Here is a 112,259-nt window from a genome sequence, read left to right as displayed (position 1 = left end):
CTCCTGAGGTCTCAACAGTGCGAATCAACTATCTCAGCCCCCGGGGGGTTCTGGAGGTCGAGCATGCCGCCTTACGCGAGCTCGAAGCGAAATTGCCCCGCGACTGGGGCGCCTATGCAGCATTCCGGCTGCTCACCCGAGGCTCCAAACAGCCGCTGGACATAGACCTGCTGCTGTTGACGACCAACCGAATTCTGGTGGTCGAACTGAAGAACTGGTCCGGCGAAATTGAGTATTCGTCAGGTCAGTGGTTCCATCGCGGCGACCCTATGCCCTCGCCGGTAGATACCACGGACAACAAGGCCCGTGCTTTGAGGAAATTCATACAAGAGAAGAACTCCTCCCTCAAGCTGCCCTTCGTCGAGTCGCTGGTGGTGCTGTGTCACCCCAAGTGCCGGTTGCTCAACTTTCCCGATGAGCAGCGGCGCTTTGTTGCAACGCTCACTGACTTCGTGCAGGCCGCGTCCGACGCGACACGCTACGCGAGACGCTTCCCTGACATCCCGCAGTCGTGGAACTATCGGTCCGTGGACCCCCTGCCCCAACGCCAGCGGTACAACGCGATTTTTTCCACGACCAACCCCGCGGTGCTCAAACGCCGCACGGTACTGCATGGCTTTGAGCAAATCGAGGATGAGGCGGACTATATCCATCCGCGCAAGATCTGGTCGGAGTTCCTTGCCGAGCACCAGGAGAGCCGAAGCTCGAAGGCGCTGCTGCGAAAGTGGAACTTCGAAGCGCTCGCCGCGGGTGGCACCTCCACCACCGAGCGCCAGACTATCGGCCTTCGTGAACTGCGCCTGAACGAAACGTTGCGCGTCCAAGCTCCCGAATTGCATGAAGACCTGTTGGAGCCTATCGGCTCTGCGACGGCGGACGATATCACCACCAACTTCGTCGAGGCGTACCGCCTTCCCACAGGCATCGAACGTCTCTCTGAACATCTGGCCCGCAACAGCGCCATGAGCGAGCAAGACCGGCGCTCTCTGGCAAAGAGCATCCTGGCCCGCTTCTCGAGGTTGCACGCGCTAGGGATTGCCCACCGCGACATCACCAAACGCACGCTGTGGGTGCTCGAGCCGTCCCGCGTGATCCTGTCGACGTTCGCCGCCGCGCGCGTCCCCCAGGCCCAGACCCTCGGTGTTCATCGCGTTGAACTAGAGACCGGCTCCATCGAGCTACCAGAAGACGAAGGCGTTGCCGCTCAGGTTCGCTCGGGCGATCCTTTCGCCCGCGACGTGTTCCTGCTCGGCGTGCTGGTCTATGAAATGCTAGAAGGCCGCGAACTGGAGCGTCTCGATGCCGTGCCCGTCTACAACGACACCGTAACGCTCGACTTCCCAGCGCTCGCGCCCTGGTACGCCAAGGCCATGGACCTGGACCCTGATGCGCGCTACCGCAACGCTTCCGAGGCGCTCGACGCGTTGAACGCCTGCCTTGCCGTCGATTCCGGGCCAGACGTCTGCGCCGAAGACTTCGAGGGCTACGAGACTGAGGCCGGCCCGATGACCCTCATGGCCAAGCGCATGATCTCGTCTGCGCCCGCCAAGATGGTCTACGAATCGGAGCAGAACGGCGACCGCGTTCTGGTGAAGTGCTGGCCGCAGCTCAAGTACGACCCGAAGTATCTCGCGCGCAACCTGCGCCTGCTCGCCTTCCTACAGCAAGCGAGGTCGCTGCGGCAGTCCGGCTTCGACGCCACCCCCGAAGTGCTGGACTTCGGCCTCAACACGTTCGGACTGGTGCTGGTCACGCGATGGACAGAAGGTCAAACGCTCACCGAGTGGTTGGCGACCAGCCCAGAGGGGCGGCAACGTGCACTCGTGGCTCACGCCCTGCTCAATGCAGTGCAACGCCTCCACATCTTGGGGCTGTCCCACGGAGACGTGAAGGCGGACAACATCGTCCTACCACAGAGAGCGGGGGACGAGCCGCCCCGGATCGTGTTGGTAGACATACCAGACCTGAGCGCCGATGGTGACGAGGGGATCACAGTCGGCACGGTCCCGCCGAGTCTGGAGAGCGCATCCCCACTGCACCGCGACGCGTTTGCCGTGTGTATGCTCGTCCTGACGCTTTTACCCGACGATTTCGCGGCCACGCGTAGCGACGTGGCCCGGGCCGTTGAATTGGTGGACGCGCTGCCGCCGCTGGACATACTCGCCGAGACGCTGCAGGACGAACTTCACCCGAAGCCGCGCTCGGTCACAACCTTCAAGGCCACCCTCAAGCGACGCGGCCGTGGTGGCCCGCCATCCTTGGACCTCGTCTCCAACAATGGCGAGTACTCTGTGCGCGCGACTAGGCATGCGGAGACCGGGAACGTGCGATTTAATGTCGTCGGGACGCGGCAAGACCTCTACATCAAGTACGACCCGGAAGAGGATGTCGTACTTGACGCCGCAGTCAAGGCGATCGACCACATCGATTTTGTCAGTGCCCACCGACGCAAGACATTCTCGCTAAATGCAGAGATACAAGTCACCTTTGCGGAGGAGGCTGATGTCACTGCGCTGGCCGGTCTGCTGTACCAGCTCTACAGTGCGAACGTCCCGGATGAACCGGAAGGCGACGAGGCCGTCGTCGGTCTCGGTGCCGACCCCTATGCCCGCCCGGCGGAGAGTACGCCCGTGCAACGTGTGTCCGCAACGGCACTGTGGACTGCGCTGTCTGACACTGATGAAATGAACGTCACCAAGATCACTGTTCGACGTGCCGGAAAGCAATTACCGCAGCAAAGCGACGAGTGGATCATCCACTTCGACTGCGAGGGCGGTGTGCTCGACTTCTCGGAGGACGAAGACATCGAACTGCTGGAGCGAGGGGTGGACGCCACGGACGGCAGCGACCGCTGGTACACCGTCGGCTGGGTCTCACCCGACCTCGGGCGTGACGTGATGCGGGTGCGTGCCAAGAGTATGCGCTTCTCACCGAAGACGGGCGACGTCCTGCACGTACGCGGCACCTTCGAAAAAGTGGCGTCTGAACGGCGGGTCGCGGCGATGAAGCGGGTGCTCGCGGGCGGTGGCCTCATCCCCTCGCTGGTTGACTACTTCGATCCAGATACCGAACGGATGCCAAAGCGCGACATCGCGATCGACCTAGGCGACCTTGGCAGCTACGACCTCAACGCCTCCCAGGAAGAGGCGCTGCGAACCGCCCTGTCCTACGGCCCAATCTCCCTACTGCAGGGGCCGCCCGGCACGGGGAAAACCAAGTTCATCGCGTCGTTCGTCCACATGCTGCTGTCGCGAGGGCTTGCGCATAACATCCTCCTGGTCAGCCAATCGCATGAAGCTGTCAACAATGCCATGGACAAGGTGGCAGGTTCGTTGCGTGCGTCGAGCATGGATGTGTCCATGGTGCGCGTCGGTCTGCAGTCGATGGTGTCGCCTGGACTGCGTGGCGTCCAGGAAGACTCGCTGCGCCAGCGCTACCGCGAAAGCTTCGACGCGGAGATCAAGGATCGCGTGCGAGCGGTCGGCACCGCGATGGGTCTTCCAGAAGGCTACGTTCGCGCCGCGACGGAGATTCACATCACGCTGGGCCCGCTACTCCAAAGCATAGACCGCCTCACACGCGCGATCGATGATGCTGACGGCACGGATGACTCAGCCGAGGAGCATCTGCGCCGGCTCAGCCAAGTTTTCGTCGAGGTTGCAGGGCGCCAGTTCGGCATCCATGCATCTACCGACGATGAAGCGACCAACCTCCGAGATCTTCTGGACGACAAGCTAGAGGCCTTGGCCAATCTGCATGGCTCGCCAAGCCCGGCTAAGTGTGCTCGCCTGGAGCAGATCGCTCGCCTCTCCACGGAGTTTTCCCAGGTGCTGCGCAGCCCACGCTCGAACTATACCGCTTTCCTCGCGCGCAGCTCTAGCGTTGTGGCGGGCACCTGCGTTGGCGTTGGCAAGCAAGCGCTCGGCATTACAGACGTTCCCTACGACTGGGTCATCGTCGACGAAGCCGCTCGCGCATCACCGATGGAGCTTGTCGTTGCGATGCAGGCTGGCAAGCGCGTGTTGCTGGTAGGCGATCACCTGCAGTTGCCGCCTTCGTACCCGCGAGCTGTCGAAGATCAGGCGTCGGCCCTGCTGGGAATGCCGCGCAAGGACTTCCGGAGGATGAACAACTTCCAGCGTGCATTCTCGTCGAAGTACGGCCAGTCCGTGGGCCGAACATTGCGCGTGCAGTACCGCATGGCAGAGCATATCAGTCGGCTCGTATCGCACTGCTTCTACGCCGACGCACTCGAAGTCGGACGCGAACCACCGGGCGAGGAATACAAGAGGCTACCGTCATTCCTCGCCTCGCAGGTCGTGTGGGTCGACACCCACGACCAAGGTCGCGAGGCGTTTCATCGCTCGGCCGGCACCCACGAAGGTGCGCTGGTGAACAGTCAGGAAGCGCTGGCCGTCGTGGAGGTGGTGCGGGCTATTCTGACGTCGCCCGGGTTCATAGAGGAGATCCAGGCCCAAAATGGCGACAATGAGCCCATCATCGGCATCATCGCAATGTACTCTGATCAGCGCGACCTGATCCGGAAGAAGCTCGAGCAGGCGGAATGGGCATCCGGGCTTCGTGACCACTTCACCGTGGGCACGGTAGATAGCTACCAGGGCAAGGAGAACCGCATCATTGTGCTCTCGGTGGTGCGCAACGACACTAGCGACCACATCGGCTTCTTGGGTGATCCGGAGCGCATCAACGTGGCCATGTCCCGATCGAAGGACCGGCTGGTGATCGTTAGTTCGTCAGCCATGTGGCGGTCCCGGACGGCCACGCCTATGAAGCGGGTGCTCGACGAAGTCGAGCGCCTCGCGGAGCAAAAATTGGCCAAGTTCGTGCCATCCAAGGAACTGAAGCGGAGCCTGTCCAATGCGTGAGCGCTTTAATACCGTCGCAGTGGCGATTCCGGCGCAGTTGTTCAACGTGCGCTGCCATGTGTCCATCGACCGCCAGGTTCCTGTCATGACGGACTTTGCGGTGCGCTTGCTACACCTAAGCGGTCCTCTGGAGGTCGGCGCGCTGCGGGAGTACTTCGGCCTCTCCGCGAGCGAACTGCGGGATCTGCTTGACCTCCTGCGGGAAGAAGGCCTTGTCGGCGAGGCCAACGGGCGTATCTCGTTGACTTCCTATGCCGAGTCACGCTTCGCGGCTTCATCAGACGGGCTGCCTCGCTTTACCAAGATTGCTGAGCGGCAAAGCCGTCCCGTTTTTGAGCTGTTGAGCTACACGCCACTGCCCAAAGCACTGTCGAGCAGCTATTGGGACAACGCCCTCGAACTGAAGTGGAATGCGGACGATCCCGCTGCGGGCAAGACGATTGATCGTGCAGAAGCGGCGTTTCACAAGCACTTTCTCGACATCGAGCGTTTTGAGCTCGAAGATGCAAACCGGCGCGCTTACGCTTGTTATAAGGTGGATGAGATTCGCGCCGGGCGTCCGTTCAGTGTTCCACTTCCGGTGCACTTCGAAGTGGACGTCGACGGTAACGTCGAATTCGAAATCGACGCACAGCTCGAACTCCTGCCCGACTCGCTGCGCTCTCTGGTGCGGACCCTTACAGCTGATAGGATCGCGGCCCTCTCAACCCGGACCGACCACCTGCGAGCCTTTATCGAACGCTTTGAAGATGAGCTGCTTTCACGCTATCTCCTGCCGCCATCCACCACTGAAGAGAAGACCACATTTGTGAGGGGCGACGGCCGGATCGGCCTGCGCAAGGATCCAGCAATCGACTTTGGACGGTACATCCACGAAGTGCATGGGCAGGCAAACGGCGAGGTGTATGACGCTGGAAAGAGCCAAGCGCTCCTCGGCGCACTCTACATGCCAAAATGCCAATCGCGTCTTTTGGATAGGCTGAGTAAGGCGCTCGCCGCGCTCAAGAGGTCGGCTAGCGCAGAGCTGCCAACGGCCATCTTTTGGGTACTTCCGGACACCGAACTGTGGGGACGCACGAGCTTGGTCCTTGACCTCATCAATGGCGTCCGAGTTGCGCTCAAGGAAAGCATGGGCGCACCACTAGAAGTCATTGCCATTGCGCCCTGCCACCAGGACGAGAACAGGGATCGCCTCGTCAAACGCGCACGCCATCTGCTCGACGCCGGGTTCAGTCGCGTGTTCCTTAGCCCATACCAACCCAAGCAGGAGTGTTTCGAGGCCTTGCTGCTTCCTGGGGTCTTTGGCGCAGCGACGTACCAATGGGCGATGCCGGGTGCAGACCGGTACAACGTGCCATTGGGATTTGTGACCCAGTCCGGTGCAAAGCTTCAGAAGATGGTCGCCTTTGTCCAAGGCGCCCTAGCGTCATCGCTCCACGGCTCAGGTTGGGGAAACGGCAGCACAACCGGGGAACGCAAGTTTTGGTTCAATGACGCGGTTGTGAGCGATTTCTCTTATCTTGACCGCTATGTCACTGCGACACGAGCACCTGCTGACTAATCCGCAGGCCAGACTGCTACGCAGGCAGAAGCAGAATGATCGCGCACGACGGCGAGCGTTTTGCGAGTTTCAGTAAATTTGGACACCGTAGCGTTTGAACATTACCTCGAAGAACGCCTTGATGTCCGCCTTTGCCGTCGGTGCCTGCAATTCCGCGGCCCCGAAACGGAAAACTTCGTAGCCCGCGAGTTTGAGTTCGCGGTCGCCCCTGACCATATGCGAATAGCGATGCGCGTCGGCTGTACCGGCGGGGTCTGCATAGTGATGTTTTCCGTCCACCTCCACGACGATCCGCACGCCCTGCGGCAACAGCAGCAGGAAGTCCATGCGAAACCTCAGTAAGGCATCCGGGCCTCGCTCCTTGACGGTCCGCGGGTCCCAGTGCAGCCAGACCTCCGGTAGAAGTGCCGGCAGGTCTGGCACTGCACTGCGGAAGCCTTCGAAGAAAGCCTCGAACAGCAGCATTTGCGGTGGAGAGTTTTGCGGCAGACTGGACTTGAGCCGGGCGTACAGTGAACGCTTGGCGATGTCGGCATCCGCGATGCGCTCTGTTTCCCCCCACCATTGCTGCAGATCGCACCAACGCAATCCGTCGTTGCCGATGGGCCGGTCATAGACTAGAACCTTGTCCGCATTAGTGACGATCTCTACATCGTTATCCAGGGCATCGCTAAAGCGCAGGTCGGGCTTGTCGGGCGAGGCAAAGATGAGATTCTTTGGACGCCCCTTTGTCGCCGTGTGCAGTGGGACCAGGGAAAAGACCGGGTAGCCTCCTTCGATATCGGTCTCGCGTAGTTCGACGCCGCAAGCGCGTAATGGTCCGTTAATGCAAGCAACGATGTGACGTTGTGCGGCCTCATCAGGACGAACATCAGGCGATACGAGTCCCTCCAGAAACAGGGCGAAGCGCCGGTCGGATGCGTCGTACGCACCCAATCGGTCGAACAAAACCTCCGCAGGCCAGTCCTCAGGGTTGCGATGCACATGTTGCTCAATTTCAGCCCGCAGACCCGAAGGCTTTCCGTCGAACAGAGCCATCCAGTTGTCGTTGTCCAAAATCCACAGCCGCTCCAGCAATTCGTCGAATCTGTGCGCGTCGCCGTACAGTTCTTCACTATTGAGCCTGCGTGCGACTTCCCGCCGATACCGTTTCGGGATGGACGGGAATGATCGATCGTTCCAAAGGACGTCCTCGATCTGGTTGCGCGTGGCGGCGTCGGGAGGATGGCGAAGCAGCAGCTTGCGGGCGACCGCGGGCAGGTCCGCGTCCGCAAGGGCGTTGAAGCTGGCTGTGACGCGTTCACGCTTGGAGCCCTCGACAGCAGGCGAGGGCAGCCCCAGTTCTTCGCAAAGCGCAGGCAGCATGGTGTGCGTACCGGCATCCTTCAGACTGGTCACCAGGGGCTCCAAAAGTTCGCGAAGTCGCGCGTAGTCCATGATCCTGTCTGATCCGCGAATCAATCCCTCAACCCCATGGCACGCAGCAGCGCGTCAATTTGTCCAAACGCGTCCTGCTGCCACTGTTCGGGCGTGCGCTCGCCCAGCACATGCGTATCTTCGACAAAGCGTCTCACGCAGGTGGGGCCATACGCTTCGAAGCTATCGAACTTGTCGGCAATGTGCCCGAAGCCGCGCTTTCCGCTCGGGAGACCGAGCACTTGACGACATTCGTGGGCCAACGCTTCGATCCCGTCAGGATAGTTTCGGACGCAGTAGTAAATGTCGTAAGCGTCCTTCTGCTTGTAGCGTCCCGCGAGTGCATAACCTTTCATCGCCAGCAGCGCCGGTATCGAGCACACCGCAATCTCCACGCGATTCGTTCCACCGTCAGGCATCGGCCCTGCAACCGCAACCATCTGATAGAACCGCATCGCCAGATCGGCGCCGTCGGCTCGTTGCACAGCGAAGTCGGCAACGAGCGGCGGATCGTTCTTGACGATTTCTGCATCCCGCGGCATCAGGAAGTCGACAACAATGTCGATCGCCTCGCCGCCATCGCGAGCAGGGACTCGGCGAACCAGCTGGAAGCGCCGAAGCCCCTCGCGCTGGGCATATCCATGGGCCTGAAGTGCGCCAACCAGGGTCGCGTACTCGCCGTCGCCAAGTGCTTCCGCATCCAGCCCGACATCTACGTCGAGCGTGCCGACATGCGGCATGTCCTCATTGGCCAGCAGCAACCACGGGACGGCCCCCCCAATGATGGCGAATTTGCCTTTGAAGCTGCCGAGTATTTGACCGATCTCGACCAGCACAGACTTCACGGCTACGGTAGTGCGGTCGTCATACTCCGCAGCTGACTGTGGTTCCTGGGTGGTCATTTTGGCCATGACAGTTTTTCCCGACGCAAATGCTCCGCGGCTTCAGCGCCGCGTTCACCGGCAATGGATAGATCCAGATAAGTCTGGATAGGATCCGTGCATATCGCGCCGGGTGCCGGCTCAACCGTATCAGCGAGCAGACCCGCGTCTTTTGGAACTGTGATGAGCACGTTTTCTCCCTTCGAGGCGGGCGCGAGCCTCAACGCCCCCCTCATCTTCTCCACTCCTTCGTGATCAGCGTAAAAGTAGTGCGTGCCTGTGCGCCCATAAGGAGCAAGCCAATGCGCTGCCGAGAACGACGCAAAGGCAGCATGTCCAGATCCGTCGCCCGTGCTGAGCACACTGCGGGCGGCATCCTCCAGTGCGGTGCCGTGCAATGGGGTGTAAAACCGCATGCGTTCGCCTGACGGCGCTTTGTAGCTATCGCGCCATGCGTCGAGCAACTCATCTGGTTTCGACAACAGAAGACCCTCTGGCGAGGCCAGCGCCCATTCTCGATCGATCAGTGCTGTGCGCACATTGCTGACATGGCCCAGACTCACGCCGGAGACTTCCGACAAATCGGTAACGCGCCATGAGCGGCCAGGTGCGCGCAGCATGGCGCGGAGAACCTGTGCCGATTTCGGCCTGAAAAGTGACTTGAGTTCACGTTGTTCGGCCCCTGAATTCTCCGCTACGATGCGCTCGATGAACACGCCGCCGAAGGCAATGCGGGCGTTCCCCTCCAGATCCAGATAGGCGACGCCCTTCTCTTCGCATAGTTGCCTGACTGCGGGAGAAATATAGGGCGCCATGAAAACGGGTGTGGCGTGTGGAGTTCGCTGTGCGTAGTCGTGCAGAACCAGTAGCGCTGAGCGGGCGTATCGTGGCTGGCCGTTCGACTCATACTCGCAGACGAGCACACGCGGTCTGCCGTCAACCAGCAGTCGGGCGACTAAGTCCGGTTGCGATTGGCTGGACGCGGCTTCGGATGTGATGCCCTCGATCTCTACAATGGGAACCTTTTCGAGCAACCGCCGAAGCGCCTCACGAGCGCGGGTCTCGTCGTCTTTCATTAAAATCACCTCTTTCAGCATTTGCTGAAAGTAATGTATTTAGTGAAATAACGCAAGAAATTTCACTGGTTGAGGGACTTTCAACGGATGGTGAAAATAGTCTCGGTGGTGAAACTACAGACAGCCGGAGTTCCTTCGAGACAGTAGCGGCGCCGAATCGATGCGTCAGAAAGCAGCCCGATCTTCACCGCAGGCGCGGACCGCTCTCCATCAAATCGGTCAAAAAAGCCCGGCCTGCCTCACGTCCCGCACCGGCGGCAGCGACACTTTCGCGCGCCGGGCGCCGCGGCGACGCGCCAGGCGCCGCACATGGGCGACGAGCTCGGCCTTCACTCCGCCGATGATGAGGACCAGTGCATACAACCGTGTGCCGTCGGGGCCCGGCTCCGGGCGTAGCCGCAGCGAGGCGCGCAGGGCAAGGCGCCGCGCCCGGTCCAGCAACTGGGCGCGGCTCATGCCCGGCCAGCAGGCGGCCATGAACGCCGCGACGGACGGCGGCAGACTTTCGGGCGCGCAGCCGGCGGGCAGCGCGAGGGCAACGAGTTCGAGGCGGTCGGCCATGCGGGGAAACGTTCTTGTCTGGCTCGCGCCGGTCGGGCGCGCGTCGCCTCCATCCTGGCGGAAACCGGGCCGCGCCGCAACGCGCCCGCCCGCATGGCCGGATGTCCCGATTCTCTCCGCACTGCGGAGAGAATCCTGCCGCGGCGGCGCACGCCCTCTTCTCCCGTCCCGCCTGACGCTCGCGAAAGAGAAAAAGGACGTTAGCGAACCTCATCCAGTCTGGTAACTCCGGAAATCAGGCGTGCGGTTTCGTATGCCGGGCCTGCGGACCAATCGCGCCAATTCGGAAGCGTCGTCTTGGACGCTGATCGACCGATGGAGTTGCCGAAGCTTGAGGCAGGAAACCTGCAACTCATAAATGCGTCGCGGTTCGAATTCGCGGTTCGGAACGGCAACACTGACCCACACCCGCCCTCCTCGGGCGACGGGGTCGGCCAAACACCGAGTTTGCGACGCCCGGTGTTTGCTACAAATTACGTATCGTCTGATACACGCAGAGCTCGAAACCGACGTTTAGGGCCGGCGGGCTGCCTGTCGGGCGAAATTTGCTGCCCCCTAATCTCGGCTTCCGTGAAACAGAATCGTGCTGAGCGTCTGAAAGCCCCGCCACACGTGGATTTCAAGCGCGAGAGCGTATCCCCCCGAATGTTTCACGATTTTGCGTTAAGCGCTCGCGATGCGATTACAACACTTCGTCGCTTTGCCCCCAAGGTTCTGCTACGGAACGGCGCCCGACCTACCGAGAGACCAGTCATCGCGTCTCGCTCGCGCGTTCAACTGTCGCTTCAATAGATATCTGGCAAACCGACTGCCTTGTTTGCCTTGTCTTCCGTCGCGGGTCCACCTTGCGCTGCTTGCGCCGTCAGGCGTTTTCTGCGTGGTAGCGTCATTGACGGTTAGTTGCAATGACTCTTGCGCTGAAGAGGTCTCGATGGCTGGACAACAGATCCTCCAGCTAATGCGCTCGACGTGGTGCTGCGCTGCCGGCAGCGCGGCCCAGCGTGTGCCGCCGACGACCATTGCGTATTTGTTAAGGTCGAGTAAGTACTCGCAGGCCTATGCTCCCCATTTCAGCACTACTTTCGCGCCCCATTGGTCGCTTCGCTATTGCTAGCAATTGAGGCGCGAATCTGCCCCACTACGCGGGAGAGATTCGGAGGAGGCGATAGGATTTTGGCGTGAGACCTTCGCGCCCATTGCCGGAGGCCGACGTCATCGCCGAGAGGCTTCTCTAGCACTTATCAGTACGGGCCGCGGGGAGCGACTGCGCTGTTGAGCGCGGGTGTCGCCGCCATCGGCGGATACTGGTTCGATTCAGAAATCGAAACCGCCCGGCTCTTGCCCGTCGTTTTTGTGCTCTGAAACACGACCGTGCTCAGCGCATGTACCCCATTGAGATCGATTTCCTCAGCTCGTTGCGCTGGTGATTCGTCATCGACGAGCACCTCAAGCACTGGTCGTCGCATACCGCATCGAACAACGCCCAGGCCGAGACCATCTGGTGAGAATGTCGGGGATAAGCTCCGACTTTACCCCGGAGGACGGATCAGAAACAAAGCGAAACTCCGACTTTATCCCGGAGTTAGCGATGCGTACCGACCCGTGACTCTTGCCCCCCATTCCAGCAAAGTTCGCAGGCACCTATTGAATCGCGGCGGCGTGTTCTCGGCGGCGGTGGAGCTTCAGAAGTGCAACGAAAGGGAAGCGGGGCAGATTCTGTGTTTGACCATCGTTGAATAGTGGCCTTTCGCGACCGGCGCCCTGACGGGGCGCTTCACCGGGCATTCTGCGGACGTGTGTCTGACGCGATGAACCACTGGCAGTGCGCTTATGTTTGAGTAGTTCACCGTCTTCTCGTCCAAGGTGGACTCAACACGGCGGCGGCGCACGCGCAGATGTTCCGTATGTTAATTACCTTGGCTCAACACGCGTAGCTATGGGGCTCACGAATGGCGCGGCGAGAGTGTCTCCAGTGGAGACACTCTTTATTCAACGGATGCTCGGCGAAATTTCATACGGGGCGTTCAGTAGCGACTGGTCCGGATCTTGTCTGACTTTGGGACGCGGCGACAGCCAACTACCGGGCTCATTCACTGCCCGCGCGTGCCACAGCAACCTTGTCTCCATTGGAGACACTCGCCCGTCCAGGAGATGTTCAAGTGAATTGCTCACCCGTGGTGTTGTCCGTTTCGGGAAGCCAGTGCCGTTGAGCGTTGTGCCCGCAGGCGTCCATGTGGGGCATGTCGATGCGTCGTCCGTTGGGGCGGCCAATCGTTATTCACGACGCCATAATTAATGCCTTGCTGGTATCTCACCGATGTAGACGCCTCGCCGACCGACGGCTAACCCTATGTGCCGTCGGTCAGCCGGGCTACTCCGTCGCGGAGTGTCTGAAACATGTATCTCTGGTTCTCGCAACGTGCACCAGGGGTCGCATTCGACCGCACCACGGCCTGTGCACGTTCATCAAGGACACAGCCGCATGGGTTTCCGTGTGTCTCCAATGGAGACACGGGTTCTGCGCAGGCCAACGCTGAGAAGGAATGCGAACGTCGGACAGAGCGCAGTTTCACAACGCTTGCATGTCACGGCGCGTCGAGGCCGAAATTACCCGAGCCAGAGGCGCCCAATTCGAGCACGCAGGTTTGGAGAGCTTGCCGGCATCGTATTTCCAGTCCGATCTCACAAGAAAAAAAAGCCCGACGAGTCGGGCCTTCTACTTGGGGGGCATCACGCGATTACGGGGCGCTGGCGAAAAGTTGCGCAATGAGCTCGCGAATCTGCTTTTCCTTTTCGTCCGTGAGCATTCCGGCCCTGATCTTCACCGTAAGACCAACTGAATCTTTCGTGATCGAGCCAGCCTGATTCCCGCCTGCGAAAATCTTGTCGATGCTGCGATCACTGACGTTCGCCGCATTCTTGCCATCGTCGTCTATCGCCTGCTTGATCGCTTTCGCTAACTTCGTCTGGTCTAGGTCCCCAGCAACGACTTTTGCCCAAACTTCACTGGCGAGTTCACTCGCTTTCGGCCCCTGCTCACGAAGCGCAGACACCACATTCTGTGCCGCATGCGCTCCAAGCAACCGAGGCTGTACGTCGAGATCCCTAATGATGAAGTCGGGCAGTTCAGCAAACGCGAGATAGCGATAAAGCTCAGAGCGAGAAATCCCCAACGCCTCTGCCATTCTCTTGCGGTTCGGAAACTCCTTCTCGGTTCGACGAATCGAACGCGAAATCTCGTAGTCAGATAGATCCTCACGCGCGACGTTCTCGACGAGAGCAAGCATGGCCATCTCTTCGTCAGAGAGGTCGACAACCAAGACCTTGATCGTCTCCTTTTCGATCATCTTGTGAGCACGCCAGCGCCGCTCACCTGCGACGATTTGGTAACCCGAGCCATTTCGCCGAACAACGATCGGTTGAACGAGACCAGCCTCCCGAATCGATTCCGCGAGCTGCGTGAGCTTAGCTTCAGCAAAAACCTGTCGCGGCTGCCACGGATTCGGCACAATTTCGGCAACCTTAACCTCAGAAGCGGGGCCCGCTTTTTCCAGTTCGGTTATCCGCTTTTGAGCCTGAGCAAGTGCACCTGCCATTCCAGGCGCGGTGAGCGGAGCCTTGTTTTTCTCCTGTTGTGGCTCGAGCTGGATGTCCTTCGCTGCCCGAACGTCCGCCGTCTTAGCCATCATGCGATCACGCAAGCTGCTCATTGTCCCGACCTCCACTGAGCGACGTACTGGTCATCAATCCATTTGCAGTAATCCATAAGCGGCTGTTTAACCCGAGCAAGGGTTTTCGCAACGGTGTCCGCGCGCGACAAATCGAACACCGTCGAAAAAGCGAGCGCGCCATTGCTCATGACTGAACTCGCGGGAATTTCCGTTGTGTGAAGCCAGTCACCGTAGGCTCGTTGCGACCAAGACCGCACCACCGGCGCCGACGATGTTGTACCGTAGTCCACCTTCGAGAGTAGGACCGATACAAAGTCATAGGTCTTATCCACCTCGTGCGCAGCAAAACCATTGGCAACCTCTGCGAACAGCGACCAGAAGGATGCTGAGGATATGAAATCCAAGCTTTCCGGGACTAGCGGCATAACCATCGAATCAGCCGCCATCAATCCATTCAACGTCATGTATGACAGCGACGGTGCCGTGTCCAGAATGATGTAGTCATACTGGGCGCGCAGTGGCTCAATGCCTTTGCGTAGCACCGACCAAAACTCGAAACCAGGGCTAGTCTTCTGGGCCGCAGGCAGATGAAACTCGGCATCGTGCAAATAGTTGTGCGCGGGGATAACGTCAAGTCCGTCCCAATACGTGCTTTGAACTTTGGATCCTAAGCCCCCCTCGATCGTCGGCTCATAGATGTAGGGCAACACAGTGTCTTCCCACGTAATATCCTTTTCGGCGTACAGTCCGCAGAGCTCAGACAGGGAGGCCTGAGGATCAAGATCGATCATGAGCACCTTGCGACCGCGCAGACTGAGGCCCTGTCCAAGACACATAGAGGTCGTGGTCTTGCAAGATCCCCCCTTAAAGTTCGCCGTGGTCAATACACGCCCACGCTGTTCGCGCGTGCCCGTTACGAGAGGCGTCTGGTAGATCGCCGAAACCTTTTGTACCCAGCTCCGTGCATCTTTCAGCGAAAAAATTCTTGCTCGCCCCGTGCCATGCGTCTCGCCCGCCGGCAGATCACTGCCTTCCTTCGTCGCGAGATAGTTGATTTTCTGGCGGTCCACTCCACAGAGTTCGGAGAGTTCGCCGATCGTGAACAGCGGGGCGGTTTTCCGCGGTCGAGGAGCCAGTATCTGATCACGCAGTTCGTCGGTCATGACACGTAGTCGCTCTGCGAACTCGCTGAAGTCGGAGAGTTTGACGCGTCGATCGATGCCCGGTAGCTCGCTCAAATTCATACGGTAAATTCCTTTTTGTTCACGGTGAGGTGATTTCTAAACGATCACCGAGCATTTCCACGGTTCGGCTTCATTCGTTAGTCGAAGCGTAGAATACTAGCCGCGCCGGAGAATTACCATCACATTCGATCATGTCGCATCTGCGGCGGAGTTATTTCATAGAAACCGTATAATTTTCAAATACTTAGCATCATTGCGAGATACAAGTAAGAGGTAGCGTCCGTACGACCGATTAGCAAGCGCACGAAAGCCTGATCACTCGGGCAGGTGTGTCAACACAAAACACCTCACCTTGGCCATCGAAAAGCCGCCGATTTACGCTAGCTTTCATGCAAAACACAAATCTCCTCACCTTGAGGACCACCATGCTCCTGCTTGCGCTTGCTGTTTTGCGGGCACTGACGCCCGCATGGATCAAATGCGTCTCGGAAATCCCGGCTCGTTTCTTGGCTGGCTTGGTTGTTTGTATTTCTTGTAAACAAAGAACCGACAAACCACTAACAAATTGGGTCCTCCAAAATAAAATCAATGACTTAGCGCTGCAAGGTGAGACGTTCTGTGCCAAAGGTGCTGTGAATTGAGCACTACGGTGAGCCGTTTACCACGACAAAGTGAGGAGGATTGGGTCGCAAGGTGAAGTAATTGGGCTGCTTAGGTGAGGTGAATTGTGATCTGAATGCGGTTAAGGTGAGGCGTTTTGTGAAGAAGTGCGGCGAAAGGTGAGGTGATCTGTGTTGACAGCGCACCTTGCGGTCGGTACCGTACCGCTCGAACGTCAAGGAGAACGAGGGGAGCCGGAATGACGACAGCGGGGCAAGTGGCCACATCCAGGCAATTGGCCTTGGCCCTGTTTGACGACGCGAACGCGGAAGACTTGCCGGTCGAAGCCGCGCGATCCGATATCGGCTTTGCACGAAAGAACGTCCTTATCCGCATAGTTGACTTAGGCGTTGCCGCGCGTCGATTGATCGATGCCGCGTACTTCATCGTCGCGCAAGAGAACGATGTTCACGATCTCTACGACGTGGAGCTCGATTACTTCAAGTGGCTCATGCGCTACTCCAGCCGCAATAATTCGCATCTGGAGCAAGTTATTACTGAGGCGCAACGGGCGTTGATTCAAGCAACCGCCGACGCGGAGGCTGACGGAACGAAGCCCTTCGGATCGGTTCAGCTGATCGGCCGCATTTCCTATACCGGCGGACGCTTTCAATTTCGCGTCCCGCCTGATCTCATTGGGATAATTCGCGGCCCGGGGAAGTCCCATTGGCTAAGTCTTCGCATTACCTCACTTTTCAGTCTGAGCTACGCACGTGTAATGTACGACCGGCTGCTGCCGTATGCCGACGAGGGTCTAACGGAATGGTTTACGCTCGAAGAATTGCGCTCATGGCAAGGCTCGATGGGTGCGAAAGCAAGCGAGTTCAAATATTTCAAGCGCGATTGGCTTACTCCGGCCGTGGATCAGATAAACGAGGTCTCTGACATTGCTTTGTCGTACGAGACACGGAATGAACCGGGATCGAGGAAGATAGGTCGCCTGCGCTTTCGGATCGAGCGCAAAGAAATGGGTGAGCGTCTGTTGCATTCGCATGAACAAGCTCAAGTGCTTTATCAGACCTTGAAGCAAGAGTTTGGATTGTCGAGTGCCCAGTTCAGCCAGATCGCATCGGACCGTGACACATACAACGACGAGCGCCTGGAACAGGCAATCGAAAGAACACGATTCAGTCTTAAGCTCGGCAAGGTATCGAAGAGCCCTGCGGGCTTTTTTATGAAGGCCCTGAAAGAAGGGTGGATCGTTTCTGATGCTGAGCGTCAGATGGTCCAGATTCAGAACAGTCTTGCGTTGACAGAGCAGCGCGAAATCGTAGCGAAGGAGCATGTTGAGACTCGTCTCGCGTTGCAACTTGCAGCTCAAGACGTGCATGCTCAAAACCGCATCGTTGACGAAGTGCGTCGCGGCTGGGAGCTGTACAACGAGGCGGCGCCAAGGCAGCGGGATGAATGGCGAAGAGCCTTTAAGGCGAGCGCGGCGGGAAAGCTTACCGTGCGTCGGTTGGGAATGGATGTGACGTCGGATCTGTCCGAGGATATGTTCGGGAAGTATCCGGATCTCCGGGACGGTTTTGCTGGCTTCGTGTTTAACAAATCACGAACCAGCAAGGGTAGGGCTCGCTAGTGTCAGAATCCATCTCGCCGTGGACGTGGAGGATTCTTTCCAGGCTGTCGACGGCGCCAGCCATCGCAAGTCGTCGAGTTTGCGCGGGGCCTTCAGTCGCTGTACTCTTGGAGCCGCTTCTGCGTGAGCTGAACCGCGGTCGTTTGTTGATCACGCTAGAGGATTTTCGCAACGTGCTGGAGATACCGGACACGTATCGATTTGCCGACATCAAGCGTCGAGTGATCGAGATGGCGGTGAACGAACTGAACTCGAAGGCCGATCTCGTGATCAGTTGGAAATCCGTAAAGCTCGGGCGCGCGGTAAATTCCTTGGACTTTCAGTTCATCCAACATCCACAGAGCCGTCTTGACCTTGGCGATGCCGCTTGACGTCTCACCTCGACTTGGCTCTCGGGCTCGGCGTTTTCGTTTTTAGCCGGCGCTGAGCTTTCTCAGCCGCAGCGGCGACGTCGGCTGCAAGCACCGATTTAAACATGACGAAGGCCGTTGAAATAAACGCCTCCACTCGCGGAAGATGCGGTAGCAGTTCGTCGAGATCGGGAATGTCTACGCGTAAAGATTTTTTGTCGCGCGCCAAATGAACTTGAATCTTGTTCGGCGTGCGCTGCGGGATTCGATCAAACACGGCAAACTCCAGAATGTCGTCCACCGCGGTGTAACCGACACGTACGGCCTCGCGCGCTCTTCGGATGAACAGTGCTTCGCCAATCTTATCGATCGCGCCCAACAAAAGTGCACCAATGCGGAAGCTGATGTGCTTCGCCCCACCAATAGCGTCGACGACTTCTGAAGGAATGCGCGCCAGAGCGATCGCCTTCGAGACGTTCGGTCTGGAAGTGCCAAATGATTCTGCCAGATCACGGTGTGACGACCACAGGCGTCTCTTGAGCATAGCTTGATAAAAGAGGCCAAGCTCGTAATGCGAGGCGGCGTTGGCGCGCATTCTCGCCTGGACAGCGATGGCCGTTACTTTGTTCGGGATCGACTTGGGATTGAATGTGGGTTCCATGATTGTGATCGTTGTCGGATCTTCAAAGCTTAATTGCCTTGAGTTAGTGTCAAGCCGGGAAGCGTGGAAGCAGCGTTTTCCCCTCGATTTGCCATTAAGACTAGAGTAATCGTATCGATTGTAGGTAAAAGACCGAGAATTGCTACGAGATCCGCAAAGATGCCGTTTAGGCGCCTAAACGAAAACGCCTCGCCATTTTCAATAAGCTCATGTTTTAACAGGGTTTTGTCTGAAATCGAAAGCGTGAACCGTTTGAACCACAGGTTGCCAGCTCCGCACATCTGGGCTCGGGGCAAAAGCTACACAAAAACTGCGCCATTCCGGGTTTAAGCGTTTAGGCGCCTAAACGGAGCTGCTTCCAAAACGCAGCGGCCGCAATCGTATGCAAAATAGCTTGTCTTTTGCTCCGGGAGCACCAAGCCCGGACTGATTCAATTGACGCGAGCCCACAGTCCGCGCGCGTCATGCCCTTCCTTCGTCGTTCCCGTAAAGACATCGCTCTCTCCACCGCACCGGGAGGGTATTCCGAAGAAGATCCCGAAAAGGTCGTCTTCGACCGCGGTACGCGCCTGCGTGTCGAGGCGAACCACTGGAAGCTGCTTTGCTTTGTACTGGCGGCGGTCGCGGCCGGGGCAGTCTGGACACGGCAACCGCCGCCTTCGGTCGTGAAGTCTTACGGCATATCCGCCGACGCTGGTGGCCGTCCGCTCGTCCGGCAACTCGCAGCGTACAAGCCTGACGATCAGGCGTTGCGTTCGTCCGTCACCGAGTCAGTACAACGCTGGTTCACGATTGAGCCGGTGCTATCGCCCACCATCGAGACCTCGCGCCTTGCCCGCAACATCAACTCGGTCAAGTCGCAAATGGTCGACAACGGCAAGAATCAGTTCGCGGCATGGCTCAAGGACGATGCGCCGTTTCAGGAGATCACGCGCAATCCGAAGCTCGTTCGCGAGGTGAAGGTCAGCAGCGTTTCCGTGCTGGACGATTCGACCGTCGTGGTCGAGTTCACGACCTCTACGACTCAGTTTCCCGCTGACAAGCCGGTCGACAAACGCTACGCGCTCACACTGCGCTACCAGATTCTCCCGGCGAGTTCTGACGATGCGGTCGGCACAAACCCCTTCGGGATCTACTTCCCGTTCTTCACGCTCCAGAAAACCGCATGACGATCCCGGCATCCCGCTCACTGCTGCCGCTTGCCGCGCTCGCTTGCGCGCTGGCGATTTCCCATCCCGCGCTTGCCGCGCGAAAAGTTACCGCGGCCGCCGGTTCGCTTGATGTGGGCGCCATCCTGGGCGACCCGATGAGTCCGGTGAATCCGTACAACACCGGCACCGATCCGGTCACGATGCCCAACGACGCGCGCATCGTTGTCTTCAACTACAGCCGCGACCAGATCTTCCGCATCATGGCCGCGCCGCTGAAGCTCACGACCATCGAGCTGGCGACGGGCGAAAAGCTGGTCACCGACCCGGCGATGGGTGACTCCGTGCAGTGGATCATCGACACGGACGGCGCGAACCACGTCTATATCAAGCCGGTGAAGCCGGGACTCGTCAACACCCTCCACCTCACGACCAACATGCGCGAGTACGACATGACGCTCGTCTCGTCGCCTGTGGGCGGGCTCTTCTATCAAAGCGTGCGCTTTCACTATGCCGAGTCGCTGATGGCAAAGGTCCGAGCGCGTGACAACGCGGATGGGACCAGCATGGCGGCTGGTGCCGGTGGACCGAATGACACCGGCCCCCTCGGCGTCTCGCCCGACAAGCTCAATTTTGACTACAAGGTAGACGGGTCTGCGCCGTTCAAGCCGGAAACCGTGTTCGACGACGGAAAGGCCGTGTGGCTGCGCCTGCCTGCGGACGCACCGTTTGCGGTGCCGATCGTCAAGGATCACGGCGACGACGTGAGCCCGAACTTCATCCGTCGCGGCCAGTACATCGTGGTCCAGCAGATGGCGGACAAGATCGTGCTGCGCGCGGCGAACGATGAGGTGACGATCACGCGCCGTCGCCCAGGCCTCTTCGGGTTCTGAGCGCATGTCGACGCAGAACTCCTCCCCGACCTCCGACCAGGACCGCGTCGTCAAGGGCAAGTCGCCCCGCAACGCGCTCGTAGCTGTGGGCGCGATCTTCGCCGTGCTCATCGGCGCGATGGGCTACTACTACCAGTCGAAGGCGAGCGACAAGGCCGAGCAGCAGGCGAAAGATGACAAGGCAGCGAAGGCCGCTGCCTCCGTCGATCACGGACCCAGCGGGAACGACATCGACCGGATCATCAGCGATCAGCAGGCCGCAGCGCGACGCGATGAAGAGCGTGCGCGCAAGGCGGCCGCTGGAGCATCTGCGCCTCAGGCCGCGGGCTCGAAGCCGGCGTTGTCGCTCGATCAGTTCGAAGCCGGATCGCGTACCGCAGACCTGTCCACAAACGCGAAGGAAGACAACGTTTATGCATCACCGATCTTCATTCCCGGCGTCAAGGTCAAGGCGCCGGCAGACACGCAGAACGCGGGCGGCGTCAACGGCATCCTGACGCCGCAGCAGATGGCGCTGCAGCAGATCGCCGCCCAGCAGGCCGCAGCCGGCAATGCGGACGCGCAGGCAAAAGTGCTTGCGGCCGCGATGGGGCAGGGCAACGCCAGGACATCATCCGCGGACCGCGATCTGGATTTCCTCAAGGACGCTAGGGCGCAGTCCGCCTCGGGCGAGGGATTTCTCAGTGCTGGCTTCGTCGGCCAGTCGGGTTCCTGCACGCTTTCGCCGCCGCATCACATCGGCGTGCTGGTCATGGAGGGGGAGAACTCGGACCGCCCCGGTACGGCGGCGCTCATGGTTGAGCAGGACATCTACGACAGCGTGACGGGTACGTGTTTGATGATCCCCAAGGGGACCATGATCAACGCGCCGTACCAGAGCGACATCAAGGTAGGGCAGGAAAGCATCCTCGTCGCGGCGACCGAAATGCGTCTGCCCAACGGCAAGCAGGTGCCGCTCTATGGCTCTGAGGGTGCCGACCAGAACGGCTACGCCGGGTTTTCAGGCGACGTGAACAACCACTTCCTGAAAATTTTCGGTGCGTCGTTCCTGACCGCGATCCTGCTCAACCACTTCACCAGCGACACGAGTTCGACCACGACTGGACCGCTGGGCGTTACGCAGGTGGGCAACACGGCAGGCCAGGTTGCCGCCCAGACCTCGCAGTCCATCCTGAACCGTTACCAGAACATTCCGCCGACGATCACGATCAAGCCGGGCCAGCGCTTCATGATCAAGGTGAACCGCGATATCCACCTGGAGCCGTATCGTGGTTAGGCGCGTACTTGGCTTTCTCGCGACATCCGCGCTCGTGGCTGGTGCGGCGCACGCAGCCTCCATTGCGCAACTCATCAGCCCGGTATCGCTTGTGCTGGCATCAAACGGTGCGCGCGAGGTTGCCGCACTGGACGGTACGCCCGTGCTGTATTGCGGACTGGCCGCGTTCGGCGCGTGGGCCACGCCACTCGTTGGCCAGACTGTGCGCAGCACACCGGAACAGGGCGTGACCGTCTCCGTCGATGCGCGCGATGTGTCGCTCGCGGGGCTCATGGTTCGAAGTGGCTGGCTTCAACCCACGGAACTTGACGACGATGCACAGGCTGCGATTACGGAGGGCCGCGGCGGCTGGGCGTGCGCCAGGGCAGAGACACCGTTCGCGCTGATGCATACGAGCGTCGATCCCAAGGTGCTTGCGGGCATCGCCCTGAACGAGTCGGCCTACAAGGGCCGCGCCTGGCCGTGGACGTTGAACGTCGCCGGTCGCGGTTTCTTTTTCCGTTCGCGCGATGACGCATACGGTGCGATCCGCGCGCTCATCGCGGCTGGCCGATGCGACTTCGACGTCGGAATCATGCAGGTGAACTGGTGCTACCACCGGCAGCGCTTCGCTTCGCCGTGGGATGCCCTTGCGCCCGCAACGAACATCCACGTCGCGGAAGACATTCTCAACGAGAACTACAGCCGCACGCATTCCATCGCGAAGGCCATTGCGTACTACCACAGCGCCAACCCGGTGCCAGGCAGTGCTTACCTCGCGCGCTTCGTGCGCAACCTCAACCAGATCCAGGCCGGACTATGACGCGCAGGCTTCTTACTTTCGCGACGTTGTGCGCCATCAGTGCAGCACACCTCGCTCTGGCGGCGAATACCGATCCGTTTGATTTCGACTACGAGATCGCAGGTGGCATCGCGGAGCGCCCGGCGCTCGTCTTCAACGACGGATCGAAGACCTACATCCAGCCGCGTGCGGGACAGACGATCTCGGTCGCGGGCAGCCATCAGGAAGGTCCTTACATCGTGGTTGAGGGCACGCCCGCAACGATCCAGTTCAGCGTCGCGGGTCATCCAGCCGTCGCGACATGGAACCGAGCGAATGCGTTCATCGGCGGCCACGGCGTGGTGCCCGGCGCGGGCGATGACCAGCCGGTGGCCTTTTCCGGCTTCAGCGGTCGCCTCGCACTCGTCGGCGAACGGGGCGCGCTCGAGCCCGTGCGAAGCCTGAACGCCACGATGCCGGTGGGCTCCATCGTCAAGGCGCTCGTGCCGCAGGGCTGGAGCGGCTCCGCGCAGAAGGACGTGGACCTGACCGCTGCCAACCGTTTCGAGACGCAGCCCGGCGAGAACTGGATGCATGCGCTTGACCGTCTGATGACGCAGAGCGGCCTCTATGCAGACGTCGACTTCGACAGCCGCCATGTGCGCCTGCGCCGCGAAGTGGAGAAGTCCGGTGCGCTCGCCTACGCAGTCGCAACGGTAACGCATGCCGACCCGGTGGCGGCGTCGTCGGACACTGCCGCGCCGCCCGCGGAGTCGCTGCTCGCGAAGTACTTCGGTGCGAACGCGATCCGCGATGGCGACGATGCGCATACGCAGATCCGCTTTGCGGAAAAGCCGAAGGATCTGAAGTTCGTCTCGGGCGATGGCGTGTCGCTGCATCCGAAGTGGGACGCTTCTAGCGGCGTCATGACGATCGATCGTGCAGAGCGTTTCACGGTTTCCGACGCCACGCATCGCGTCGAAGTCGCACGCAATTCGGGCACGGTCTATGACTTCCCGGCTGGCAACGGCGCGCATCTCGAAGCTGTGTTCGATGAAGCCGGGCAGACGTATTTTAAGTTCGCGCCGACCGTGATCGACGTCACCGTCGCGGACGTTCATCACCTGGGCTCGGGTGAGCAGAAGGGCCGTTTCTACAAGTTCAACGGCACCTCGGAGCAGTTCATCGTCACAGCCGACGGCAACACGGTGAGTGTGCTGCGACGTCACGACGTGAAGTACTTCGAGCGCGCCGGGGCAACGGTGGGAGCGGCGTCGTGATGCGCTACGTGCTCCTTCCTGTTGTCGCGCTTCTCATCGCGCCCGCGGTGACGCGTGCCGACTGCATCGACGACGCTGCGGCCTACCGGCATATCAGCCCGCGTCTCGTGCGCGCGATCGCTCAACAGGAGTCCGGTATGCGCGCGAACGCGGTCAACGTCAACGCGAACGGCAGCGAGGACATCGGCCTCATGCAGATCAACTCCTCGTGGCTTCCGAAGCTCGCGCGCTTCGGCATCCAGCGCGAGCACCTCTTTAACGCCTGCGTGAATGCCTACGTGGGCACCTGGATTCTCGCCTCGAACTTCCGCCAGTTCGGGCCGACTTGGAAAGCCGTCGGCGCGTACAACGCGACCTCGAGCTCACGCCAGCTCGTCTACGCCAATTCGATCTACCGACGCCTGCAGGGCCACTAAATATCATGAGCAAACATTTCCCGAAGGACTCCGGCGCTCGAACCCGGACGATTGCGCAGGCCCTGCTTGCACTGGTGCTCGGTAGCGCCGTGACGATGGCGACTGCGGCCATGGAGCCCGACCAGTCGAAGGTCCCAGTGCCCGCGGGCGATGGCTGGCAGATGCTCGGCGGTGGCACTGGTGCCGCGCCGCAGCCGGCAAGCGCGGGCGCCGCTGCGCCGGGTCAGCAACCCGCTGCCGCGCCGGTGTCTGGCCAGGCGCCCGTCGCGCCGACGATCCTCGCCTCGGCTGCACCGCTCACGCCTGCCACGCCGCAGGCTTCGGCTCCAGTATTCGCTGACGTGAAGACGGTGGTGCTTCCGGGCGCTGTGAACGGCGAACCGACCGGCACGGTTTCTTTTTCGATCACCCCGCAGGACACGAACCTGCGTAACGCGCTCGACCGCTGGCTGCAGACCCAGGGCTGGCAGCTCGCCTGGAAGATCGACGATGACCTGCCGGTCGAATTCAACGCGATGTTCACCGGCGACTTCCGTTCGGTGCTCACCCAGGTCATGCAGGCAACCGACCACATGCGAACGCCCGCGCGCGTCTGCAGGCACACCAACAACGTCATTCGCGTGATCGCCCGCGCGGCCAACTGCAAGGACTGATCATGCGCCTCTACCCCATCCGTACCCTGATCGCTGCTGCGACCGCCGTAGCACTCGCTGGCTGCGCCGTCACGCAAAACGATGTCAACGGTGCATACGACCAGGCGAATGCAACCGCGAGCACCGCACTGAACGGCGCCGGCAACGGCATTCCGCTCGTTGAGGATGTCCCCAGCGCGTTTCTCGGTGATCGTCCCGTGCCGCTCGCGTATGAGGCCACGCTGCCTGCCGTGTTCCGCGAGAAGAAGGTCACGTTCCCGCCGAAGCTCGACATGAAAACGCTCGCAACGCTCGTGTCGAATGCGTCTGGCTATCCGGTGCGCGTGAGTCCCGACGTCTACATTCCGCGCGACAGCCTGATTCCGCGAGCGTCGAGCGACGGAAAGACCACGCAGGCAAACTTCGGCGCAAAAACGTCCGAAATCCCCGTGTACGACCAGGTGTGCGAATCGTGCGCGATCGGCCGTTATCTGCACGACGTCACGGAGGACCTCGGTCTCGACTGGTCCTTCGACGGCTCGACCATCAACATCACCCGGTTTGTCACGCGCATGTACCAGATCGCCGCGATTCCTGGCACCGTCTCGATCGAATCGCGGATGTCCAAGGGCACGGACACGTCGACGGGCAACCAGTCAACAGGTTCGACGGGCGGTGCGAGCACGGACACCGGTTCGTTCTCGGCAAAGACCTCGAGCGGGCGCAAGGGCGACTTTGACCAGATCAAGTCGATTGAGGACACGTTGAACCAGCTGAAGTCTCCGATGGGGCGCATCACCGTGAATCCGCAGAGCCGCCTCGTGATCGTCTACGACACGAGGGAAGCGGCAGATCGCATGGGAGAGATGCTCAAGCGCGAGAACGCGATCTCCACGCGTCAGGTGATGCTGCGCGTGCGCACGATCCAGATTGCACTGAACCGCGGCAGTCAGGCGGGTGTGAACGCGGATATCGTCTACAACAGCATCCAGGGCGGCCTTGCCAAGTGGGCGGTGAGCTTCACCTCGCCGACGTCGTTGTCCTCGGGCGGCGGCACCGTTGGCCTCTCTGTCCTGCAGGCGAACGCACCCTTCTCGGGCACGAACGCGGTCATCAACGGCCTGAACCAGTACGGCCGCACGATCTCCGACAACACCATCTCGAAGCTGACGCTCAATGGCCTGCCGGTGTCGGTGGCCAACTTCCAGAGCGACGACTACCTCCGCACGACCTCACCTTCGTCGGGGAGCATCACCGGCACGTCGAGCGGCGTGGTGGGCCTCACGCCCGGGACGCTTACGACCGGCGACTTCCTGCACATCCTGCCGGCGGTCAACGATCACAACCAGATCCTGCTCGCGTACTGGCGTGACAGTTCGAAGCAGAACGGTCCGTTCACGTCGGCGGGCGCAGGCTCGGGCCAGACGCAGCAGGCGATCCAGCTCGCCCACACGATCGGCAGCAAGGATGACGAGACGATCGCGCTGTCGGACGGACAGACCGTCGTCCTGTATGGCGCGGTCACGGACACCGCTGACAGCACAACGAACGGCGGCCTCGCGGGTATCACCGGTTCGTGGAACAAGTCGCGCACCTTCCAGGTGGTGATGCTGACCGCAACCGTTGTTCCCTCGATGTAAGGGCCGACATGCATATCACCGAACCACTACCGGGAGAGAAGCGCGCGCGTCTGGCGTTCGGCCTCGACTGGAGCGCCTATCCCGAGAAGGGTGCGAAGGAGAGTCGTGCGCGATACGCGGGTGACTTCTCCGCGACGCACTACATCGAAATGAAGGTGGGCGCCGAACTCATCGGCGGTTTCTGCGCGCCCGACACCGGCGAACTGCGCCGTGTGAAGCTCTTTTCGGGCGCCGCACGCATCGCGATGCTCGAGCGGGTGAAAGCGAAGGTGGCCGTGCTCGTGCTCATGCAGGACGGACCGCAGGTGCATCTGGTGCACGTGGTGCGCGGCGCGGTGCGCCGCGACGAAGTATTGACCCCGGCCGCAGCCGCGAAGCGGCGCGACGAGATCGCGCGGCAATGCGGGAAGCTCGGGCTTGCGCTGACTGTCATGGTCTCGGGTGATGCGATCGAGCCGGGCGATGAGCCCTTCAGCCCGGCTGAGTTGCTGCAGCAGAAAAAGGCTGGCGCCATTACGCGCGTGCCCGCGGGCATCCCGAATTCCATCGTGGTGCTTCTTGCGTTGGCGATTGCCGGATTCGGGGCAAAGCAGATGTGGGGGGCGCTCAATCCTCCTCCGATCGTGAACGCAGCGCCGAGCTGGGACCAGCAGTACGAACAGGCGATGCGCCAGGTCTTCGCAGGCCGCACGCCGCTTGCGTCGCAACTCGCGCCCGATGCGCTGGCGTTGCTCGACTACATCGACACCAATCGCAAGGGCTGGCAGTTCAACCAGGCCGAATGCCCGTCAGCGGGGTTCTGCTCGCTGACCTATGAGCGCGCGGGCGGATCGTTCGAGGATTTCGCGCGTACCGCGCCGGCCGACATGCTGCCTGTCACGTTCGCGCCGGACGGGCGGCATCTGTACGCGCGCGGCCCGGCACTGCCACGCACCGCCATGCTGAGCGTCACGGGCATGAAGACGTGGCCCGACGAACAGCGACTCATCGAGATGCTGCAGACGCCGCCCCAGCGCATGTCGGTCAAGGCACTGGACCTCAAGAGCTTCGGCTATGAGGTGAAGCTGGAGCTGAGCCACGCGCTGCTCGCATCGCCGCCTCCGGCCGGCGAGCGTCATCGCGCACTGCTTCGCGAAGGGCGCTGGGAGATCGACGGCTACCGGTGGCAGGCTCCGCTGCTCGCGGCGCTGCCGCCAAACATGATCCTCGAATCCCTGAACGTAAAACTCGACACCGCCGCACCCGAGGAGCTGGGCAAGGTCGGCATCCATTTCGTTGCGAAGGGCAAATACTATGTTGTGCAATAAATCACTTCGCCTTGCGGTGCCGCGCGCCGTCACCGTCGGCGTGGCGCTGCTTGCGCCTGCCCTGGCCGCGCACGCTGCGGCGCCGTCTTTCTCCGCGGCGATCGCGCCCGCTGCCGCTGTGGCGACCTCGAGTCCGCATTCCGCGGCCGTGCCCGCCGCGCTCGTTGCGACTGCAACGACGCAGGCGCCGGCATCGCGGCAGGCTGCCGGGAACGCGAGCGCAGCATCGGCGGTCGTGTCGTCCAGCATGCCCACGACGACTGGTGAAACGCACCTGACCCTTCGCGACATCGACGACCTCGCGCGCAGCAAGCTCACGCGCACGTTGCGCGGCGACGGTGATGCGCCGGCGAGCGGTGCGGCCGTAACGCTGAAGACACCCGCGCCGGTGGACAACGCACCGGCGGTTGTCGTGCGACCGTACGTGCCGCCTGTCCGTACGTCCGCTGTTTCGTTCGTTGGCGCCTATACCGAGAGCAGCGGGCAGCACGTCCTCTATGAATACAACGGCGCGGTCTATCCGGCGCGCGTCGGCGAAAAGCTCCTGAACGGCTGGGTTGCGCGCAGGGTGGATGGCCTCTCGGTCACCGTCGCCGAGGGCAAGCGCACGTGGAGCGTACCGATGAGCAGTAACGCGCCTGCATCCTCAAATTCAACCCTCATAACCGGCTCCGCCCTCGGTGACCTGTCGTCGCCACTGCCGCCGGGCGTGAGCATGGCTCAACCGGTCTCAAGCTTCGGGAGGCAGTAAATGTCGCTCTTCGGGAATATGGAAAACGAAAAGCCCCGCAGCGGGGTGATGGCGCGCCTTCGCGCGTGGCGTGGCAGCTTCGTGGAGGACTCGGAATCCGCTGCACCCGTGGAGCCGGTGCTGGGCGCGACGCGTCCCGTACGAAAGGGGCCCGGCGCGCCGGCGGGCTCGCTCGGCGCGTATCTGCGCGATGCGGACGTGACCGATGTCGACGCGAGCGACGTGAAGTCGTTTGAAGCTGCATCGGACGCCACGCCGCACGGGCTGGACGCGCGTTTCGTGTCAAAGGAAGCATCCGCTTCCGTCGAAGATGTTGAAGACCGGAACGGGCGATCCTCGGCCGCCGACCATCACAGTGTCGCTGCGGAGGCGGTGAGCGATGTGTGGCGCAGCGCTGACGAAGGGCAACGGGACGCCGCGCAGGGCGAAGATCCGGGCGAGGTGCCGGGCGAAGCGGCCCGAGCGCAGTCCGTCGAAACGACGCCATCCGAAGACGTGCGGGATAGCGCGGCGGCCGACGCATCGCGCGATGAGGCCTTCGACGAACCACAGCCCGCCGATGCGACGGGTCACGCACTCGCGGTTCCGGACATCGAGTACACGCCAGTCGGCATGCCGAAGCTGAGTTCGGTGCACGCACTCGCTGACTTCAAGCGCATCCTGTGCGACACCACGCCAGAGGCCACGCTGCGTATCACGCCCGAGGCGCGCCTGCAGTTCGTTGCGGTAGACATGCAGGCCGGGATGGCGGTGGTGATCGCCACGCGTGAATTCCAGGAGTCCGCGCTCTATTCGACGTACCTGAGTGACCTTGAACGCGCACATATCTCGGTACGCGAGGAGATGGTGGCAACGGCCGCAGTCATTGCGGACGTGTATGACCGTGCGCGCATCCGTGTGTCGAATCACGTCCCCGAGGGCTCGCGCGCCATTGCGCTATTCCGCGACGTGTTTGAAGCCTCGACCGGCTACGACGCGAGCGACGTGCACTGGGAGTCGCGCGACTACCAGTCCGACGCGGAAGTTCGCTTTCGCGTCGACGGCGACCTTTACACCTATCAGCGCATGCCGAAGCCAACGGTGCTGCGCGCGCTGTCGGCCGCCTATCAGGACCTCGTCCAGCGCAACACCAACAGCGGCAACGCTTTCCAGCCGAGCGCCCCGCAGTCGGCCATGATCCCGCTCGCGCTCGCGACGGCCACGCTCAATCTTCGCTGGCAGAGTGCGCCGCAGATGGGCGGTTTCGACGTGGCGATGCGTGTTCTCGATGGGAACTTCCGCAACTACACCGTGCGCGCGCCTGAAACGATGGGGCTTGAGGCCAGCCAGCTCGAGATCATCCATTCGCTGGGTCATGTCAGTGGCGGCGCGGTGCTGCTTTCCGGCGAGACCGGGTCGGCCAAGAGCACGCTGCTGCGCGCGCTGTCGTACATGGTCGACGGGCGCGAGCTCAAGAAGCAGTACGCCGTGAGCATGCCCTCCGAGTATCCGATGCCGTGGCTGTCCGATCAGTCGGTGCCTCGCGGGCTGGACGAAACCGAAGAGGATTTCCGGCGCAAGGTCGCGACGATCATCCGCACGCTCATGCGCATGGACCCCGACGATCTGACCGTCGCGGAAATCCTAGATTCGACCATCGCGGGACTCGTGGTTGAGCTTGCGCTAACCGGTCACCCGGTGCGCACCACGATCCACGCCGACAGCCTCATCGGCGTGTTCATGCGCCTGATGGGCGACCGGCTGCGGCTGGCCGCCGATGAGGTGGCGTCCGACAAGTTCATCAACGCGGTGGGCAACCAGAAGCTGATCCCGATGCTGTGCCCGCACTGCAAGAAGCCTGCGGCCGATGTCATGAGCCCGGCAACGCTTGAGCTGTTGCGCTCGAAGTTCGGTCTCGACACGTCGAAGATGGCTTGCCGCAATGAAGAGGGCTGCGAGCATTGCCGCAAGAAAGGGCTTTTCACGCGCGACGGCAAGGTGGCGGGGGGCACGAAGGGCCAGACGCTCGCGATGGAGTTGTACCGGCCTACGCCCGAGTTCCTCGAGCACATCGTTGTGCGCGACTGGCGTGGCGCGGAGGCGGTATGGCGCAAGGAGCGGGTGTCGGGCTTCGACTCTGCCGACATGACGGGCAAGACGATCTACGAGCACGCGCTCTACAAGGCCTCGCAGGGGCTGATCGATCCACGCTTCATCGACCGTTCGATGAAATCGTTCAGCGTCTACAAGGTGTTGCCGGATCGTGACGGGAGGATGCCGTCGTGATCGGACGAGTCTTTTATGGCATCTGCATGCGGCTGCCGCGCGCCGAGCGCATCAAGGTCGCCCGGTGGCGTTTCCAGAAGGTGCGCGAAGGCTTCTACCGCGAATCGCGTCTGGACATCGAACAGGCGACGAGCCTGCGAAACCGCGAGACGCTGATCGAGCGACTCCAGGTGCTCAAGAAGCGCGCGCGCGATCGCCGGCAGATCGTCTGGCTTGCGTACGACGCGATGGAGGAGCGCATGCGCAAGGGCGACGGGCTTGCGCTCGCGATCAAGCCGTTCGTGCCCGTTGACGAGTACGCGCTGCTGGACCTGGCTTTCGCGTCCGACAAGGATGACGCGGCCCGCCGCGGCTTTGACCTGTGCGAGATGGCGGCGTCGGCCAAGCGCGTACTGTCGAGCACGACCGCGATGCAGATGGCGTATCCCATGGTGCTTCTCTGCTACATGTATGGTCTCGCCATGCTCTTCGGCGGCATGGTCTATCCGCAGGTCCTCGAGGTGCGCCCACTTGACCAGTGGATGCCCGCGGGCAGGTTGCTGTATGCGATCGATACGTACTGCTACGACTACTGGCTGCTGAACGTCGCGCTGATCGCTGCGACCGTCACGTCCTACTACTACGGCCTCAAACGCTGGACGGGTGCGCTGCGCAACCGCATCGACGCCGCGCCGCTGGTGTGGCGCAACCGGCGTGACCTGCGCGCCGCGCTGCTGATCGTCTCGTTGTCGGGTCTGCTCGACTCCGGCCTGACGCTTGCTGGAGCGCTCGCGCGAATCCGTCGGCATGCTGACCCCTGGTTGCGCTGGCACGTGTCGGCGATGGAGCGACGCCTCAAGGCGTCACCTGAACAACCCATGCGCGCCTTCGCCACCGGCATCTTCTCCGCGGAGGTCGTGGACCGCATCGCCGATGCGGAGCGGCGTGACAACTTCGTGGATGCGATCAAGTCGCTCGGGCGCAGTTCGCTCGATCGCGTCGTTGAGGCCGTGCGGCGCAACGCGCGAATCACCCATTACGTGCTGCTCGGCATTGCCGCAGCGGTGTTCATTGGTGTCGGTGTCGGCTCTTATGTCGTCACCGGCGTCACGAGTATGCAGAGCGCGCTCGGCGCAACGAACGGCAACACTAACTAAACAAGGATCGATTCCGATGAAAACCAACGTCTACAAACGCACGCCCGAGCAGAAAGAGTTCTATCGCCGTCTGGCCCGGATGAAGAAGCAGACCGGTGAACTGTCGCTCATCGAAGCGGGCGCGGTTCTCGGCGCGGCCGCGCTGCTGTCACTCGCGCTCTTCTACGGCGTGCCGTTCGTGCGCAACATGGTGCAGTCCTCCACCTTCAAGAGTGAAGTGGGCATGTTCCACACAGGTATCCAGAACGCGACGGCGAACGATTCGGACTTTTCGGCGGAAACGCTGTCGACGCTCGCGCAGAATCATGCGTTCGATGCGGCCGGCGCTCGTGTCGCTTCCGACTACTCGACGGTGACGGGCATTTTCGGTGGCCAGGTAACGGCGCAACCTGGTACGGTCACGTCGTCGAACGACGCGATCGTGGCGAGCTACCCGGTCCCGAAAGCGGTCTGCTCGATGTCGCTGAGCGCGATCGCGAACATCTTCACCGAGGTATCGGTGAACGGCACGGTGGTGTCGAGCCCGTCGACGAAGTTCAGCAGCGCAACGGCGGGCAACGCGTGTGCGTCTGGCGGTGACGTCGCCACGGTCGAGATGTACACGACGCGCAGCTGAGGACCGGTCATGGGCAGCATCATCGAGATGGTGGTTTTCCTCGCGGCGTCGGCGATCCTGACGGTGTACTCGATCCGCGAGGACATCCAGAAGCATTTAGCATCGCTGCTCGCTACTGAAGGCCAGAACGAGGCGGTGATCACGGACGCTCTAGGCCGTTGGGCCAACGAGAATTTCTCGACGCTGCTCACCCAGTACACCCAGTCGGGCAACGCGACGTTGACTGCGCCGACCGTTGCGGACCTGCAGACCGCTGGCAACCTCAAGCAGGCGTACCGCGCCGGGCCGTTCTGGGGTGGGAGCTACACGATCCAGATGAACATGCTTCCGGCCGGTTGCACGGAAACCGCGAGCAACTGCCACGTGTCGTGGATCTTCTACCCGTCGCTCCCGTACACGCGGAACGGCAAACCGGACGTGTCGGGCGCGGCGCAGATCGCAGTTGCGGCGAACTCACAGGACGCGCAGTTCGGCTACTCGTCCACGCGCAACGCCGCGACGATCTCGGGCCTCAACGGGGCGTGGACTGCGAGCAATCCGCTTTCGGGCACACCTGCCGCTGCGATTCTCGCGACCAACGGCCAGGGCTCCGACGGCAACTCACTTTACATCCGGCGTGACGGCAGCCTGACGTGGACCGGCGACCAGAACGTCAACGGCGTGAGCCTGCACAACGTCAACAGCATCGATGCCACCGGCACGATCGCAGCGCCCACGGTGGCGGCGTCAAACGTCGCGGTGTCGGATGCAGTGCGTACGCCCTCGACGCTCTACGTCCAGAACTCTGCGGGCACAGCTCCCGCACCGATCGACACGGGCGCCGCGGCAGTGCACGGCAATGCGACGGTCTATGGCGCACTGGAGGTGGCGAACACCGCGACGCCGCGTGGGTCCTGCACCTCGACCGCCGGCACCACGCGCGTTGCGGCGAACGCGGATGGTTCGGGACAGTTGCTTTCGTGCCTTTACAACCAGTGGGTCCCGGTCAGCGGTCCCGCGCCACGTTACCAGTACTACACCGTCGGCTATGGGACGTACGTTCCGGCGCCGCAATGTTCGGCCGGCGGATCGCCCCAGATCCTGCTGGTGCCCCAGAGCTTCTACGTCAATACGACTGCGCAGATAAACGCGTATACGACCGGGACCGGGCCCTGGACTGTTTATCTGACCGATGGCTCGAACGCGAATATTGGCGCGCAAGGCGTCGTTGAAACTTATTGTGCTTACTAGGAACAGAACAATGAAAAACGGCATGTCGCGCTGGAAGCGCCTTGCATTTGGATTGATGCTATTGCTCGGCGCGGCGAGCGCGAAGGCGGAGGCTCCTGCGCATTGCTCCTATGGCTACCAGGATTCGAGCTGCCTGGGGCCGCAATACCGGGCGGCGCAGACACCGCCGCAATGTTCAAGTGGCCCTGGTTGGACAACGGTAACGGCTGCGGTGTGGCAAGGATCAAAGTTCTCGGCGCCGCAATGCAACTATGAGGCGCCGCCCACCTGTGCGCTTGGATACGACCAGTATTCCGCGCCAGTTTGGGATGGATCAAGCTGGGTCGGCTTGTCCTGTATCCCGCAGGCCCCACCAGTGTCACCGCCGACGCAGCTAGCCGCCTGTGAAGCAACCGGCAATTTCCCGGGCACGATAGCGGGGACGATACTTAAACCCCCTCCCTCGCAGTACACGATTTCTTCCAGTGGCACGATGACAGGCGCGGCCAGCTATAGCAATGTGTACACGCCGATCGTCATTAGCGCAAATTCAATCGCACCAGATATCGGCTGCAACGGGGATTATGTCGCGACGACTGGCTCGATGCCTGGTTCGTCGGACGGCACGGCGTACGATATTTTCGTTGCGCAATCGAGTCAGATCGACGCCAATACCGGACAGCCCGGTATCGTTGCCGCAAGTATCTGCTATCTCTCGACCGGTACGAACAATGTCGCGCATATGCTCTTTCTTGGCATGATGAAGAATGTTGGCACTTGTCACTGATCAGGCTGCAGCGGGGGCGCAGGAGTAGTGAAAAGGGGTGCAGTCTGCAAAGACTGCACCCCTTTCTTTTTGGGACACCGCCAGAAAAGTTAGCCGGTTAGCTTCCGGTCGTGAACGTGCGTGTACGGGTGAAAGGCGTACCGTTAATGGTTCCCGAGACCACCGCCGAATACTTTGTGTTCGGTGAAAGAGGTGCCGCAGGGTAAGCAACCCCTTCGAACGCGGGGAGAACCTTGTTCGTGTCCTTTGCCGAATCGAGCAGTTGGAGGTTGATGACGTTGCCCGACGTGTCGGTCAGGGTTGCCGATGTCAATACGATCGTGTCGCTCTGATTTGCCCCGAGCGCTACAGCCGGCCCCCAGGCGCCGCTCGTGTTAGGCGGAGTGGGCGTTTCGCCGACGACCTTGTAGGGAACTCCGGTCGCGCCTTCACAGGGGTACATCAACGGAACGCTACCGCTCATCGTTTGCAGGTTCGCGATTTGGATGACGCCATGAGCTTCCGGAAAGCCGTTGTACGTCGTCTCGTTCCAGCCGATACCGATCTGCGTCGTCGGCCACACATACGCCGCCACGTGGTAGACCCCGCTCGACCATGCGGTCGCGATGTTCGCCCCGTAGGTGGCTTCGCTAAGCGTAGCGTTCGTGTAGTAACCCGCGCTTTCGCCCGTCGCGTAGCTCGCACTCGTCGGATATCCAAAGTGAGCCGCGCGATCGGTATACGTGACGCCGGTGAAGCCCGGATTGCCCGAAACCTCATCGTCGGTGATCGTGCCGCCGTTCTTGCCGATGTAGTCGGCATGCGCTTGCGCGGCCTGATCGAGAACAGTGTTTTCCGTCAGCGCAGGAAAGCCGCACGCCTGACGCTGCGTATTGATCTGGTCAAAAATGGCCTGCTGCGCGCTCGTTGCAGCATATTGCGGCGTCGACACATTACCCGTCGTCGGAGACGCGGGAGTCGTACCTGAGCTGGACGAGCCCGAGCCGGACGTCGAGTTGTTGCTGCCCGAGCTGCTGCTACCGCCGCCACCCCCGCCGCCGCAAGCGGCAAGCGTCAAAGCGGCTGCAAAAGAGATTGCGGTGAGCGCGGTGATTTTCTTCTGTTTCATTTTCTTCAGGTCCTTGGTGGTTTAGCTGCGCCCCTCGCGCGAGCCTGAAACCAGTTTGCCAGGCCCGGAACGAAGTCAAGTTCCCGTGGCGAAAGCGGGGCACACCCTACCGGTAACGGAAAGTTTTGGAAAGTTCTTTAAGCGAAAACTGAAGAAGCCCGACTGTGAAGCGGGCTTCCATGCGAAATGGGTCGATCAGGCTCGTTTTCGACGTTTCCGATGGAAAACACGCAGCGCGATGAATGCGGCGACCAGAAGGCCGCCCGTCGACTTTGGTGCGACGCCCGCGAGGTGGGGCAGAGCCTGTGCAGCAAGCCAGACGGCCGTGAAGGCGATCAGTGCGTGGGCGAAGACTGGGCGGTTAAGCAGGGAAATGATCCTGCTTGGGCGTTCCTCGATCCACCGCGCATATTCCTCGTTGATCTGTTCGAGGTTGCTGGGCGAACGGGCCTCTTTGCGCGCCTTGCGATAGAAGCTCTCGTACTGGTCAAAACGCAGGTCGCCGTAGCCACGAAGCCAGGCTGACGTACTATCGCGCACCATCCATGCAAGGTCTTCCATCGGCGCGCTCCGGTTAATGCATCGCACCGGCGTGCCACGGCACGCCGCCGACCGCGTCAACGATGCAGTGCCCGTCATCCTCGGCGTAGTACGCCCCGGTTTCGGGGTTCTGCCAGCCGAACTGCGCCTTGCCATCGGCGCTGAAGACTACGAGGCCGGCGGGTAGCTCGTGACCTTGCATTTAGGCTCCTTTGGGGGTTCGCACGCGGCCCACAAGCGTGTCGCTGCATGCAGGGCAGGTAAAGCTGTTACGCATTTCGATCTTCGACTCGTTGTTCGAGACGATGTAGTGGGTGCCGCATTCGCGGCATGGTGCGATCGAAAGTCGCGCATCTGCTGCCATCGCTCGCGTGAGGTTGTAGCCGCGATCGGTGGCGAGCAATGCGCGCCCCGAGCGAAACAGATAGTTGTACAGGTCTGCGGCTGCGATCAGTGCCTGCGGGGTGTTCGCGCCCATGTTCAGCGCGGAACGGTAGAGCCAGATGAAAACCGTCGAGTGCACGCGCTGCTGGGGCCTCTCAACGAACCACTGCAACGAGTTGGGCAGGTTGCCGCAGGGGGACGGTTTGCCGTGAATTTCCATGTACATCTGGCGGGTCCTGCTTTGCGGGAGGCGAAAGAGTGTTGCAGCCGTGCTGGCACGGCACCCGTGTGCCATGAGGGCAGCAGCGTACATTTCGTGCGTTTCCCGACCGAGGCGCAGATCGGCCCAGTTCGCGGTGTGCGGAAGCTCGCCGGCGCGAAACGGCGTCGTGGACATGATGTGGTGCGCAACCTGGTCGTGATTGAGGTCGTTCGCCGTGAACTCGAACCAGAACGCTGGGGTCGTAAAACGCCATTGGAAAAGCGGTAGATCGCTGATGCGTTGGAGCGCGGCGCGCAACTTGTATCCGGGCATTTCTCCAAGGTATCGGGCGAGGTCCGATGTCATGCCGAGCAGCGGCGCGCTCAGGATGCTCGTGTTCGCCACTGCCTGGATGACGTCGACAAACTGGCGGTTGGCATGCTGGATCGACTGCTTCGTTAGCGCGGTGTGATCCGTCGGCATCTTGCGACGCAGTTCATCCACGGCGCGCGTCGTGGGCGTCGCGTCAACGAAGCAACGCCAGTCCTCGACGGTCGGTAGCGAGGGAGAGAGCATGAGAAAGGGGGCGGCGAGGAGGACTCCCATCGAATTCTTGTTTCGACGCAGGTGGTCGATCTCCTTGACTTCGACGCGATAGATCGCATTGAAACCCGCGTGGGCTTTCAGGTTATCCCATATGTGATCGACCAGGTCGTAGTTGACGGCCCGGATGCGCTCGGCAATCCATCGGGGCAGGTAGAGCCTCTCGATGGCCTTGTAGTCATCAACGGACTTGACGTGATTCGGTTCTGTACTCATTTTTTCCACTTCTATTTATTTTTCGGTGTCTCTCGCATGGTCGTTCAGTGCGGCCACACTCGCGGAACTCGTTACGGGTTATGCAGCCTTCAACGCAGCGTTGATCTCGATATGGAACTTGCCGACAAGATCGCCAAGTGCCTGGAAAAGCGGCTTGAAGCGCGCCGGATTTCCATCCGCGGTGCAAAGAAGCTGCGCGCTGTTGTAGCGCTGGGCAAAAGTGCTGAAGTCCTTCACGAGGGCGCTCATTTCTTCATCCAGCCGCCGCGACGCCTCGAGCGCAGCTGTGCCTTCCTGGAGTTGCGCCTCGATGTGGGCGCAGCGTTCCTTTTTCTCGGCGATCTCACCGTCGAGTTCGCGCTTTTTGGCATAAAGCTCGTTATAGAGGTCTTCAAGGCGCTTGAGGTCCTCCTTCACTTGCGGGTCTTCCATCTCGGGCTTGCGCGCCGCCTGTTGGGTGAGTTCACGACGCAACACGTTGAGCTTTTCCTGCGTGTCGTGAAGCTCTTGATGGAGAGCACTCGACGTTTGGCTGCTTAGTGCGAGTTCATTTCGCAGAAGGTCGGTGGATTCCTGCGTCGTCTTCTGCTGAAGACGCAACCCCTCGATTTCTTGCCGCAGACGTTTGGTTTCACTCGCTGCCGAATTGAACTGCTCCAGCAGGCCTGCGTACTCGTCGTTAACTGACTCGAGTTCTTCCTTATCCGCCGCCATACGCTCCTGCTGCTGCCGCATGATCGCGATCAGTTCCCTGACCGTGCGCGTGGACATTTCCGGTTCGCCCTTCTTCTTTTCGATGATGGCCGCGACGATGTCCTCACCTACATCGCTGGCGAGCAGGTATTGCATGTCCGTGAGACGCAGAAATTCCACGGCGTCGGTGTTTTCGTGGAATCGTGCGTATGCCTTCAGGTGCAGAAGGATTTTGCCCTTCGAGATACCGTGAAGGTTATTGAGATAGGTGATCGCATCTCTGCTTGCCCGTTCCCTCGTTTTCTCGGAATTGCCGTAGCTGCAGATGTAGTTCGTCTGGACGTGGCGGATCACCTCGCCAAACTTGAACCCGAGATTCATGTGCTCGTGCATGATGCGGCGCACCGATTCATTGATCTCGGCACTGGTCTGCATCAGGTTTTGAAGCGCATCTTCCGGCAGCTTGTCGCCGAACGCCTCGCGAGCCGCGATGGCAATATCCGCGGCCGAAGGCAAATGGGTGTTGTAGATGTCACCGATCCCGGTATCGTCGTCCGGGAGCGCCACGCCGTCCTCCGGGATAGACGGGTCGAACAGGGAACGATTGGATGACTTCTTGTCGTCGTCTTCCGGGATGCTCGGATCAAACGAGGTATCGACGGGGGGCTTTTTGTTATTGCTCATGGATTTTCCGTGCGTGGTTTATGGAGCGCTGTTTGGTTCGGCCGCCGTGGACTCGTGATGCGCGCGCAGGTACAGGCCTAGCGTACGCGTCCATTCCGGCGGCAGTCCGGCGAAAGATGATGAAAAACATGCAGCTTTTGCTTAATTGCGCGACTATTCATACGGCATTTCGGGCAACAACTTGAGGGTTAACCCGCACTCGTTCGTAGTGCTCCTCTAGTTCTTTCGCGTCAATCGATGCATTGAGCATAATTGCTTTCCAGGCAGTACTAACGTTCACTGGTTTCCGCCCGGACAGACGGAATTCGTGACGGCGGAGGCGCAGAAAATGCGACAGCTCGCTAATGTGAATGAGCGTCGGCGGCAGGTCGGGATGGAGCGTGCAGTCGGGTGCCGCAAATACACCCAGCCCCTCAACGGTCCACACTTTGGGAAGCTTCGCGGTCAGAAATGCAACCTTCGTCCGGTTCTGTGCGAGAGGCGATTTGCGTGATTCGCGTTTGCCGTCCGACGTCACGCGCACAAGCTCTGCGAAATTCGCGCCGGGTTCAATGAAGCCGCTCCAGTACTTCGTCTCGATTACGAAAAGACCGAACGGCGTGACGGCGAGATGATCGACCTCTGCAGTCGGATACGCCGTGCCGGGCGCGTGATTGAGAAGCACGGCACCGTCGTGCAGGTAGAAGTCGCTTCCGCACAGCGATGTGAGGACGCGGCGCAGCTCTGCCCGCGTGAGCGCCTCGCCAGCTTCGCCACGCGCATGGGCGCGCGTGGTTTGACTGCCGTCGAGATGGCGAACGCGTGTCGCGCGGTTGCGCGGTGAGCGCCGGATGAATCTCCAGCCGAGAAACCCGATGGCGAGGTAGGCGAAGATGCTGGACATTTGGACTCCATGCGATGTTGATGAGTCCAGTCTGCCAGGGGAGAAGCGAAGTCAAGTTTCGCCGACGCGTTGTGCACGCGTAAGTCCGAAAAGCTGCACAAAAAGTGCACCATTCCGGGTTTAAGCGTTTAGGCGCCTAAACGAACGGATGACCCAGGCGTAAGCCCACCGGAAATTGCGATCATTCGGTCGCGCAAGTGCACTGCGCGTCCGTTAGCCTCAACGTATCCCCGCGTCCCGCACGCATCGAACAGCAGCACGGTCCTCGTGCCGCCCACTCCATTTGCAAACCGTCTCGCGAGTCCGTTCGCGGTGGTCCGTTCACGGGTCACGGCGAACGCGCTACGCGCCGGTTTTCCCTGCTCGACACACGAGCATCGAAACCCCCAGGCCATGCCTGGCTATCCCCTGGTGTGCCAATTTTTCTGGAGAGAAAAATGCTGAATCTTTTGATCAAGGATGTGCTCAAGTCCCCGGGCAAGGTGCTCGCCTTGTGCCTCATCGTCTATCTGGCTGCGACTTCGTTTTTCGTCAGCCTCTTCCTCGCTGGTCTTGGCGTCCGTTGGCTGCACAAGAAGGCGAAAGCCCTCGAGGCCGCTGAGCGTGAAGCGGCACGCGAAGCCGACAAGGCGCGCGAGCAGGCACAGCCAGAAGCACAGAAGGGCGCTGCGGCAGTTGCGCAAGCGGCGCCTTCACCCGTTGTTCAGATGGCTCCGGCACGCCAGTACGCCAAGTCGGCGGTCGTCATTCCCCTGAAGAAGACCGGGACCGACTAAGGACCCTGTCATACCCCTCCGCCGCGGCCTGGCCGCGGCGGCCCCTTGCCCAAGCCGGGAATCCATTCCCGGCCAAGGGTATGCGATTGCCCGGCTTCACCGGAGCAATCCATGAAAGCAGAAGTCGCTGCCTGGCAGCTTGATATCTTCGGCGAGGCCTCTCCGGTACTCGTCGTTCCCCCTAAGCCCGATCCCCTTCCGCACCCGAAGCTCTGGAGTGCTTCCGTGCGCGACGCCATGGTCGATGCGCTGATCTCGCTCGCGCGTGACAGCCGCCGCGGCGATCGCATGCCGGAATCGCTGATGGACTGCGCGACCCTGCTGAGCGAGCGCCTGCGCAACGTCCGCCTCGACGTCGACGACTACGAGGCGACGCTCGGCTGGATCATGGGCGATTGGGATGGCGCGTTGTCGTACGAGCACGTTTGTCGCGTGAACGGGATCGATCCCGAGACGCTGCAACAGGCGATTCTCGATACACCGCTTCTCGCTCACGACCTCGAGCGCGTGCGCCGCAAGTACTTCCGCAAACCGATGGAGGAGTCGCACTGATGTCCGCTACCTACCTGTTCCGCGCATTCGCGGACCTTTTCCCCGGTCGGTCCACCGTGACACAGGCATCGCACGTGCCACCGGCGCCGGCCGCCCCGAGTGAACCCCAACCCGTCGCGCAGCCGCGTGAGATCGGGCAGGGTGCACCCAATGAAACTTTTGTCACGATCGGTGGCGTGCTGCATCTCTTCGTTGACGAGGGCGACTGCGTTGCGCAGTTCAAGCCAGCGTTTGAGGAGACGCCATGCGAGACGCGCTTCGGTACCAAGATCCTTCCCGAGCTCGCTCCGTACTGGTCACTCCTTCGCGAGCACCGCGCTCCCCTCAAGGCGGCAATCGCAGCGGCAATCCGCGGGAACGTCGGACCAACCGCGTCCGCACCTGCGCAGCGCGACACAGAAGTTCCGGTAGCACAGGAATTTCAGAGCGAGGTCGAAACGCAGCACGTTCCTGTTCGGCGGCGCGCGGCGCGAGAGCAGATGCAACGCGGTGACGATAGCCGTGCCGCGACGACGGGCAAGGTGCTTGGCTGGGGCGAGGAGAAGTTTCCGAACCGCAAGCCGACTGGCAAGCCGTTCTACACGTCGTTCGCGATGCACATCGAAACAGCGATGGGCGAGCGCACGCTCCAGGGCGAAGGCCTGAAGGACGCGATCGCGGAAAGTGGCTGTCGTGTTGGCGATTCCGTTTCGGTTCGCCGGCTCGAAAAAATCAAGGTGCCGGCCTTCACTGATGGCGGCAAACCGATCATGAAAAACAACCAGCAGGTCCTCTGGGACAAGTGGCTGTGGTCAATTACACGTAGATAGGAGCTTTAAACCATGGCATCAGTGAACAAGGTCATCCTCGTCGGCAATCTCGGCGCGGATCCCGAAGTCCGTTATCTGCCCAGCGGCGACGCTGTGGCCAACATTCGTCTCGCAACCACCGACCGCTACAAGGACAAGGCGTCGGGCGAGTTCAAGGAAATGACCGAGTGGCACCGCGTCTCGTTCTTCGGGCGGCTCGCTGAAATCGTGAGCGAGTATCTGAAGAAGGGCTCGTCGGTCTACATCGAAGGCCGCATCCGTACGCGCAAGTGGCAGGCGCAGGACGGCACTGACCGCTACTCGACCGAGATCGTCGCGGACCAGATGCAGATGCTCGGTGGCCGCAACGGCGGCGAGCGTCGCGAGCCTGGTGGCGATGACGGCGGCTTTGAATCGCACGAACCGGCACGATCGCAACGCAATGCGGGCAACGCTGCCTCCGGTTCTGCGCGCGCAGCCTCCAGCGTGGGCACACGTGCACAGCCGCCGCAGTCCTCGGCGGGCGGCGGTGGCGGGATGCGAGCGCCGGCGGGCGGTGGCTTCGACGAAATGGATGACGACATTCCGTTCCGCGAAGCGTATCCACGCGCCGCATGGGCTGCTATCTGATCCCGTAAGGGCTCACCATCCGGGTTTGCGAATCCCGCAAATCCTCACCTGACGTTTCGTGGCGCACCTTCGGGTGCGCTGCGTAACTCATCCAGTTTTCCGACTCCGCGCGTCGCGGATCCATTTTCTCGCACACCTGAAACGTGTTCAAAAGAGCCGCTCGCTTCGCGCGGGCCGCTCCTTTGAGCAAGCGTTTTCGCGCCTGTCTCAGGCACCGACCCAACCCACTTCCGACAGGAGAGTGATCAATGAGTACATCTGGACGCGGGCTGCCACCCGAGAAGTACGAGTGGCTGCAACGCAAGCTGAAGGAATTCACGCTCTCCCCGGAAGCGTGGATTTCGACCTTGATGAGTTATGGCATTTCCGCCGACAGCCTGACAGGCAAGGCAAGCGCCTGTCCGGTATGCGGAGGGGATGACCGCTTTACCTATGACAACAAGAGCGGCCGCGGCGACTGGGTTTGCCGCAAGTGCAACAACGGCTACCCGATGGCAGGCGATGGACTTCAGCTGATCGCCCGTGCAAACCGCATGGGGCTGTATCGACTGATGTGCGAGCTCGATGGCGGAGCACCGCCGTCGTCGCGCGCGCTGCTCAACACAACGGCGCCTGCGCCGAAGCGCAAGGCCGATCCCGCGTTCGTCTCGAGGCGGCTGGATGGCATGTGGGGTAGCGCACGGCCGCAGGCCGTGGGCGATCTCTCGATGCGATATCTGCAGGCGCGCTTGCCGGGCCTCTCGGCAGGACCGTCGCCGGCGCTGCGTCTTGGCATGCTCGAGTACCGGCATGACAAGAAGGTGCTTGGTGAGTGGCCGGGAATCGTGGCGCGTTTCGAGTTGCCTGATGGGCGTCTCGGGACGCTGCATCGAACCTTCCTCGATCCGGTCAAGCCTGCGAAGGCGACGATCGTGTCACCCGATGGCGAGATCCTCGACACGAAACTCAACGACATGACGCTCAATCCGCTTGCGGGCGGCGCTGTGCGTCTGATGGCTCCCGTTGACGGAGAGATCGGCGTGGGTGAGGGACTCGAAACGGTCTATGGCGCGCACATGGAGTCCGGCGTTCCGGTGTGGAATTGCCTGAACCGCGTGCTGCTCTCGAAGTTCGTGGTCCCTGAAGGCCTCGGCATCAAGGTCGTCCATATCTTCATGGACTTCGATGACATCGATCCGGGGACGCGCCAGTCGCCGGGCGTGAGTGCCGGCTTGCTCCTCGCGAAGCGGTTGCGTGCTGAAGGCTATACGGTCGTGCCTCATCGACCAAAGCTGCGCGGCACCGACTTCGCGGATCAATGGAAATCGCGCTGGATCGCAGCGCATGCAGCAGTACCGCTCGCAACACAGGCCCGTTACGTTTCACGCGTTGCATTGGCCGTCTGATTGATGCCGGCTCGTCCGGCTTTTTCTTGAACCTGCCCGGTGGGGATTCGTCCCCGCCGGGGACGGACCGTCGGGCTCTTTTCTATCGAGGCAGAAATGAGCTTTTTTCAGATGAAGGTCGGCAACAGGTTCACGATCGTTGCGACCAACGGTGCAGCCAACGGTCACCAGCCTGTGCTGAAGTCGGCAGCGACTGGCTACGATGTGTTCGATCGCAGCAGCTGCCAGACGGTTTGCCGCGACCAGCCGTTCGATGAGGCATTCGACTTCTGCACGAGACGTCTCACACTCGTGCCAGCGAAAGCGGTGCAATGATTTCGACGCTAGAAACGACGGCGGCCCTCAAGGGCCGCCGTTTTTTTTCGTCCATAGGAATCGCAACTACAGAAACATACGGCGGCATCGGAAAAGCAGTGAGATTGCGGTGCCCACGGCGAAGAAGAAGCCGACCGCCCAGCCGAAGCCGATACTGCCCGCAGTGAAGAGAAACTTGCCAGCGCCCTGCAGACCCTCGGCGTAGAGCCATACACCGAGCATCGCGAGTACATAGCAGGTGAGTGCGACGGCAGCGCGGCGCGCAAGCCAGTGCCACTCCATAAAAGTCGTCCATGCGTGTTCGAGCCTGCCCATCACTCTTCTCCAACGTTGTGTGCACCGTCGAACAGCACGCCCCCAAACTTCCAGCCTGCGACGGCTACCGCGATAAGAGCGCCGATATAAACCCAGGTGAGGGGTTCCTCCAGGCGCTGGCCGTGGAGGATGGCGAAGAGACGTTCGTATTCCATGTTGTTGCTCCTGGGAGATTTATGCACCGGTGCAAGAAGTTGCACCGGCATCTGATTCATCATGACACGACCGAACCGAAGTCAAGTCGCGCGCTGTTAGCTAGAAGAAGTCCGCGAGCCCGTTGCTCATGCGGTTAATGAAGTCTGCAGACATATCCCGTGGCTTCTCGTCTACCACTGCCGGAAAGCCCGCGCCCGGCTCGTTGGCATGCGTCGTGCCTGATCCTGGTGGCTTCACCGGGTTCGATGCTGTCTGCCGGGTGACGTCGGAACGACCTGCCGCGTTGGTCTCCTCGCGCGCCGATTCCACGGCGGCCAAATCGTTGCGCACGCTCGTCGGAGCATAGCGTTCGGGCGCAGGAGTGCCACGGATCAACCCCTCGCGTAGGTGCGCCTCTGCGCAGGCCTTGAAAACCGCCGCGCGCTGGCGCGGCGTGGCACACGCGTTCAACCGTTCAAACAGCAGAGGACTCCCGAGTTCGGTGACCGTGATTTCCATCACGAGTCTCCCATTCATGCTGCGCGGCGCTCACGCGCGAGACTGCCTTCCCCAGCAAGCAGAAAGCCCTTTGCGTTTGCTAGGCACGGCGAGTCGATTACCTCGATCACGACGCGCGGGAAGGCCTCGCGAATCGCTGGCGCGTAGAGTGCCGCTCCGCCGCCCGAAAGCATGATGGAACGCACGTCAGGCAACTGGCCCACGTTGTTCTGCATCTCCTTCACCACACCGGTGATGAGTGGATCGGCGCGCTCGAGGTAGGGAGCGAGATCAATGCTCTTTCCGTAGAAAAAGAATGGTGTTCGGGTACGCAGCGCCTTGTCGATCATTTCGATGCCATTGACCTCGTCGCCCTCGTCCCGCGCGACCAGGTTTGCTACGCGCTGATAGATCTGGGATGCGCCTCCGGGCATACCACCGCTCCGTTTGTCATCCATCGTGAAGCCATTGGCATACACCCAGTCGGTAGTGAAGTAGCCGACGTCCACAACGAGATGTTCGTCATTTGGCCCGAAGTCGCCTTCGCGGGAGTATTTGGCGAATACGAGCGAACCGAGCGGTTGCGGAATCACGATGACCTTGTCGACCACGACGCGGCTGTGGCCGAAGTCGAGTTCGCCCGAGAAGCGCTCCTTTAGCACCGCGGAATACTTCTTCAAGTTGTGTACTGGCAGGCCCAGCACGAGGCGCTCGATGTGCGTCACGCCCGAAAAGTGGAGCGCGCCGAAGAGCAGCGCCGCGTAGTTGTTGCTGAGCACGTAGTCGTCAGAGAGCGCGCGGCCTGTCTTTCCGTAAGCGGCCGTGAGCGATACGTCCGGACCCACTTCGTACTCGATCTGATCGATCGTGATGACGGCGACCTTGCGCGACGCAAGGACACCTTCGCCATAGCCGGAAAGGGCGCGGCTCGCGGCGAGCTGCGCGAGCGACGGAAACATACCCGTGGCGATCGTGCCGCTTCCGGCCCGAAACGCGTATTTGGTGTTGCCGTAGCCGACGTCGATGGCGAAGACGGATGTTTTCATGGTGTTGATCCTTATTGCTACGTTGGTTGGTGAACCGTAAAAACCCGGGGAAAAAACCGGGGATTTTCGATGCAGAAAATGCAAACCCGGGAAATTCCCGCGTTTCGCGCGATGTGTTTCTTCAAAGCGCGGGAAATTCCCGGAGATCGCCTGGGGCTGCCTGGCAAATTCCTGAAAAGTCCGGGATCGCTGAGTCAAGTCTATCGAGCGTGGGAGGAAGTCAAGTTTTCAAAAGCGCGCGGGAACAGGTCATCTTTTGCTCGCTCGCGGTTGCGGCGAGCTCCTATTCTTGTCAGTACCTGTCGCGTCCCTGACGCATCGACCTGAAGTGCAAGGCACTTCGTGCGTCCTCTTTCCGGCCTGATCGGCCAACATCCCATCGCCCGCACGGGCAACCTTCCCAGGACTGTCCGCGTGCCATCGTGACGCGGCTTTTTTTTCAATCATATCAAGTCCACCCTGGCCCACTCTGAGGACCACTGGACAGTGCGATATCCATACGATCGGCGGGTGTGCGCCGGAATGCGGCGCAATGAGAAAAAGTGGGAGCGGACAGTTGGACAGTTCGCGCCCGTCTTCTCATGCGCCATACACACGTTCCTTCAGCCCACAGCGCTGGGTGCGTTCACGAAGCCCGACACACCGCGGCGGAGATGAACGTGCTTCGGAACGGGGGAGAGCCTGCGCGCTGGCAACGCCAGTGATTCGCGCCTCCCTGTACGGAAGATAGAACGGTCCGCGCAGCCGTCACCAGAAATGCGCAACAGGAATTGCCTGGCAGCTGGCCCGGGCACCCACAGGCCGAAAGGATCTGTGTGGTGTCCAGACGCGAGAGCGCGTCCGGGGCCGGTCGGGTAGCCACAGCAGGCGGCAAGGCAACACAGCAGTAATCGCGGGAGCGTGTTTGCGCGCAGCGCAATCCGTCCCGTGCCGCAGCAAGGTGGACAGTCGGAACGCATCTCTTCCGTGCGTCGGGCTGATCGGATGGAATCGCTAAAGGCAAGGAAGGCAACAAACCCGGCGCCGGGGTATCGGCGAAGCCGCTCTGGCGGCGAGGAACAATGGTCCTGTAGGTGCGGCCGCAACGATGTCAGGCAGGGGCATCGGGCACACCGATTGGCGAAAACAGTCTGCGCGGATTCGCGCGGAGCGCAACGGCGATGGAGGAATGATGGCGGCAATACTGAATGTGCGCGCCGTGGTGCGTAGCTACCGGCTGACGCCCACGGTTGCGAAGGATCTGATAGACCTGCTCGATGAGCATGTGGCGACGGTTCATAGCAGGACGCGCGTCAGCGGGAAGGCAGTGTCAATCAAGACGCAGGAGCATCGGGTGCGCGCGATTTGCGGCGCGCTGGTCGAATTGCGGGCGGGCGGCTTCGCATTGGCGAGCCCATGGAACCTGCGGCAAAAGCATGTCGAGTGGCTGGTGAGGCGCTGGGTGGACGAGAAGCAGAGCGGAGGGACGATCGAGAACAAGCTCACGTATCTGCGTACCATTGCCGGATGGATGAAAAAGGATCACCTGGTCGGGACGCTCGCGGACTACGTGGATCGCAAGGCAAGCGGGCTGGTCCGGTCGTACGTGGCTGAAGTGGACAAGTCATGGTCAGGCAACGGCATCAATGCGACGGAGAAGATCGCCGAGATCGCAACGACTTGCCCGCGCGTGGCCGTGCAACTGAGGCTGCAGGCGGCGTTCGGATTGCGCGTCCAGGAGAGTTTTCTCCTCAGGCCTGCCGAGGCGGTGAAGGATGCAGAGATGCTTGGCGTTACGCGTGGCACGAAAGGGGGCCGGGATCGCGAAGTGCCGATCGAGGAAAAGATTGCGGTGCTCGAGGAGGCGGCGCGACTGTCGAATCCGATGACAGGTTCGACGATTCCCGCCGATCGTACGCTGAAGCAGTGGGGCGACAGATACAAGACGGTGCTGCGAAAGCACGACGTCAACAAGAAGGGGTTGGGCGTGACGAGCCACGGGCTGCGGCATCAGTACCTGCAGGAGCTCTACGAGAAGACCAGCGGCGTTCCCGCGCCAGTAAAAATGGCGGGTATTCGCCCGGGTGCCGCATTGCACGCGGAAGCCATGCGCCGGGTTGTAGCCGCGGCAGGCCACAGCCGCGTCACCAAGGCGAATGCCTACCTCTCGACAATCGCGCGACAGGAGCGACTGGCAAAACATTCACTGACCGTTGAGGATGCAATAAAGGCGGTGGAAGCCGCCGGAGGCAACAAGAGCCACGCCGCAAGCGCGCTCGGGATTTCGCGGCAAGCGCTGTACCGGTTGCTTGGCACCGCGTAGGCGCTATTTGTCTGGAGAAATGTTCGGCGTCGCACCGATGTCCAGATCCGTGTGGCTATGATGGCAGTGCCTCGACGCTATCCGGGGGAGCATCGAATGAGCGATCAAGAACCAACGATACGGGGTAAAAGTCGGCACGGCCGCGAGGCACAATGATGGCGTGTCTCTCAGGTTCTGGTCCTCTAGAAGCAAACATCCAGAATCCCTTGAACCGGCCCATGTGGCCGGTTTTTTTTTGCCGCAAGTGCTACCAACGATCGCGGTCAGGCATCGAATCGACGGCGGCCGCGATGCGATCCTCGAAGAGCATCTCGTCGTGCTCGGCGGGGGTGTAGATCTTCGGAAACTGTGCGTAACGCTCACCATCAATCTCGACCCATTTCACGAGCTGCATCAGCTTGCGATACCGCGCCGCGTCGTTCAGGACAGGGTCGATTGCCCATGAGTCGAAGGTAACGATGGTCGCATCGACCAGGCGGCGAGCGATCATCGCGAACATCGGCCCCATCTCCTCCCAGTTACTGTCTGTCCGGGAGAGCAGTTCCAGGACGGCGGGAATGTCGGCGGCGCCCATTTCGCGTTCAACAAGCCGCTGCAACGCGGTTTTTTCAGCCTCGGGGCGATTCAAACGGCGATTCCAGACCGCGCCACACCGGTCCATCGCGGCCTTTTCGTCGCGGCCGGTTGCCTCCCATTGCGTTTGCATTCCACAGTCCGCGCAATAGATGCAGACAAGGGGTTCAGTCTTTGGAACCTCTGGCGGACGCGGCAGCCTGTCACCGATCCGGGGCGGACCGGACATTCGGCCCCATTCGGTGTAGTCGAACTGCGGGTTCGGGAGCTTGGAGACGAGACGTTGGGAGCGACCGACCGTCGGGCGGCCGCCGCAGTGGTCGCAGGGAATCAGCTGCTCGTACATGGCGAGAGAAGGTGGAATGGTAGGCGGCCATTATCCACGCACCGCAGTTTTCCAAATGCGCAATATGCGCGGTGCAAGGGCCGCTCTTCGTGTTTCAGCGCTCGCCGGAGCACCTAACTCATGTCACTGAAGCTTCGCTAATCCGTGCTTTTTGGCCAGATTCAATCAGGATTGCAACAGAGGCGAGGGTGGTTCGGGGAAGTCGTCGTGCGAGCGGCCGTCGAGCATGCGCCCGGCCGCTTTCTTGCCGATGCGCTGCATCCACGTGCCATCCTCGAACCGGTGGAATAGCGACCCGCTGGCATCCATGACCTCGGGCGCCGGCGCCCATTCGCCCCACTGCTTGAAGAGGTACGCCGTCCCTGACGTTGCGCACTGCTCGCGCAGGTCTCGCGGCCACGCCGGACGCATCGGACGGGCATTCGGACCGCTCTCGCCGCCGCAGATGATCCAGTCGACGAAGTCATGCACGCCCCGTCGGTGAATCGGGTCGCTCGAATGGCCGGCGCACAGACCACAATATCCGTCCTCCATGCGCTCGCCTTGCTCGAACCCTGCGCAGTCGGGAAAGCTCGGCACGAGCCACTCGCTAACGTCCACCGGCCCGAGCAATGGTTCCATGCTCAGAAACTTCACCCGCGCTGGCACTGCAAGCAGCTTCGGGACGTCGCGGTCAGCTTCCTCCTGGTTCACGATCGTCGCGCCGATCCAGACGTTATCCGGCAGCCGTGGCTCGTGCAGGCGATCGAGATCGAAGCGATGCGCCGCCGTCTCGTTGATCAGCTTCATCACGTTGCCGATTCGCTTCGTGAGCAACAGCCAGTCGAGGTTCGGCGTGCGATCGATCAGGTCGAAAAGGTCGGCGCGCCATGCGGGGTCGATGGCGTTGTCGAAGACATCGGCAAGCGAGGCGCAGAAAACACGTTGCCTCCGACCGTGTGCTGCGAAGAATTCGGTGTGCTGCGAGTTCCACTTCAGCGGCTGACGCCAGGTGGCCGGGCTGGTCCGCAGACGCTGCTGACCCGCGCCCCAGACAACCTTGTGTAACCGCTTGTCCATTAGCTGCTCGGCGTAGCAATGGTCGCAGCCGGGGGAAACCTTCGTGCAGCCAACAAACGGATTGAAAGTGTGGTCGGCCCATTCGATCGTTGTGTTTTCCATCTTCAGCCTCGCGCCGCGTTGCCGCCGAGGACGTATTCCCGGATGAGCTTCATACAATTCGCGTCCGCCTGCGCCGTTGCGCCGGAGAGCCATGACTGATCCAGAGGCGTGCACATGCGCTCGAGGGCGGCTCGCACGGAGTCTGGGACGGGATTGTCGATGACCTCACGGGCCAGGCGCTCGGCGTCGTCCAGCGCGGTAGAAACGGCGCTTCGTTCGTTGGAGCTTGAAATTTTGCGAAGATCGAAGCGCGCGGCCGCGATCGTAGCCAGCAATCGTGCTGCTCGTTGTCGCGATGGCTTCGGTGTGCATGCGCAGAGCGCGTCGGCTTCCAACGGTGCTTCGCCCCCTTGGGCCAGGGCAATCCGCGCTGGCGTAGCGGCGACGTCTTCGTAGGCTTTATCGCACAGCGGATGATGGAAACCCTTCCAATCTCCAAGCCGCCGGCACTTACACGTCTGGTCGTGCTGCGCCGTTGTAGCAGGCGCGATGGCAGCGGCGTAGAGGACGCGGCCATCCCGGCAACTTTTCCTGTGGCCGAGTTCACGGTCCTCGCTGCCATCTGTTTCGTTTGTGCTGTCGTTCATTTGCTGTTTCTCGCGTCGGTTGGAGATAGATCGATATTGCGACCGGCGCTCTTGGCTGACCCGGTGGAAGCGAATCCAGCCTAACCGCTTCTGCGCCAAGTCAAGTACGCCTGACGGGCGACGGCAACAGGACCTGTTTCAATTCTTCGCGGTCTACATTCCATTCGACTGCCGGGACGCCACGAGAGAGACGCTGCGCCTGCTTTTCAGCCTTGCGGCGTTCGTAGGCGGCTACGCCATTCATGCCGTAGACCTCGACGTGCGTTGCTGGGTGCGTGTCCAGCAGCACGAAGTCAGGTAGCATCTCGTCGCCCTCGGCCATCCGGATTGGCTTTTCGAACCGGCGGCGTTCGGCCACAAGGCGATTGGCCATTGCGACCTCATACATCGAATCGCACGGCAGGAACACTAAAGAACACAGCATCGCAGCGAGATCGACGATGCGCAGGTGTCGGTGCGTCAATCGTTCGACGAGGAGCAGGACAATGACACGTGCGTTGGGCTTGTCAATGGCGCGGAATGCACGCCGGTACTTTTTCTCTGCGCGGTCGGCAAGAGCCGTCGACGCGTGATATCGCTGAGGGTGCTGACGCAGCGTGATCGCCTTGCCGAACTCGGTGTCGGCGAACTCAGCGAGCTCCCCGAGGACCAGGCCACGCCGCGACGCCCTTCCGTCGTTGACTATCCGTTTCCTGAAAGCGTCGAACTCGGCATTGATCGCGTCACGTTCGTGTTGCTCAAACCGGCGCATCACATGCAGGACGTCCTGCGCGGGTAATCCGTTTACAGTGGCCGCGTCGCCCAATCCTGCGAGCAGCCTCGCATTGACGGCGCCCCATCCCTGGTGTTTCGATGTACCGAACCAAAAGGTCAGCCCGGCGCATGTCCAAAGCGTCTGCAGGAAGGCGAGTAGAGGAGCGGCTCGCCGCGAGGCACCAGTTGAGACGCCGGTAGTGCGGTTCCGGCCCGATACGGTTTCCTGATGGACCAACGAGACGTCGAGGCGCGCGTTCATCCCGTTTGGGCCGGCAATGATGGCGTCGCGGCTATCCGGATTCGAGCCTGCTCCCGAGACGGCTTTCTTATGGAAGTCGCATCGCTCTGCATGATGGACGCCGTCGTCAGGCCAGCCAGCGAGGTGAAAAAGCGAACCGTAGCGGCGAATCACGAGCTTGCGGGGCGCGTCCGTGCGGCAGTGGCAGTGCGCGAAGCCGGGTGTGACCTTGGCGCGCTCAAGGGGGCGAGCGAAGCGGGCAGGATGCTCCTGCACCTCGGCGAGCGACACGCGCTCTCCAGCGAACGAAACGTCGAACATGGGGGCTCCTGGATTGTCCAGCGAGGGGGAGTCAGGCGACGATTTCGACGAGATTTTCCGAACCGCGCCAAAAGGAGCCGTCGTCCGTATTGAGCACCGTCACCATCCCGTTGGCGGTGTCGTGCTGCGTGACGACGCCTTCGCACGTGGCTGCTGCATCCGTCAGGTAGCGGACGCGACGCAGGCGAAAGGAAACGACACCGGAAATGGACGCGTTGTGGGACATGCGTTCATCTTCGCGCGACGCGGGTCAGACGGACAGGTAAAAGGCGAGGATTTTGGAACTGGTTTCGACTGTCCTGCGCCCGGAAAGCTGCACAAAAAGTGCACCATTCCGGGTTTAAGCGTTTAGGCGCCTAAACGGGCGGTGTTGAGCTATGCCGTTCGTACGCGGTGGAACGACATTACGCCCGCTGCGGGTGTACCAAGGATCAGGCGCAGTCGACGCTGGAAGTCCTCGTGAAACGCGTTGGAGATGGAGAGGGACGCGCCGAAGGTCAGTCGCATACAGCCCAGTAGCATGTAGAACATGGCATAGATGCTCACGACGCTGCTGGCAATCAAGTGCAACCGGTCGGCCAGACGCTGGACCGGGTCGGCGTGCGCCTCCGTCGAGGCGACAAGGTCGAGAGCCGCGCGGGCGAGGTCGGCCGGGGCAACGAGGCCCTTCCATGCGAAGTATCCGAAAAGGAGCGCGATCGTGACGGCGAGCGTGTACACCGCATGGCGCCAGAATGCGCGAAGGATCGTATAGAACTGTGCGACGTAGTTGCGCGCATCGTTCGCGGTCACCAGCTTCATGTTCACAAAGAGCGGCTCGGGAACCTCTCCCATGTCGATGCCGTTAAGGGTGACTCTCATGACCGCTCGGTCGTCGGCCTTTGCAAGATCTCTGCGAAGTTCGGCTAGCTTTGCTCGCCGGATGCCTTCCATAACGAGTGCGACGATGACTGCGCAGACGACGATATGCGAAACGTTCGGGTGAGGGCCCGATGTCGCGGCGAGAACCCATAGGACGGCAAGCGCCATCGCACTGATCGCGACGACGAAAACGAGGGAGCCGGCCCAGGCTCGTGGCTTTTTCAGATCCAGCATGGATATCTCCAGAACAGAGCGTGGCCTGATTGCCCGCCCGCGTTCATTCTCCAGCGCACGTTCGGCCTCATGCGACCGGAAAGCCCGCCGATATGGGCGCTATATCGGCATGGTGAGTCGTTGGGAGCCGGGTTCTCCACAGACTTGTCACCCGAAATTGTGGATAACGGGCTGCTTTCCCCGGCCGAAAGACCATACGTAACGGCGGTCTTTACACGGGAGTCCGTTGAGCATTCCCACGTACGATTGCGATATCACCCGCGTCACCGACGCATCGAACCAAACCGGCGCTTGCCGGTCCGTCTTTTCTATCCCTGTGGGGCATCGCGCCCCCAGGGGCCATGCCCCTTTTTCATTCTGGAGTGGGCATGAGCAAGAGTGCACAGAGAAAGCACGAGTCGACGGCTGATGAGCATCAACGCAGGCTCGTCGCTTTGATCAATGAATTTTCGTATGGGCATCATCTCGACACGGTCTTTCGCGACTTCGTCGAGCTGGCAGCGCTGGCGATCAGCAACAGCGTCGACCGTGCGCAGTTCGACGCGCGCGAAAAGCGCTATCTGGAGATCGTTGCGAAGTACAAGCCGGAAGAGGTGGCGAGGTTCCCGACGATGCTCGCCGAGCTGACAATGTCGTTCGAGGTGCGAGTCGCCACGATGACAGGGGCTCGGGCGGTCGGCGTTCGAGGAGGTGGTCTCACCGACATACTCGGCGAGACCTATATGATGCTCGATCTCGGCAACGCACGGAGTGGGCAGTTCTTTACGCCGTACAGCATCTCGCACCTCATGGCGGGGTTGCTGATGGGCGGCAGGATAGAGGCTGCCCGTTCGCGCGACTTCGAGCGAGTCCATGAGCCAGCTTGCGGTGCGGGCGGCATGATCATCGCGACGGCCGAAGCGTTTCACGATGCTGGTCTGAACTACCAGGAGGTAATGCACGCGACCTGTATCGATATCGATCCCTGCTGTGTGCATATGACCTATCTGCAACTGTCCTTGCTCCACATCCCCGCTATCGTTGTGCACGGTAACGCGCTCTCCATGGAGGTATGGGGGCACTGGTTCACACCTGCGCACGTGCTTGGCGGCTGGAGTCACCGGCTGCGTGCGCGCAAGGCGCTCGATGCGATGCGCGAACTGATGGGCAGTCCGGAAGGACCTGAAGACGACGCTGCTGTGTTGCCCGCAGTCGAGGCCACGCCGCCGGCGAACCACTTCAACGAGGTCGATTCGGACGGCGTTGCGGTGCTTGAACAACCGCGCGCCGAAGCCCCCGATCTCGCGGACATGTTCGAGGAGGCGATCGCGACGCTCCCTGCATCGCGCTCCATCTTTGATGCCGTCGACCAGATGACGCTGTTTTGAACCAGGGGCCCGGACGTTTCTCCGGGCCCCTTTTTTTAAAAGCCGTCACGTATTGGCGATCTTTCCGCCCACGCGCCACGCTCCGACGGGCTATCGTTCCCATATTCACCGCGCTCCATGCGCATCGACACCGGCCCTCGCGGCCATTCTTTTTTTACCCTTCGGGAATCCTGTTCCCGTAGGGGCGGGTTCCCTCTCAGGAGACCCGCAATGCAAGATCTCATTCAGCAACCTACGCTTCCGCTGTCCCGCATCAAGCTCGGTCGTAACCCGCGAACATACTTTGACGACGCAGAAATGCAGGAAATGCGTGCGTCTGTGCGTGCTCGTGGCGTTGATACGCCGATTCTCGTTCGCCCGATCGACGATGGGTTCTACGAACTCATCGCCGGCGGGCGGCGCTACAGAGCCGCTATGGAAGAACGTGGCGAGAGCTACGAGATGCCCGTTGCGGTGAAGTACGTCGACGAGTTTGAAGCCGAAGAAATGGCGCTTGTCGAGAACATACAGCGTTCCGATATGTCGCCTGGCGAGGAAGCGGTCGACGCGGCGAAGCTCGTCGGCCGCTGTCAGGGTGATCGAGAGGAGGCGGCACGCCGCCTCGGCTGGAGCCTCCAGACGCTCAACAGCCGTCTCGCACTCATGAACTGCAGTGCATCCGTTCTGGAAGCGCTCAACACTCGCAGCATCAAGCTCGGCCATGCCGAACTGTTCGCCGCATTCACGAAGGACCAGCAGGACAAGCTTCTGCCCGTCGTCGTGAAAGAAGGCCATAGCGTCGCCGACCTGAAGAAAGTGCTGGAGCGGGCAGCTTGCTCACTCTCGGCCGCCATCTTCGACAAGTCGGACTGCGCCGGATGCCAGCACAACTCGGCCGCCCAGGCGGAGATGTTTGGGGAGTCGATTGGCACTGGTAGCTGTACGAACCGCACCTGCTACAACGAGAGAACGGAAAGACAGCTCGAAGCAACGGCCACAGGCCTGCGCGACGAGTACCAGACCGTTCGCATCGTGCGCCCCGGCGACAACCACACGCGCATTCAGCTCGTGTCGGATGGTCCGAAGGGTGTTGGCGCAGAGCAGGCGAAAGCGTGCTACGCGTGCCAGAACTTCGGTGCGGCGGTGAGCGGTCTGCCGGACTCACTTGGCAACGTCTACAAGGGCCAGTGCTTTGATACGGTCTGCAACATGAAGAAGGTTGCCGCGCGCATCAAGAGCGAAAAGGCAACGGAACCGGCGACAGCGAAAGCTGCTACGGCAACCGCTGCTTCGAAGGCCGCGGCCCCAGCAAAGGGCGACAAGCCCACTGCAGCGGCGCCTGAAGCCACTTCGGTTGCCGAATCCGAAAGGGTGAAGGCATACCGCGTTGCGCTCTGGCGCAAGGCGCTGCGTCGCGACATCGGGACGAATCTCGAACTGGTTCGGCAGTACCTGATTGCGATCGTCGTGACGGGGCAAGCTCGCTGCATCAGCGAGACGGCCTTCCGCGCACTCTGGGAGCGACTGCTCGACGAGAAGCCGCCGGTATCCAGCTTCGGGAAGGCAGCGACCGCCGCAAATGCGGCAACGCCGCTCGCGCAGGAGAACCTCATCGTTGCGATGCTGGCTTCTGCTATCGAAGGTGTGGACGTGCAGTACCTCACTGAGATGTGCAGGCACCACAGGCTGGACCTGACGAAGTACTGGAAGCTCGACAAAGCGTTCCTCGAACTCATCACCAAGTCGGAGATGAAGGTCGTGGCCGACGAACTCGGCATCCGCGCGGCGATGGGCGACGACTTCAAGAAGGTCTTCGCGAAATCGAAGCCCGAGGTGATCGAAGCGCTTCTGACCGTCAAGGGTTTTGACTACGACGGCAAGGTATTGAAGGTCCTCAAGTTCTAACAACGGCCGGGGTACGCCCTGGTTCATTCCCCATTTCACGCCGCGTTACTCGCGGCGTTCTTCTTTTCAAGAGGTTTTTATGTTCCAGCAACTCGAAGCAATCGTGCGCGAGACCGGCAAGGTCACGCTCAAGTTGAAGATGGCAGGCGACCAGATGGCAGTGGTGGTGATGCCTTGCGGCGACTCGAAAGAGGCGGCGCTTCGGCAACCCCTGGTGCTGACCGCGCTCCCGGCTGAGCTCGATGACGGCTTTGTGGCCGCCCTGCAATCGTTCCAGGGCGCGCACCGTTCCCTCTCGGAGCAGGTGAGCGCCACGAACGAGATCCTGCAGGCGGCCGAAAAGTCGCAGGCGGGCAAGGCGCAGAAGGCGTTGTCGAAGGGATCGAAGGCAGTGCTTCCCGCGCCTGCATCGGTAACCGAAGGCGACGACGATGAATCGACCGACGATGACGGCGACCCGGCTGGTAAGCCGGCGACGGTTGCCGCAACGTCGGAACCGCCGGCGGCCGCTGACGGCAAGACCGATCTCTTCGAACTTCTGTGAGGGCTCGCACCATGGCTATCACAGTTGCCACACTCGTTCGCGAATTTATCTACAACGGCATGCACTTCGTGGATCCGGGTCCGGCGTTTTCGCCCGACCAGGTTCGCGATCTCTACGCGGCGCAGTACCCGGAACTCACGACCGCGACGGTCGATGGGCCGGAAGTCGCAGGGGAGGTCGCCAGCTACAAGTTCGTCCGCGCGGCGGGTGCCAAGGGCTCCCATGCGTAAGGACACATTGCTCAAGGCCCTGTCCGATCCGGACAGCAGCTTTAACCGACAGGAACCGCCCGAAAGGGCGGTTTTTTTATACGACGACGAGATGAACAAATGCTGCTCGATCCTTCATACGCTGATCGAACGGTCGTTGACGGCGCGTGCGAAGCCTGGCAATCGCCACGCCTTGCCACTCCCCGACATCGATCTTCCCCTTGTGTTCTGACGCTGCCGGATGTGGCGCCCGACGTTCCATCGGGCATCACCCTCAAGTGGCGTGCTGACGTCGCCGTCAACGAGATCGTCCTGGAGCAGTTCCGGTACGGCCCGTTGCGCGCGACGGACGTGCACGCGCCGGCGAGTCCCGCCGACGCCTTCCAGCAGGCGTTTTTCGCCTGGCTCAAAAGGCAGTTGCGACAGCCGCTGCAGTACCTCTCGGTCAAGCTGGAGCTTTGCGATACCAACGCCGTTGCGGATCGCCTCGCCTATCAGCACAACGACGAATTTGAGCCGAAGGGTCCGCTCCATCTTGGTGTGAAGCTAACCGATGAGTGGGTCCACGAAATCGGCCCGCTTGCAGAGCCACTCAGGGCCTGCCATCCGCTCCTGCTTCACACGCTTTTCTCTCTCGTCGACCGGGTCTCGGGAAAAACCGTCCTGATTCGCACGCCCGGCTGGTTCCTTCAGGAATTCGCCTGCATGAACTGGGAGGGTGACGAGCGCGCGAAAGACGAGGACGTGCGGTATTTCCTGACGGAGTACCACGGTCAGGATGAGGAGACGGTTCAACGCCATCTCCCATCGATCGTTCGCCCGGAGATCTATCCCGATGAAATCTGGTCGCCGTCGAGACCGGAGGGGCGCCGCAGCAGGCGGCTCGTGCTCTCCGAGCGCGAGTTGCTTGAACTGCAGGCCAGCTCTTCTGGTATGCCTGCCCGCGTGTGCGCCGAGCTTGTCGCGCTTCATCGACTCCTCGGGCGAGCGGGTAAGCGTGCGTTGCTGAACACGGGCTACGACTCGCGCCCAATGTACTCAGGATGCGCCTTGATGCTCGCGACCAACGATCGATCCATCGAGATACTCGACGACTACATAAACGGTGAGTACCAGGCCGGTGAAGCGACCGAGTACAGCTGCTTCATTGAATTTTCCAGCACGAAACAGGGCATCCGCGAGCAGTACGCGCAGTGGAGCCTTGCCTTCCAGATGCTTCATCACCTTGACCGCCTGCTGGCGCTGGTGGTGAGCCCTTGAACAGGAGTTTTCCCATGAGTGATGTTTCAATTGGCCGCACTGGCCATGACGTTTCCCTGTCGTCTGCGTTGCTGCTTTATGCCGGTGAGAACGGCGCGCACTACGCGACCGTGCACCGGGTAGCTGCCGATCGCGTATCCGGTCGTCCGATTATCGGCGCGGGCCGTCCCCTCGATCGCCGCGCGCTCGTCGCTACGCTCGTGCAACTCGAGAAGAGTGCAGCGCCGAAGTGCGAGTTTCTTCCCGCCAACCTGCTCGGTGTGTCGTCGGCCGCGGTGACGTGGTGGTGTCCGCCGACGCCGCGCCGCGTGTTCTTCAATTGCAGGGAACTCGGCAAGCGCTGTCGCGTTGTCGCGCATCCGGGGTTGGTGTTTCAGGCCTCGCTGTCAGGGTTCCGTGTGTTCGCGCTGAAGGAGAGCGGGCGCCCGAAACCGGACACGCCGCTGTTCGAACCGCCGTACTTCAACACCTGGGACTTTGGCCAGATCTGCATTGGTTCGGCGCAGGTTCCCCGGCGCATCGAGGTTGATGCGATCGGCGGCTGGGAAGACGGCTTTTTTAACTCGGCCTTCACCCATCCGAATCACGGCGGCAAGCGCGTGGACTACAAGGACGGCTTCTTCGCGTTCTGGCGGGACATGCTCGACGGCAAGTTCGAGGCGTTTCCGCTCGACGTGCTCGTTCCGATGAAGGGAGCAACGGCAGGCAAGCTCGTCGCTGGAGCGATCGGAGGCAAGGCATGAATGCGTTCGATCTCGTTCTGCAGGGCTCGTTTCCCTCGGTGATGGTGCCCACGCGCGAGCCGGTGGCACCCATGACCGCGCCCGGCGAGCGGTTGCTCATCGCGTCCAATGGCGTGTTCCTTGAGATCAACCGCCCGTGGATCCGGCTGGTTCGCCGGCTGGCTTCCTTCGAATGGCGCACGCCGGTTCCTTATGGCGAGGCGGCCGAGCTGACCGAATTGCCGTGCGGCGCTGTGCCGGCCGAACTCATTGCGGAGTTCGCACGCATGGCGCGTGCGGCGCTGCCCAACGAGGTGGGCGCATGGATTGTGTGGGACGTGGTTACAGGGCTCTTTCGCCTCGTGCCGCTTCCTTCGTTGTCTCACAGTCCTGCGCACCTGACTTATGAGCGACCGGAGTTGCGCGATGGTGAATGGCTGGTGGTGGATTGCCATTCGCACGGTAGCGGGCGCGCGTATTTCTCGACCACTGACGATCGCGACGATCAGCACGACGTGAAGTTTGCGCTTGTGCTCGGGCATTGCCATCGTGTCCCGTCCGTCGCGCTGCGTTTGTGCGCGAAGGGACGGTTCGAACTCGCGCAGACGGTTCCGCAGAAATGGATGACGGCGTTGGAAGGGGAGGTTGCATGAACGGACCGATCCTTCACAAGACCCCGGCACACATGCTCACGGGACCGTGGAAAGTCGTCGTTGTTGGCGCAGGCGGCACTGGAAGCGCGCTGCTGCCGTCTCTCGCGCGACTGCATCACGCGATGATCGAGCTGGGTCACCCGGGCGGTATCGAGTGCACGGTGTACGACGACGATACGGTGAGTGAGTTCAACGTCGGCAGGCAGGGCTTCTATCCCAACGACGTCGGCCAGTACAAGGCGACGTTGCTGGTGAACCGGCTCAACCTGCTGATGGGGACGAACTGGGTGGCTGAGCCGCGCCGCATCGATTCGCGGATCAACCTGCACGCTGACATTGTCGTCGGCTGTGTCGATTCGCGGCGCGCGCGTCACGCAATCGCGCAGGCGGCGAAGCGGGGGAAGTGTCTCTACTACCTCGATTGCGGCAATGAGACGGACCGTGGCCAGGTCATTCTCGGCGAGTTCGGCAAACCCCGGCATGACAGGCTGCCCCACGTGGGCGACCTGTTTCCGGATCTGCTGAATCCGAAGAATGACAAGGGCGACGACACGCCGTCGTGCTCGATGGCGGACGCGCTGCGCAAGCAGTCGCTCGTTATCAACCAGGCGATCTCGGTGCAGGCGTTCAACCTGCTCTGGTCGCTGTTTCGAAATGGCGGCCTGTCGTTTTCGGGTGTTTTCGTGAATCTCGCAACGGGGCGCACGAACCCGATTCCGATTGACCGCAATGCGTGGGCGCGCTTCGGCTACGACGCGCCGCCCGCGAAGAAGCCCGCACGTCGTCGCAAGTCGGCGTGAGGGTGACCTCCACGAGTCACGCAGCGCTATACGCGTCTGTGTGACTCATTTCCCATGGTGATGATGTCGGCCCTCAACGTGAGGGCCGACCGTTGCCTATTTCTGCAAGGAGCATTCAATGAGCAGGTTTTTCTCAACGGCTGTTCAGGCGCGTTTCGGCCGCACGGCGGCCGGGCGCTTCAGGGCCATGCTGTTCGCGGCGGCGTTGTTCGCTGCGACCGGCCTTCACCGGTTCTGGGGTTTCGCACAGCCTCACCATGCGTGGCTGCGGGTGCTGGAGGTGCAGGGGCTTGGCCGCTGGGCACCCAGCAGTATCGAACACCTGGCAGCCGCAATCGCCGGATGCGTGATGTTCGTCATGCTCTGGTCGAACTTCGTCTCGCAGGTCACCCGTAACCGCGCCCTGTTGGGGCTCGTGTTCGTGGTGCTGTACGGCGTTACGTCCACGCTCATGTACGACGGTCGCGAGTATCTCGCGACGGGCGACATCAACCAGCTGGCACAGATGGCCGCCGACGTGCTCGGTCTGGTCATCGCGTTTGTCTGGTTGACATGGCCGGAGCGCTCGAGCGGGCTGCAGTATGTTCCGGGGCGCGGTTATCGTGCGTGATGCACAGCTGTACCGGAATCCTTGAAACCAGCGCAGTCCCGCGAAAGCGGGCTGCGCTTTTTTTTGCCCCGCGCGTGGCGCCGACCGGTAAAACATGGGCTGTTTAGGCGAGCATTCCAGTCCGGTATAGAGCGCGCAGATCGTAGACTGTCCCTATTCCCCGCGCCTTTTGCGCATCGACCTGACCACAGTGGCTTGCTGCTGTGCTTCTCTTTGTCTCAGCGGTCGGACAACCGTCCCTCTGCCTATTCTTACCCCCGTCGGGAGCCCACTCCCATTCGGGACACGGCTCCCTCTTTTTATTCAAAGGAGCCGTACCATGCTCAACGTTTCCGCTGCCTCGCAACCCACCGTGAAGGTTTCCGAACTCAACGGTTTTCGCGAAAAGCAGCGCATCGTCGCGCAGGATGTGCAGGCCAGTCCCCCGCAGGTTCACGCCGGTACGATCGTCTCCGTCTGGAGGGATCGCACGGCAACCGTGCAATGGGACTACGATCTGCCGTTCGCTGTCGAACGTCGGCTCGTGAACAGCGGCCACGTTGAACTGCACAACCTGACGCGTCATCCGTAAACGCGCGGGCTTTGGCCCTGCCATCATCTTTTATGTCTGTTGAGAGCCAACAGGCCAAACCACTAACCCGTTCGGGCAACCTTTGCCCGAACGGGCTCCGGTTGCCCTCATCGTCGTGAGGCAACCACCATGATCCGCATTCTTCTCGCCATCGTTGTCCTTTCCGTGCTCTCCGGCTGCGCAAGTACCGACTTCGGCTCGCCTGACGTCTATCAGCGTTCGGACGTCCAGCGCACCGGTGCCCTCGAGCAGGCCACTGTCGTTCGCGTTCGCCGTATCACGATCCAGGTCCCGGGCAACAACTCGGGCCTGACAGGCCTCGTGTCTGCAGGCCTTGGCGCCTTTCTCGGTTCGAAGACGATCGGCAACGGTAGCGGCCGTTATGTCGCGGCTGCCATGTCAGGCGCCGTGACTGGCTTCATCGCGCAACACGTCAGCGACGCGCTGTCGCGCACCGCCGGTCTGGAAATCATTGTGCGCAAGGCGGATGGCTCGCTTCGCGTCATCCCGCAACCAGACGACCAGTTGTTCTCGCCGGGCGATCACGTGCTCCTCATGGACACAAGCTCTGGCATTCGCGTCACGCACTGACGCTTTCCATTCTCGCCGGACATAACCGGCTCTCTTACCTGCAAGGCGGGGTGACTCCTTTTGGAGCACCTCGCCGTTTTCTTTTTGAGGTACTCATGAATCACACCAGCAAAGTTTTCCACGCGTCCCGCGGTAGCGCGGGTGCCGCGCGGGAGGCAGGCATCAAGCATCATGCGCAGCGCTTTCTTCGTCGTGTTGCGGGCGACCTTCGCCTGCGCACAGGCGAACACGAAATCGTGACCGAGCCGGCCGAACGCGGCCGCGGCTGCCGTGTCACGCTCCGCACCACGAGGCTCATGCTCGAGGTTGCGGACGCGCCCGAGCGCGGCAGCCTGGCTGTCTCGTTCCGCACTCGCCGGGGCCGAAAGGACCTGTCGGGAGGCGGCGACAACGCAGTGAGTCAGGAACAGCTCGCGTCGCGCGATGGCTACGAGGCGTTTCTCGGCGCGTTGCGTCTTACCAACGGACTCGATTCAGAGCGTCGGTAGGAGGCGCGAATGGAGATTGTTACTGTGGTCGTCCAGTATGCGGGCGGACTGGAAATCTCTGAAGGCGCCACGCTGGATCCAGCGACCGGGACAGTGCACGTTTCCGACCGCCTTCAGCAGCTGCTTCGCGAATGCGACAGGACGGAGTCACCGCCGAGACTTACCGTGGTCGTAGGCGGCGTCCGTCACCTGTTGATTCGCGACCGAACGGAGTTCAAAAGGGGCGAAGCTGTGCCGCTGACGCCTCCTCGCTCGGTAATCCCGTTCAGCCGCTTTGGGCATGCGTGGAGCAAGGAGCAACGCCAGCAGTTTGGACGGTTCGCTCATACGCTGTCTGCGGCCTCGATCGTGGGTGCTATTGGTTACGGGCACGCGACGACGAACTGGGGCGTTTCCTCAGTGCTGAACGAGGGAGTTCTGCTTTTCTTGTTTGTGATACTCTTTTCGAGAGGCATGGATTCCATGAACGGAGAATGAACATGGGTTTCGGAATTTTTACCCTGTTTGTCGGGTTGGCCATCTACTTCTACGGTGGCTACATGACGAACAAGGGTCGCGCCGCGGATCGTGAGCGTCGCTCGCATCCGCACTGAACATTCACTGTAGCGCCAGCTTCCGCTGGCAAACCCAATCACGGGCCGCACCATTGGTGCGGCCTTTTGCATTTCTGGAGATTATTCATGCCTTCGACACTTGAACTTCTCGACGCGCCTGGCGCGCTCGACACCACGCCTTTCGACACCACGGGCAAGACGGTAGGGCAGGTGGTTACCCAGATCAGCCGCAAGCTGTGGCGGACCGAGCTCGAGCCTGAGTGGGTCTCGGCCGCAAACATCCTCGACGATGTGAACGAATCGCGGTATGGCCCGCGCCCCGATTCGCCCTGGCCGCAGTTGGGCGGTCGGCTGGACCGGCTTTGCCTTTCGATCTCGATCGGCAACTCGGAAGGGTGGCTCGTCCAGATCGACTATGTTCGCTTCGTTGAAGACGCTCCTGGTGGTCACTGGCTCAGCCAACCACTTGTGCGCATCAAGGTACTGAGCCGGTCGTATGCCTGGGCCGTTGCTGCTGTCGTTTCGCGGCTGCTGGACATCGACTGACCTGACCCAACACCGCTTTTCCCTTTCCCTCGCGGGGCTTTCGCCCCGATGGGTGATGGCCCCTGCTCACAGGAGCTTTCATCCGTGTATACCTTGTCCACTCCCAATGCAGTTCTGACTTCACCCACGCTCGCGGGCCTCTTTCCGTTGTTCAGGGACGATCGCGTGCGCGAGACCGACACTTGCTTCATCCGGCTGGCAGGCGCCGAAGCCGGCGAGCGCATCACGCGCTATAACGGCGCGCTGGCACTGCGTATGCCCGGCACCGCGCACAGCATCGTGACGGAAATGCTTCACGAGATCCGTCGCGCTGGCTGCTTCGTGCGGCCCGACGGCTCGCATCGCGAACCGTGGGAGATTCTCGCCAGCGACTGGAACGCCTTGTTCGGGTTCGTTGAGCTTTGCCGCAATCCGAATCTGCTGCTTTCCTCGGACCAGATCGAGGCCGCAACCGCCGAGGCGCGCGCGGCCGGCAAGCACTTCGTGCTATCGGATATCTGCATCGAGGCGATGGAGCGGCTCTTTGGCTTCGGCTATTGCGGACCGCGTCTGCCTGGGACACGGGAGGCTCAGGGCCGTCATTCACTGCACGTCGCGTACGCGTTGCTGGCCAACCTGCCGGTGCCGGAACCGGTGCTGGACGCCTACCGGTCCGATCCGGGCGCTTTCGAATACGCAGAGTGGGGCGAAGTGCTCGCACGTGTGCCCAGCCTGCGTGGGGTGATCCCCGGCGCGAAGCTGCGCACGATTGCCTCCGTGATGCGCCACAACGGCAAGCCTGTCAACGAGCAGAATGCGGACATCATCGCGATGCTCGCGCGCCTGCTGCCGGACGACCCAGCGTATCCGCACGCCGAAGATGTCCTTCATGCTCACGGCCTGATCGACGATCTGCCCTTGCCCGAGACCTTCAGCAAGCCGGTTGACGTTGGCGAGCCTGTCTCGCCGTTGGCCGGTCGCGTTCGCGAACTGGTTGCGGCAAGCATCTGCAGGCGCTCAGTCGAATACGCCGACAACGAGCTGAAAGCCGGTCGCATCAGCCAGCGCATGCACCGGCACCGATGCAACATCGCACGTCTCGATCAGGGACGTCATACCTTCGAGTATGGCAACCGGATGGCGCGCTGCCTCGCTGAACGCAACGTTGAAGCACTGCTCAAGGTGCTGGACACTTCCGACGAACACAACCGCGCGAGCAAGACGGCGTTCGAGGAAGTGCTCCGCGTGAAGCTTCTGCGCGTGCGGCCGGCAGCACGTCGGCGCGCGGTGTTCCTGCTGTGCGGCTACAACGAGGTGCAGCAGGCGCAGTGGGAAGCGCAGGCCGCACAACGCAAGGCGGAGACGCAAGCTGAACGCGACCTGCACGACGCGCGGGAAGCCGCCACACATGCCCGTTACAAGGGGCCTGAGGACGTCGTTATCACGGGTGTGGAGCATGTCGATCGGGCGATCCGCGAGGGTTACTCGGATATCCGTAGTTATCGACGCGGTGCGTCCGTCAGGTACGTCCTCGCACGCGGGGAGGAGCGCACGGCGCGCCGGCTCAGTGCGAAAGGCGGCACGCTCGCCTATGCGCGTGCGGTCCTCGGCGCCCTCGCGTCATAGGAGGCAGCCATGCGATTCGAACGTGAACCGCGCGCGGAAGGCTACAACTGGACTGCCCGCAAGGAAGCACTTTTTCTGCGCCGGGAGGCGCGTGAGGCGGAGAGGATAGCGCGCGACTACCCGCTGTTCGTGGGGCAGTTTCAGCCGCGCCCGACGATCCCTGTTGACGATGAGCGCAAGCGTCGCGAGCGCATGCTGCTGGAAAGCGAGCAGCGTTGGCGGGACCTGCAGGCGCGTTTCTGGCGTCAGGCCAGGCAAGCGTATTTCGTGTGCGAGCCTGAGACGCGCGCCGCGATCATCGCCGAATGGAACCAGTGGCGTGGTCCCGCGAGGCCGCTGTACTTCACCTACATCGTTGAGAAGCACAACGGCGTGGGCGAAGAGCGAACCCGTCGACTTCGGGAGAGCGAAGCGGCCATGCTTTCCCGTATCCGGGAGCGCGAGACATCACAGGCGAAGTTGTTGCTGTCCTGAACCCTTGAACCAGCCGGCGCGTTTGCGCCGGCTTTTTTTTGTCCTCACGTAGGGGGGCCGCGCGCGAAAGCTGTATCGAATTGCCCAGCATTGCGCGGTCGCGCACGCGTGCGCACGCCTAAACTGGCTTCTGTTACCCGCGTCCATGACGCATCGACCCGCCGGCGCGTCCGGCAATACAACCCGCCTGGAAGGGACACCGTCCCGGTTCGGGCGCGGCGTCTCCCGGGCTTCCGCAAAGGAATCGCCCATGTACCAGCAACCTGTCGCCGTGACGATCGCGCAGCTCGAAAGCGCGATCAATCACTGGCGTGATCGTCGTCCGGCATCCGATGAGGATCAGACGGTGCTGTGCGCGGAAGCTCGCGCACTGGCAGACGTCTACGGTTTCCTCATCTTCAGCGGCGCCCCGAGCGTCGAGTATTCGACGCTCAACGCCATGCAGCGTGAGGCCCTCGCGGCCGTCTTGCGCTAACCGCCTTTTCGCGCTACCGGCGCATCGTATGCCGCGCATGCGGCAACCCACTTCACCCTGTCGGGACAACGTTCCCGACGGGGACGTTGTTCGCTCGGGGTTTTCTCTCTCAAGGAAACTCTCATGCAAGTCAACGCTTCCCAGCTCAACGCACTGCTCACCGCCTACGTTCCGAAGCGCCTTCCGGTGCTGATCACGGGGCGTCCGGGCATCGGCAAGAGCGACATCGTGGCGCAGGTTGCGGACACGGTCGACCACGATCTGATGATCAGTCATCCGGTCGTCGAAGACCCGACCGATTCGAAGGGCCTGCCGTTCGCTGCGGCCGATGGCATGTCCGCACGCTTCCTGCCGTTTGGGGATCTTGAACGTGCGCTGCAACCGCGCAAGCGCCCGTTGATCTGGTTTCTCGACGATCTCGGACAGGCCTCGCCAGCGGTGCAGGCCGCGAAGATGCAGCTGCTGCTCGCGCGCCGCATCGGCGAGCACAAACTGCCGGACAACGTCACGTTCCTTGCGGCCACCAACCGCCGCAACGACAACGCCGGCGTGAGCGGCATCCTCGACCCGTTGATCTCGCGTTTCGCCACCGTGGTGGAGCTCGAGGCGACGATCGAGGAATGGACTGCATGGGCCGTCGCGAACGACATTGCGCCGGAGCTCATCGCTTTCCTTCGCTTCCGCCCGGATCTGCTGTCGGTCCAGAAGACGTCACGCGACATCGAAGCAACGCCGAGTCCCCGCAGCTGGGGCTTCGTCGCCAGAACGATGGGCGTGGTGCCAAAGGACCTTGAGCTGATCTCCCACGCCGGTTCGGTGGGCGAGGGCGCGGCAACCGAGCTTCTCGCGTTTATCCAGATCTACCGGCAGTTGCCGTCGCCGGCGGCGATCCTCGCCACGCCCGACGTTGCTCCGATTCCGGACGCGCCTTCGGCGCTTTACGCAATCAGCGCGGCGCTGGCGATGTACGCGAGCGAGACCAATTTCGAGCGCGTCGTCACCTACACCGAGCGTTTGATCGGAGCAGGTCTGAGTGAGTTCGCCGCGTTGCTGGTCACGGACGCGTTGCGCAAGACGCCAGATATCGCGAACACGCATGCGTTCATCAAGGCGCAAGGCGGTCCGATCGGCAAGCTGATTCACGGCTGACGTTCCGATTCCTCCCTTTTCTTCGTTGTTCCGGGCCGCGCTCCTCACGCGGCCCGCGTCGCTGTTCCCTTTCCTGATTCATTCCATTTCATATCCTTTCTGGAGTTATTCCATGAACATCACCGATATTCAATCGAGCGTCATGCTTTGCTCGGTCACCATCTCGTCGTGGGTCGCACGACGCTTCGACGAGAAGGTCACCGAGGAGGTGGAGACCCGTCACGACACCAAGGGCATCGGTCGCTTCAACAAGCGCCTGCTGCCCGAGAACGCCTCCAGCTTCAAGGAGGTCGTGTCGCTTGGTGGACGCATCCGCCGCTACTTCTACGACCACACGCTGGAGTACAACCAGCTTTCCGTGCGTCTGCTGCCAACCGATATCTACATGGAGTTCTCGGCACAGATGCGCAGGATGAAGGACGAGTTCGATCTCGCCGTGCAGGTCTTCCTTACCGACTACCTGGACCTCAAGGAACAGGCGCGGCAGGAAATGAATGGCCTGTTCAACGAGGCGGACTACCCGACGCTCGCGCAGCTTGGCGAGAAGTTTGGTGTGCGCATGGGTGTCCTGCCGTTCCCGGACGCCAGCCAGTTCGGCGTCGATTTGCCCGAGGACGTGCTTACCAGTCTGCGCTCGGAGATTGACCAGCACGTCATGCGCTCGATTGACCACGCGAATCAGGACATCGTTCGCCGTCTCTACGATGCCGTGTCCGCGATGGCCAACCGGCTGTATGCGACGGGCGGGGTGCGCATCGACGTGGCCGATAACGTGCGCGAACTGTGCGGACTGCTGCCGAAGCTGAATTTCAGCAACGACCCGCAGCTGAACCACATCCTCGAACAGGCAAACCGTCACCTCGCCGTGCACACCGGCGTCGACCTGAAGGAATCCGAGGTGCTTCGTTCTCAGGTGGCCGCAAAGGCAACCGAGATCGAGGAGCTGATGGAAGCCTTCATGGGCGGCAAGCCGCAGGCGGCAATGCCCAAGCCTGGCCAGGCCCCGCAATTGCGCATCGCGGCGTGAGGTGATCATGGATCCCCGCATCTCGAAACAGCGTTCGGCGCTTGTGATGGACCAGCCGTTCTTTGGCGCGCTGGCGTTACGTCTGAAGGTGCTCGAGGATCCGGCATGCACGGATTGTTGGGTGGATGGCGAGACGCTGGGCTACAGCCCGGCATACCTCGCCGCTCTCAACGACCTTGAGTGCCGGGGCGTGCTCGCGAAAAATATCCTGCATGTTGCCAACGGCCATTGTTTCCGCCGCGGGCCGCGCGACGCCGACCGGTGGAACGAGGCCTGCGCTTACGCGATAAACCCGATCGTGAAGCAGGCTGGCATGGTTCTGCCAAAGGGGCACCTCGACGACGCGCGCTTTCATGGCAAGTCGGCCGAGGAGATTTACGCGGTCCTCACGCAGGAGGCGAGGCAGAAGGAAAAGGAGAAGTCTGGCGGCAAACCGGGCGCGCAAGCGCCGGGTGGCCAGCAGGCTCCCGCGAACGGCGCGAACACACCGTCAGCGGCTCCCGAACCCGATGCACCGTCCTCCTGCGGCGAGGTCCGCCCCTATCCGGGGCAGGACAAGCCTGTGAAGGAAGCCGAGTGGAAGGTGGCCACGCTTCAGGCCGCGAAAGCGGCGAAGATGCGCGGCAAGCTCCCCGGTGGACTGCAGTCGATGGTGGAAACAGCAGCCGAGCCGTCTGTGGACTGGCGTGCGATCCTGATGCGCTTCGCGCAGCAGGTGACCAACGACGACTACAGCTTCGCGATGCCCAACCGCCGCTACCTGCATCTCGGGTTCTACCTTCCATCGCTGCATTCGCCGGCCGTTGGTGACGCGGTGTTCGTACGCGACAGCAGCGGCTCGGTCTTCGATGAGACGCAGGCGCAGTTCGCGGCCGAAATCATCCACACGGCCGAAGTCGTACGTCCCGCGCGCCTCATCGTGCTGGATTGCGATACGCGCGTCACGCAGGTGCAGGTCTTCGAGCGGGGCGACCCGATCGAGCTTGCGCCGGTGAAGGGCGGGGGCGGCACGGCGTTCACCGATCCGTTCCGTCGTCTGGAGCAGGAGGGCATCAATCCGGCTTTCCTCGTCTACCTGACGGACATGGACGGCAGCTTTCCCGATGTGACGCCGTCGTATCCGGTGCTGTGGGCGTCGACGACGCCGCTTCGCCGGGCCCGCCAGGCGCCCTTCGGCGAAATGGTGGAGGTGATCATCTGATCCCTGTTTGCCTTAAATCCAACCCGGCTCAGTGAGCCGGGTTTTTTTTCGTCCGTGCGTCGCTGCGCATGGACTCCGAATCAGATGCGACCGGCGAAAAGCTGCATAAAAACTGCACCATTTCGGGTTTAAGCGTTTAGGCGCCTAAACGAACGCGGGCGGGCGACTCGCCTGCAAATCCGGCGTGCAGGCGGCCGGGAAAGCTGCCGAATATCGCTACCCTTTTGCCCGGTTGACGGGGCGGGCGGCCCGGAACAATACCAGCATGTCCGATGCCGCCGAAAACCCGTTGCTCAAGTTCAACCGCCTCGAAGAGAGCGCGGTCAAGATGTTCTTCGCGTCGCTCGCGCCGTTGCGCGAGTTCCTCGATGCGCCCGACATCGCCGAAGTGATGGTCAACAACCCGAGAGACGTCTGGATCGAGCGTCGTGGGGTGCTAACGCGCGTGCCGATTGAGCTGAACCCCGCGACGCTCTCCGGCGCGATTCACTCGCTCGCGTCATCGGTGGAGAAGTCGGCGAAGGCCGGCACGGCCCAGGGGATTCTGAACGCCGGCCACGGCAACCTGCGTATCGCTGCTGTCATGCGTCCGACCGCCATTGACGGCGACGCACTGAGCATCCGGAAGCACCGTGACAAGCACCTCTCGCTCGACGACTACGTGCAGGCCGGTGCATTTTCGCGTTCCCGCGCGCGCGAAGACGTGGACTTCGATTTCTTTCGACCCGGTATCGAGGACCAGGAGCTACGTCAGGCGCTGCGTGAAATCGTTCGCGCGAAGAAGAACATCCTCGTGGCTGGGGGCACCTCATCGGGCAAAACGACCCTGCTCAATGCGATGGGCGCCGAGATTCCTGATGAAGATCGCGTGATCACCATCGAGGACACGATGGAGTTGAAGCTGCCCGTGCCGAACAAGCTGCGGCTTCTCTCGAACACCGATACCGGAGTTTCGACCCAGATGCTCGTGGCGCTCTGCCTGCGCTTTCGGCCCGACCGGATCCTCGTGGGCGAAGTCCGCGCTGGTGAGGCCTACGACTTTATCCAGGCACTCAACACGGGACACGACGGCGGTCTGGGCTCGATTCACTCGAGTACCGCGCGCGGCGGCCTGCGCCGTCTTGAGAGTCTCGCGATGCTTGGCGTGCCCTCCGGCACGCGCTGGGACATCTCCGACCTTCGCCAGAACATCGCCAGCTGCTTCAACTACGTCGTCCATCTGAAGCGCACGGGCGAGATGCGCCACCTCTCCGAAATCCTCGAAGTCCGAGGCTATGACAACGGGGACTACATTCTCAAACGCGTTTTCTAAACCACTGGAGTGGACCAACGATGAAGCAGTACCTCACCTCTTTCCTTCAAAACGCCGCGCGCCGCGTGCGTACGGCATGCGCGCGCCTGTTCAGCCGGCGTGAGCTTCGCACCACGCTGATTGCAGCCGCGCTCAGTGCGATTGCGCCAGTGGCTTCCGCCACTTCGACGGACCTGAGCGATCTCGGTCCCGCAACGGACGCAATCTGTCTGATATCAAACTACATCAGCGGTCCGTGGCTCTTCTGTATTGGCCTCGTCGTTATGATCATCGCCTTCATTGCGATCGCGAACTCGGAAAGTACGCTCGGCAAGGTACTCGGCAGCGTGTTCGTTGGCGTCGGCCTCGCAGCGTGTGCGATCCCGGTGCTCAAGGACCACTTCAAGATCAGCTATGTCTGCACGTAACCGGGTCAAGGTCAGCCGCGGGCTGTCGCTGCCCCGCCAGATTGGCGGGGCGGACCGCCTCCTTGCACAGGCCAATGCGTTCATCACGCTGCTGCTCTGCTACGCGTGCGGCTTTGACCTCGTGAGCTCGATCGGCTTCATCGGCTTGGGCATGGGGATGCACTTCTTCCTGCGCTGGATGAGTTCGCGCGACCCATGGTGGCGCCTGGTGATGCTCGTCTACAACAGGTATCCGGACGTTCATGAGCCCACGCCGGGCGGGAAGTGGTCCGCGCGCTTCCGGCGTCCCTACGGTTTCGATCAGGATCTGTCATGCTGAAGCCCGGAAAGCGGCGTGCCCTTGCACGCCGGCCGATACAGGAAATCGCCCCATGGGCGACGATGGTTACGCCGGACCTCGTTCTGGACAAGGACGGGTCACTGCTGACCTCGTTCACGTTCGATGGCGTGGATGCTGATACGCCGAACAAAAGCGACATCACCGCGGCGCGCAACAACCTCGATAACGCCTGCAAGAATTTCGACCATCGCGTGACGGCCTGGTGGCGGCTTTCTCACCGCCGGGTGAAGGGGGCGATCGATGGCGAGTTCGCATCAGCGCTGGATACGCGGCTGGACGCGATCAACCGGCAGAACATCGGTAGTGGGAAGTACTTTCGCAACTCGCACTCGTTGTCGCTTGCCTTCACGCCTGAGACTGGCTTCAACAAGTTCTTCGAGAAGGTCGGCTACCACCTGAAGGTCGGTGGCAAGTCCATGCCGCTCGCTGTCTTCGAGGCGATCCGGGATCAGGTGCTCACGCGCAACGCGTTCGCCTTCGACATCGACCAGCTGACTGCCGACATTCGCCGGTTCGAAGGGCTGCTCGACGCGTTCCGCGGCGGCATGGGGCGACTCAAGATGAAGCGTCTGGAGCTGCAGAACGCACTTGCCCATCTGCACCAGACCGCGAATCCATCCGTGCCACCGCGGCGCGTGCGCTATCCGGTCACGATGCTCGACACGCATCTGACCGAATCGTTTGTCACTTACGGCGCCGAGCATCTGCTGTTCGAGTCCGCCCATGGCAAGCGATTTGCGAAGATCATCGCAGTCAAGGAATGGCTCGGGTTCCAGGAAGCCGCGCTCGACGTGCTGTGCGACGTGGATGCGGAACTCGACATCTGCGTGATGTACCGCTTCCTGAGCACCAGCCGCGCGGAAGCTTTCATCAAGTCCGTACGCAAGTTTTTCAAGGCCGCGGCCATTAACCCGTGGGCGATCCTGAAGCAGTTCTTCGCAAAGGAAGAGCAGAAGAACGACAAGGGGCGCGAGACCCTGGCCGATGAGGCCGAAGAGGCGCTGAAGAAGCTGACCGCCGAGGGTACGCAATACGGGTTCGCGAACATCTCCGTCCTTGTCTACGGCGACACACTCGAGGAGTGCGACCAGGCCACCTCCGACGTCGTCGGCCGGCTGAGCAACGCGGGCTTCGGCCTCGTAATGGAAAAGGACAACCTCGGCGCAGCATGGGCGTCGACGCTGCCCGGACGCTGGGACCAGCAAAAGCGCCTGCAGTTTGTTGAAACGGCTGCCGTCTCGGATGTCGCGCCTGTGCGTGGCGTATCAGAGGGGCCGGAGATCAACGAATGGCTCACGCAGCAGTTCGGCCGCAAGACCGGCGCCACGACAGTCCTGCCCACACGCCACCGGACCCTGCAGCGTGTCGTCCTCCATCACCCGGGCGGGCGCTCCCATTTGCTGGTCGTGGGCCCGAACGGCGCGGGCAAGACCATGCTGCTGAACTTCCTGCTCTCCCAGATGGCACGGCACGGCGCGCGGCGCATCCGCTTCGACAAGGAGCGATCCACACGCATTCCGACGGTGCTTTCGGGCGGACGCTTCATCGACGTCACTGGACGCTATGAGGCGGCGACGCCAATCAACCCGCTCTCGCTGCTGTCCGAAGAGCGGCATTACGCCTATGTTGCGATGTGGGTCCAGATGGCGATCGAGGACGACGCCTTCAAATGCACGCCGACGCAGGAGCGCGAGATTTTTGAACGGGTCGCGATGCTCGCGAGGGGCTATGGCCCCGAGTACTGGACCTTGTCCTTCCTGACTACGCTGCTGTCGGCCGAATTGCGTGAACGGCTGCGCATCTGGACGAAGGGCGAAAAGAACGGGAATTTCTTCGATCACGTCGAAGACGCTTTCTCGCTCTCGGACAACCTCTCGATTGAGTGCGGAGACCTGTTCCAGAACAACCCGGAAGCAGCGCTTCTCTTTACCGACTACGCGTTCTACCGGATCTCGCAGTGGCTGGACGGCACGCGCTTTACGGTCATCGAGGTCGAGGAATGCGGCTTCTTCTTCCTGTACCCGCGCTTCTATGCACGACTCGAACTGTGGGCGGTCACGATCCGGCGCCTGAACGGCACGCTCGCGCTCGCCACGCAGTCGCTCAAGCAGCTTGAGCGGGTCGCGAACTTCGAGGTGCTCAAGGAGCAGTTGCAGAACATCTTCTATCTGGCCAACCCCGACGCGCGAAGCAACATGAAGCTGTACGGCGACGTGTTCGGTCTGAGCGAAGGACAGATCGACATGATCGTCAATGCGATTCCGAATCGCGACTACCTGTGGATAACGCCCACCCAGACCCGCATGCTGCAGGCGAGCTTCGACAAGGAAACGCTCGCCGCGTTGCGCGCAGATGGCCGTGCGCAAAGTGTGCTCGACCGGCATTTCACGTCTGGCGACGAGAACTGGGCCGACAACTACATGCGCGAAATGCTTCTTTCTGATTGAGGAACCGACAATGAAAAAGACCCTGTTTCGTGCCGTGGTCGCTACGGCAACGCTTCTGTGCGTGTCCTCGGCCGCGCGCGCCCAACTCGTGGTGTTCGACCCGACGAACTTTGCACAGAACTTCATCACCGCCGCGAAGGCAGTGAAGGGCGAGATCTATCAGGACACCAACATCGCCTACCAGTACCAGATGATGGCGAACCAGCTGCTGCAGGCCACGAACCTAAATCCGACGGCGATGAAGGCGCAGTACGACCAGATCACGGGCGACATCTCAAAGGTCGGCAGCCTGACGTCCACGCTGACCCAGCTATATGGAAGCCTGCAGCAGGGCTCGTCCTACATCACCCACGTGCAGAACCTCATTTCGACGTCCGGCAAGTCGCCGACCCAGTGGATGTCGGACATGAGCGAGTTGTACAAGCAGGGCGACGCCACGGCGACTAACCTGTTCCAGATGGGCAACAACGTGATGCAGCACACCCAAACGCTCGCACAGCGCCGTTCGGACCTGCAGTCGCAACTGTCGCTCACGCCGACCCAGCAGGCGACGGCAGAACTCACGACGCACTATCTGGACATCGTCAGCAGCCAGAACTCCGACATGCTCCAGATGATGGCGGCGAAAACGCAGAACGACGCACAGCAGCAGGCTTCGACCAACGCTGCATCCAAGGACAGGCTGACAGCCGCGCAGTCCTACACGGCACAGCAGGCCGCCGAGCGGGCGGCATTCGATGCACTCCCGAACGGAAATTGAGGGGCACGATGCGCTTCCGACAGTTCTGTGCCGGGCTCGTCCTCGTGAGTCTCGGGCTTCTTGCGTCGTCCGCGTGGGCCGACGATTCCCCCGCGCTTGGGCAACAGATCACCGAGTCAACCGGCACGACGGTCACGCAGTCGTCGTCGGGTAACGACACCTTCGGTTCGACGATGACCAAGGGCGAGATCGCAGCGGGCGCAACCAAGGCGGCGGCCAAAGCGGCATCGCTCTTCGCGGCGGCGATCCCGGCAGCGGTCACGGTCAGCCAGAGTATCAAGAGCGAAGCCGACAAGTTTGCCGCAGGCCTGGGCGCTATCACGCTGGTGCTGACGTTTATCCGCTATTCCGCGACGCGCGATCCCGTGTCCGCGTGGGTGACAGTGTTCGAAGAGATCGGGACGCTCGGCATCTTCGCGTCGATCTACGTGAGCTACCAGACCTTCGCGCCGGGCTTCTACAACTGGTTCCAGACGCTTGCGAACATGATCCAGTCCGGCGCGGGGCAGGGGGTTTCGTCGTCCATGGCGGCCGCCGGCGGCGCAGTCATGGAGGCCGTGGTCAAGGCATACAACGGTACGTCGTGGACCAACTACGTCGCGCTCACGATCTCGCTGTTCCCGCTGCTTCTCGCCTACATCGTTCTGGTGATCACGAGCATCGTCTTCGCCTTCATGAACAACCTCGGTCTCATTCAGGCCGCCGTCGGGATTGTGATGGGCCAGATCGCGGTGGCGCTTGGATTTTCGTCGTACACGCGCGGCTACTTCAAGTCGTGGCTGGACTACATGGTCAGCGCGGGCATGTATTGCGTGGTCTCGGCGATCCTGCTCAAGCTCGTTGCTACGTCGCTCAACAGCGCGATCGACGAAGCAACGTCCATGGGCCTGTCGACGGCCGAAGGCGCGTCCTATGTCTTCGACCTTTCGCTCTTCGTGTTCCTGCTTTCGTTCGAAATTCCCAAGATGGCCGGGATGTTTGGCGGCGGCGCCAACGCATCGGGCTCGATGATGAAGAAGGCAGCCAGCGTTGCGACGGGAGGCATCCTGTGAGCGGCACGGCCCTGCATCAACCGATGGAAGCGCACGCATTGCTTGCCGCACACGATCGCCGCGTCGCACTCATCCGGCAGGCCGCCAACGAGGCGAGCGACGGCGAGTACCGTTTGCGCTGGGGCGATCTGCTCGCGCGTTGTGCGACATGGTTTTCAAGCCTGCCGTATTCGCCGGCACTCTATCGTGAACCGGGCGGCGCGTTTCGCTGCACAGTGGAAACGGCGTTCTACGCAATGCGGCTCGCTGGTGGCCAGAAGTTCGGTACGAACCTCTCATCGGAAAGACGTCGCCACGTCGAGCCGCAATACAACCATGCGGTCTTTCTGGCGGCGCTCTGCTCGGGGCTCGATGAACCATACCGGCACTTCGTGGTGCTTCGTAGCCGCGACGGCGCGGAATGGAACCCAGCGGGACATGGAGCACTCGGAGCGTGGCTCGCCGGCGACACCTATTCGGTTCAGCGCAGGCCGACGCCGCTTCCGGTAGAGCGCATGCGCACCGCGCTCTTTGCGCAGAATCTCATCGGCCATGAATTGCTGGCAGGTTATGAGGCGGAAGTCCTCGCCCAACTGTTTGGGGCAATCAATCCGACGGTCGCTGCGCCGCCTGGTGAATCGCTCGTGCACAAGGTCGTGCGCCAGGCCGTCGGTGTAGCCGCAGACTTTGACAAGAAGGCTCAGCACGCGATCTTCGAGGCGGTTCAGTACCCTGTGCCACCCGCCATCGACGTGGCTGCCGCCGTTCAGCCCGTTGTAACGCCCACGCCAGCAGCGACGCCAACCTCGGGAGCCGTAGCAGCTGAACCAGTTTCACCGACTGTGCCCGCTGCCCCGGCGCCCGAAACACTCGCACAACCGGTAGCGGTGGCCTCCGGCGCGACCTCGACGACCGGGGCTAAATCGGCGGCCGTTGACGTGACTCCGCCCGCGATGCCCGTGACCTGCGACGCAACGCCGTCGACTGTGCCTTCCGGCGAGACCGGCGAGCCAGCGCGGTCGCCCGTGTCGCGGACGAAGGACGATTCGCAGCTCGGCCTGCCGTTTTCTGTTGAGAAACAGCCGCAGGCGTCAGTCGATCCGGCCGCCATTCGCCCGGCTGGACGTCCGGCGCCCGCGGCGGCGCCCGCAGGCTTCGATGAGGTGCTCGAAGGCCAGCCGAACATGATCCGGGAATTCTTTCGTGCGCTAAGGGAGGACGTCGCGGCAGACAAGGCAAAGGTCAACTGGACCGACAAGGGGCTCGCGGTGTCCAAGCGCCTCGTTGGAAGCTACGGCGTGGCAAGTGACACGCTCGTTGAATATCTTCGAAAGCGGGGACTTCTCGTCGCAAACGTGCAGGCGGAAATCGTGCTCGCGCCGCGCGCGGGTGAACTGATCCTGGAACGAGGCGCCGAATGAACGCGACCACGAGTTACATCAACCATTTCCGGCCAATCTACGAGTTTCGCGCGACGATTTTCTGGCTCACCGCGTTCGTCGTTCTCCCGTTCACTGGTATGCCGTATGGCTGGGCGTTCGGGCTCGCCGCGCTTCTGCCACTGCTGCTTCGCGGGCGGCAGGTGTGGAAGGCTCTCCGGTTTCGAATGGCGATTTCGACCAAGTGGCTAACAACGCTGCCGGTGCCCCGGTTGATGGATGTCCAGAAAGCGATGCGCGACGAAAGCAACTCGATGTACCTCGGCACCGGATTCGAGTGGACGCAGAAGCATTGCCAGATCGCCCACGACATCCTGCGCATGCCGACCAGCGATATTCCAGGCTTGCCAAAGTGGCTGGGGAAGACCCAGCGTGGGCGCGAGATCGAGGCCGCGATCGAACGGCTCTTTGTACCGGCCGACAGCATTCGTGATCGTGAGCCACAAGGGGTGTCGTGGATCCACGGCATGGAGCCGGACAAGGTCCGCGTGCCGTTTCACTACAAGGCGATGAGTGCGCACACCGCCGTCGGCGGTACGACCGGTTCGGGAAAAACCCGGACATACGAGGTCATCTCGACGCAGGTCATCCACTGCGGGGACGTGCTGATCGTCATTGACCCGAAGAACGACAAGGACTGGAAAGCGCGTGTCGAGCGTGAATGCGCGCGCATTGGTCGCAAGTTCCTGTACTTTAGCCAGGCGAAGCCCTCGGAGTCGATCCGCCTGAACCCGCTCGAAAACTGGTCACAGCCGTCCGAGATCCCGGGACGCGTTGCGCAGCTGATGGAGGAGGGGCCATTCCGCGACTTCGCGTTCCTCTTCATCGACCGCGCGGTGAAGGGCGAACTTTATGTGGGCGACAAGCCGAACCTGCGCTCAATCCTGAAGTACGCACAGGCCGGTGTCGCAAAGCTTCTGGAGCGCAGCCTCGAACGCTTCTTCCGCGATGCGGGACTCGTGAACTGGGAGGAACTCGTCGCCACAACAAAGACGCAGATCGGCGGCAAACCCGGCAGCGTGTCGAAAGTTGATGCGATGGTGTTGCTCTACAACGAACGGTACGCGCACGAGGACCACGGGCACGAGGCAATCGACGGGCTCATCGCCACACACATGCACGATCGCGACCACTACACGCGAGTGATTGCCTCGGTGATGCCGTTGCTTCAGATGCTAGCCACCGGTGAGACGGGTCTCATGCTCGCGCCAAAGGTCGAGGACTTCGAGGACGAACGCGAGATTTGGGACATCGACCGAATCATCAAGCAGAAAGCCGTGCTCTACATGGGCTTCGACTCGCTCTCGAACAGCATCGTGCAGAAGGCGATCGCGTCGCTCGTACTCGCCGATGTGGCGGCCGTGTGCGGTGCCATCTACAACTTCTACAAGACGAACCCTGATGTCGTTCTGATCATCGACGAGGTGGCCGAAGCCATCAACGAACAGGTGATCCAGATCCTGAACAAGGGGCGAGGCGCGGGCTTTAAGGCGTTCGTTGCGTTCCAGACCCGCTCGGACCTGGAGGCCAAACTCGGAAACGCCGCAAAGATGCTGCAGGTTTTGGGCAACCTGAACAATCAGGTGATATTACGCTTGGAAGACAGCGACACGGCTCAGTGGTTCTCGGACAAGGTCGGGGAGACAGCAATCCGCAACATCCAGATCTCCGGATCCACGAGCCGCGGCAGTGAAGGCCACATCGGCGAGTTCAACGGCGGCATCACGCGATCGCTGCAGCTGGAAAAGGCGCCCTTGATACCTACCGCGCTTATCCAGCGACTGCCCAACCTGCAGTACTTCATGCGCATCTCCGGTGGCGCTGTGTATCAGGGCCGTGTTCCAATCTTGCAAGGCTAAATATAAAAGGCATGACTTCCACCGTGTTCAAGAAAATCATTCGCGACTACAAGCTCTCGGGGCATCTCGTTCCGGTGTTCACCCTCGCACCGGAACTAGAGCTCGCGTGCTCGCGTCTGGCCGACTTTATCGGCGAGCGGTTCATGGGCGAGAGCGAACCGCTCATGCGCGAAATGCTCGCGGACGGACTGGCTGCGTACAAGCGCGTGCGCAAAACCGGCGAGCCGCACGTCGCATTCATGCAGGGTCTCTTTAGCCGCTCGTACCTCCTGTACGCCCGTCGCTACGTGGCGCGCGAGGGTGAACGCCTTCACGTCTGGTCGCCAATGTTTGAAGCTGTGACCGCGTTCGAGGCGCGCTTTCCGGAATGCACGACCGAGATGATCGACGAGGCGTGCCCGGAACGCATTACGCACAAGACGGCCGCTTTTCAGCTTGCCGCGCGCGCGCTTACCGGCGAGGGTTTCAGGCTCTATTTCGAGGACTACGATGTCGCTCACAGCTACCCTGATAGCGCTGCTGTCGGGGCTTGACCCGGCCGACGCGCAGCGCGCGCTCACGACGGCTGCGGCGCAGGATGACCCCGCCGCGCCCGCGCCGGGAGAGTTCGCGCGCGGGCGAGGCGCCCGGGCGTACGGCCTTGCCCTCGTGATCGTGCGAAATCCGGCCCGGTTCTGGTTCGGTCTCGCTGGCCTGATTGCGTTCCCCGCCTACCTCATTTTCCGTGTTGGAGCGTGGCTCTATGGCTAGCAGCAGGTTCGTTCGGCATGTGAAGTGGTGGTTCTTCGTGGTGCCACTCCTCGCGAGCGTCCTTCTCCCGATCATCCCGGACGATGGCCTCTTCGCGATCAGCGATGCCGAATCGCAGTCGGCGGTTCAGGCCCTCGGAGATGAGCGCGCAGAGACTTCGGTCGACACGACGGACGTGCTGTTTCGCCGCTTTTTCGTGACCACCGGCGCGGTGGCTGCGACATTAAGAGGCGGCGGAGACGGATTTGACGCCGATGGCACGCGAGACTTTGCGCGTGGCTGGGCACGGCACTTCTGGATGCAGACCTATCGTGCGCTCTATCGGGCCGCGGTGATGAAGGCGTGGCTCGCTGGAACGATTGTGCTGTGCATGGCCGCGTGGGTGGACGGCACCATGCGGCGGCGGATCCGTGCGGCCGCTGCCGGTTTCGCCAGCCCGCTCTCCTTCCATCTGGCGATGCACGGCGTGCTCGTCGTACTGGGCTGTGCGTTTGTCGTTCTTGTCCTGCCAGTGGCACTCATCGCTCAGTGGTGGACGATCCTGGCGATCTTCCTTCCGCTGCTGCTCTGGATCGTTAGTTCGTCTGCCTGAATCCTCTGCGGTTCCACCTCTGACTCCCGAAAAGCTCACGAAAAACGTGAGCTTTTCGCGTTTAAGCGTTTAGGCGCCTAAACGAGGGCACCTCGTCGTCTGTCCTGTTTTCGACCAACGCCCAAAAGCCCCTCGTTTTCCACGCGTTTTGCCCGCAACCGTCGCGCGGCCCCCGGAACAATAAGCAGATGCCGCGCGCTGGTGCGCGTGCAACTTTCACAGGAATCGAAACCATGAGCACCAACAACGAAGACGCAGTCCTCGTCGACGAAGCGGCAACGGGCGAGGGCACTCCTCTCGCGACGGCAGACGTAACCGCAATCGCAGCGGCCGACGCGGCAGTCGCAGGCGCCACCCCGGGCGTAACGGACGGCGCAGACGACGGTGAACTGGAGAACGAGCTCCAGCAGATGGAGAACGACGCGACCACACTTCAGCGCGAGGGCATGATCAGCGAGTCGGAAGCTGACGACAAGCGCCAGCAGGTCGAGCGCACGCGTCGCCTCTTCCGCGATCTACCACCAGCCGAGCGGGCTGCGATCGTGCGCCGTCGCCGGGAGATCGGCCGTCAACTGCTCGACAGGCAACTCTCGGGGGCTGCAATCGTGCCGGCGGCGGTGCGCCTGAACCATACGCGCCTGCGGCCGCTCTTCGAGCAATGGTGGCCGTATCTGAACCGGATGAGCCTGAACATTCAGCGCTTCGGCAATTCGACATTCGGCGAGCGCGACAAGGAGACCGTGGACACCTGGTTTGAAAAGCAGGTGAAGGCGCTCGAGGCATATGTGGATGAGCAGCTACAGGTCGCCGAGGGCTTCCGCGAGAGGACCGAACGCGAGATGACGCAGCGAGGAGACATTGTCTTCCGTCCCGCGGTCACCAAGCCCTCGCTGGAGATCACGGTGGAGGCCTACTCGCGTTTCTCCATGCGCGTTCTCTCGGTCATCACGCGCTTTGACCGGGTGATGGACAACTTCGATTTTCTGGTCTGGAACGGCGTGCGCGATCAATCCGATATTGACGAAGAAACCGGGCGGTTTCTGCGCAAGTTCCATCCGGTTGGCGTACGCGGGTACATGACGCACCTGCGCCTGATGACCACGGTTCGTGGCCTCTGAGCATTGAACGATGCTCGACGGTCTGAACCCCCGGCAACTCGAAGTCGCGCTGGCCCAGCGGCATTGCCTGGCGGTGGCGTGCCCTGGCGCTGGCAAGACGAAAACGATCGCGTCCAAGGCCGCGTCGCTACTCGCCAGGCCCGGCAGCCGCGTCGGTGCGGTGACGTTCAGCAAGGACGCGGCGGAGGAGTTACGCACTCGAATCCTGACGCTCGCCGGTGCGGGCGCCAAGGCGCGGCTTTTAGCGGGCACGTTTCACTCGTTGGGATTCCGGCAGCTCGGGCGACCGGGCGGCAAGCGCCGCGACATTGCGTCGGACGGCGACCGCACCGGCCTGCTGATGCGCGTCCTTGCCGAGACCGGGCTGAACTGGAAGGTGGAGGAAGCGGTGCCCGTCATCGAGCAGATCAAGACGGGCATCACGCACGCGATCGAGGGTTCTCCAGAGGCGATCCTGTACGAAGCCTATGAGGACGCGCTCGCGCGCAACGGCAAGATCGATTTCCAGGACATGCTGCGCCTCGCGATCGCGGGCATGGAATCCGGGGACATCGAGCCCTACGCATTCACCGATCTGCTGGTCGATGAGTTTCAGGACACCGACCCGCTGCAGTACCGTTGGGTGGAACTGCACGCGGCCGCAGGCGCGCGCGTCACGGTGGTGGGCGATGACGACCAGAGCATCTATGGGTTTCGCGCGGCGATGGGCTTTCGCGGCATGGAGGGATTCGCCACGAAGTTCGACGCACAGCGCGTCGTGCTCGGGAGCAACTATCGCTGCCGCTCCGAAATTCTCGCCGCAGCAGACCGTCTCATCCAGCACAACACCGACCGGATTGCGAAGGTGTTGCACGCGGAAAAGGGTGCGGGCGGTACCGTCGTGGCGCGGCGATTCAACGACGAATACGACGACGCGGCGGCCGCCGTCGAGGCGCTGAAGCCGCTTTTGGCCGCCGGCCAGACCTGCGCCATCCTCTCCCGTACCAACCGCGTGCTGGACCCGATCGAATCGGTGTGTCGTTCGTATGGCGTGAAGTACTACCGCGCATCAGGCCGCTCGGTGCTCGACCAGCCAGAGGGTGCACTCATGTGCAACCTGCTGCAGATCGTGCAGCGTGTGAAGCTTAACGGCCTGGATGCGGTGCTCGGCTACGCCGGCATGAGCACGCGCGACCTGACGACACTGCATAACGTCATGGGTGCGACGCTCGTGCAGAAGCAGAAGAAGGATCTTGTGACCCTCGGACTGAACGAGGAGACTGCAACGGCTTATCGTGGCTTCATGAAGCGCCTCGCCGAGTGGCAGACCCTGTGCGAGAGACAGTTCTATTCGCTGGCGCTCGAAGGCGTGCGCGAATGGATGATGCTCTATGTGCGCAAGGAAGCGGCGGAGCGTGCGATCGTCGCGACGTACGACGTCGTCTCGCGCCTGAATGGTTCATTCAGCGAGCGCATCGAGTTCCTGAAGCGTGCCAACAATGAGCCCGCTCCCGATGCGCTGGTGCTCACGACGATGCATAGTTCGAAGGGGCTCGAGTGGGACCACGTATGGATCACCCGCTCGGAAGAGAACGTGGTGCCGGACCAGAAAAGCCCTGAGCCGGAGGAGCGACGACTGTTCTATGTTGCGATGACGCGCGCGCGCGAAACGCTCACCATCACCTCGATCCGGAAGAATCCGCCCACGCGCTTCATCCACGAGTCCCAGGTGCCCGAAGTCTGAGTTTGAAACTTTGGAATGTTCTCTATGAGTATCTGGCAGCGCGATCATACGACGGGCAGCATTACCTTGACCGCGGGGCCCGCACCGTGGCTTGGTGCCTTCCTCCTCGCGGCCCTTGCGCTCTATGCAAGTTTGGGCACCTTTGCCGCTTTAGCAGGCGGCTTGCTCTTCGCGGTCGTTGTGCCTGGCACATGGCTGTTACGGCGCCGCCGCAGGGCACTTGCGGTTCGGCCCGGAAAAGGGGGTGAGGAGTGACAGGGTCCGTGATGGTGCCCGAATGGTTCGGGACCTGGTTCACTTCGAAGTTCCACTTGCCGGTTCCGGTAGCGTTTGGGGACTATCTATCGAAACATCCGAATGGCCTCTGGTCGCAAGCCGGCTCGCTCTGGAAAGCTGACGAAATCATCGACGCGACAGAAGAGCGCGAACTGCAGGACAAAGGGGTCTGCATGATCGGCACGACCGCGTTCGAGGCGATCTTTCTGCTTCGCGCTCGCGACGGCCGCGTGTTTGCCGTCGACCAGTTCGACTATTCACAAGTCGATGCGTGGTTTTCTGGTCTCGACTCTTGCATTTGCCTGCTGGATTTTGAGGAGGCGCCGGGCGGGCAGGGTTGAGGCGCGATTCAGCGACGCTGTCGCCGGGTACTCCCGGAAAAGAGAAGGGCCGCGTCGTGCGGCCCCGAAGTATCAACTGTCGCGTTCTTTTCTTATTCAGCGACGAGCTTCAACACGAGCTTGTAGTGCGCGTCGCCAATCGGCACCTCCGTCGTGTCGCCAGCGTTCATGTGAACGACGATGTCGTGCACGTCCAGGCCCTTCGTGTGGACAACCTGTCGGACACAGTCGGCCGGACCCTCATTCGTGATGCCGGTCGCGAGCGTGTCTGCAGCCGTGACCGAAAGATCGAAAGCAGTACCGTCGATCTTCGTCGGTACCACCTGGACAAGATGGCCGACGAACTTCTGGTGAGACGTCACACTCTGGCCGTTCGCCGTTTTCGCACACTCACCGTAGCCAACGCTCGTGCCGCTCGAGACGTGTAGCGGCACGACATTGCCGAAGCTATCGCGAATGATCGACCTCGCCGTGGTCAGCGTCGCGCCATCATGCGACAGCGCGACGAACAGTTCGTAGTTGGGCACAGCGGGGGCGGCGTGGGCGAGGCTGCAAAACGAGATGGCGGCTGCGAGGGTTGCGAGATGCTTTTTCATTTTGTTTCCTTATGGCAAAAGGGTTCAGTTCGAGGAAAACACGGGGCGTCGCTAACGATCGGCACGCCCCCGATCGAGGTTCAGATGATGCTGCGCACGATGAACCGACCCCAGGCGAGTGCGTGATCCAGGGCATGGTCTGGATGGGTGAGCGCAGCAAGGTTGTACAGCGCCGCCGCCGCCCCAACAGCGATGGTGATCGCCACCGAGGCGAGCAGGCACAGCGCAAACAACGCCCGCTCCGTCACGGACACCGCGTTTGTCGTCTTTACGTTGCTCATCGGGAAGGCTCCTACTTTCTCAGTTGGAACTGGTTGCATGTGCAAGATGCTGTACGTTCGATGGCTCCGGCACTGATGCGGGGCCTTCGATCGTGAGTTCGCGCGCAACGCGCTTGAGCTGGCCCTCGAGAGAAGCGCGCTCGCCAAGCCTGATAGTCCCGCAATAGAAGATGTTGCCCCGTACCCGCCCGTTGATCTCAAGGGAACCGCGTGCGCGCAGATCGCCCTCGACGGTTCCGTCGATGCGCACGTGCTCGCCCTCGACTTGCCCCTTCACCAGACCGCCCGCGCCGACGTGCAGCAACCCTTCGTTACTGATCACGTTGCCGTCGACGATTCCAAAAAGACTCACGCCATGATCGAGGATGAAATTGCCTTCGATCGTGGAACCGGGGGCGAGCAGCGTGACGTTGAGCGTGTTTTGCGATTTCATTGGTTCCGCCTTCAGAAGAGTTGTACGTCGCCGTTTCGCTGCGCCGGCGCTGTGGCGGGCTTCGCCGACTCGTTGTTCGCCGCTTGTTCCGTTCGCGTCGGCGACACGTGCGCGCGCGATAGGTGTCGCACGGCTGGCCGGGGTGTCGGTTGATCCTCCTTTGGCTGCGAAGGCGTAGCAGTGGCAGTCGTGACGGGTGCGGGTTTCGCGGCCGTCGCAGCGGCTTCCTGCGCTTGCGGGGCCTGCGTGACGTGCTGACGCGCAGGGGAGGTGAGCGCTTGCTGTTCGTCCGGCGTGGCCGCCGGCTTCGCGGAAGCTGTCGCCTGAGATTGTGGCGCCTGGTGCAGCACCGCGGCGGAATCCACCGCGGCGCTCCAGTTCGCGCGACCACTTCCCGTAAGCAGATCCTGCGATGTCAGGGCTGGAGGCGACGCGACCGGCGTGGACGCCTCGGGCGAGCTGGCAGGGCGGGCTGCGTGCGTGCCCTGCGCGTCGCGTGAAACAGGGCGATCGCCGTGCATCAAAGGCAACAGGCGGGCCGCCCCCATCCCAAGAGCGCCGCAAACCGCAGCGCCGCCCGCGATCATTAGCGCGGCGCGGCCGAGACGCCAGCGTGCTTTCCACGCTTTGCGCACAGCTGATGCACTGACCGCGGGTTCATGCGCGATCAGGAGAGGCGCAGGCAGGGCCTTGACCTGATTTTCCAGGTCGATGACAAAATGCTCGCGGGCATAGCGCGCATGCAGCGCCTGAACCTCGCGAAGGTCGATTTCCATGGACATTCTCCTCACTGGGGTACTGTCGAGCGTAGCCATCCGGCTGCGAAGTCAAGCCGGGCACATCAGGCGGTTGGGGGAGCGACTAGTGATCGCGGCGGGCGCCGTCGAAGTCGTACTCTTCGTTGTCGGGAATGCACACCTGGACGATTTGCTTGAGCTTCTTCTCGGCGTTCGTGAGCGTCGCCGTGCACCGCTCCTGGCTCAGCAGGTGAGAAGCGTGGGCCGACCATGCGCGGGCAAACAGGCGCTCGTACTGCGTGAGGCAGCGGACAAGCTGGCCAGCAAGCGGGCGCTTGACCTCAAGCTCAATCGTTTCGTAGCGTCGGGGAATCTGGCGAGCGCCGAGTTGCTCGGTCCACACGATCGCCTTCGTGAACCACTCACTCGTCTCGCGGATCGCCTGGTCGAGGGCGCGCAGCTTGCCATCGCGCGCGACAGAGATCTTGGCGGCACAGAAGTTGTAGTCCGAGCGCAGGAAGGTCCGCACGAAGATCGAGCTGTATTTCAGCGTCGTCGCCTGGGCGGAATCCGGGACGATCTTCTCGTAGCGTGTGTCGCTCGTCAGGCGCTCGATGGGTTTGAGCCCGGTGCCTGAAGGAACAGCGGTGAGTGGGGCGGGTGCGTCGGGCGCCCCGCCCTGTGCCGCGTTGCCGGGTGTGTCTTCCGGTTGCGGCGCAGTTTCAAGAACGGCGGCCATGAGGTTATTCGGGTGTGGTCTCTCTCACCTGTCATTGTGTTCCCGATTCGTCTGCAGATTTCCGGCAAAAGCTGCACGATATTGGCCACCATTCCGGCCGCACATCGCCCTTTTTTTCGCGATACTGACTCCATTGCTCGCGTCTCCTGACGCATCGACCTCGACTCCGTAGCCCGGAGTCCATCTTTTGCCTCAAGTCGTGCCTTTTCGGCATGCTCCGACCAGCTGGCTGCTGGTGTGGAATATCTCTCGTGCTGAGCGGCTCGCCACCTGCTCCCCTCTCGTCAGTCGTAATACTCGTTGCCGGCCGCATTTATTTGCGCCGCGACATCGTTCGAGCCCGGATATTCGGGTGTCTCTCTCCAGACCCATCTGGGTAGAACGATCGAAGTGGACTGACCCGTGAACCTGCGGCGAAAACTCACGTTTTCGGAAAGGGGCTGTTTGCGCGACGTGACCATGTCGCGCCGGGAACGACCTAGCGTTCCCTGTTATGAGCCTTTCGGCTCCCTGTGCGCCACGTCCCCAGAAGGGACGTGGCGTGCGGGTCATCCTTATCAGAATCCAGAACGCGTTCCTCTTGCCAGGGGAGCGCGTTTTTTTTCGTCCTGTGCTTTTTCATTCCCTGTCCGGAGACGCTCCCATGCTTCTTCCCAATGGTCTTGACCAGCGCATCGCCGACGCGATCAGCAGCACGATCGAAGGCGAACGCGCCAGTACCGACACCACGACGGGCGCCTGGCGCGCGCGCTGTGAGGTCGCCCAGATCGCGATGCTTGCCGACAGCGAGCGCCGCATTTTCCTGTCCCATATCGCCACACGCCGCGGAGAGGCGGCGGCATCGAACCTGGCGCAATCGGCCAGCGAGATGCGCACCTCGGCGATCTTCTTTCTTGCAAGGAAACCCTCATGAACGCTGTTGTTCCGTTGGGCGCTGCGCCCGTGCGCAGCATCGTCGAGGAGCGTGCACCACGCGCCCCCGTCATCGGCCGGATCCGTCCCGGCATCAAGGTCCTGACGTCAGCCGCCCGGCAAAACGAGCAGGCCGTCAAGCTGTACGAGCAGCTTGTTTCCGCCGGCGAATCGTTCGAGAAAATCGGCGACGAGATCGAGCGACGCTGCAAGGTCAGAAACGCGCTCGCGCCGCGCAATGTCCCGTACTTCACCTGCCGCCGCTCGGACTTCACCAACCCCGACGTCGCTGATGAAATCCTGCGTCTCTATGGCGAGGATCGCGGCGACGGACTGAAGCTCTATCGCTTCCCCGTTGTCTTCGCCTTCAACGACTGGATGGCCAACATCCCGAACGAGATGGCGACGTGGGGTACGACCGGGCGCAAGTTCTTCTCCGAGTACGGTGTCGACGGCACGCGTTTCTGCAAGCAGTACGCCAGGCCCGAGCGTGACGCGCGGGCCCAGCGTGCGCAACGCAACTTCGGTCCACGTTCGATCATCCTGCGCCAGGACAACGCCATTCCCGATGGCGTGTGCAACCCGCAGGTCTGCCCCCAGTATCAGGCACGGCACTGCAACCTCTCGGCGCGCTTCATCTTTGCGATCCCCGAGATCAAGGGACTCGGCCTCATGGAGCTACCGACGAACTCGATCTATGTGCTGCAGAAAGCGTATTCGGCGATGCAGACCGTGGCGCTTGCGCGCGGCAAGTTGACCGGCACGCGTTTCTGGATTTCGAAACGCGAATTCGAGATCACGCGGATCAATGAGCAGGGCGACCCGGTGCGTCAGATGCAGATGCTCACCGTGCTCGACGCTGACATCGACATCAGCGCGTTGCTCGATGGCGCGGAGGATCAGCCGCCCGCGCTCGCGGCAGCGTCCGAAGCGGCGACGCTGCTCGAAGGTGCGACGAACGTCTATCCGTTGACACAAGTCGCAGAGCTCGCAGGTGGCCGGAGCGATGTTCCGCTCGAAGGTATGACGCTCGTCCGCGAATCACTCGAAGCGACTGGTGGCCAAACCGGTGCGTCCAGTGAAGCGGAAACGCTTGAGGAAAAGCGCGAGCGCATGACGGACCTGCTCAGTCGTCTCGGACTGAACGCAGAGGACCGGCAACCCAACTTCCGGGTCTTCGCACATGCAACGTACGGCCGCGGCTGGGCGCAACGTCCCGCTGATGTCGACGGCATGAACGCTCGCCTCGAGGCTGCACTTGACAATCGCGACGCACTTGATCGCGAGATCGAGACTGCGGTTCGGGAGGCGATACCCAACTGACGACAGCCAGCCCTTCAAGGGGCTGGCTGCCCTTCTCATGTGACCGGATGGAGAGTGTTTCAGCAAGCTGACTTGCTAAAACGCTTTCGACCGCGCACAGCAGCGCATCGAAACAGCCCGCAACCGCGGCCATCCCCTTGTGTCCATATGGAGTCGTCCGATGCACAGAATCGGCAATTTCACCGCGTTTTTTGGCGCGGACGATGCGTTTAGCAACTGGCATCGGTGCCGCTTTGATTACCGCGGCCATCAGTTTACGTCGGTGGAGCAGTTCATGATGTTCGCCAAGGCGAAGCTCTTCGACGATGAAGCTGCCGCCGAAGCGGTGCTCTCAACAAACGATCCTCGCGACCAGAAGGCGATCGGCCGGAAGGTCGTCGGCTTCGATGGCGCGCTATGGGAAGCGAAACGCGAATCTATCGTCTTCGTTGGCTGCCGGGAGAAGTTCAGGCAGAACCCGGGCCTGCGCTCCGTGCTGCTTGCGTCCGCGCCGACTGTGCTCGTGGAGGCGAGCCCCTGGGATCGTATCTGGGGCGTGGGACTGCGCGAGCGCGATCCGCTGATTGCAGACCCGGCTAAATGGCGTGGCCTGAACCTGCTTGGCACGACACTGATGCGTGTTCGTGACGCTTTGTCCTGACCCACCTTTTCCTCGCCGCACCGCGGCGCTCAACCCATCGAGGCTGCCTTCGGGCGGCCGATCTTCGTTTACGGAGGTGCGCCTTGAAGATCGCACATTTTTCTGACCTGCATTATTCGCCTGACCGTCTTGATGAAGCGGACCGATGCTTCGTTTTCGCTACGCACAACGCGATCATGCGCGGCGCCCGCGTAGCCGTCGTCTCCGGTGACTCGACTGACCACCGCCTCGACGCGCATTCCCCGGCACTCGTCACCCTTGCGCGCCGGATTCACCGTCTCGCGGCTGCCATGCCTGTGATCATGCTTCAGGGCACGTTCTCGCACGAGCCGCCCGGCACGCTGGATATCTTTGCGCTCATGGGTTCGGCCAACGAAGTGTTCATCGCGAGCCGCATCCAGCAGGTTGCTTTCGCGAACGGACGCTTCCTTGCATCTGCGGGTCCGGTGTTCAACGAAGGCGAACTCGCGCAGGTACTGGCGATGCAGCCCGAGGCCGTCTTCACCTGTCTGCCGACCGTCAACAAGGGGCAATTCGCAGCGAGTGTTGGCGCACTCGCCGCGGCGACGGATCTCGGCGACGTGCTCGCGACGTATCTGGCAGCGTCGGGGCAGGTGAACGCGCGTCTGCGTGAGGCTGGCATCGCCACTGTAGGTATCTCGCACGGCGCGGTGGTGGGCTGCGAAACGGAGCACGGGGTCACGATGGCGGGACTCGATCACGAGTTCTCGCTTTCGGCACTTTTCGATGCGCAGTGCTCTGCCTTCCTGTTGGGTCACATTCACAAGCATCAGTCGTGGGAGCGGGGTGGCCATCTCATCGCCTACGCGGGCTCGATCGGCCGGTTTCACTTCGGTGAGCAGGGCGAGAAGGGTTACCTGCTATGGGAGGTGGATACCCATTCGGCTTCGGCCGAACTGGTTCCCACGCCCGCGCGCCGGATGGTGTGCATCGACTTCGATGGTCCGCCCGACATGGATCGTCTCGCGCGGTTTGCGAGCGACGCCGGCGATGCGTTCGTGCGTGTTCGCTGGCAGGTCGACGAGGAGCACCGGCAGGCGGTCGATCGCGCCGCGATCGAAGCGATGTTCGCGAACGCGCAGGGCGTGAAGCTCGAACCGCGCATTCTCCCGGTCGTGCGCAGCCGCGCACAGGGTATCAGCCTGGAGACGTCGGTCGATGCGAAGCTAAGCCGCTGGTGTGAAGTCGCGAACGTGACCGCAGCACCTGTTCTCGAGCGTCTGCAACTGCTCGAAACCGGGGACGCGAACGCGATCGCTGACGCGGTACTGGCCCAACTCGATCAGGCACCGGCGGTGACACCGCTGGCACTTGTCGTAGGAACGCCTGCCGCCGAAGCAATCCCGCCTGAGGAGCCTCCGGTCGTTGCCTCGCCCACGCCCCGCGTGAGCGGCGCCCCAGGCGAAGCAGTCGACTGGCTGGAAGGCGATCTATTTGCGGCGTAAATAGCCGCCATCCAGTGAGCGGGGCCCGTACGGCCCGCTCGCTCGTGGACACAGCCGTGTCCCGCCAGTGCGCTCTGTGTCGTGAGCGCATTGCCGGAACAAGGTTCACCCGCGTCCCTGACGCATCGATCGCAGCACCCGCTGTATCCATTTTCTTTTGACCCTGACGGGGAGCGATCTCCCGAAGGGGGCGCACTCCGTCCTTTCCCTCTGGAGCGTCCCCATGTTTGGTCTTTATCCCGCCGGCCCCGACTGGGTCCAGCATTTCAATGCAACCTCGCCCGCGCGCGACATCCAGCAGCTTCTCGTGAAGCACGCTGGATTCACCGCAGGGCTCTTCCATCAACCCTACGGTCGCGCACGCGGCGCCGTGATTGCCGTGCGTCACGGCTTCGTCGTGATGGCTCATGAAGAGGGTGCCGCCGAGCTTGAGCTCGTCGTGGCGCCAGACGTCGAGATGACGAACCTCCTCTGGTCTCACAGCAACGGCTATGCGAGCCAGTGGTCACCTCGTGAACTGAAAGCGCTCACGGCGACTGAGAACTGGGAACAACTGCTGAAGGTGGCAGGCACCCGGTTCCGCGCGGCCTGTACGGCGCTCGAACGCGCCATTGACGGCACGATTGTGCCGGCACCTGAACCGGTCGATCCGGTCATCGCCGCGCCGTTTCCTGACGATGACAATGTGCCGTGGCTGCCGTCCGACTATCTGCACGACGCGCCGGTCGGGGAGGGCATGCCATGCGACCGCTGATCCTCACCCTTGAGGGATTTATCGGCGTGCGCGACGGGATGAAGCGCGAAAGCGTGACACTCGACCTGCAGGCGTTGCCAATGGGGCTGATTGCGCTCAAGGGCGCAAACGGCGCGGGGAAATCCACTCTCATGGACAACCTGCACCCGTATCGCATCATGCCCTCGCACGCCGCCAAGCTCTCGGTCGACGCCTTCTCATACTGGGACCACCTCTGTGGCACTCAGGCGCAGAAGATCTTCGAATGGGAGCACGCCAACGTGCGCTACCGCTCGACCTTCGCATTCCGCAAGCCCGGCAAGACGGGGAAGGCGGAGTACTTCCTCGCGTGGCTCGACAGGGCCGGTCTCTGGCAGCCGTTCGTTGCGCCCGATGGCACACGTTCGGATGGCAAAGCGGACACCTACGACCGCTGCGTCGAATCCGTGTGCGGCTCGCTCGAATCGTTTTTCACGAGCGTATTTTCCGCGCAGAACCGGCGGCCGCTTGCGTCCTACAACGCGGGCGAGATCAAGTCGCTGCTGGCCGAACTGCTGCAGATCGACCATCTGCGCACGCTCTCGGCGAAGGCCGCGGACGTCGCGAAGATCCTTGGTGGAAAGCTCGACGGAATCCAGCGTGAACTCGCATCCCTGACCCTGAAGCGCGAAACCCTCGCACAGACGGAAAGGGCGATCACGACGGATGCGGAGTCGATCGCAACTGCACGGCGCGAGCGCGAGGGCCTACTGGCCACCGCGCAGACGCTCGGACAGCAGCGCGCGACGCTCGCAGCGAAGCAGGCCGAGTCGGCAACGGCGGAGGCACGCCTGCGTGAACTCGCGAAGCAGCGCGGTGAGACGCAAACGTCGCTCTCATCCATGCAGTCGGAAACGCTGGAAGTGACCAGGCGTCTCAACGACCGCCGCGCGGCCCTCGTGAAAGGCATGACCACACACGAGGCGACGCTCGGACAGCGCGCTGCGATCGAAGGCGCGCAGGCGCAATGCGATCAGGTGCAACTGGAGATCGGACGGCAGGAGGCGCGCATTCTGGCGCTTCAGTCTGAGATCGCCGGTCTCGAGCCGAAGCTGACCGCGTTGACCGAAGCGAATACGACCCTTGGCGGGTTGCAGGCGCAAGGATCAACGAAGGCTGCATTGCTCACGACGCTGCAACAGCAGGCCGCCGTGATCGATCAGGTTCCGTGTGCTGGCCATGTCATGCATGCGACCTGCCCGCTGCTTGCCCAGGCGCGTGATGCGTCGGGGCAGGTTGCTGAACAGCGCGTCGCGGTTGAATCGTTACGCAGGAGCTATCGCGAGAAAAAGGCGATCGCCGACGAACTCACGCCCATGGTTGCGCAGCTTGCACCCAGGCGCGATGAGCTTCGGCAAGCCAACGCTGCGCTCACTTCGGTCCGGCGCACTTTCGAGTCTGCCACTGCCCTGGCCGCGCGCAAGCCGCTTCTCGAAGCAGCCGCGAGCGGCCTCGCAGTGTCGAAGGCCGATCTCGCCGACGTCGATGTGCAACTGCTTCAGGTCGCTCAACGCCGGGAGGCGGAAACGACCCGCCTGCAGGCGAAGCTGCGCGATATCGAATCGGAGACCTCCAGGCTCTCCGCATTCGATGTCACCGGAGCGATGGGCGATCTAGACCGGCAACTCCTCGCGAACCGGGAGGCCAACTCGGCACTCGACGCGCGCATCGAAGCGCTCATCCGTCAACATGCAACGCGCGAAACACAGCGCGATGCGATGAAGGCGGAACTGGACGGGTTCGATGCAACGCAGGAGAGGGCGGTACGCCTCTCGGATGAAATCGCGCGCTGGAAGCTGCTCGCAAAGGGTCTCGGCAACGACGGCGTCGTGGCATTGACGATCGACGACGCGGGACCCGCTCTCACGCAGACGGTCAATGACCTGCTGCTTGCGTGCTATGGCCCGCGATTTACCGTCGAGATTCGCACGCAGCGCGAGCTTGCCTCGGGTGACCTGCGTGAAGGCTTCGAGATCCTTGTCCATGACGCCGACAACGACAGCACCAAGGCAGTTTCGGTGATGTCGGGTGGGCAGAAGGTGTGGATCAACGAAAGCCTGACGCGTGGCATTGCGTTGTATCTCGCGCGCAATGCGGGCCAACCGTACCAGACGCTGTTCAGCGACGAATCCGATGGCCCGCTCGATCCGGTGCGCAAGGTGCAGTTCATGAGGATGAAGCGCGAGGTTCTCCGTCAGGGGGGCTATGAGCGCGAATTCTTCATCTCGCAGACACCCGATCTCGTTCTCGAGGCCGATGGCGTCATCGATGTAGAAGCGCTGGCCGCATGACCTTTCCTTTTAACCCTTGTGGGGAGCGAATCCCCGCAAGGGGCGTTCCTCGTCTGAACATCGAGGAGCAACCATGTTGAACAAGCAACCTTTCGTCTTGTCCGGCATCACGCGTTCGGCTCGTGCGGCGTCACCGCGCACGGGCAGCGAACACGTCTACACGCTCAATGGCTCGCGCCTGCGCGACGTCCTGGTCAACGGGCTGTGGATTACGGTTTCCGTATCCGCTCCCGTACCGCAGCGCGTCGCCGCCTGACCTCCTACGCCGCCCGTTACCGGGCAAATTCTTCTTCTCTGGAACCCGACCATGATGAACTTTTTGATGCTGCTCATTGCAGCAGCTGGTACCTCAAGCCTTGGCGCGTGCACGCAGGCGCCGCTCCGGCCGCAGGCTGAAGCAGCGGTAATCGTCGTGCATTCGCCGAAGGGCGAACAGGGCGACTTCCGTATCTGCGACGACGGGCGCGTGCTGGTTTATCCGGCGAGTCACCCGAAGTCCTGCAACTGAGACGCTTCGCGCTTCAAAGGCCCCGTTCCCGTCTGGGGACGGGGCCTTCCTCATTTTCTGGAGGAGGACTGATGAACCGTCAGATTGTGATTGCCACAGTCGCAGCTTCGATCGTCGCCGCGGCGTGCCTGTGCGCGATGTCTGCGTACGCCGCTGCTCTGCCGCTGCAGGCCACGATGATGCGAGCGGCCTGATCACCAATACCCCGTGGGGCGTCGACGCCCCCGACGGGGACGCGCTCCATCATCTGGAAGCTAAGCATGAGTTATTCGTCCAACGACTTTTCCGAAGACATCGTCCGCTGTCTGGTCCACGCCGAAGTAGTCGAGGCCGATGCGGTAGCAGGCGTAGATATCGGCGAACAGGCCGACGTTGCAATCGCCGGAATCATAGCCGCGGGTTGCGCCACGCGCGCGGCGCGTTTCATTTCGCTCGTTCTCGCGAGCGATGAATCGCGCGCCGCGCTCCAAGCGACGGGTGAAGGCGCTTTTGCTGACGCCCTGCGTCTGGCGGAAGCTATCGCCGCACAACGCACGCTCGAGTTGTCGCCAGCGCGTGCATCCTTTGCCGTGTTTGTTGCTTCGTTGCCCAGCGGTAATGAGTGGGCAAAGCAGATTCGTCTGCGTTCGGTGTAGGATGCGCGCCATGATGTATCCGGCTACCCATTCCTACCCGCTGTCTCACACAATCGGCCGGCGCGAGCAACTACGTTGGCGCCCGGACTTTGCGCGCATTCGCGGAAAAATCTACCTCGCCGTCGCAGACCAGATTGAACAGGCGATTCTGGCCGGGATTTTCCAGCCAGGTGACGCTTTGCCCACACAGCGCAGCATCGCTGACGACCTTGGATTCCATCTGAATACGATCAATGCGGCGTTCCGTGAAGTGGCACGCCGAGGTCTTATCGAGAGTCGCACGCGCCGCGGCTCGGTCGTTTCTTTCGGTCCGCGTGCGGCTTGAATATTCCTTTCTGGCGATGCAAGCACTTTGAACGCGGTACAGATGGACCTTTTTGCATTGGTGGCTTGAATCGCGCCACTTTCCCTCATGGGGCAACGCCCCGTGGGGGTGTTGCCCTGTTTTCGTTACAGGAGCAATTTGCATGACCAACGAGAATCACGATGCCCGTTTCACGGGTATGCCGCTTTTCCAAACCAACTGTCATCTCGCCGACGGCCTGCTTGTTCGTGCTGGCATACCGCATCGTGGAGGCAAACTCGCCTTTCACGCTTTTGAAGAAGGCTACGCGGCGATGGTTTCCGCCAACGCCTTCTGGAATCCAGCGCGACAACAGTTTCATTTCCCTGACGCGACGGACCTGATGGAATTGGACTTTGCGCTCGACAGCGCGGGATTCACGGCCATGCAGTTGTGGAAGACGCGCGGGAAGCAGGCCGGCATTGCCGGTGTTTATCCGTGGAGCTACCAGCAGTACGTCGAGCTTGCGTCGTCGTGCGGCGCATCGTGGTATGCCCAACCGGACATGTGTTGCGAACCCGAGATAGCAACGGATCAGGATCAAGTCGACTATCGCATTCGTGGAACGGCGACGATGCTCGAAGGTACCTTGCGGGTCGTGTGTGACTGGCAGGAACGGCTCGCATGGGACTGTGACAGCCGAACCGTGAGCAACCTTGTTCGCGTGCCTGTGCCTGTGATTCAGGGCTACTCGGTTGACGACTACCGTCGCAGTCTTGACCTGCTTCTGTCAGTCTGGGAACGGTGGAGGCCGTGGCTCGCCGAACCGACGCTGATTGGGCTGGGGTCGGTTTGCCGTCGCAATCTCCATGACCCGCGGCACGGACTTTACGCCGTGCTCGGGGGCCTTGAAGGGCACCTGCCAGCCGGAGCGAAGCTGCATCTCTTCGGCATTAAAGGACAGTGCCTGGAAAAACTCCGGGCACTCGACTGGATCGCGTCGGTGGACTCAATGGCATGGGATTTTGGAGCACGCGTGAGCGCACGTGAGCGCGCCATTTCCAACACCATCGCGCACCGCTCGACGACTATGTCCCGCTGGATGGAAAGAGCCCAGACAAGGGCTTCTCCCGCGCCAGGCGACCAACGCCGGCTGTTGCTTGCCGCCTGAGGTGCCCATTAAACGAAGCCCGCAAGTCCGTCAGGACCTGCGGGCTATTTTGCTTTGTGGGATCACGGTGGAAGTGTTCCTGCTTGTGGGCAATTCACGTAGCGAGCTACGTGAGGCCATCGCTGGGCTAACAATCGCGCTTACCGGCGCGGCGCATAAGTGTTTGACCGAAGTCCCCGTTGGGGATATACAGTGAGACTCGGAAAATGCCGATATTGAGGGGTTAGATGGCCGCAAACAGGCAGCATTCCGACCTCCCACAACAGGAGTTCTTGCGCTACGCGATGGAGCAGCTAGGGATGACGCGCGATGAGTTCGCGGCGCGTGTGAGCGTCGCTAGACGCACCCTGGATAAATGGCTATTGCCTAGTGAATCTCCGGACTTTCGGAGCATGCCCGACATGGGCCGCTCTTATGTGCAGGAGATTCTGGAGTGGCAGAGGAAGAAGGCTTGACCCTCCCCATTGGGGACATGCAATATAGCCGTGGATCGCTGCTTCTGTGATGAACACACAAAGGAAATCGTTGAGCATGAGCACCCACGCAAACGCAGAGGCACTACTCGCTTGGTTCCGCGATCGCGAAAGCGCGACGGTTGGTGAGATTGCCGCCTCCGGCTTAATGAAGTCGCGGACCGCTTCGGATGCGATCCAATATGCCGTTCGGAGCGGCGCGCTTGAGCGTGTCGTCCGTGCCGGCGCGAGCGCCAAAGAGCGCATGCGGTATCGTGCGACAGGCATTGCGCTGCCGACACCTCGAACGCACGGCATGCTTCCTTCGTTCGACGGCCTCCTTGAGGCGTGGGGCATTTCGCGTGAACCCGTTGCGCTTCCAACGTCGGACGCACGTAGGCACGAGATTTCGGACCACGGGTAGGAAAACTTGAATGGACGACTCCGAAGCTAATGAACTTGGTACGAAAGACTTTCATGCCGCAGCACGCTGACAAGATAGATCACGGAAAACGATGACAAAAAAGTTAGCGGAGCGAGCGCGGCCTTTCGAGCCTCTGCGCCTCATCGAGCAGAAACGAGAGTTAATCTCGATCGACGACATCGATTCGATACCGAAGGGCCTGCGCGGCATCTACGTTCTGTACCGAAGCGTCGAATCGGGGAACCCTAAGATCCCGCATCGGCACGTCGTCTACGTCGGCATGTCTGCGAGCGGTATGAAAGGGCGTCTACGGGCACACCGCAAGCACAAGCAAGAACTGTGGGACACCTGCTCGATTTTCGTCGTGTGGCCTAATGTGAGGGAGGATGAGATCCGCGAGCTTGAGGGCATTCTGCGCCACATCTATCGGTTCGATCCGAATGCTCAACAGCTCAACGCCCAAGGTCGATACATCAAGCTTACAAAGACTCTGAACGTCGAGCTTGATGACTCGTACCGAAAACAAACTGAATATCTTGAGCGAGATGCGGCCGACGCCGTGTAGGAAAAGGACATGGAAGAATCGATCGCGCTCGAGCGCATCGACGATGGTATCGGGGAAACATTGCGTGGCGAGATCCGAACGCTGGTTGATGCGAAATACCTGGTCGACGCACTCGCGCACGAACGCGCCGGGCGACGTCTGACCGGCGCCTTTCATGACGGATCAAGGGGGCCGCGGGACGGAAGCGAGATCTTCCGCGACATCCTCCCGTTCGCCGGTATCGAGCGCGACGGCAAGGAATTCAGTGCACTCGTGCCGACGGCGCAGACCATCGGCGCCAGTTGGCGGTGGCACACAGAATCCGTGAAGGAGCACGAGCGCGAAGAGCTGCTCGCGTTCCTGCAGTCGCCGGAACGCGCGATGCCGCGCGCTCGGGAGCGTGCCGAGTACTTCTGGATCAAGCCACTCGGCCTTTTTCTCGCTCACGAAGGCAAGAATCGTGTGGGCTTCCTGCGCGACATGAACGTCGATTGGATTCCGGCACGTGTCTTCCCATGCAGCTACGTTGCACCGGAACGGCTGACTCTCTATGAGGTGGGACCACGCGAGCGGACGTCTTGGTGGGCGGTGCTCGATGGAACATGGCTTGAGCCGGTGCTGCACCCCACCTGGGCGCTGCCGATACTGCGAGCCTATGGTATGCGGGAAACCTCCGACTGGCCAGCCGGTTTTCCGTCGATCGAGCTCACCACGGCCGCGCTGCGGCATCGCTCGCCTGACCCGGCTTTGTCCACTCTGCCGGCGCTCAATCTACCGTTGTTGCTCGAGAAGGACGCCTACCAGAACGAGCAAATCTCCTGCAGTCTTTTGGACATCGACGAAATACCAGTGCCTCGGAATTTTGGGATAGGGATGGTGGTCTGCAGCATCGCTGCGGTGGTATTGGTCGGCGCCGTACCGTCCACGTGGGAGACCTTCCGCATTGTCGCGGGCATGGTGGCTGGCGTTGGGATCGGGGCGATGCTCGCGTTCATGCTCCGCATCTTGAAGCTGCCGCGCCGGCTGGTAGATCCCTTCGCGGCCCACCGGAACTTCGGCCCTCGGGAGCGTGAGCAGAGGCTGGGGGCGCGTAGCGCGTAGACTAGGGCGGCTATGAGTGCGGAATCGCTCTGATCAGGAAAACACCGGAGCGAAGTGCGCCCCGTATGCCAGCCGGTAGCTGGCAAATGAAAGGCCAAATGGAAAACAACCAACTGTCATTCGTGAGTGAGCCAGGGGTGATTCTGGATCGAATCCTTACGCTTTTTGCGCACCAAGGCCGCGATGCGGCTATGGACGCGTTGACAAAGGCGGTGCGTCAAGACGTTCAAGAGAACGGCCGCAGCAGCGGCTACACGCCTCGGACGCTCCTTTGGTACGTGGTAGGCGCACGCGTGAGTGGTGATCCGTCTTTCTACGTCCAACCCGTATTTGTTAAAGCGCTGGCTCTCAGCGAACACGAGGCCGCGCTCTTTCAAGTCCACATTTCGGGCATCGAACTGTTCCGGTCTCAGGTCGGTGAACTCTAACTCGGAAAACACCGACATGAATCTCGAACGACGTTCGATATGTGTGAGCGGCGCGTGGATGATCGCGTTGTGCCTGGTCATTGTGTCGACCGAATCATGAAAAGAATTTTCTACTCATGGCAGGCTGACCGCTTGAAGACCGCAGGGCGAAATCTCGTGCATCGAGCGCTTGTGGACGCTATTAACATGTTGAAGAGCGACGCGGATGTTGAGGACGCCGCGCGCGATGACGTGTTGCTCGATAGTGACACGCAAGACGTTCCCGGATCTCCACCAATAGTGGAGACAATTTTCGGGAAAATCGATTCGGCGGCAGCTTTTGTCGCAGACCTCTCATTTGTAGGAGAGCGTGTTGGTGGAAGGCCTATTCCCAATCCCAACGTGACCATTGAGTATGGCTACGCACTCAAGTCACTGTCGCATTCACGAATCATTGGCGTCATGAACGCAGTTCACGGCGAACCGACTCGCGAATCCCTGCCTTTCGATTTGGGGCACATGCGGCATCCGATTACCTACAATTGTCCCGACGATGCTGACGACGAAGTCCGAGGTCGAGAACGAAAGCAACTGGCTGCAAAGCTCAAAGTTGCACTCAAAGCAATCCTCGATTTGGAGGCCCCCGATCCTGACGAACGAGAACGCGCCGTATTTCACGCCGCTCCCTCCCATAATGGTGAGGCGCGCCTCCGCGCCGCTCATGAGCCAATTGGGTCGTTGCACGATGGGAGCCAGTTGCCGCAGCCTGACGTCCCGATATTCCTCGCTGAGGGCCCAGCTATGTGGCTTCGGGTGATGCCCGAGTTCTCCATCAAAAAAGGGTTGTTAGTCACCCAATTGCGCGACGCACTGATCAACAGCGGGAACATTGTTCGCCCATTAAATGGCGAAGACTCTTTGAACCCATATGGCATTAGAGGATCGGACGGCTATGGTATTGGTCTCGTGGCAGAGAAAAAATGGGCGTCAATGTTGCTGTATGCCTTCACCACCGGCGAAGTATGGAGTTTTGACGTTGCACTGATGAAGGCCGACGCCAACCGCATCTTCTTCGACCCAGAGACGTATGCCAATGCATTGGCCCGATTTGCCGATATGCTCAATCGGATCGGTGTCGGTGGTCCTTATCGATGGATTGCAGGAATCGATGGAATGAAGGGAAGACGTCTTGCGATCGCTGGGCGTGAACGGGCACTTCCACCCGCTCCGTGTCTAGTAGAAACAGTGGTCACTGAAGGCACTTTTTCCGGCGATCCGAAGGACGTTCACATAGCAATCGAGCCTTTTGTCGAAAAGGTGTTCGACGCCGGCCATCTGCGTCGGTCCTGATGCAGAAAATCCCTTTACCGGCATGCTCCCAGCCACTTGAACTACGGCGCGAACAGGGGGAGCGTGACACCTGAAAGAAGGAAACAACGATGTTCGATGAAGTCACCCAAGAAGAGCGCGATGAGATTGGACGGCGTCTTCACCAGGCGCAGCTCGAGTTTGAGCGCGAGCATAAGGAAAGGCTTCGTTCCAGCGCCATCCAGCTGGGCGAGAAACTCGATGGGACGTACACTCGCTACGACCTGAATCAGGCCAATGAATGGTTGGAAGAACACGGCTTCCGCCGAGCCGTGCCGTCGCTGGCGAATGACCCCGATGGTGCGTGGATCAGCGTCCAAGAGGTATTGCCGGTCATACCGGACGGACAGGATAGCGTGAAGGTGTCCGTCAAGTTCGCGCCGGAAGAGTCGCCACACGCCGCGTTCTATCACCGCCGGGTCGGATTGGTGAGTTGTCCGGACGCGGGGTTCGGGCTAGAGGTGCCGATACGGGACATCAACAATCGCACCATCAGTAGCGGGAGCAGTAGTCCGGTCGAGCCGACGCATTGGCGTCTCCGCGATTGATGGGCGAGGTGCAGACGGCGCAGCGCCTCGGGGCGTACCTGCTGTTGCCAGAAAAGCAGGGCGCCGGCTGTCCCTGAGCGTAGGATCTGTTCGGCCGCCCAAAGACAGTCTGCAGTCGCAGGTGCCTTCAACACACGCACGTTTTCAACGCTCAAGCCCCACCACGCCAGCGCGGCGGGCTGCAGTCGATGTGGTGGCTGCAGGACAAAGACCGGCCGGCGCGCTACGGATTCCAGCGCCGGTTTCAGCAGGCGCAGTTCTCCGCAACCCGGCTGCGGAACGAGTACCTCTGACAAAGCGCCGGTGGGCCACCCGCGACCGGGTAGTTCGGCATCCAGTTCTGCGTGTCCGCTGGCAACGGTTCGGCCTTGCGCCGAGCCGAGTTGGGACGCTCGCCACAAATCCGGGTGGATCGCCTCTGCTTGAATTGCATGTCCCATGCCGGCCTCGATACTGTATATATATACAGGTATCTTAGCCCATGCAGCGGCCGGGGGCCAATCTCGTGTTGTTTGCTTGGGAGCGCGTCGTTGCGAGGCGGCCTCACGCGCGGCACTTTTGTCTTATGATTGCTCGCCAAATGACCGCCACATATTTGTATGCGAAAAGACCAAACCGCGTTCACCGCCATAGCAGTCACTGCACTTGCGATCGTCGTAGCTGGCTGCTCCAACAAGCAGGACCTGAACGAGGCGAATCTGACTGATGCTCTGAACGCCTACTACGCACCTGGTCCGGGGATCTGCCTGCATAGCTGGCAGTTTCCGTACGCCATCAGCCGCGCCGACATCAGGAATGCGGAGGATATCCACAACGATCCCGTGCTGACGCCAATCCCCGGACTCGAGGCAATGAAATCGGCTGGCCTATTGGTGTCGCACGACGCTCCGAGCCCTGCCAGCGATGGTGCCGTGGCGCGGACCTACATCCTGACGGACGCAGGATCGGCCGCTTTCACGGACGCGCCGAGCTCGCGCGGCGCAATTGCGTCCGGCTCTCGCACTGGTGCGTTCTGTTACGGCCACGTGCATATCACACGAGTCGTCAAGTGGGATCCAGCTTCCATGGGGGAAAGCACGGCCTATTTCAACTACGAAATGGTCGGGTTTCCTGAATGGGCCAAGCGGCCGGATATTCAGCGCGCCTTTCCCACGCTCGGACGGCTCGTGCGCGGAGCGGGAACCGGCAGTACGTCCTCGGTTGCCTTGCGCCTTACGACCGCTGGCTGGGAAGTAAAGCACTAAGCAGGAGCCCGATCGTTACAGCCACGTAGCCGTGCCCATTGCGCTACCTCATACCTGTATGCATATCCGGCATAGAAGAAGTGCGCGCCGTAGGCGACGGTCTCACCCACGAAATCAGGACTCTTCCTTGAGCCGTCGCGCACCAGCGTGCCGCGCCTCGTGAAGACCTTCTAAGGCTCGCGCCACGCGTACGTTGAGGCGCGAGAAAAGGCAACTAACTGTCCTACCGCTACGGAGACCACCAAATGGCGAGGTTCGTCGAATTCATGCAGACCAACGGCCGAAAAGCGTTCGTCAATCCAGATAATGTCACCTACGCCGAGGCAGTTGGTGGCGATAGTCGAACTGAAATCAACTTCGCGAACGGCGAAAAAACGATTACCGTTGCCGACTCCCTGACTGACACCATCGCGCGTCTGACGGCAGTCCGCTAACAAGCCCGGCTGACACGCATGCAGAAGCCCGCCATCGCGCGGGCTTCTGCATTTCTCTGGGCCGGGCTGTGAAGAAAATGTATGGCAAAGAGGCGCGAAGAGCCCTAAAACCGTCGTCTTTTGGAGGCAAAGGCCTGAGATGCGTGGGCTACCAGAATGTCAAGCCATAGCCGCAAAATAAGGGCCTTGAGGCTTCGTTTTGCCCTGGATATAGTAGGTGCGCATTAGGGGCGTTTGCCGCTAATGCCGTCAATCACGAATGCCACAGATCAATAAGGAGGTCTAAATATGGCACATGACAGTTGGTGCGACCCGATAGTGCGCGGCGGCAGGAGATATAGTGGCGCCGTGGCGCGTGAAATCCGCATTAAAGAAGCGCGGGGAATGGACACGATCCTTGCCACGGCGATCGAACACGCCCTGCAGAAAACGCTCGATGACGTGAACTTGGCCGTGAGCAAGGCAGAGCCGGTCGCGCGAAAGTCGAAGCCCGGCAATCTCTTCGGCCCGAAGACCCAGTGAGCGTGACCGATGTGAGCACTTGGCCCGCGTCGCAACCCACACCAGCCCGCCATCCGGCGGGCTTTTCTATTTCAACGCTCCCTCTTTGAATCGATCGCGCCGATGCGGTTGAGCTCGGCCATCAGGCGACGGCGCAGGCGGGCGAGGACCTTGCGGCCATCTTCGACAGTCTCGCTGTCCTTCGACAGGTGCCAGTATTCCTCTGCGGCCATCGCCTCGAACTCGGAAAACGCGTAACGGTCGGTTCTTTCTGTCCGGGTATACGAGTCCCGCGTTCCCTGATGCTGGTCAGGTTCAACCAGGCACTTCTGGCAGCCGGTTGGCAGGTAGCCGCGGTCTATCCCGCCGGGAACATGTGGCTCGCGTTCAGTTGAACCCCATCCCGTGATGCCGATATCAAATTGACGTTAGCAAACGTTTTAAAAATGTTGATAATTGTTTTTATGTAAAATTATTCGAGCAAACAAAAGCCCGCATCACTGCGGGCTTCATTTTTTCACGGCCGGGCCGCTCAGAGATGCACGTACATCACGTTGGCGATAATCCCAACAAGCACGCTGGCTGCCGCGGCGACGACGACCCACTTCACTTTCTGGACCAGCGCGAAATTCGCCCGCGCCTCTTCAGAGCTGATTGTCCGATGGGACTCTTGCTCGCGCAGGTTTTCGATGAACATAGGTTTTCTCCAGTCAGCCGGTCACGCCGTGAATCCACGCGCTTACACCAAATACTATCACAGCCAGGATGAGCAACCACCGAAGCATGATTGCATCCTTATTTAAGGCGTAAAGCCTCTCGCCCTCCAGCTTCGCCGCGTCGTCCTCCCGTTGCTTGATGGCTTCGAGAAGTATCTCGGCGAGTTCAGCTGTCCCCAATGCCGCCAGGATGGCCTGTCTAGGTGCTACCGCGGTTTCGTGCTGCAACCTCTGTAAGTGTAGCTGTATCTGTGTCGGCGGCTGCGGCTGCTGTAACGGATCGGTTGCAATAACCGGAGCCATTCCGACAACTGCCATGTAGGTGGAGGCGCTGCTGAGAATCACAATAAGCGCGAAAAGGCCCATTTGTCCCGCCGTGAGAGGCCCCGGTTCTGACGACATGAGCTTTACGAGATCGGCCATTGCACCTGCGAGCCAGCCTAGGCAAATGAAACCGACCGCACCACCCCGATAGGCGTCGAATAGCGTCAGGCTCGCCTTCGTACGCCCAAAATGCTTTGAGACTTTGTGGACGCCGATAGCGACGGCCGGTGCCGATCCGCCAACAATCAGATTTGACAGCAGCCATCCGCCCCAGTCGCCAGCCGTGGCGTGCCATGCGACTGCGGCCACAGCACTCGCTGCTGACGCACTCAAGGCTGAAGCTGCCGATGCTACAGTGCCCTCGCTCACAGAACCTCGCTCAATAGACGGTTAACGTCGTCTGCCCTCACCGGGATAGAGCCCGGTTCGGACGACCGCCGGAACACCGACGCCAATAGTGGGCACATGATAAAGGGACAGTTTTACCCGTGTCGAGCGGCCTCGCTCGCGACAAAGGCGCCATTGACATGAGCAGAAGGCGGCAACGGTCTTATTTGGCCACGAAGTGAAGGCGCCCGGGCATGTGAGCGGGCAGCGAGCGCAAAAACAAACGGCCCGCTTTCAGCGGGCCGTCTTGCATGGGTGAGTGGTGCACCAGTTTTCTACAACTTCGTGGACAACCATATGTGCAGAGAGAAGAAATCCGATGTGACTGAATTGTTCTACTGCAAGGTTAACTACTGGTTCAAGCATTTGATGTGTATCCATAAGACCCCCATTAAAAAGTGTGTGTACAACGCCAGTTGAAAAACATCCAAAAACAGTGGCTAACGCCATAAAACAAAAAAGGCGCACACATGGGTTGGACCACAAAGAGCTCGAACTGCTGCGGCGGGAATCGAACCCACCACCACCCTCGAAACCTGTGAATCAAGAAGAATATTCTCACATCTACAGTAAAAAGTCAACCATTTTCTTGAGATTTGTGCTAAGGACGCCTCTTGGCCAGAGTTATGCCGACGCGCTATATGCAACTCGTCTCGCGACACGACTTCCGCAGGCGAATTGGAATCGTATACCCCGTCGCGACAGAAACCGCATCTGCTACTGCGCGCGGGCCCGGAGCGGGTGCCCTGACGCGTCTCCGTGTGAAACGGTCGACTGTCACGACGAGCGCGTCAGACTGTCATGGCCTGACTCGTCCGTTTGGCGCGACGCGCCGTGTAATCGACGGCTTTGCCCCCAAGATAGGCGTCGTGCAGCACATCGAGCCTGGCAAGCTCGGCGGCCGCGCCCTGTGCCACCACTCGCCCCCCTTCGAGTACGTAGCCGTGCTGGGCGTAACGCAGCGCCATCGTCGCGTTCTGCTCGGCGAGCAGGAAGCTCACACCCTCACGGTTGAGCGCCGCGACGATCTCGAAGATTTCCTGAACCACCAGCGGTGCAAGTCCCATCGACGGCTCGTCGAGCAGCACGAGCGACGGGCGCGCCATCAACGCCCGACCAATCGCCACCATCTGCTGCTCGCCGCCCGACGTCAACCCGGCCGGCGTCTGCCGCTTCACCTTCAGACGCGGAAAGATCGTGTAGATCCGATCGAGGTCCGCCTCGATTTCGGCCCGCCGCGGCCGCCGCGCAAACGACCCGATCCGCAGGTTCTCCTCGACCGTCAGATGCGCAAAGCAACGTCGCCCTTCGAGCACCTGAACAAGCCCACGCTCAACCAGTGTCCACGGCTCGATGCGAGCGACATCCTCGCCGCGATAGACGATGTGTCCGCCCGTCAGTTCGCCGCGCTCGGCACGCACAAGGTTCGAAATCGCCTTCAGCGTGGTAGTTTTGCCCGCGCCGTTGCCACCGAGCAGCGCGACAATCGCTCCCTCGGGCACCGCCAGCGACACCCCGCGCAGCGCGGGGATTATCTGGCTGTAGGTCACGGCGATCTCATCGACCTGCAGGATCGGGCTGTTCGTCATGTCAGAGGTCCTTGCTGCAATCGCGCGGCGTGATGCCCTTTTCCTTCGCGTACGACAGGGCCGACTTCTCGATGATCGGACGCAGCAGCGCGCGGTCGGCCTGCACCCAGTTGCTGATCACGTTCCACTTCTGGCCATCCCACTGCTGGAAGCGGACGGCGCCGCCGCCTTCGTGGTCCGAGCAGGTCAGCTTGAGCGGCTGGACCAGGCCGAGTGCGCCGAGCTGTTTGAGGCGCGCATCGTCGAGATCCAGATGCTCGAAGCCCCAGCGCACCTGCTCGCCCGTCAGCGGCTTGTTGCCAAATTTGCGCTGCGCGACGCGCACCGCTTCGACATTCAAAATGCCATTCACCACGCCGAGGTTGTAGTAGACGGTGCCAAAGCGCGTCGGGTCCTTGAGGTTGCCGTTACCCGGCTTGACCACGTACTGGTTGATCGCCTGCAGGACCGGATAGTCCGTGCCCGACGGGTGCGTCGTGATCGAGATGAAGCCTTTGGCCGCCTCGCCTGCCGGACGCACGTCCTCCTCGGAGTTGCTCCAGATGTTGCCGATGATATGGTCGACCGGATAGCCGACCTTCTGCGCGGTCTTGATCGCCACAGGGTTCATCACGCCCCAGCCGCGCAGGATCACCCAGTCGGGATTGATCTGGTGGATCTTCAGCCACTGCGAACCCTGTTCATTGCCGGGGTGCGGGACCTCGATCTGGGTCACGTCGAAGCCGTACTTCTTCGCGAGCAGGTCAACGACGGGAATCGTCTCGCGGCCATACGGCGAACCGTGATACAGCACGACGATCTTCTTGCCCTTGAGCGCGGCGAGACCGCCCGAGCGCTGCCCGATGTAGTTCACGATCGCCGAGACCTCGCTGTACGGGTTCAGCTGCAGCGGAAACACATAGGGAAACACGGCGCCGTCGGTCGAATCGGTGCGGCCGTGGTTGATCGTAATGAGCGGAATCTTGTCGGCCGTCGAACGGTCGAGCGTCGCATAGGCGATGCCGACCGACAACGGGTTCGTGGCCGCGGTCGGCGCGCCGTCGGGACCGCCATTCTTCAAGCGCTCATAGCACTCGACGCCCTTCTCCACTACGTACTCGGTCTCGCACTCCTTCCATGTGAGCTTGACGCCGTTGACGCCACCATCACGCGCGTTGATCAGCTGGAGATAGTCAATAAAGCCACCGAAGAAGCCGCTTCCGCCAGCCGCATAAGGACCGACGCGGTAGCTCTGCAGCGGAAAGTACTCCTCTCCCGCCGCATGTGCCTGAGGCAAAGCGCTGACAGCGAGTGCAAGTGCGGCCACAAAAGCCGAGGACCATTTTCCCCATTTCGCACGAACGGGGTGAACATCTGTATTTTGCATAACGAAATATTCCACGATGATAAGAATAACAAGAAGCGAAAAGTTGAACGGATCAGGATTGCTTTGGCCGACGTTGACGAATGATCTGCGCGAGTCTCGCAAGGCCTTCCGGTTCCTTAATCAGGAAGACAATGATCAGCGTGCCGAACACGATCTTCTGCAGGTTCTGCACCTGGTCCGCACCGATGCCCACCTGCGCCAGCGCGCCCGCTGCGTTCGACAGCAGGATCGGCAGGAGCACGATAAAGGCCGCGCCCAGGAAGTTGCCCGAGATACTGCCCATTCCGCCGATGATGATGATGAACAGCACCTGGAACGAGAGATTCAGGTTGAAGCCGTCCGGCTCGATCGTGCCGAGATAGGCGAACGCCCACAGCGCGCCCGCGACGCCAAGCACGAAGGAACTCAGCGCAAAGGCCAGCAGCTTGCTGCGCCCCACCGGAATGCCGATCACACGCGCAGCAGCTTCCATGTCGCGCACGGCCATCCAGCGCCGGCCCAGTTCGCTGCGCACGAGGCTCGCGCCGAATGCGAACAGCAAGCATGCGGCACCGAGCACGAACAGGTAACGCGACACCGGCGTGTCGATCTGCCAGTGGCCGATCGCGAGTCGCGGCGCGCTCAGCACGCCAGACGTGTCGTAGTTGGAGAACCAGCCCACGCGCGTGAACAGCCAGACCACGAAGAACTGCGCGGCCAACGTCGAGACGATCAGGTAGAAGCCCTTGATCCGCAGGCTCGGCAACCCGAACAGCAGGCCGGCCGCCGCACTCACAAGGCCGCCGAGCAGCAGGTCGACCGGAAGCGGGAACGCAGGTACCCGCACGAGCAGGTTGTAGGTCGCATAGGCGCCGATCGACATGAACGCGGCCGAGCCGAGCGACAGCTGCCCCGCGTAGCCGGTCAGAAAGTTCAGGCCGAGTCCGGCCACGGACAGGATCAGAAACGGCACGAGGATCGCGTTCAGCCAGTAATCGTTCGCCACGAGTGGCACGCCGGCGAACGCGATCAGCGCGCTCGCAAGGGGCACGGCCACCTGGCGCACGTTCACCCGGCGCGGTTCGGCGAGGGTACGGGTCAGTTCCATCAAGGTTTCCTCAAACACGCTCGACCGCCGCCTCGCCGAACAGACCGGACGGGCGCACGAGCAGGAACAGCATCGCAAGCAGATAGGGGAACCAGTTCTCGATGCCGTCGCCGATCACCGTTCCGACATAGACCTCAGCCAGCTTTTCCGTTGCGCCGACCAGCAGGCCCCCGGCGATCGCGCCACCGATCGACGAGAAGCCACCGATGATCAGCACGGGCAAGGCCTTGAGCACGACCAGCGAAAGCGAGAACTGCACGCCGAGCCGCGCGCCCCAGAGCAGGCCCGCAACAAGGCTGACAAAACCCGCCAGCGCCCAGACGATCGCCCAGATGCGCGGCAACCTCACGCCGACCGCGAACGCCGCGAGCGGGTCGTCGGCAACGGCGCGCAGCGACAGCCCGAAGCGCGAGCGCTTCGCAAGCTGCGATAGCGCGAGTACCAGCACGCCCGCGGTGGCGGCCGCGAACAGGTCGAAGCGGCTCACCATCACGCCGGCCAGGTGCAGCGGCCGGTCGTCGATGCCGAGATCGAGCCCGTGCACCTGCGCGCCCCAGAAGAGCTGCGCCGCGCCTTCGAGAATCAGGCTCAGGCCGAGGGTGGCCATGAACAGCACGATCGGCGCCCGATTGACGAGCGGGCGCAGCACGAAGCGGCCCGTTGCGATCGCGATCAGCACGAGCACGGCCAGCGTCGCGCCGAACGACAGCCACGGGTTCCAGCCGCGCTCGATGAGGCTCACGTAGGTCAGCGCCCCGAACAGCACGAGTGAGCCCTGCGCGAAGTTGAATATGCCCGACGCCTTGTAAATCAGCACGAAACCGATCGCAACCAGCGAATACATCACGCCAGCCAGCAGGCCGCCCACCAGCACCTCGATGAAAAACTCCATATCTGCGTCCCTCTCAATGACGTGTGCCGAGATAGGCCGCCAGCACGTCCGGATTCGTGCGCACTTCATCGGGCCTACCATCTGCGATCTTTTTGCCGTAATCCAGCACTACAACGTGATCGGACAGGCCCATCACGACGCCGATGTCGTGCTCGATCAGCACGACAGTCACGCCGAGATGCTCGTTGGCATCCAGCACGTATTCGGCCATCGCGTGCTTCTCCTCGGCGTTCATGCCAGCCATGGGCTCGTCGAGCAGCAGCAGGCGCGGTTCAGCGGCCATCGCACGCGCCAGTTCGACCCGCTTCTGCAAGCCGTACGACAAGGTGCCGACCACGCTGTCACGCCATGGCTGCAATTCGAGCGCTTCGATCACGCGCTCGGCTCGTTCGCGCTGCTCGGCTTCGTCCCTTGCCGCGCGGCCCACGTGCAGTGTCTGCTCAAGCCAGGTGCTGCGACGATGCAGGTTGCGGCCGGCCAGCACGTTGTCGAACACACTCATGCGCCGGAACAGCGCGAGATTCTGGAACGTGCGCGCAATGCCACGATGCGCGGCATCGTGCGCGTCCATGCGCCGGTAAGCGTGACCGTCGAAACGCAGCGTGCCGTGCTGCGGGCGATAAACGCCGTTGATCACGTTCAGCAGCGAACTCTTGCCCGCGCCATTGGGTCCGATCAGCGCGCAGATTTCGCCTGTCGCGACTTCGAAACTGATATCGGTGATGGCCTTGACGCCCCCGAACGACACGGAAATGCCGTCGAGCGCGAGCAAGGCCGTCGAGGCTTGCGTCATGCTGATTCACCCCTCGGGGTTCCGTTCTACTGTCCTGTGCTTCGGTTCGGTTCGGTTCGGCTCGGCCGGGTTCTGTACGCGCGTGAACCACGGCCCACCGCTGCTTATGTCAGGCGGCCTGCTTCTGCCGCTGCGCCTCGAGCTCGCGCACTAACGGGAGCACCTTCTGGCCGAAATACTCGACTTCCTCGATGAAATGCAGAAAACCGGTGAGTACCAGGTCGACGCCGATCGACTTGAGCTCGACGATGCGCTCGGCGATCTGCTGGGGCGTCCCAATCAGGTTCGTGCGGAAGCCGTCGTTGTACTGGACGAGATCCTCGAACGTCGATTTGGCCCAGTTGCCCTCGCCTTCCGGCGATGCCTTGCCGGCTTCCTTGACCGCGTCGCCGAACGCGTGCACGGCCTCGACGTGTGCGTGCCTGATGATGTC

Annotated in this window: 118 protein-coding genes and 2 pseudogenes; 81 read left to right on the top strand and 39 right to left on the bottom strand. The window is 61.5% G+C overall.

The genetic code is table 11. The features are described from left to right. Positions 1-17 precede the first annotated feature (17 nt). Together U5A52_RS22380 and U5A52_RS22375 are read left to right on the top strand one after the other, a co-directional pair. On the top strand, positions 18-4,886 hold the full coding sequence (locus U5A52_RS22380) for an AAA domain-containing protein (protein ID WP_321936252.1): 4,869 nt from the start codon (positions 18-20) through the stop codon (positions 4,884-4,886). Continuing rightward, positions 4,879-6,447 carry a hypothetical protein gene (locus tag U5A52_RS22375; RefSeq protein ID WP_321936251.1) on the top strand — a complete coding sequence of 523 codons (1,569 nt, stop codon included), beginning with the start codon at positions 4,879-4,881 and terminating at the stop codon, positions 6,445-6,447. Before U5A52_RS22380 ends, U5A52_RS22375 begins: the two co-directional genes overlap by 8 nt. A 69-nt stretch (positions 6,448-6,516) precedes the next feature. Here the strand turns inward: U5A52_RS22375 and U5A52_RS22370 are convergent, their stop codons facing one another. From U5A52_RS22370 to U5A52_RS22340, 7 genes are all read right to left on the bottom strand, one after another. Next, positions 6,517-7,845, bottom strand: coding sequence for a hypothetical protein (locus U5A52_RS22370; RefSeq protein WP_321936250.1), 1,329 nt, complete (start codon positions 7,843-7,845; stop codon positions 6,517-6,519). 59 nt (positions 7,846-7,904) lie between these two features. Beyond that, complete coding sequence (locus U5A52_RS22365) at positions 7,905-8,774, bottom strand: hypothetical protein (RefSeq protein ID WP_321936249.1); 870 nt, start codon at positions 8,772-8,774, stop codon at positions 7,905-7,907. Next, positions 8,762-9,820, bottom strand: coding sequence for a hypothetical protein (locus U5A52_RS22360; RefSeq protein ID WP_415774035.1), 1,059 nt, complete (start codon positions 9,818-9,820; stop codon positions 8,762-8,764). The genes U5A52_RS22365 and U5A52_RS22360 overlap by 13 nt, the downstream gene beginning before the upstream one ends. Before the next feature lie 219 nt (positions 9,821-10,039). Continuing rightward, entirely contained in the window at positions 10,040-10,381 is a 342-nt protein-coding gene (locus U5A52_RS22355) for a hypothetical protein (protein WP_321936247.1), read from the bottom strand. Between the two features lie 1,241 nt (positions 10,382-11,622). Then, positions 11,623-11,835 carry a hypothetical protein gene (locus tag U5A52_RS22350; RefSeq protein ID WP_321936246.1) on the bottom strand — a complete coding sequence of 71 codons (213 nt, stop codon included), beginning with the start codon at positions 11,833-11,835 and terminating at the stop codon, positions 11,623-11,625. Positions 11,836-13,119: 1,284 nt separating this feature from the next. After that, entirely contained in the window at positions 13,120-14,091 is a 972-nt protein-coding gene (locus U5A52_RS22345) for a ParB/RepB/Spo0J family partition protein (protein ID WP_321936245.1), read from the bottom strand. Next, positions 14,088-15,296, bottom strand: a complete 1,209-nt coding sequence (locus tag U5A52_RS22340) for a ParA family protein (RefSeq protein WP_321936244.1) — start codon at positions 15,294-15,296, stop codon at positions 14,088-14,090. Before U5A52_RS22340 ends, U5A52_RS22345 begins: the two co-directional genes overlap by 4 nt. A 799-nt stretch (positions 15,297-16,095) precedes the next feature. On the opposite strand from U5A52_RS22340, the gene U5A52_RS22335 reads away from it, so the two are divergent. Further along, complete coding sequence (locus tag U5A52_RS22335) at positions 16,096-17,478, top strand: replication initiation protein (RefSeq protein WP_321936243.1); 1,383 nt, start codon at positions 16,096-16,098, stop codon at positions 17,476-17,478. 107 nt (positions 17,479-17,585) lie between these two features. Then, complete coding sequence (locus U5A52_RS22330; RefSeq protein WP_321936242.1) at positions 17,586-17,849, top strand: replication initiation protein; 264 nt, start codon at positions 17,586-17,588, stop codon at positions 17,847-17,849. A gap of 4 nt (positions 17,850-17,853) precedes the next feature. Here the strand turns inward: U5A52_RS22330 and U5A52_RS22325 are convergent, their stop codons facing one another. After that, positions 17,854-18,489, bottom strand: a complete 636-nt coding sequence (locus U5A52_RS22325; RefSeq protein WP_321936241.1) for a hypothetical protein — start codon at positions 18,487-18,489, stop codon at positions 17,854-17,856. A 464-nt stretch (positions 18,490-18,953) separates the two neighbouring features. Between U5A52_RS22325 and U5A52_RS22320 the strand changes: the two genes are divergently transcribed. From U5A52_RS22320 to U5A52_RS22250, 15 genes are read left to right on the top strand one after another with little or no spacing between them, the layout of a single operon-like run. Then, positions 18,954-19,658, top strand: coding sequence for a type IV secretion system protein (locus U5A52_RS22320; RefSeq protein ID WP_321936240.1), 705 nt, complete (start codon positions 18,954-18,956; stop codon positions 19,656-19,658). After that, positions 19,655-20,530 carry a TrbG/VirB9 family P-type conjugative transfer protein gene (locus U5A52_RS22315; protein ID WP_415774034.1) on the top strand — a complete coding sequence of 292 codons (876 nt, stop codon included), beginning with the start codon at positions 19,655-19,657 and terminating at the stop codon, positions 20,528-20,530. The genes U5A52_RS22320 and U5A52_RS22315 overlap by 4 nt, the downstream gene beginning before the upstream one ends. A 4-nt stretch (positions 20,531-20,534) precedes the next feature. Continuing rightward, positions 20,535-21,806 (top strand): TrbI/VirB10 family protein, encoded by a 1,272-nt coding sequence (locus tag U5A52_RS22310; protein WP_321936239.1) that lies wholly within the window; start codon positions 20,535-20,537, stop codon positions 21,804-21,806. Then, the gene (locus tag U5A52_RS22305; protein WP_321936238.1) at positions 21,799-22,608 is read left to right on the top strand and encodes a transglycosylase SLT domain-containing protein; all 810 of its coding nucleotides are present in this window, start codon (positions 21,799-21,801) and stop codon (positions 22,606-22,608) included. Before U5A52_RS22310 ends, U5A52_RS22305 begins: the two co-directional genes overlap by 8 nt. Beyond that, positions 22,605-23,846, top strand: a complete 1,242-nt coding sequence (locus tag U5A52_RS22300) for a TrbG/VirB9 family P-type conjugative transfer protein (RefSeq protein ID WP_321936237.1) — start codon at positions 22,605-22,607, stop codon at positions 23,844-23,846. The genes U5A52_RS22305 and U5A52_RS22300 overlap by 4 nt, the downstream gene beginning before the upstream one ends. Further along, a complete protein-coding gene (locus tag U5A52_RS22295) occupies positions 23,846-24,262 on the top strand; it encodes a lytic transglycosylase domain-containing protein (protein WP_321936372.1) in 417 nt (138 codons plus the stop codon). The genes U5A52_RS22300 and U5A52_RS22295 overlap by 1 nt, the downstream gene beginning before the upstream one ends. Before the next feature lie 5 nt (positions 24,263-24,267). Further along, positions 24,268-24,915: a toxin co-regulated pilus biosynthesis Q family protein gene (locus U5A52_RS22290; RefSeq protein WP_321936236.1), complete on the top strand. Its 648-nt coding sequence runs from the start codon at positions 24,268-24,270 to the stop codon at positions 24,913-24,915. Positions 24,916-24,917: 2 nt separating this feature from the next. Next, positions 24,918-26,534, top strand: coding sequence for a type II secretory pathway protein (locus tag U5A52_RS22285; protein WP_321936235.1), 1,617 nt, complete (start codon positions 24,918-24,920; stop codon positions 26,532-26,534). A gap of 8 nt (positions 26,535-26,542) precedes the next feature. After that, entirely contained in the window at positions 26,543-27,841 is a 1,299-nt protein-coding gene (locus U5A52_RS22280; protein WP_321936234.1) for a hypothetical protein, read from the top strand. After that, positions 27,828-28,592, top strand: a complete 765-nt coding sequence (locus tag U5A52_RS22275; protein WP_321936233.1) for a hypothetical protein — start codon at positions 27,828-27,830, stop codon at positions 28,590-28,592. The genes U5A52_RS22280 and U5A52_RS22275 overlap by 14 nt, the downstream gene beginning before the upstream one ends. Beyond that, complete coding sequence (locus tag U5A52_RS22270) at positions 28,593-30,857, top strand: ATPase, T2SS/T4P/T4SS family (RefSeq protein WP_321936232.1); 2,265 nt, start codon at positions 28,593-28,595, stop codon at positions 30,855-30,857. Beyond that, complete coding sequence (locus U5A52_RS22265; protein ID WP_321936231.1) at positions 30,854-31,993, top strand: type II secretion system F family protein; 1,140 nt, start codon at positions 30,854-30,856, stop codon at positions 31,991-31,993. Before U5A52_RS22270 ends, U5A52_RS22265 begins: the two co-directional genes overlap by 4 nt. Positions 31,994-32,009: 16 nt before the next feature. Further along, positions 32,010-32,609 (top strand): type 4 pilus major pilin, encoded by a 600-nt coding sequence (locus tag U5A52_RS22260; protein ID WP_321936230.1) that lies wholly within the window; start codon positions 32,010-32,012, stop codon positions 32,607-32,609. Positions 32,610-32,618: 9 nt separating this feature from the next. Continuing rightward, a complete protein-coding gene (locus U5A52_RS22255) occupies positions 32,619-33,839 on the top strand; it encodes a hypothetical protein (protein ID WP_321936229.1) in 1,221 nt (406 codons plus the stop codon). 10 nt (positions 33,840-33,849) lie between these two features. Further along, complete coding sequence (locus U5A52_RS22250; RefSeq protein ID WP_321936228.1) at positions 33,850-34,605, top strand: hypothetical protein; 756 nt, start codon at positions 33,850-33,852, stop codon at positions 34,603-34,605. 97 nt (positions 34,606-34,702) lie between these two features. Here U5A52_RS22250 and U5A52_RS22245 read toward each other — a convergent pair whose 3' ends face one another. The 6 genes from U5A52_RS22245 to U5A52_RS22220 form a co-directional block, all read right to left on the bottom strand. Next, the gene (locus U5A52_RS22245) at positions 34,703-35,713 is read right to left on the bottom strand and encodes a CAP domain-containing protein (RefSeq protein ID WP_321936227.1); all 1,011 of its coding nucleotides are present in this window, start codon (positions 35,711-35,713) and stop codon (positions 34,703-34,705) included. A 195-nt stretch (positions 35,714-35,908) separates the two neighbouring features. Further along, the gene (locus U5A52_RS22240) at positions 35,909-36,274 is read right to left on the bottom strand and encodes a hypothetical protein (RefSeq protein WP_321936226.1); all 366 of its coding nucleotides are present in this window, start codon (positions 36,272-36,274) and stop codon (positions 35,909-35,911) included. 13 nt (positions 36,275-36,287) lie between these two features. Beyond that, positions 36,288-36,455, bottom strand: coding sequence for a hypothetical protein (locus tag U5A52_RS22235; protein ID WP_321936225.1), 168 nt, complete (start codon positions 36,453-36,455; stop codon positions 36,288-36,290). After that, positions 36,456-37,658, bottom strand: coding sequence for a FlhC family transcriptional regulator (locus U5A52_RS22230; RefSeq protein WP_321936224.1), 1,203 nt, complete (start codon positions 37,656-37,658; stop codon positions 36,456-36,458). It lies immediately after the preceding gene. 78 nt (positions 37,659-37,736) lie between these two features. Further along, a complete protein-coding gene (locus U5A52_RS22225; RefSeq protein ID WP_321936223.1) occupies positions 37,737-39,035 on the bottom strand; it encodes a hypothetical protein in 1,299 nt (432 codons plus the stop codon). 157 nt (positions 39,036-39,192) lie between these two features. Then, positions 39,193-39,918 carry a nuclease-related domain-containing protein gene (locus U5A52_RS22220; protein WP_321936222.1) on the bottom strand — a complete coding sequence of 242 codons (726 nt, stop codon included), beginning with the start codon at positions 39,916-39,918 and terminating at the stop codon, positions 39,193-39,195. A 437-nt stretch (positions 39,919-40,355) separates the two neighbouring features. Between U5A52_RS22220 and U5A52_RS22215 the strand changes: the two genes are divergently transcribed. The 6 genes from U5A52_RS22215 (at position 40,356) to U5A52_RS22190 (ending at position 44,364) form a co-directional block, all read left to right on the top strand. Next, complete coding sequence (locus tag U5A52_RS22215; RefSeq protein ID WP_321936221.1) at positions 40,356-40,694, top strand: hypothetical protein; 339 nt, start codon at positions 40,356-40,358, stop codon at positions 40,692-40,694. 111 nt (positions 40,695-40,805) lie between these two features. Then, positions 40,806-41,246, top strand: a complete 441-nt coding sequence (locus tag U5A52_RS22210; protein WP_321936220.1) for a hypothetical protein — start codon at positions 40,806-40,808, stop codon at positions 41,244-41,246. Further along, the gene (locus U5A52_RS22205; RefSeq protein ID WP_321936219.1) at positions 41,246-42,055 is read left to right on the top strand and encodes a hypothetical protein; all 810 of its coding nucleotides are present in this window, start codon (positions 41,246-41,248) and stop codon (positions 42,053-42,055) included. Before U5A52_RS22210 ends, U5A52_RS22205 begins: the two co-directional genes overlap by 1 nt. Before the next feature lie 12 nt (positions 42,056-42,067). Beyond that, positions 42,068-42,664, top strand: a complete 597-nt coding sequence (locus U5A52_RS22200; protein ID WP_321936218.1) for a single-stranded DNA-binding protein — start codon at positions 42,068-42,070, stop codon at positions 42,662-42,664. A 248-nt stretch (positions 42,665-42,912) separates the two neighbouring features. Next, the gene (locus U5A52_RS22195) at positions 42,913-44,049 is read left to right on the top strand and encodes a primase-helicase zinc-binding domain-containing protein (RefSeq protein ID WP_321936217.1); all 1,137 of its coding nucleotides are present in this window, start codon (positions 42,913-42,915) and stop codon (positions 44,047-44,049) included. 96 nt (positions 44,050-44,145) lie between these two features. Next, positions 44,146-44,364, top strand: a complete 219-nt coding sequence (locus U5A52_RS22190) for a hypothetical protein (protein ID WP_321936216.1) — start codon at positions 44,146-44,148, stop codon at positions 44,362-44,364. Positions 44,365-44,430: 66 nt separating this feature from the next. On the opposite strand, the gene U5A52_RS22185 is transcribed toward U5A52_RS22190, so the two are convergent. From U5A52_RS22185 to U5A52_RS22170, 4 genes are all read right to left on the bottom strand, one after another. Then, entirely contained in the window at positions 44,431-44,679 is a 249-nt protein-coding gene (locus tag U5A52_RS22185; RefSeq protein ID WP_321936215.1) for a hypothetical protein, read from the bottom strand. Further along, positions 44,679-44,834, bottom strand: coding sequence for a hypothetical protein (locus tag U5A52_RS22180; protein ID WP_321936214.1), 156 nt, complete (start codon positions 44,832-44,834; stop codon positions 44,679-44,681). The genes U5A52_RS22185 and U5A52_RS22180 overlap by 1 nt, the downstream gene beginning before the upstream one ends. 100 nt (positions 44,835-44,934) lie before the next feature. Beyond that, a complete protein-coding gene (locus tag U5A52_RS22175; RefSeq protein WP_321936213.1) occupies positions 44,935-45,333 on the bottom strand; it encodes a hypothetical protein in 399 nt (132 codons plus the stop codon). A 14-nt stretch (positions 45,334-45,347) separates the two neighbouring features. Beyond that, the gene (locus U5A52_RS22170; RefSeq protein ID WP_321936212.1) at positions 45,348-46,358 is read right to left on the bottom strand and encodes a PRTRC system protein D; all 1,011 of its coding nucleotides are present in this window, start codon (positions 46,356-46,358) and stop codon (positions 45,348-45,350) included. Between the two features lie 1,171 nt (positions 46,359-47,529). Between U5A52_RS22170 and U5A52_RS22165 the strand changes: the two genes are divergently transcribed. Next, the gene (locus U5A52_RS22165) at positions 47,530-48,660 is read left to right on the top strand and encodes an integrase domain-containing protein (protein ID WP_321936371.1); all 1,131 of its coding nucleotides are present in this window, start codon (positions 47,530-47,532) and stop codon (positions 48,658-48,660) included. Between the two features lie 247 nt (positions 48,661-48,907). Here U5A52_RS22165 and U5A52_RS22160 read toward each other — a convergent pair whose 3' ends face one another. The 6 genes from U5A52_RS22160 to U5A52_RS22135 form a co-directional block, all read right to left on the bottom strand. Beyond that, positions 48,908-49,579, bottom strand: a complete 672-nt coding sequence (locus U5A52_RS22160) for a Lar family restriction alleviation protein (RefSeq protein WP_321936211.1) — start codon at positions 49,577-49,579, stop codon at positions 48,908-48,910. 165 nt (positions 49,580-49,744) lie between these two features. Next, on the bottom strand, positions 49,745-50,740 hold the full coding sequence (locus U5A52_RS22155; RefSeq protein ID WP_321936210.1) for a phage Gp37/Gp68 family protein: 996 nt from the start codon (positions 50,738-50,740) through the stop codon (positions 49,745-49,747). Positions 50,741-50,742: 2 nt separating this feature from the next. Then, positions 50,743-51,327 carry a hypothetical protein gene (locus U5A52_RS22150; protein ID WP_321936209.1) on the bottom strand — a complete coding sequence of 195 codons (585 nt, stop codon included), beginning with the start codon at positions 51,325-51,327 and terminating at the stop codon, positions 50,743-50,745. 100 nt (positions 51,328-51,427) lie between these two features. Continuing rightward, entirely contained in the window at positions 51,428-52,642 is a 1,215-nt protein-coding gene (locus U5A52_RS22145; protein WP_321936208.1) for a DUF1173 family protein, read from the bottom strand. A 31-nt stretch (positions 52,643-52,673) separates the two neighbouring features. After that, positions 52,674-52,868, bottom strand: a complete 195-nt coding sequence (locus tag U5A52_RS22140; protein WP_321936207.1) for a hypothetical protein — start codon at positions 52,866-52,868, stop codon at positions 52,674-52,676. Positions 52,869-53,017: 149 nt separating this feature from the next. Continuing rightward, positions 53,018-53,737, bottom strand: coding sequence for a hypothetical protein (locus U5A52_RS22135; protein ID WP_321936206.1), 720 nt, complete (start codon positions 53,735-53,737; stop codon positions 53,018-53,020). A gap of 368 nt (positions 53,738-54,105) precedes the next feature. On the opposite strand from U5A52_RS22135, the gene U5A52_RS22130 reads away from it, so the two are divergent. From U5A52_RS22130 to U5A52_RS21965, 34 genes are all read left to right on the top strand, one after another. Then, positions 54,106-55,104, top strand: coding sequence for an N-6 DNA methylase (locus U5A52_RS22130; protein ID WP_321936370.1), 999 nt, complete (start codon positions 54,106-54,108; stop codon positions 55,102-55,104). A 210-nt stretch (positions 55,105-55,314) separates the two neighbouring features. Continuing rightward, positions 55,315-56,988 (top strand): PRTRC system ParB family protein, encoded by a 1,674-nt coding sequence (locus tag U5A52_RS22125; RefSeq protein WP_321936369.1) that lies wholly within the window; start codon positions 55,315-55,317, stop codon positions 56,986-56,988. A gap of 79 nt (positions 56,989-57,067) precedes the next feature. Continuing rightward, the gene (locus U5A52_RS22120; RefSeq protein ID WP_321936205.1) at positions 57,068-57,532 is read left to right on the top strand and encodes a PRTRC system protein E; all 465 of its coding nucleotides are present in this window, start codon (positions 57,068-57,070) and stop codon (positions 57,530-57,532) included. Positions 57,533-57,543: 11 nt separating this feature from the next. Beyond that, entirely contained in the window at positions 57,544-57,762 is a 219-nt protein-coding gene (locus U5A52_RS22115) for a PRTRC system protein C (protein ID WP_321936204.1), read from the top strand. A 99-nt stretch (positions 57,763-57,861) separates the two neighbouring features. Next, the gene (locus U5A52_RS22110) at positions 57,862-59,001 is read left to right on the top strand and encodes a PRTRC system protein F (RefSeq protein WP_321936203.1); all 1,140 of its coding nucleotides are present in this window, start codon (positions 57,862-57,864) and stop codon (positions 58,999-59,001) included. A 14-nt stretch (positions 59,002-59,015) separates the two neighbouring features. Then, complete coding sequence (locus U5A52_RS22105; protein ID WP_321936202.1) at positions 59,016-59,744, top strand: PRTRC system protein B; 729 nt, start codon at positions 59,016-59,018, stop codon at positions 59,742-59,744. Then, positions 59,741-60,376 carry a PRTRC system protein A gene (locus U5A52_RS22100; protein WP_321936201.1) on the top strand — a complete coding sequence of 212 codons (636 nt, stop codon included), beginning with the start codon at positions 59,741-59,743 and terminating at the stop codon, positions 60,374-60,376. Before U5A52_RS22105 ends, U5A52_RS22100 begins: the two co-directional genes overlap by 4 nt. Continuing rightward, the gene (locus U5A52_RS22095; RefSeq protein WP_321936200.1) at positions 60,373-61,176 is read left to right on the top strand and encodes a PRTRC system ThiF family protein; all 804 of its coding nucleotides are present in this window, start codon (positions 60,373-60,375) and stop codon (positions 61,174-61,176) included. The genes U5A52_RS22100 and U5A52_RS22095 overlap by 4 nt, the downstream gene beginning before the upstream one ends. Before the next feature lie 118 nt (positions 61,177-61,294). Further along, positions 61,295-61,786 carry a hypothetical protein gene (locus U5A52_RS22090; RefSeq protein WP_321936199.1) on the top strand — a complete coding sequence of 164 codons (492 nt, stop codon included), beginning with the start codon at positions 61,295-61,297 and terminating at the stop codon, positions 61,784-61,786. A 319-nt stretch (positions 61,787-62,105) separates the two neighbouring features. Further along, entirely contained in the window at positions 62,106-62,357 is a 252-nt protein-coding gene (locus U5A52_RS22085) for a hypothetical protein (RefSeq protein WP_321936198.1), read from the top strand. Between the two features lie 129 nt (positions 62,358-62,486). Then, on the top strand, positions 62,487-62,948 hold the full coding sequence (locus U5A52_RS22080; protein WP_321936197.1) for a hypothetical protein: 462 nt from the start codon (positions 62,487-62,489) through the stop codon (positions 62,946-62,948). A gap of 95 nt (positions 62,949-63,043) precedes the next feature. Continuing rightward, positions 63,044-63,436, top strand: coding sequence for a hypothetical protein (locus U5A52_RS22075; protein ID WP_321936196.1), 393 nt, complete (start codon positions 63,044-63,046; stop codon positions 63,434-63,436). A 9-nt stretch (positions 63,437-63,445) separates the two neighbouring features. Beyond that, entirely contained in the window at positions 63,446-63,913 is a 468-nt protein-coding gene (locus U5A52_RS22070) for a hypothetical protein (RefSeq protein WP_321936195.1), read from the top strand. 203 nt (positions 63,914-64,116) lie between these two features. Further along, positions 64,117-64,536: a hypothetical protein gene (locus U5A52_RS22065; protein ID WP_321936194.1), complete on the top strand. Its 420-nt coding sequence runs from the start codon at positions 64,117-64,119 to the stop codon at positions 64,534-64,536. Positions 64,537-64,620: 84 nt separating this feature from the next. Continuing rightward, positions 64,621-66,141: a hypothetical protein gene (locus U5A52_RS22060; protein ID WP_321936193.1), complete on the top strand. Its 1,521-nt coding sequence runs from the start codon at positions 64,621-64,623 to the stop codon at positions 66,139-66,141. 9 nt (positions 66,142-66,150) lie between these two features. Beyond that, entirely contained in the window at positions 66,151-66,615 is a 465-nt protein-coding gene (locus U5A52_RS22055) for a hypothetical protein (protein WP_321936192.1), read from the top strand. Between the two features lie 250 nt (positions 66,616-66,865). Next, positions 66,866-67,090: a DUF3717 domain-containing protein gene (locus U5A52_RS22050; RefSeq protein ID WP_321936191.1), complete on the top strand. Its 225-nt coding sequence runs from the start codon at positions 66,866-66,868 to the stop codon at positions 67,088-67,090. A 123-nt stretch (positions 67,091-67,213) separates the two neighbouring features. Continuing rightward, positions 67,214-68,239 carry an ATP-binding protein gene (locus U5A52_RS22045; protein ID WP_321936190.1) on the top strand — a complete coding sequence of 342 codons (1,026 nt, stop codon included), beginning with the start codon at positions 67,214-67,216 and terminating at the stop codon, positions 68,237-68,239. Positions 68,240-68,351: 112 nt separating this feature from the next. Further along, positions 68,352-69,266 carry a hypothetical protein gene (locus U5A52_RS22040; protein ID WP_321936189.1) on the top strand — a complete coding sequence of 305 codons (915 nt, stop codon included), beginning with the start codon at positions 68,352-68,354 and terminating at the stop codon, positions 69,264-69,266. 7 nt (positions 69,267-69,273) lie between these two features. Then, on the top strand, positions 69,274-70,467 hold the full coding sequence (locus U5A52_RS22035) for a DUF2201 family putative metallopeptidase (RefSeq protein WP_321936188.1): 1,194 nt from the start codon (positions 69,274-69,276) through the stop codon (positions 70,465-70,467). A 265-nt stretch (positions 70,468-70,732) separates the two neighbouring features. After that, the gene (locus U5A52_RS22030; protein WP_321936368.1) at positions 70,733-71,779 is read left to right on the top strand and encodes a CpaF family protein; all 1,047 of its coding nucleotides are present in this window, start codon (positions 70,733-70,735) and stop codon (positions 71,777-71,779) included. A gap of 20 nt (positions 71,780-71,799) precedes the next feature. Continuing rightward, positions 71,800-72,186 (top strand): TrbC/VirB2 family protein, encoded by a 387-nt coding sequence (locus U5A52_RS22025; protein ID WP_321936187.1) that lies wholly within the window; start codon positions 71,800-71,802, stop codon positions 72,184-72,186. Next, positions 72,173-72,505, top strand: coding sequence for a VirB3 family type IV secretion system protein (locus tag U5A52_RS22020; protein ID WP_246282598.1), 333 nt, complete (start codon positions 72,173-72,175; stop codon positions 72,503-72,505). Before U5A52_RS22025 ends, U5A52_RS22020 begins: the two co-directional genes overlap by 14 nt. Beyond that, positions 72,499-74,973, top strand: a complete 2,475-nt coding sequence (locus U5A52_RS22015) for a type IV secretion system protein VirB4 (RefSeq protein WP_321936186.1) — start codon at positions 72,499-72,501, stop codon at positions 74,971-74,973. Before U5A52_RS22020 ends, U5A52_RS22015 begins: the two co-directional genes overlap by 7 nt. Before the next feature lie 10 nt (positions 74,974-74,983). Continuing rightward, a complete protein-coding gene (locus U5A52_RS22010) occupies positions 74,984-75,733 on the top strand; it encodes a DUF4141 domain-containing protein (protein ID WP_321936185.1) in 750 nt (249 codons plus the stop codon). 8 nt (positions 75,734-75,741) lie between these two features. After that, positions 75,742-76,785, top strand: a complete 1,044-nt coding sequence (locus U5A52_RS22005) for a type IV secretion system protein (RefSeq protein WP_321936184.1) — start codon at positions 75,742-75,744, stop codon at positions 76,783-76,785. Then, complete coding sequence (locus tag U5A52_RS22000) at positions 76,782-78,185, top strand: TraI domain-containing protein (RefSeq protein ID WP_321936183.1); 1,404 nt, start codon at positions 76,782-76,784, stop codon at positions 78,183-78,185. Before U5A52_RS22005 ends, U5A52_RS22000 begins: the two co-directional genes overlap by 4 nt. Beyond that, positions 78,182-80,062, top strand: a complete 1,881-nt coding sequence (traD, locus tag U5A52_RS21995; RefSeq protein ID WP_321936182.1) for a conjugative transfer system coupling protein TraD — start codon at positions 78,182-78,184, stop codon at positions 80,060-80,062. Before U5A52_RS22000 ends, traD begins: the two co-directional genes overlap by 4 nt. Positions 80,063-80,073: 11 nt before the next feature. Then, positions 80,074-80,595, top strand: a complete 522-nt coding sequence (locus tag U5A52_RS21990; protein ID WP_321936181.1) for a hypothetical protein — start codon at positions 80,074-80,076, stop codon at positions 80,593-80,595. Then, complete coding sequence (locus U5A52_RS21985) at positions 80,552-80,812, top strand: hypothetical protein (protein ID WP_321936180.1); 261 nt, start codon at positions 80,552-80,554, stop codon at positions 80,810-80,812. The genes U5A52_RS21990 and U5A52_RS21985 overlap by 44 nt, the downstream gene beginning before the upstream one ends. Positions 80,813-80,831: 19 nt before the next feature. Further along, positions 80,832-81,404, top strand: coding sequence for a DUF4400 domain-containing protein (locus U5A52_RS21980; RefSeq protein ID WP_321936179.1), 573 nt, complete (start codon positions 80,832-80,834; stop codon positions 81,402-81,404). Between the two features lie 233 nt (positions 81,405-81,637). Continuing rightward, on the top strand, positions 81,638-82,522 hold the full coding sequence (locus tag U5A52_RS21975; protein ID WP_321936178.1) for an ATPase: 885 nt from the start codon (positions 81,638-81,640) through the stop codon (positions 82,520-82,522). A gap of 10 nt (positions 82,523-82,532) precedes the next feature. Next, complete coding sequence (locus U5A52_RS21970; protein WP_321936177.1) at positions 82,533-84,245, top strand: ATP-dependent helicase; 1,713 nt, start codon at positions 82,533-82,535, stop codon at positions 84,243-84,245. Between the two features lie 263 nt (positions 84,246-84,508). Continuing rightward, positions 84,509-84,862 carry a hypothetical protein gene (locus tag U5A52_RS21965; protein WP_321936176.1) on the top strand — a complete coding sequence of 118 codons (354 nt, stop codon included), beginning with the start codon at positions 84,509-84,511 and terminating at the stop codon, positions 84,860-84,862. Positions 84,863-84,954: 92 nt separating this feature from the next. Here U5A52_RS21965 and U5A52_RS21960 read toward each other — a convergent pair whose 3' ends face one another. From U5A52_RS21960 to U5A52_RS21940, 5 genes are all read right to left on the bottom strand, one after another. Continuing rightward, positions 84,955-85,458 (bottom strand): hypothetical protein, encoded by a 504-nt coding sequence (locus U5A52_RS21960; RefSeq protein ID WP_321936175.1) that lies wholly within the window; start codon positions 85,456-85,458, stop codon positions 84,955-84,957. A gap of 80 nt (positions 85,459-85,538) precedes the next feature. After that, positions 85,539-85,739: a hypothetical protein gene (locus U5A52_RS21955; RefSeq protein WP_321936174.1), complete on the bottom strand. Its 201-nt coding sequence runs from the start codon at positions 85,737-85,739 to the stop codon at positions 85,539-85,541. Between the two features lie 19 nt (positions 85,740-85,758). Further along, positions 85,759-86,172 carry a polymer-forming cytoskeletal protein gene (locus U5A52_RS21950; RefSeq protein WP_321936173.1) on the bottom strand — a complete coding sequence of 138 codons (414 nt, stop codon included), beginning with the start codon at positions 86,170-86,172 and terminating at the stop codon, positions 85,759-85,761. Positions 86,173-86,183: 11 nt separating this feature from the next. Continuing rightward, a complete protein-coding gene (locus tag U5A52_RS21945; RefSeq protein ID WP_321936172.1) occupies positions 86,184-86,948 on the bottom strand; it encodes a hypothetical protein in 765 nt (254 codons plus the stop codon). Positions 86,949-87,033: 85 nt separating this feature from the next. Continuing rightward, positions 87,034-87,648: a DUF1845 domain-containing protein gene (locus U5A52_RS21940; RefSeq protein WP_321936171.1), complete on the bottom strand. Its 615-nt coding sequence runs from the start codon at positions 87,646-87,648 to the stop codon at positions 87,034-87,036. 541 nt (positions 87,649-88,189) lie between these two features. Between U5A52_RS21940 and U5A52_RS21935 the strand changes: the two genes are divergently transcribed. The 18 genes from U5A52_RS21935 to U5A52_RS21850 all read left to right on the top strand — a co-directional run bounded on the left by U5A52_RS21935 (position 88,190) and on the right by U5A52_RS21850 (position 102,493). Next, positions 88,190-88,561: a hypothetical protein gene (locus tag U5A52_RS21935; protein WP_321936170.1), complete on the top strand. Its 372-nt coding sequence runs from the start codon at positions 88,190-88,192 to the stop codon at positions 88,559-88,561. After that, positions 88,558-89,883, top strand: coding sequence for a hypothetical protein (locus U5A52_RS21930; RefSeq protein WP_321936169.1), 1,326 nt, complete (start codon positions 88,558-88,560; stop codon positions 89,881-89,883). The genes U5A52_RS21935 and U5A52_RS21930 overlap by 4 nt, the downstream gene beginning before the upstream one ends. A 160-nt stretch (positions 89,884-90,043) precedes the next feature. Further along, positions 90,044-90,523 carry an NADAR family protein gene (locus tag U5A52_RS21925; RefSeq protein WP_321936168.1) on the top strand — a complete coding sequence of 160 codons (480 nt, stop codon included), beginning with the start codon at positions 90,044-90,046 and terminating at the stop codon, positions 90,521-90,523. A gap of 83 nt (positions 90,524-90,606) precedes the next feature. Further along, on the top strand, positions 90,607-91,989 hold the full coding sequence (locus U5A52_RS21920) for a metallophosphatase family protein (RefSeq protein ID WP_321936167.1): 1,383 nt from the start codon (positions 90,607-90,609) through the stop codon (positions 91,987-91,989). Positions 91,990-92,212: 223 nt separating this feature from the next. Next, positions 92,213-92,743 (top strand): hypothetical protein, encoded by a 531-nt coding sequence (locus tag U5A52_RS21915; RefSeq protein WP_321936166.1) that lies wholly within the window; start codon positions 92,213-92,215, stop codon positions 92,741-92,743. Next, a complete protein-coding gene (locus U5A52_RS21910; protein WP_321936165.1) occupies positions 92,731-95,052 on the top strand; it encodes an SMC family ATPase in 2,322 nt (773 codons plus the stop codon). The genes U5A52_RS21915 and U5A52_RS21910 overlap by 13 nt, the downstream gene beginning before the upstream one ends. Positions 95,053-95,125: 73 nt before the next feature. Continuing rightward, positions 95,126-95,308, top strand: a complete 183-nt coding sequence (locus U5A52_RS21905) for a hypothetical protein (RefSeq protein ID WP_321936164.1) — start codon at positions 95,126-95,128, stop codon at positions 95,306-95,308. Positions 95,309-95,359: 51 nt separating this feature from the next. Continuing rightward, a complete protein-coding gene (locus tag U5A52_RS21900) occupies positions 95,360-95,560 on the top strand; it encodes a hypothetical protein (RefSeq protein WP_321936163.1) in 201 nt (66 codons plus the stop codon). 71 nt (positions 95,561-95,631) lie between these two features. Then, positions 95,632-95,754 (top strand): hypothetical protein, encoded by a 123-nt coding sequence (locus U5A52_RS21895; protein WP_321936162.1) that lies wholly within the window; start codon positions 95,632-95,634, stop codon positions 95,752-95,754. Positions 95,755-95,820: 66 nt separating this feature from the next. Next, the gene (locus U5A52_RS21890) at positions 95,821-96,195 is read left to right on the top strand and encodes a hypothetical protein (RefSeq protein ID WP_321936161.1); all 375 of its coding nucleotides are present in this window, start codon (positions 95,821-95,823) and stop codon (positions 96,193-96,195) included. A gap of 10 nt (positions 96,196-96,205) precedes the next feature. Continuing rightward, a complete protein-coding gene (locus tag U5A52_RS21885) occupies positions 96,206-96,520 on the top strand; it encodes a winged helix-turn-helix domain-containing protein (protein ID WP_321936160.1) in 315 nt (104 codons plus the stop codon). A 142-nt stretch (positions 96,521-96,662) separates the two neighbouring features. Further along, positions 96,663-97,649: a hypothetical protein gene (locus U5A52_RS21880; protein WP_321936159.1), complete on the top strand. Its 987-nt coding sequence runs from the start codon at positions 96,663-96,665 to the stop codon at positions 97,647-97,649. 531 nt (positions 97,650-98,180) lie between these two features. Beyond that, the gene (locus tag U5A52_RS21875) at positions 98,181-98,525 is read left to right on the top strand and encodes a hypothetical protein (protein WP_321936158.1); all 345 of its coding nucleotides are present in this window, start codon (positions 98,181-98,183) and stop codon (positions 98,523-98,525) included. Between the two features lie 91 nt (positions 98,526-98,616). Continuing rightward, positions 98,617-99,090 (top strand): hypothetical protein, encoded by a 474-nt coding sequence (locus tag U5A52_RS21870; RefSeq protein ID WP_321936157.1) that lies wholly within the window; start codon positions 98,617-98,619, stop codon positions 99,088-99,090. A gap of 9 nt (positions 99,091-99,099) precedes the next feature. Further along, a complete protein-coding gene (locus tag U5A52_RS21865; RefSeq protein WP_321936156.1) occupies positions 99,100-100,170 on the top strand; it encodes a hypothetical protein in 1,071 nt (356 codons plus the stop codon). 98 nt (positions 100,171-100,268) lie between these two features. After that, positions 100,269-100,598 carry a hypothetical protein gene (locus tag U5A52_RS21860; protein WP_321936155.1) on the top strand — a complete coding sequence of 110 codons (330 nt, stop codon included), beginning with the start codon at positions 100,269-100,271 and terminating at the stop codon, positions 100,596-100,598. A 96-nt stretch (positions 100,599-100,694) separates the two neighbouring features. Then, positions 100,695-101,927, top strand: coding sequence for a hypothetical protein (locus tag U5A52_RS21855; protein WP_321936154.1), 1,233 nt, complete (start codon positions 100,695-100,697; stop codon positions 101,925-101,927). A gap of 89 nt (positions 101,928-102,016) precedes the next feature. Beyond that, positions 102,017-102,493 (top strand): hypothetical protein, encoded by a 477-nt coding sequence (locus U5A52_RS21850; protein ID WP_321936374.1) that lies wholly within the window; start codon positions 102,017-102,019, stop codon positions 102,491-102,493. A 44-nt stretch (positions 102,494-102,537) separates the two neighbouring features. On the opposite strand, the pseudogene U5A52_RS21845 reads toward U5A52_RS21850, so the two are convergent. Beyond that, positions 102,538-102,933: pseudogene (locus U5A52_RS21845) on the bottom strand (cell division protein); the annotation flags it as partial. Between the two features lie 159 nt (positions 102,934-103,092). Here U5A52_RS21845 and U5A52_RS21840 point away from each other — a divergent pair. From U5A52_RS21840 to U5A52_RS21830, 3 genes are all read left to right on the top strand, one after another. Further along, positions 103,093-103,737, top strand: coding sequence for a hypothetical protein (locus U5A52_RS21840; RefSeq protein ID WP_321936153.1), 645 nt, complete (start codon positions 103,093-103,095; stop codon positions 103,735-103,737). A gap of 245 nt (positions 103,738-103,982) precedes the next feature. Then, complete coding sequence (locus U5A52_RS21835) at positions 103,983-104,171, top strand: hypothetical protein (protein ID WP_321936152.1); 189 nt, start codon at positions 103,983-103,985, stop codon at positions 104,169-104,171. Positions 104,172-104,459: 288 nt separating this feature from the next. Beyond that, the gene (locus U5A52_RS21830; RefSeq protein WP_321936151.1) at positions 104,460-104,693 is read left to right on the top strand and encodes a hypothetical protein; all 234 of its coding nucleotides are present in this window, start codon (positions 104,460-104,462) and stop codon (positions 104,691-104,693) included. Positions 104,694-104,764: 71 nt separating this feature from the next. On the opposite strand, the gene U5A52_RS21825 is transcribed toward U5A52_RS21830, so the two are convergent. From U5A52_RS21825 to U5A52_RS21785, 9 genes and pseudogenes are all read right to left on the bottom strand, one after another. Further along, complete coding sequence (locus U5A52_RS21825; protein WP_321936150.1) at positions 104,765-104,905, bottom strand: hypothetical protein; 141 nt, start codon at positions 104,903-104,905, stop codon at positions 104,765-104,767. Between the two features lie 299 nt (positions 104,906-105,204). Next, positions 105,205-105,369, bottom strand: coding sequence for a hypothetical protein (locus tag U5A52_RS21820; RefSeq protein WP_321936149.1), 165 nt, complete (start codon positions 105,367-105,369; stop codon positions 105,205-105,207). Between the two features lie 13 nt (positions 105,370-105,382). After that, the gene (locus U5A52_RS21815) at positions 105,383-106,021 is read right to left on the bottom strand and encodes a hypothetical protein (RefSeq protein WP_321936148.1); all 639 of its coding nucleotides are present in this window, start codon (positions 106,019-106,021) and stop codon (positions 105,383-105,385) included. An 869-nt stretch (positions 106,022-106,890) separates the two neighbouring features. After that, positions 106,891-107,688, bottom strand: coding sequence for an ABC transporter ATP-binding protein (locus tag U5A52_RS21810; protein WP_321936147.1), 798 nt, complete (start codon positions 107,686-107,688; stop codon positions 106,891-106,893). Between the two features lies 1 nt (position 107,689). Next, on the bottom strand, positions 107,690-109,054 hold the full coding sequence (locus tag U5A52_RS21805; RefSeq protein ID WP_321936146.1) for an ABC transporter substrate-binding protein: 1,365 nt from the start codon (positions 109,052-109,054) through the stop codon (positions 107,690-107,692). 52 nt (positions 109,055-109,106) lie between these two features. After that, positions 109,107-110,141: a branched-chain amino acid ABC transporter permease gene (locus tag U5A52_RS21800; protein WP_321936145.1), complete on the bottom strand. Its 1,035-nt coding sequence runs from the start codon at positions 110,139-110,141 to the stop codon at positions 109,107-109,109. A 10-nt stretch (positions 110,142-110,151) separates the two neighbouring features. Beyond that, positions 110,152-111,033: a branched-chain amino acid ABC transporter permease gene (locus U5A52_RS21795; protein WP_321936144.1), complete on the bottom strand. Its 882-nt coding sequence runs from the start codon at positions 111,031-111,033 to the stop codon at positions 110,152-110,154. A 13-nt stretch (positions 111,034-111,046) separates the two neighbouring features. Beyond that, positions 111,047-111,826, bottom strand: coding sequence for an ABC transporter ATP-binding protein (locus U5A52_RS21790; RefSeq protein WP_321936143.1), 780 nt, complete (start codon positions 111,824-111,826; stop codon positions 111,047-111,049). 109 nt (positions 111,827-111,935) lie between these two features. After that, positions 111,936-112,259: pseudogene (locus U5A52_RS21785) on the bottom strand (dimethyl sulfone monooxygenase SfnG); the annotation flags it as partial.

Origin of the sequence: Paraburkholderia sp. J8-2, assembly GCF_905220195.1 — a bacterium.
Taxonomy (GTDB): domain Bacteria; phylum Pseudomonadota; class Gammaproteobacteria; order Burkholderiales; family Burkholderiaceae; genus Paraburkholderia.
Note: the sequence above shows the minus strand (reverse complement) of the source record. Positions and strands in the feature narration are given on the sequence as shown.

Coding starts and splice junctions, on each gene's coding strand:
- U5A52_RS21840 (WP_321936153.1), top strand. CDS start 103,093: ATGCGAAAAGACCAAACCGCGTTCACCGCCATAGCAGTCACTGCACTT.
- U5A52_RS22175 (WP_321936213.1), bottom strand. CDS start 45,333: ATGGAAATCACGGTCACCGAACTCGGGAGTCCTCTGCTGTTTGAACGG.
- U5A52_RS22040 (WP_321936189.1), top strand. CDS start 68,352: ATGAACATCACCGATATTCAATCGAGCGTCATGCTTTGCTCGGTCACC.
- U5A52_RS22275 (WP_321936233.1), top strand. CDS start 27,828: ATGTTGTGCAATAAATCACTTCGCCTTGCGGTGCCGCGCGCCGTCACC.
- U5A52_RS22035 (WP_321936188.1), top strand. CDS start 69,274: ATGGATCCCCGCATCTCGAAACAGCGTTCGGCGCTTGTGATGGACCAG.
- U5A52_RS22005 (WP_321936184.1), top strand. CDS start 75,742: ATGCGCTTCCGACAGTTCTGTGCCGGGCTCGTCCTCGTGAGTCTCGGG.
- U5A52_RS21790 (WP_321936143.1), bottom strand. CDS start 111,826: ATGACGCAAGCCTCGACGGCCTTGCTCGCGCTCGACGGCATTTCCGTG.
- U5A52_RS21985 (WP_321936180.1), top strand. CDS start 80,552: ATGTCGCTCACAGCTACCCTGATAGCGCTGCTGTCGGGGCTTGACCCG.
- U5A52_RS22315 (WP_415774034.1), top strand. CDS start 19,655: ATGACGATCCCGGCATCCCGCTCACTGCTGCCGCTTGCCGCGCTCGCT.
- U5A52_RS22110 (WP_321936203.1), top strand. CDS start 57,862: ATGCTGCTCGATCCTTCATACGCTGATCGAACGGTCGTTGACGGCGCG.
- U5A52_RS22220 (WP_321936222.1), bottom strand. CDS start 39,918: ATGTCCAGCATCTTCGCCTACCTCGCCATCGGGTTTCTCGGCTGGAGA.
- U5A52_RS22270 (WP_321936232.1), top strand. CDS start 28,593: ATGTCGCTCTTCGGGAATATGGAAAACGAAAAGCCCCGCAGCGGGGTG.
- U5A52_RS22235 (WP_321936225.1), bottom strand. CDS start 36,455: ATGCAAGGTCACGAGCTACCCGCCGGCCTCGTAGTCTTCAGCGCCGAT.
- U5A52_RS22310 (WP_321936239.1), top strand. CDS start 20,535: ATGTCGACGCAGAACTCCTCCCCGACCTCCGACCAGGACCGCGTCGTC.
- U5A52_RS22100 (WP_321936201.1), top strand. CDS start 59,741: ATGAATGCGTTCGATCTCGTTCTGCAGGGCTCGTTTCCCTCGGTGATG.
- U5A52_RS22200 (WP_321936218.1), top strand. CDS start 42,068: ATGGCATCAGTGAACAAGGTCATCCTCGTCGGCAATCTCGGCGCGGAT.
- U5A52_RS21960 (WP_321936175.1), bottom strand. CDS start 85,458: ATGAAAAAGCATCTCGCAACCCTCGCAGCCGCCATCTCGTTTTGCAGC.
- U5A52_RS22375 (WP_321936251.1), top strand. CDS start 4,879: ATGCGTGAGCGCTTTAATACCGTCGCAGTGGCGATTCCGGCGCAGTTG.
- U5A52_RS21830 (WP_321936151.1), top strand. CDS start 104,460: ATGGCACATGACAGTTGGTGCGACCCGATAGTGCGCGGCGGCAGGAGA.
- U5A52_RS22125 (WP_321936369.1), top strand. CDS start 55,315: ATGCAAGATCTCATTCAGCAACCTACGCTTCCGCTGTCCCGCATCAAG.
- U5A52_RS22065 (WP_321936194.1), top strand. CDS start 64,117: ATGCCTTCGACACTTGAACTTCTCGACGCGCCTGGCGCGCTCGACACC.
- U5A52_RS21930 (WP_321936169.1), top strand. CDS start 88,558: ATGAACGCTGTTGTTCCGTTGGGCGCTGCGCCCGTGCGCAGCATCGTC.
- U5A52_RS21975 (WP_321936178.1), top strand. CDS start 81,638: ATGAGCACCAACAACGAAGACGCAGTCCTCGTCGACGAAGCGGCAACG.
- U5A52_RS21955 (WP_321936174.1), bottom strand. CDS start 85,739: ATGAGCAACGTAAAGACGACAAACGCGGTGTCCGTGACGGAGCGGGCG.
- U5A52_RS21945 (WP_321936172.1), bottom strand. CDS start 86,948: ATGGAAATCGACCTTCGCGAGGTTCAGGCGCTGCATGCGCGCTATGCC.
- U5A52_RS22180 (WP_321936214.1), bottom strand. CDS start 44,834: ATGGAATACGAACGTCTCTTCGCCATCCTCCACGGCCAGCGCCTGGAG.
- U5A52_RS21940 (WP_321936171.1), bottom strand. CDS start 87,648: ATGGCCGCCGTTCTTGAAACTGCGCCGCAACCGGAAGACACACCCGGC.
- U5A52_RS22215 (WP_321936221.1), top strand. CDS start 40,356: ATGCTGAATCTTTTGATCAAGGATGTGCTCAAGTCCCCGGGCAAGGTG.
- U5A52_RS22195 (WP_321936217.1), top strand. CDS start 42,913: ATGAGTACATCTGGACGCGGGCTGCCACCCGAGAAGTACGAGTGGCTG.
- U5A52_RS22020 (WP_246282598.1), top strand. CDS start 72,173: ATGTCTGCACGTAACCGGGTCAAGGTCAGCCGCGGGCTGTCGCTGCCC.
- U5A52_RS22205 (WP_321936219.1), top strand. CDS start 41,246: ATGTCCGCTACCTACCTGTTCCGCGCATTCGCGGACCTTTTCCCCGGT.
- U5A52_RS22160 (WP_321936211.1), bottom strand. CDS start 49,579: ATGTACGAGCAGCTGATTCCCTGCGACCACTGCGGCGGCCGCCCGACG.
- U5A52_RS21850 (WP_321936374.1), top strand. CDS start 102,017: ATGTTCGATGAAGTCACCCAAGAAGAGCGCGATGAGATTGGACGGCGT.
- U5A52_RS22325 (WP_321936241.1), bottom strand. CDS start 18,489: ATGGAACCCACATTCAATCCCAAGTCGATCCCGAACAAAGTAACGGCC.
- U5A52_RS22025 (WP_321936187.1), top strand. CDS start 71,800: ATGAAGCAGTACCTCACCTCTTTCCTTCAAAACGCCGCGCGCCGCGTG.
- U5A52_RS22070 (WP_321936195.1), top strand. CDS start 63,446: ATGGAGATTGTTACTGTGGTCGTCCAGTATGCGGGCGGACTGGAAATC.
- U5A52_RS21970 (WP_321936177.1), top strand. CDS start 82,533: ATGCTCGACGGTCTGAACCCCCGGCAACTCGAAGTCGCGCTGGCCCAG.
- U5A52_RS22170 (WP_321936212.1), bottom strand. CDS start 46,358: ATGAAAACATCCGTCTTCGCCATCGACGTCGGCTACGGCAACACCAAA.
- U5A52_RS21990 (WP_321936181.1), top strand. CDS start 80,074: ATGACTTCCACCGTGTTCAAGAAAATCATTCGCGACTACAAGCTCTCG.
- U5A52_RS22050 (WP_321936191.1), top strand. CDS start 66,866: ATGTACCAGCAACCTGTCGCCGTGACGATCGCGCAGCTCGAAAGCGCG.
- U5A52_RS22280 (WP_321936234.1), top strand. CDS start 26,543: ATGCATATCACCGAACCACTACCGGGAGAGAAGCGCGCGCGTCTGGCG.
- U5A52_RS21875 (WP_321936158.1), top strand. CDS start 98,181: ATGAGCACCCACGCAAACGCAGAGGCACTACTCGCTTGGTTCCGCGAT.
- U5A52_RS22085 (WP_321936198.1), top strand. CDS start 62,106: ATGCTCAACGTTTCCGCTGCCTCGCAACCCACCGTGAAGGTTTCCGAA.
- U5A52_RS21900 (WP_321936163.1), top strand. CDS start 95,360: ATGATGAACTTTTTGATGCTGCTCATTGCAGCAGCTGGTACCTCAAGC.
- U5A52_RS22230 (WP_321936224.1), bottom strand. CDS start 37,658: ATGAGTACAGAACCGAATCACGTCAAGTCCGTTGATGACTACAAGGCC.
- U5A52_RS22115 (WP_321936204.1), top strand. CDS start 57,544: ATGGCTATCACAGTTGCCACACTCGTTCGCGAATTTATCTACAACGGC.
- U5A52_RS22030 (WP_321936368.1), top strand. CDS start 70,733: ATGTCCGATGCCGCCGAAAACCCGTTGCTCAAGTTCAACCGCCTCGAA.
- U5A52_RS21880 (WP_321936159.1), top strand. CDS start 96,663: ATGACCAACGAGAATCACGATGCCCGTTTCACGGGTATGCCGCTTTTC.
- traD (WP_321936182.1), top strand. CDS start 78,182: ATGAACGCGACCACGAGTTACATCAACCATTTCCGGCCAATCTACGAG.
- U5A52_RS22255 (WP_321936229.1), top strand. CDS start 32,619: ATGGGCAGCATCATCGAGATGGTGGTTTTCCTCGCGGCGTCGGCGATC.
- U5A52_RS22140 (WP_321936207.1), bottom strand. CDS start 52,868: ATGTCCCACAACGCGTCCATTTCCGGTGTCGTTTCCTTTCGCCTGCGT.
- U5A52_RS22185 (WP_321936215.1), bottom strand. CDS start 44,679: ATGGGCAGGCTCGAACACGCATGGACGACTTTTATGGAGTGGCACTGG.
- U5A52_RS22095 (WP_321936200.1), top strand. CDS start 60,373: ATGAACGGACCGATCCTTCACAAGACCCCGGCACACATGCTCACGGGA.
- U5A52_RS22075 (WP_321936196.1), top strand. CDS start 63,044: ATGAATCACACCAGCAAAGTTTTCCACGCGTCCCGCGGTAGCGCGGGT.
- U5A52_RS21890 (WP_321936161.1), top strand. CDS start 95,821: ATGAGTTATTCGTCCAACGACTTTTCCGAAGACATCGTCCGCTGTCTG.
- U5A52_RS21835 (WP_321936152.1), top strand. CDS start 103,983: ATGGCGAGGTTCGTCGAATTCATGCAGACCAACGGCCGAAAAGCGTTC.
- U5A52_RS22295 (WP_321936372.1), top strand. CDS start 23,846: ATGCGCTACGTGCTCCTTCCTGTTGTCGCGCTTCTCATCGCGCCCGCG.
- U5A52_RS22080 (WP_321936197.1), top strand. CDS start 62,487: ATGATCCGCATTCTTCTCGCCATCGTTGTCCTTTCCGTGCTCTCCGGC.
- U5A52_RS21905 (WP_321936164.1), top strand. CDS start 95,126: ATGTTGAACAAGCAACCTTTCGTCTTGTCCGGCATCACGCGTTCGGCT.
- U5A52_RS22165 (WP_321936371.1), top strand. CDS start 47,530: ATGGCGGCAATACTGAATGTGCGCGCCGTGGTGCGTAGCTACCGGCTG.
- U5A52_RS22155 (WP_321936210.1), bottom strand. CDS start 50,740: ATGGAAAACACAACGATCGAATGGGCCGACCACACTTTCAATCCGTTT.
- U5A52_RS21895 (WP_321936162.1), top strand. CDS start 95,632: ATGAACCGTCAGATTGTGATTGCCACAGTCGCAGCTTCGATCGTCGCC.
- U5A52_RS22365 (WP_321936249.1), bottom strand. CDS start 8,774: ATGGCCAAAATGACCACCCAGGAACCACAGTCAGCTGCGGAGTATGAC.
- U5A52_RS21795 (WP_321936144.1), bottom strand. CDS start 111,033: ATGGAGTTTTTCATCGAGGTGCTGGTGGGCGGCCTGCTGGCTGGCGTG.
- U5A52_RS22090 (WP_321936199.1), top strand. CDS start 61,295: ATGAGCAGGTTTTTCTCAACGGCTGTTCAGGCGCGTTTCGGCCGCACG.
- U5A52_RS21865 (WP_321936156.1), top strand. CDS start 99,100: ATGGAAGAATCGATCGCGCTCGAGCGCATCGACGATGGTATCGGGGAA.
- U5A52_RS21825 (WP_321936150.1), bottom strand. CDS start 104,905: ATGGCCGCAGAGGAATACTGGCACCTGTCGAAGGACAGCGAGACTGTC.
- U5A52_RS22105 (WP_321936202.1), top strand. CDS start 59,016: ATGAGTGATGTTTCAATTGGCCGCACTGGCCATGACGTTTCCCTGTCG.
- U5A52_RS21810 (WP_321936147.1), bottom strand. CDS start 107,688: ATGACGAACAGCCCGATCCTGCAGGTCGATGAGATCGCCGTGACCTAC.
- U5A52_RS21925 (WP_321936168.1), top strand. CDS start 90,044: ATGCACAGAATCGGCAATTTCACCGCGTTTTTTGGCGCGGACGATGCG.
- U5A52_RS21860 (WP_321936155.1), top strand. CDS start 100,269: ATGGAAAACAACCAACTGTCATTCGTGAGTGAGCCAGGGGTGATTCTG.
- U5A52_RS22260 (WP_321936230.1), top strand. CDS start 32,010: ATGAAAACCAACGTCTACAAACGCACGCCCGAGCAGAAAGAGTTCTAT.
- U5A52_RS21950 (WP_321936173.1), bottom strand. CDS start 86,172: ATGAAATCGCAAAACACGCTCAACGTCACGCTGCTCGCCCCCGGTTCC.
- U5A52_RS22245 (WP_321936227.1), bottom strand. CDS start 35,713: ATGAAACAGAAGAAAATCACCGCGCTCACCGCAATCTCTTTTGCAGCC.
- U5A52_RS21820 (WP_321936149.1), bottom strand. CDS start 105,369: ATGTTCATCGAAAACCTGCGCGAGCAAGAGTCCCATCGGACAATCAGC.
- U5A52_RS22210 (WP_321936220.1), top strand. CDS start 40,806: ATGAAAGCAGAAGTCGCTGCCTGGCAGCTTGATATCTTCGGCGAGGCC.
- U5A52_RS21800 (WP_321936145.1), bottom strand. CDS start 110,141: ATGGAACTGACCCGTACCCTCGCCGAACCGCGCCGGGTGAACGTGCGC.
- U5A52_RS22320 (WP_321936240.1), top strand. CDS start 18,954: ATGCCCTTCCTTCGTCGTTCCCGTAAAGACATCGCTCTCTCCACCGCA.
- U5A52_RS22360 (WP_415774035.1), bottom strand. CDS start 9,820: ATGAAAGACGACGAGACCCGCGCTCGTGAGGCGCTTCGGCGGTTGCTC.
- U5A52_RS21855 (WP_321936154.1), top strand. CDS start 100,695: ATGAAAAGAATTTTCTACTCATGGCAGGCTGACCGCTTGAAGACCGCA.
- U5A52_RS22135 (WP_321936206.1), bottom strand. CDS start 53,737: ATGCTGGATCTGAAAAAGCCACGAGCCTGGGCCGGCTCCCTCGTTTTC.
- U5A52_RS22345 (WP_321936245.1), bottom strand. CDS start 14,091: ATGAGCAGCTTGCGTGATCGCATGATGGCTAAGACGGCGGACGTTCGG.
- U5A52_RS22130 (WP_321936370.1), top strand. CDS start 54,106: ATGAGCAAGAGTGCACAGAGAAAGCACGAGTCGACGGCTGATGAGCAT.
- U5A52_RS22150 (WP_321936209.1), bottom strand. CDS start 51,327: ATGAACGACAGCACAAACGAAACAGATGGCAGCGAGGACCGTGAACTC.
- U5A52_RS21870 (WP_321936157.1), top strand. CDS start 98,617: ATGACAAAAAAGTTAGCGGAGCGAGCGCGGCCTTTCGAGCCTCTGCGC.
- U5A52_RS22120 (WP_321936205.1), top strand. CDS start 57,068: ATGTTCCAGCAACTCGAAGCAATCGTGCGCGAGACCGGCAAGGTCACG.
- U5A52_RS22240 (WP_321936226.1), bottom strand. CDS start 36,274: ATGGAAGACCTTGCATGGATGGTGCGCGATAGTACGTCAGCCTGGCTT.
- U5A52_RS22250 (WP_321936228.1), top strand. CDS start 33,850: ATGAAAAACGGCATGTCGCGCTGGAAGCGCCTTGCATTTGGATTGATG.
- U5A52_RS22290 (WP_321936236.1), top strand. CDS start 24,268: ATGAGCAAACATTTCCCGAAGGACTCCGGCGCTCGAACCCGGACGATT.
- U5A52_RS21885 (WP_321936160.1), top strand. CDS start 96,206: ATGATGTATCCGGCTACCCATTCCTACCCGCTGTCTCACACAATCGGC.
- U5A52_RS22355 (WP_321936247.1), bottom strand. CDS start 10,381: ATGGCCGACCGCCTCGAACTCGTTGCCCTCGCGCTGCCCGCCGGCTGC.
- U5A52_RS22010 (WP_321936185.1), top strand. CDS start 74,984: ATGAAAAAGACCCTGTTTCGTGCCGTGGTCGCTACGGCAACGCTTCTG.
- U5A52_RS22015 (WP_321936186.1), top strand. CDS start 72,499: ATGCTGAAGCCCGGAAAGCGGCGTGCCCTTGCACGCCGGCCGATACAG.
- U5A52_RS22285 (WP_321936235.1), top strand. CDS start 24,918: ATGCGCCTCTACCCCATCCGTACCCTGATCGCTGCTGCGACCGCCGTA.
- U5A52_RS22190 (WP_321936216.1), top strand. CDS start 44,146: ATGAGCTTTTTTCAGATGAAGGTCGGCAACAGGTTCACGATCGTTGCG.
- U5A52_RS22340 (WP_321936244.1), bottom strand. CDS start 15,296: ATGAATTTGAGCGAGCTACCGGGCATCGATCGACGCGTCAAACTCTCC.
- U5A52_RS21805 (WP_321936146.1), bottom strand. CDS start 109,054: ATGCAAAATACAGATGTTCACCCCGTTCGTGCGAAATGGGGAAAATGG.
- U5A52_RS22045 (WP_321936190.1), top strand. CDS start 67,214: ATGCAAGTCAACGCTTCCCAGCTCAACGCACTGCTCACCGCCTACGTT.
- U5A52_RS21910 (WP_321936165.1), top strand. CDS start 92,731: ATGCGACCGCTGATCCTCACCCTTGAGGGATTTATCGGCGTGCGCGAC.
- U5A52_RS22300 (WP_321936237.1), top strand. CDS start 22,605: ATGACGCGCAGGCTTCTTACTTTCGCGACGTTGTGCGCCATCAGTGCA.
- U5A52_RS22145 (WP_321936208.1), bottom strand. CDS start 52,642: ATGTTCGACGTTTCGTTCGCTGGAGAGCGCGTGTCGCTCGCCGAGGTG.
- U5A52_RS21915 (WP_321936166.1), top strand. CDS start 92,213: ATGTTTGGTCTTTATCCCGCCGGCCCCGACTGGGTCCAGCATTTCAAT.
- U5A52_RS22225 (WP_321936223.1), bottom strand. CDS start 39,035: ATGAGCAATAACAAAAAGCCCCCCGTCGATACCTCGTTTGATCCGAGC.
- U5A52_RS22055 (WP_321936192.1), top strand. CDS start 66,151: ATGCGATTCGAACGTGAACCGCGCGCGGAAGGCTACAACTGGACTGCC.
- U5A52_RS22335 (WP_321936243.1), top strand. CDS start 16,096: ATGACGACAGCGGGGCAAGTGGCCACATCCAGGCAATTGGCCTTGGCC.